We start from the raw sequence: 103,395 nt of genomic DNA on the forward strand, positions 1-103,395 counted from the left end.
CCTTCCGCGGAACTGAATGCTGTCTCGAATGAAGCCGGCCTCAAGGCAGTTCTGGGCTTCGAAGTCGATGAGAACGACGTGATGTGGCTGCTTGATCAGGGCCATATCGCGGGCGCGCCGTCCGGCCCGAGAGACGAAAAGCTGGTCCTGTGGGACATCAAAGCCAACAAGGAAATCCAGCGTCTGGAATTCGGACCCGAGCTTTCAGACAAGAAATGCTCGTTCCTCAACGACGTGGTCGTCGATAACGATTCCGGCTTTGCCTATATCGCCGACAGCGGCATCTTTGCCGATCCGCTCTGCGGCGGCCTGATCGTCTACGACAAGAATGCGAACACCGCGCGGCGCGTTCTGAATGCTTCGAAGTTCACCAATGATGAAGCTCAATTCAGCTTCGCCATCAACGGGCGGCAGGTGCTGAAGAACGGTCGCATGCGTACCGGCGCCGACGGCATCGCGCTTTCCGGCGATCGCAAGACGCTCTACTGGACCAACCTGACCGGTAACACACTCTATTCGCTACCGACAGCGCTTCTGCGCGATGCGGCCGTATCCGAGTCCGAACTCCAGGCCGCCGTGCGTGTCGAGGTGGTTCTGCCATCCAACACGGACGGACTGACCGCAGACAAGACCGGCAACATCTATCTCACCGCACTGCAGTTGAACGGTGTCCTCAAATACGACACCAACACCCGACGCCTGAGCCAGGTCGCTTACCATCCTGAGATGGTCTGGCCGGATACACTGGCCTGGGCGCCCGACGGCGCGTTGCACGTCATCTCCAACCACCTTCACCTGTGGGTGGATGGCGACATGAACTTCAAGGATCCCGAGGTGCCGAATTTTACCATCTGGCGCCTGCCGGTGAAGGCCACACCGTATCTCAACTGATCGCATGCGGGAGATGCCGCCCAGCGGCATCTCCCTGGAGGAATGCAATGCTTTCTAAATTCGATCGCGCCTTCATCTGGAGCAATCAGTTCCTGATTGGAGCACTCATGCTCATCATGACCGTACTGGTCTTCGCCAACGTCGTGCTGCGATACGTCGTCGGCATATCTCTGCCCTGGGTGGAGGAAATCAGTCGCTACATGATGATCTGGGTCGCCTATCTCGGTGCCGGACTTGCCCTCCGCGGCGGCGCACATGTCGCTGTTGAAGTGCTTCAGGATGCTCTACCCGCTCGATTGACGCGTCTACTACGCATTGCAATCGCGGTCGCCATCCTGCTGTTTCTGGGCTCTGTCGCTTGGTACGGCTTTGCCTACGCTCAATTCGCCATGCGGCAGCACTCGCCTGTGCTGAACCTGCCCCTCGGCCTCGTGTACATGGGTGTTCCGATCGGATGCCTGGTTTGTGCAATCCATCTCGTTCTGGGCTTCCGGTCTTACGTCGAGCGCACGCCCATCGAGCTGAACGCGCCAGACGCGCATTCGGACGTATCCGATTTTGCGGCCCTTGAAAGGAACGGGGCATGACCGTAGCCCTCGTCGCCATCTTCGTCGTCGCACTCGTTGTCGGCATCCCGGTTTCAATTGCCATGGGCGGTGCCGGCATTGCTGCATTGCTCTGGGGCGGCACGTTTTCGCCGATGCTGGTACCGCAACGCCTGTTCAGCGGCATCGACAGTTTTCCGCTCATGGCCGTGCCGTTCTTTATTCTGGCGGCCGAACTCATGACGGGTGGTCGCATCACAGACCTTATGGTGCGCTTTGCCTGCCAATTGATCGGCAACGTTCGTGGTGGGCTCGGTTATGCCAATGTTATCATGGCAATCTTCATGGCCGGTATCAGCGGCTCGGCGCTGGCCGACGCGGCCGGACCAGGCTCGGTCATCATCCGCATGATGCGCCAGGCGGGATATCCGACGTCCTACGCAGCTGCACTGACAGCGTCTGGCGCCATCATCGCGCCCATCATTCCGCCGTCGATCATCATGATCATCTATGCGCTCACGGATAACAGCGTCAGCGTGATTGGCCTGTTCCTCGCCGGCATTGTGCCGGGTGTGTTGCTGGGCATATCGCTGCTCTTCGTCAATTGGTGGATCAGCCGCCGGGAAAACTACACGTTCCCGCTTCCACGTCCGGCATGGAGCCAGTTTCTACGCGAGTCCTGGAAGGTCCTTCCGGCCCTGATGATGCCTGTCATCATTCTGGGGGGAATCCACGGCGGTGTCTTCACGCCGACGGAAGCGTCCGCCGTTGCCGCAGTCTATGCCTTTGTTGTCGGACGCTACGTCATCGGCACTCTGTCTGTCAGTCAGTTGCCACGCATTCTTGTCGGCACCGCTATCATGACCTCGGCCGTGCTGCTCGTCGTTTCGATGGCGACCATCTTCGCCTACATGCTGACCGTGCTGCAGATTCCCCAGGCAGTCAGCCAGTATATTGCCGGGCTCGGCCTTTCGCCGACCATGCTCCTGATTGTCGTGTCACTGTTCCTGCTGGTTTGCGGCCTGTTTCTCGACACCTTGCCCGCGGTGATCATTCTGGTTCCTATCCTTGCGCCCCTGGCACAGGGCGCCGGCATCGACCCGCTTCATTTCGCGATGGTGGTGATCCTGAACCTGACAATCGGGATGATCACGCCGCCCGTCGGCGGGGTGCTCTTCGTCGTGACCGTCGTGGCAAAAATCCCGCTCTTCACCCTGGCACGGGCCATCCTGCCGATGCTCTTTGCCGAACTCATCGTCTTCGCACTCATCGTGTTCGTTCCAGCGCTCACGCTCTGGCTGCCGAACTACCTCGGCTACGGCCGATAAGACCAGTCACTCTCGATACGGAGGAAAAGAGAGATGCTTAAGAAACTGTTTCTTTTGACGACAGCGCTGGTGACGCTCGCCGCCGGCCAGGCAGCGGCAGACGCCAAGGTCCTGAAATACACCCATTATCAACCGGGTCGCGAGGACCAGCCCAAGCATGCTGCCGCGCTAGCCTTCGAAAAATGCGTCGAGAAGGCGACGTCTGGGTCGATCGACGTTCAGATCTTCCCCGCCGGCCAGCTCGGCAATGCCACCACGGCGCTGGAAGGCCTCAAGTTGGGAACGCTGGAGATGGCTGTGGTGCACGATGGTGGCATTTCGAGTGTCTACCGTCCATTCGACGTGTTCGCCCTGCCTTACATCTTCCCGAACCACGAGACGGCCTACAAGGTTCTCGATGGCGATTTCGGCAAGCAGTTCGGCGACGCAATGCTGAAGGAGACGGGTATTCGCCTGCTCGCCTACGCCGATAACGGCATCCGCCATTTCACGAATTCCAAGCATCCCATCAAGTCACCCGATGACATGAAGGGGCTGAAAATGCGTGTCCAGCCGGCACCGGTTTTCATTTCCCTGATGGAAAGCCTTGGCGCCAGCCCGTCGGCAATCGATTGGGCGGAACTGCCGGCGGCGCTCGCGCAAGGTACGGTTGATGGGCAGGAGAACGGAATCACCAACATCATGGCCGCAAGCCTCTACCAGAGCCAGAAATACGCGACCCTCGACGGCCACGTCTATAGCCTGCACGCTTACCTGATCAGCGATGGCTTCTACCAGGGCCTGACGGACGTGGAGAAGTCGGCAATCGATACCTGCGTCGTCGAGGCACGCGACATCCATCGCACCATGACACGCGCGCAGGACGAGGCCGCGGAAAAGACGCTCACCGACGCCGGCATGGAAGTCTACGTACCGACCGCTGATGAAATCGCAGCCTTCCGGGCGATCGCCCAACCCGCTGTCCGCAAGCACCTCGACGAGGCCGTCGGCGCCGAGTTGGTAGACCAACTGATCCAGGCGACCGACGCGGCACTCAAAAGCCAATAAGGACCAGAGCCGACATGACAATCGCGTCGCACGCAAAGAGCCCCCTCGTTGTCGTTCTGGACGAGGGCTACGGCGGCACAGAAATAGAAGAGTCCGTGCTCGCATCAGTTGGTGCGCGCGTTGTCGAAAGGCCTTGCCATGGGCGCGCCGAGGATGTTCGGCGCGCCGTTGTCGGCGCCGATGCGGTACTGGTGCGGGAAAGCCCCGTCGACGCAGAGGCCATTGCCCTCATGCCCTCATGCAGAGCGATCGTCCGCTATGGGGTCGGCGTCGATAACATCGACCGACGCTTTGCAACCGAACGCGGCATCTTCGTAGCCAATGTTCCCGACTACGGCGTCGAAGAGGTTAGCGATCACGCTTTGGCCCTCCTCTTTGCAGTTGCCCGGCGCGTCGTTTCGCGCGACAGAGCCGTCAGGAGCGGAGCCTGGAACGTCGCCAGATCCGAACCGATGTATCGACTTTCCGGTGGTACGCTCGGCCTCGTTGGTTACGGCCGCATCGGCCATGCCTTCCATAGAAAGGCTCGTGCACTCGGATACGATCGCACGCTCGTTTTCGATCCGTTTTTGAAGGTCGCGCCAGGGGGCGGCGCAGAACTCGCCACCATCGACGCACTATGTGCGGAGGCGGACGTCGTCTCGATCCATGCACCGCTGACAGACGCATCTCGGCACATCATCAATGCCGAACGCCTGGCACTGATGAAGCCAAACGCAATCGTGGTGAACACCTCGCGCGGCGGCCTGATCGATACGTCGGCGCTCTACCGGGCGCTGGCGGCGGGTCGCATTTTTGGCGCCGGTCTTGACGTCTTCGAACAGGAGCCGCCGGCGACCAGCGATCAGCTCTTTTCCCTCTCCAATGTCGTCGTGAGCGATCATACGGGCTGGTACTCGGAAGAGTCCGTCCGGGATCTGCGGCGCAAGGCGAGTGAAGAAATTGCCCGTGTATTCGCTGGCGAGACGCCGCGAAACTGGGTGAACCGGTGGGATCAAGAACCCGCTACCCAAGCTTAGTGAATGAAATCAGGAGCTTTCTCATGACACAAGAAGAATTGATCGCAGGTTTCCGCAACGTGGCAACCGCATCCGTCGCGGACGCTGTCGACAAGATTGCCGGCAAAGGCGGCTATATGGACGAAGCCATCAAGCCACGTATCAACGATCGCAGGATCGTGGGGCCCGCTGTGACCATTCTCGAAGGGCCGACCGACGAATTCTTGCCGCCGCAGCATGCACTCGACGCAATCGACGAGAGCCCTGCCGGAAGCGTCATCTGCATCTCGGTCGGCGAGGAAACGAACGTTGCCGTGTGGGGCGGACTTATGACGGCCGGCGCGGTGGCCAACAAGCATGAAGGCGCCGTTCTCGACGGCGGCGTACGCGATATCACCGAGATCCGCCGAGACTACGATTTCCCGGTCTTCTCGCGCTCGGCTTCGCCCGGGACGACACTTGGTCGCTTCAAAACCCTTTCGGCGAACCAGCCGGTACGCATTGGCGGTGTGATCGTCCATGCCGGCGACATCATCGTTGGCGACATCGATGGCGTGGTCGTCGTTCCGAAGGAGCACGCTGCGGCCGTTCTGACCATGGCGCGCGAGATTGATGAGCGCGAACTGGAGCAAGCAAAGTTGATCATCACGGCTGGCTCGCTGCGCGGTGGCCTGGCGAAATACGGACGCATCTGAGTGAAAGCCATGCAATACGACGTCGTAGCACTCGGTGAGCCGCTGATCGAATTCAATCAGGTTGGAGGGATCAGCGGCGATTATAAACTCGGTCATGGCGGGGACACCTCCAACGCAGTCATAGCCGCTGCGAGACAGGGGGCACGAACCGGTTATGTCACGGCCCTGGGTGCCGACGCGTTTGGCGACGCCTTCATCGATCTTTGGAAGACGGAAGGCGTCGACACAAGTGCGATCATACGCGACCGTGATGCCCACACGGGCGTCTACTTCGTGAGTCATGGCCCTGGTGGCCATGTCTTCAGCTACTTGCGTGCCGGGTCTGCAGCCGGCAGACTCGGCCCCGAAAAATTGCCGAAAAGCTATATCGCCTCGGCAAAATTCCTTCACCTCTCCGGCATCAGCCAGGCGATCAGCGCTGCGGCATGCGATGCGGCGTTTGCTGCCATCGATGTGGCACGGGAAGCCGGCACCAAAGTATCCTTCGATACCAATCTTCGCCTCAAGCTCTGGCCTCTCGCCCGTGCCCGCGCCGTGATCCATGCAACAATTCCGCTGTGCGACCTGATCCTCCCAAGTCTAGAGGACGCAACCGCGCTGACCGGACTGGAACGCCCCGATGCGATCGCGGATTTCTATTTGGGTCTTGGTGTTCCGCTGGTCGTTCTCAAGATGGGAGCTGATGGCGTGCTGTTGGCTACCGGCGACGGACGCTCGCGCATCGTCGGCAGAACCGTGGCAACGGTCGACGCGACGGGCGCTGGTGACACGTTCGACGGCGCCTTTCTTTCCGGCCTCGCCCGCGGCGCTGCCCCATTGGAGGCTGCCCATTATGCGAATGCGGCAGCGGCACTCTCGACATGCGGTTATGGCGCTGTCGCTCCCATCCCGACCCGCGCCGAGGTCTTGCAGTATCTGGCGCAGGAGGACGTCGAATGAAGCGCGCTCTTGTCACTGGCGGTAGCCGAGGCATCGGCCTTGCGGCGGCTCTCGCCCTCTGCGACGCAGGATACGAGGTCATCGCAACAGGGCTCGATGAGCCCGAAATAGAAGCGATGCCGCTCCGACCTGGTCTGACCGCAACAGTTCTGGACGTGCGCAGCCCGCAAGCCATAGATGACCTGTTCGCTCCACTGGAGGGGCTCGACGCACTCGTCAATTGCGCCGGCCTCATCCGCCGTGGCGGCGCGGAGTACGATCCGGACACCTTTTCAGACGTCATCGACATCAATCTCTCGGGAACGATGCGGATGTGCGTTGCCGCAAAGCCGCTGCTGGCGAAGAGGGGGGGCGCCATCGTCAATACCGCTTCGATGCTATCGTTTTTCGGCGGCCCGGCTGTTCCTGCCTATACGGCAAGCAAGGGTGGGGTCGCGCAATTGACGAAGTCGCTTGCGGTTGCCTGGGCCGGCGAAGGCATACGCGTCAATGCGGTCGCGCCTGGGTGGATTGCGACCGAACTCACTCGGCCGATCTATGAAAACAGCGACCGCTCAGAGCCCATCCTGCAGCGTACGCCGATGCAGCGTTGGGGGACACCAGAGGACGTAGCAGGGCCAATTGTGTTCCTGTGCTCCGATGCTGCGCGCTTCATGACCGGCGCCATTGTGCCGGTGGACGGCGGTTACTCCGCGGCCTGATCTTGAGGAGATAAGAATGTCGTTTGTTTCCGTTCATCCGCTGTCGCCCCCCGAAATCGTGACAACTGCAGTTCCCGAAGACGAGCGGATCTGGGTTCCGCAGGCGCCGAACGTCTGGTTTCGCCCGCTGATGCTCAATACCGTGCAGGGTGGGTGGTGCAATCTTCTGCGAGTAAGACGCGCCGGCATTCTCAGTCGCCACCGGCACCCCGGCCCTGTCCACGGCTATGTGATCAAGGGCCGCTGGCATTACCTTGAGCACGACTGGATCGCCACGGAAGGCTCGTATGTCTTCGAACCGCCGGGCGAGACCCATACACTGACGGTCCCTGAAGATGTCGAGGAAATGATTACCTTCTTTAACATCTCCGGTTGCATGTACTATGTCGACGAGAACGGAAACCATACCGGGTTCGAAGACGTCTTCACAAAGATAGATATGTGCACCGCTCACTACGAAAGGGTCGGGCTTGGATTAGACTTTGTGAAGCAGTTTGTTCGTTGAGATCGAGGAAAAGAACGGTTAGCGCGCCTGCGCGGACGAGCGCCGCGCGGTGAGCGTTGTAGGGCCGGCCTGCCGCATGGGCATTGGAAAATCACCACCTTCACCGGCGCACTGCGCTTGACCGGTTTGACCGCGCTGTTCGTCTATGACGGCGCCATGACCGGCAACGTGTTCCTCGCCTATGTCGAACAGATCCTGGTGTGTCGAGCCTGTCGGCCGGCGACATCGTCGTGATGGACAAAAGCACATGGTGGGCCGGGTTGCCGCTTCGCATATGGCTTTGACTTCAACCGCATCATTCTTTCCCCGTTTGCCACTGCGAGGTACTCCAAACTGAAAAGCGGTCTGCCCGTTTTATTAAATTGGCTATAGTTGAACATCCATTCTGATTTTAGGTTCCAGCCAGATGCTAACGAGACCGTGCCTTGGTAGACCGAGCCAACCCAGGAAGGAATGAAAATGCAGGTGCTGGACCGTATCGAACTTTATGTGGTGAATGCCCCCTTGCCGGCGCCTTTCGCTCCGTCATGGATGCCCGGCACAATCCGGCACAATGTGTCTTTCACGCTGGCGAGATTCATCACCAATGATGGGGTGGAAGGCTGGAGTGCATTTTCCGGAGGCGGTCGTGATCGCGCAGGTATCGGCGACACCTTGGCCAATCTTTTTCTCGGTCAGGATCCGGACGATATCGACGCGGTGTCGGAAAAGATCCACATCATGGCGGTGGGCGGTCACTTCAACTGGTGGCTGGAGCCGGCTTTCTGGGACATCAAGGCGAAGAACGCGGGCCTGCCTCTCTACAAGCTTCTCGGTGGCAATCACGACCGAATTCGCCTGTATGCCTCTGCCGGCGAACTGCGTGAGCCGATGGCGCGACGGGACGAGGCGGAAGCACGCTTCGAGGATGGCTTCGACACATTGAAGATCCGGGTCCACGACTTCGACGAAAAAGTGGACATAGAGCACATTTCCGATGTCGCGCTTCACATGCAGGGACGGATGAAGATATCCGTGGACTGCAATCAGGCCTTCCGGTTGACCCAGAATGGCCCGGCGCCACTGTGGTCACTCGATCGTGCGAAGCGGTTCGTCGATGCGGCCGCCGATGTCGGCCTGGCCTGGGTGGAAGAACCGCTCTTCGGTGAATGGCACGAGGAGATTGCAAAACTGACGGCCTATTCACGGGTACCCATCGCCGGTGGCGAATTGCACCTCATGGGATATCGGGAACTGGCACGCATGGCCAAGATGGGCTGCTACAATATCCTGCAGCCTGACGCGATGTGGGCAGGTGGCGTCAAACAGGGGATCGAGCTCAGCAGGCTGTGCCGAGAGCAAGGCCTGAAATTTACGCCACATTGCTGGTCCAACGGCTTCGGCTTCATCGTCAACGCGCATGTCTTCGCTGCGAGCGGATTCGCCGACGAGATGCTTTACGAGTATCCGCTGGCTCCGCCCGGCTGGCTTCCCGTGGGGCGTGATGCGATCATCGACCAACCTTTCATGCACGATCAAGGCTGGTTCGACATGCCGCAGAAACCGGGACTCGGCATCGAAATCGATCACGCGGCGCTGGCGAAATACGGGCGGTGTTTCTTCAAGGCAGATCGCCAGCAGCGGTATTGGATGCCGGAAGCGTTAGCGGACCTGAAATAAGACCCGCCGCCTGCAGCGGCATTTCCGGATCGGAGGGATGCCGTTGCGCGCAGCCGCCTGTGAATCTTGCTTTCAATAGAGAGGCCAGGCAAGCGCAGGGTTTCGATCAAGACTGACAGGGGTGTCCATTGCCTTTGCCGGCGACCGCAATGAAGGCGTCAGAGTCTGTCAGCTTCATGCCGAAGCCGTCAGGCTCCCGCTGTCTTTGTTATCGTTTATCTTTTCGGGAAAGCCGGGTTCCACTTTTCCCTGACAAACTCTAGAGAAGACTTGAAATGTCCTTGACGGGCCCGGACCTTTCCACTCGATGCGCGCCTGTCCACTCCACTTTAGGGCAATCCGACGCATTGGCGACAGCTTCGCGACGTGGCCCGACGGAAGACAATCCAGGATTGCCGTGCATGCATGCATGTTTTAACCCGTAACCCTAGTTTCTCATTTGAACGTCACTTCCGGTTCGCCCAACATTGCTCCAATTATCGCCGAAGCGGCGACAAATTTTTTTGACGGTGATAAGCAACATGAATTTGCACGAGACGATACCGGAATCCCGGAAACTGATACCCGGTATGAAGTTCAATACCGAGTCGTTTGAACGCCATGAGCAGTTCGATGCCTGGTGCGATTTCACGTCGTCGATGTGCGAACTGGAAGCCATCGAATCACCGAAATCAGGTTTCATTGCGAGTGCGGAATCGTATCATCTCGGATCGCTGCAACTGACGTCCTTCAAGCTTTCGCCGATGCGGTTCAAATATACGAACGACATCATACGCAAAGCGAGCTTCGATCATTGGTGCATCAGCATCGTGACCAAGGGCACCGCCGCTGCAGCAGATGACGACAGAGGGTTCCGCGCCACGGCAGGAGACACGGTACTGCACTCCTATGCCCGGCCGTTTGAAGGACGAGTGGACGTCACCAACTATTCCGGCCTGTTCTTCAGCCGTGACGAGTTCTGGGATGTCGCTGACGAGCTCGACAATACCGCGCATCAACAGGTTCACGGACCGATGTCACATATCCTGGGAGACTTCCTCGCCTCACTTGAACACCGCGCTGCGAAACTGACGGTGTCGGATGGGAAAGCGGTCAACGAAGCCTTCGGCCATCTGCTTCGCGCCATGGTGCGTCAGACGCCTGCGAGCATGGAAGCCGCCAGAGCGCCGATCGCAGCGGCGCAATTCGAACGAGCTCGACGCTACATCAACTCAAATCTGAAATCGCCGAGCCTAACGCCTGATCTGGTCTGCCGTGACGTTGGCGTGTCCCGCCGCCAGCTTTATTATCTCTTCGAACAGCAAGGTGGCGTCGCCACCTACATCCGTAACCGCCGACTGGCCGCCTGTTACAGTGCGCTGGTCAAAGCCTCGGAAAGGAGGCTGATCGGCCAAATCGCCTATGAATACGGCTTCACCAACCTCTCATCCTTTTGTCGCCAGTTCAGCGCACGCTACGGCTTCGCGCCAAGCGAGGCGCGCGCGGCATGGCTTGCCGGCGGCTCCGCGCCCACACAAGAGGTGGGAACTTTCGTCGATTGGCTATTGCTGACCGGGGAGAGATGAAGAGACGTTGCATTTGATGTGACATGAAACCCGGCCCAAGCCTGTGCCGCGGATGAAAAGGCCCTTGCGGGCAGGAGTTAAGGGCGGTCGCCTTGCACGAGAATACAAGTCTCGTGCACGCTACGTCATTTACGCCGATCCGTTCGGCACACTAGTGTCTCCGGTGTTTTGGCCGCTACGGTCAGCGCCGACCCTGCGTGACGTTTCTCCAGATCGCACCGGGTCCGTTCTCAAGGGTAATATCTTGTCCAAGATCAACGAACCAAATATTTTTGCAAGGGCGACCTGTCCCACCGAAGCCGATATCCACGTCCACCGGTTTCCCGCCACATCGCGCCTCCTTCACTGGATCGTCGCGGCACTGGTGCTGGCGACCTGGCCGCTTGGCCTCTTCATCAAATTCACCACCAACGAGGTAAAGCTGGATTTCTACATGATCCATGAAAGCCTCGGCTTCCTTGTATTGTGGATTATGTTGCTTCGGATCGGTAACAAGCTGCTCGTCAAGGCACCCCCGGCCGAAGGCGCTGCGATCGAGCGCTTCGCCGCCTCGAGCGTGCACGGGCTGCTCTATCTCTTGCTGATTGTAATGCCTGTCAGCGGCTTTCTCGCCACGAACGCTCACGGTTTCCCGCTCCACTGGTTCGGTCTCGTTCCGGTCTGGAGCCCGATCGGCAAAACGCCGGAGATCGCCTGGACGCTTTCGGCGGTTCACACCTGGAGCGCATGGATACTTTTGGCGCTTTTCGCGTTGCATGTCGGCGCTGTCTTGTTTCATCATGTCATCAAACGCGACAACACCCTGTACCGCATACTCTAGGGACCGCAATGTCCGACTTGGAGATGAATGACACGATCTGGTCGCGCCTGCTGGCACTTCGGCAAGGCGCCGGCGAGGTCGCGATGACGGGGGCGGCTTATCGCCTCTACGGGCCGATCGCAGGGGCGCGCGGCCGTTTCGTGCTGGCGCAGGTAGGCCAGTCCCTGGATGGTCGGATCGCGACGCCGGCAGGTGACGCTCGCGACGTTTCCGGGCGTGGCGGGCTTACCCACCTTCATCGATGTCGCGCCTTGGTCGATGCCGTAATTGTCGGCGTGAACACCGTCAGGGCCGATGATCCCAAGCTTTCCGTCAGGATGGTCAAAGGGCTGTCGCCTGTGCGTGTGATCGTCGATTGCCATGCCGAGCTCGACGGCAGCGAGAGCCTTTTTCACGACGGAGGTGCGTCGATCATCGTGTTCCGCAGCGTGAATTCTAGGCGGCAACCACTACCAGGGGCGGAAATCATCGATCTTGTACCCAAGGCCTGCGGTCTTGATCCTGAAGACATTCTGGACGTGCTGACAGAGCGCAAGCTCAACCGTGTGCTGGTCGAAGGGGGAGCGCGTACCATAGCTCGCTTCGTTGAAGCGGGGTTGGTCGACAGGCTGCATGTGGCGATTTCGCCGATCATCATCGGCTCAGGGCCCAGTGGCATCAGCCTGTCTCCGATCGAACGGCTGACTGGCGCTCACCGCCCGCCGACCGAGGTATACAATCTCGGTAGCGACATTCTGTTCGACTGCCTGCTGCGGCTGGAATGCACGTCAGACCGGAAGGGCCAGGATATCGGTGTGGCCAACCAGGTCTGAGCCGCGCTGCTTGCCAAGGCCGGCCAGCCGATACGCCAGCCAATCGTCGATCGCGACATCACTCACACCCGACATTTCGATCAGCGGACCCCGTAGTCCCTTCAACAGTTCCGCATCAAGTTCGGCCATATCCGCGTCCAGCCGCCATGGACTGTCTCCGGTCCGGACGAAGAAGCCGCGCTTGGCTAGCTGGCGGGTCAGGCAGGCGACTGCATCCGGACCGAGCGCCGGGCCGAACCCCTTGTCGGTACGTTGATGCCGGTTGAACAATTCAACCATACCGGCATCAAGCGGATGGGGTGGAAACCACCGCATGCTTCCGTCGTAGTTAAGAGCCGCATAGAGACCACAGCGCGCCGCAGCAAGCCGGTCGGCCAGCGCCGCGCAGAAACGCTCCGAACAAAGGTCGAAAAGGGCCGAGGCGGTAACGACGCTCACACCTTCCAGCGGCAGGCCCTCGACATCGTTGAGATCGTGCCGGTGGAACGTCACGTCGTCGTCACTACCGATCCGGCGCGCGGCTTCGTCCAGCAGCAGCGGATCATTGTCCAACATCAGCCAGCGCGTGCCAGCCGGTAGCCGACCGGCGAGACTGCGCCAGGTCGAACCTGTACCGCAACCGATATCGAGGACGAGGGGGGCATCCTGGCCGCGAAGATACTCCGCCAGACTGTTGATCAACCCGGGATGTCGGGCCGCCCGATCGGCGGGCTCACGCAGTGCGAGCCAGTGCGTGTCGAAACCACTCACGACATTGTCTCCAGTCTGGAAGAGATGATGTCGGCGGTCAGGTCCCAGCCCGGCAACTGCGCGCCGGCGCGTCGGGAGGCTTCAGCCTTTTGCCGACGCAGATCCTTATCGGCGACCAGGTCATGCAGCGCCTGAGCGAAGGCGCCGATATCATCGACCGGCACCAGTTCTCCTGCGTCTTCGGGCACCACTTCGGGAACGGCGCCGGCGCGGCAGGCAACGATTGGCAATCCTTGTGACAAGGCCTCGGCGAAAACCATTCCATACCCTTCGAAACGGCTGGCGAGCGCAAAGATATCCGCCGATGCCAGAAGCGCACGCGCGTCCCTGCACTCGCCGGCAATCTGTATCCGTTCAGCAAGGCCGAGCGTTTCCACCTGGTGGCGGAGCGCGGCGGCGGTCTGACGGTCGAGCGTCTCGCTGCCGGCGATGGTCGCCCGCCAGGAGAGTTGCTCGATCCGCTTGAGGGCACCGATCAGTACGTCATGCCCCTTGCGCTGGGTCAGCGTGCCGATCGAGACGATATGTGCCGGATCGCCATCACAAGTCGCGACTGCGGCGGGGTCGGTGCCGGGCATGGCGACGATGAGCCTGTCGGGGCCGACATCGTAGTGGGCATTGAGCTCGCGGGCGGTCATGGCCGAGGTGACGATGACGTCGCTTGCGAAGGACAGTGCACGTCGCTCGCTGTTGCGAAGCAATTGCTGCGCGGTGAAATCCAGCCCTGTCTCGAGCGCCAGCGGATGATGAACGAGGGCAACGATGCGCAAGCGCCGCGCCTCGCGGCCTGCCCATCGGTCGAGAACACCGAAAGCAAGGCCGTCGATCACCACGAGCGCACCATCGGGCAACTGCGACAAAAGTTGCTCTGCCTCCCGCTTGACCTCCCGGCTCGGAAAGGGAAAGCCTTCACCTAACGGCAGACACCCGACCGTCCAGCCCCGCTTTCGCAGCCCTGCGATCACACGGCGGTCATAGGCGTAGCCACCGGTATTGAGGGTGAGATCGCCGGGAAACGCGACGGCGACATGGCGACGGTTCAAAGGTCCGCCTCGTACCAGCCGCGGGCTGCGTGAGATTCGTGCAACGTCACCTTAAGTCGGCAAATCCGATAGCTTCCCGGTCCAAGCTTCTTGTCCGAGACAGCGCTGGCCAGTTGGTCAAAAATATACTTGGCGATGACCTCGGTCGTCGTGACCTTGTTTGCGAAGGTCGGGAGCTGGTCCAGGTTCTGGTAGTTGAGCGGTTTCAGTACCTCACCCAGAGCCGACATGGCTGCGCCGATATCCACCGCCAGCCCGTCCTCATCGACATCGCGTGTGAAAAAGGCGGCATCAACCACAAATGTCGCGCCATGCATGCCTTGGGCAGGACCGAAGACAGGACGGGGAAGGCTGTGAGCGATCATGATATGGTCGCGGACTTCAACTGCGAACATGCTTTTCTTGCTCCGAGTAGCAGATACGATGGCAGAGGGTTTCGGGATCGGCGAGTATGGCTGGATAGAAGGCCGCGAGATCGGCGAAGCGGGTTTCGCCCGATATCAGCACATCCAGGCGGTCGTCGCGCAGAAGCTCGAGCGCCTTTACGAGCCGTCGCGCATGCGTCCACCGCATCCGCCGCGCCGCAGGCAGGCAACCTACCTGCGAGCTGGCAATAGTCAATCTGCGGGAATGGAAGGCGCCTCCGAGTGGCAAGCTGACGGACCGGTCACCATGCCAGCTTGCCTCTACGATGCGGGCTTCCTGACCGGCGAGCTCGATCGCCCTCGACAGGGCTTGGGCAGAGCCGGAGGCGTTGACAAGAACATCGAATTCATCCGCGACCGTATCGCCAGTAGCAAAGGCGATGCCAAGACCTGCAGCGAGTGATGCCCGCATCGGATTCCGGTCGATCAGCAGGACGTCGGTGCCGATGATGCCGGAGGCCAGATAGGCAACGAGGGCACCCACCACGCCCGCGCCGAAGACGGCGACCCGGTCGCCCGGCAGGATACCGGCATCCCAGACGATGTTCAGCGCAGTTTCCATATTGGCTGCCAGCACAGCCCGTGCAGGAGGAAGCGCCTCGGGCAGAGGCACGACCGCGTCGTCCGCGACCGTGAACATATCCTGATGTGGATGGAGACAGAACACAGTGCGGCCAAGCAGCGAAGCATCGCCCTGTTCCACCAGCCCGACGGCCGAGTACCCGTATTTTACCGGAAACGGGAAAGCTCCCCGCATGTGAGGCCCACGCATTCTTTCGAATTCGCTGGATGGCACCCTGCCATGGAAAACCAGGCTTTCCGTTCCCCGACTGATCCCACTGTGAAGCATGCGGACCCGGACCTCGCCGTCTCCTGGTTCAGGCAAGGGCTCCTCGCGCATCTCGCAAAGGCCTGCGGACGGAAACCACAGCGCGCATGCGTTTGGCGCTGCGCCGTCCATCTCCGCCATCTCAGTATCAGACTTCATAGGGCGTCCCCCTGAATCATCCCGTTGTTTCGCTCCTCGCGCGGAACCCGCACCGACGATGCCCCGAATCCGAACACCAAGCCAACCGGACGATACCGTTTTTCCGTGGCCCGGGTACCATGGCTGCGCGTGCGACGCCGCTGGCAACGGCTGTGCAGACGTGCAATTTGCTTGTCATTTCGTGCGCGCAAGCGGTTTAACCATGGCACGCGCCGAAGAAATTCGACAAATGGCCTGCAAGGCCGCACACGGATTGCGAACGGATCCGGTGCAGTATTTCACATACTCCAGACCTCTCGGATAACTCGCTCATGACAGAAATCGACGGCTACGGTTTTCAGTTCGTATCCCCCGCCATGCAGGTGGAGCGCGCCGTGGCCGAATTGCGTTTCGGACGCCCCGTCATCGTCGCGGACGGCACTCGCCGGCTGGCAGTGCTGGCACTCGATTGCGTGGCCCCTTCCGTCTATGACCGGTTTGCCGATGCGGTCGATGACCGGCAGTCGCTGTTCCTGACCTCGCACCGCTCCGCACGTCTGCAGCCTCCTGTCCGCGGGGATATCGCCGTCCCGCTGCGTGGTATCGGTTTTGATGCCGCCTCGCGCCTGGCTTACGGGTTTCGTGCCGAAGCGCCCGCGCTATGGCGAAGGGCCGAGCCGCTGATGGGGGCGGGCGCCGAACTGGCACGGCTGGCGCTGCTTCTGCCCGCTGTGATCTGTGCCGAGATCGAGGGGAACGAAAAACGGTTCGCGGGCTGTTGCGGGATCGAGAAACACGCTCTTCCGGCCACCGGTGCTGCGCGCCAGACATTCGAGACCGTGGTGCGCACACGCGTGCCGCTGCGCGATCTCGGTGATACGGAATTCGTGGTGTTCCGCGGCGGCCTCGCGCAGAAGGACCAGGTGGCGATGATCGTCGGGCGGCCGGATTTCACCGGTGCCGTACCGATCCGGATCCATTCCTCCTGCATCACGGGCGACCTCTGCGCTTCGCTGAAATGCGACTGCGGCGACCAGTTGCGCAACGGGCTCGTCGCGCTGAAGGCGATGGGCGGCGGCGTGCTTCTCTATCTCGACCAAGAGGGGCGCGGCACCGGCATCGGCGCCAAGATGCGGGCCTACGGCTACCAGCATCTAGGGCTGGATACGATCGATGCCGATGCCGAGCTCGGCTATGGCAGCGACGACCGGCGCTTCGAGGCGGCAATCGCCATGCTGCGTAAGCTGGAAATTGCGCGAGTGGTGGTCTTTACCAATAATCCGTCGAAGCTGGCGGCACTGTCCGAAGGCGGCATCGCGGTAGAAAGCCGCGTGGCCTTGACCGGCGAGGTGACCATCGAGAATGCCGGATATCTGCGCACCAAGAAGGCCCGGGCCGGCCATATGCTCGATATCGAGACGCTTGTCGCGGCGGAGTAGTCTTATGCAGCCGCAGGAATCACCAGCCATGCGGGAAGGCGCCGGGGAAAACAGGCCGTCGCCGGCGCTGAAGGCCAGCGCGCTACTCGTGCTGGCCACCGTCTTCGTCGGCGCTGCCGCCGCCTATCTGCCGCTCGCCGATCACCTGTCGTTCGACCACGATATCGGCATCGCCGCGGCGGCGCTCCTGCTCGTCATCTTCGTGCTCGTCTTCAACGGCCTGCAGCATCATCGACACCAGAGCTTCGGTCTCGCCAATGCCGTGACCGCCGTCAGGGCCGCGATGGTCAGTTTGGTCGCGGCGGCGGTATTTTATCCGGCAGCGTCGCAAAGCATCGCGAATGCCCCCTGGAGCTTCGTCGTCTTCGTTCTCGTGGCGCTCGCCCTGGATGGGTTCGACGGCCACCTGGCGCGCCGCTACGAGCAGGTTTCCGATCTCGGCGCCCGTTTCGACATGGAGATCGACGCACTGCTGATCCTCTGCCTCTCGGCCGCCGCCTTCTTCCTGGGCAAGGCGGGAGCCTGGGTCCTGCTGATCGGCCTCATGCGCTATGGATTCGTGCTGGCGCAATATCCCGTGCCGCGCCTTGCCGGGGAACTCCATCCCACCCTGCGGCGCAAGCTCGTCTGCGTCGTACAGATCGCGGCCTTGTGCGCGATCCTCTTGCCATTCGTCACCGCGCCCGTAAGCTCCTGGCTCGCGGCCCTTGCGCTGCTGCTGCTCTCCTATTCCTTCGCGGTCGACTGCCTTTACCTGCTGAGCGGAGCCGGGGAGGAGGAGGAGTGACCATGTTCGCCAGGATCGACACGGCAATCGGCGTGACGCGTTCGCTGCTGATCTATTACGGCCAGCCTTGGCGGCGCCGGGCGCTCGGGCGCTTTTACCGGAACCTGGTCTCGCCCGGCGATCTCGTCTTCGACATCGGCGCCCATGTCGGCAGCCGCAGCAGGACCTTGGTCGCGCTTGGCGCCGAGGTCGTGGCGGTGGAACCGCAACCGGTATTCGCCGACATGATCGAAATGCATCTTGCCGGCAGGCTGAAAGGCTTCGAGCGCGTAGCAGTCGGCGCGGTCGAAGGCGAGGCGACCCTGCATATTTCGAGCCGTCACCCGACGGTGACCACCATATCGGACCGCTTCATCGACGGCGTCGGGCAGACCGAGGGCTTTCGCCACGTGGTATGGGACAGCGAGGTCGGGATCCCGATGACCACGCTCGACCGGCTGATCGAGAAATACGGCCTGCCCAAATTTTGCAAGATCGATGTCGAGGGTGCCGAGAGCGAGACACTACGCGGTCTTTCCCTTCCGATCCCATTGATCGCCTTCGAATATATTCCGGCCATGCCGCAGGTCGCACGCGAGGCGATCAACCGGCTCGGCCAACTCGGGAACTATCGCTTCAGGCGGGTGATCGGCGAGAGCCATCGTTTTGTCGATACCGAGTGGAAGGACGCGGATGCGCTGCTTGCCGACCTTGAAAAGCTGACGCCGAGCAGCCCTTCGGGTGACATCTACGCCCGGCTGACACCGTGACACCGGCCGACATGTCAGCGCCTGCGCCCGAGCCCGCCGGTCAGCGAGAATGCCAGCACGACGAGGCCCGGAAGCGCGGTGCCGGCCAGCGAAAAGATTCCGTAGAGCAGGCTTGCCGCCACCCCTTCGGCGCCGGAGAAGCCGAAGAACGGCCAGAGTGCCGCCGCGGCAGCTTCGCGCGTGCCCCATCCGCCGATTCCGACCGGCACAAGCATGGTCAGCAGGCAGAGCGGAACGGCGGTGACGGCGGCGATCAGCGGCAGCGTGGCGCCGACGGCATCGGAAGCCAGCAGGAAGGTCGCCACATAGGTGCCGACGATCAGAATGCTGAGCCCGGCCTGCATGCCGAGAGCCCCGTCTTGCAAGAAGGCCGCCGCGAGATCGGGCCCCAGACGGCCGAACCGGACCTTCAGAGGCTTGCGCAGCCAGCCGGCGACCGTCGCGCATACGGCTACGATGGCCACGGCGATCCAGGCCAGCGGCGAAGGATCGACGGGCATGGCATCCGGCAGCAGGATTGCCCAGGCGGCAAGGCCGAGGCAGGTCAGAAGGAAGAAGGCGAACTGGCCGGAGAGGCGTTCCAGCACCACGGCGGTCGCCGCGCGCTTCCAGCCGCCCGCCTGCTCGTCGCCGCTGCGATAGGCCCGGGCGGCATCGCCGGCAATGCCGCCGGGCAGGATCTGGTTGAGCACGCCGCCGAGGTAGTATTCCCGGATAGCGACGGACGCCGGGATGACATGGCCGAGGCGCGCGGCGGTGAAGCGCCAGCGCAGCGCCGACAGAACGATCTGTACCTGGACGACAGCCAGGGCCACGATCACATGTCCCGGCGGCACTCGACCGAGCGCATCGAGCACGCCGGCCGGATCGACGGTGGAGATCACGACCGTCAGGAGCAGGAGGCCGGCGCCTATGGCGACCCTCTTCAGTTTGCCCATGGCTGGCTCAAGTCAATTGAAAGGTTGCAAGCGGCGCGCCGATGGTCTGATCTGCGGGCGAGAGGGTGAGGCGTATGACGTGGCTGACTATCGACGAGGGGACCGGGCAGGTTCGCGGGTGGAAGGCCGGCCTTGCCGTGCTGGTCTTCGTCGTTATCGGTTTTGCCGCGTGCACGATGCCGGACAGTCCTGAAGGCTTCCATGTCGAGGCCCTCCTGCGCCTGCCGCTCGAACTGCCGCTGGTCGCGCTCGCCCTGTTGCTGCTGCCCGGGCGACTGGCCCTGGCCGCGGCGCTTCTTGCCACGATAACAGTCCTTTGTCTCCTGTTTCTGAAACTGGCCGATATCGGCGTCATCTCGGCCTTCCAGCGGCGGTTCAATCCCTATCTGGATCTGAAGATGATGTTCGATGGCTGGAACATGCTTTCCGGCGCGATCGGCACGGCTGCCGCCGCTGGTGCAATGCTGCTGGCAATCGCGGCCCTCGCGGTGCTGGTATGGCTCTTCTGGCGGGCATGCCGGGGCATGATCCGGCTTCATCGATCCGCCGGCCGGATATCCGTTGCCGCCTTCTCCATCGCGCTTGCCGGTGGGCTGGCGCTCCTCGGAGCGAGTTCCTTCGGCATGGCGCGGAGCGTCGCTGACCTGCGCGTCGCCGCCTATCTCGGCGAGCGGCTTTCTCTGGTGGCTCAATCTGTCGCAGATATCAGAGCATTCGAGGCCGAGCTTGCCGTCGCGGATCTGCCCGCCGAAGGCGACACCCGTTTTGCCCGCATCAGGGGCCGCGACGTGATCCTGGTCTTCGTCGAATCCTATGGGAGGAGCGCTGTCGAGGACCCGCGCTATGCCGGGCTGATCCGGCCGCGCCTTGATAACGTCGAACGACAGCTTCGAGAAGCTGGCTTTGCCGCGGCAAGCGGCTGGGTGCGTTCGCCGACCGTCGGCGGGCTGAGTTGGCTTGCCCATGGAACATTGCTCTCCGGCCTGCGGGTCGACAGCCAGGCGCGCTATGACAGGCTGATGGCCAGCGATAGGCCGAGCCTCAACCGGCTGTTCCGCGCGGCCGGCTGGCGAACGGCGGCTGTCATGCCGGCTATAACGATGGATTGGCCAGAAGCCGCCTATTACGGCTATGACCAGATTCTGGCGGCCAGGGATCTCGGTTATCGCGGCAAGCCCTTCAACTGGGTGACGATGCCGGACCAGTATACGCTTTCCGCCTTCGAGCGCCTTTCGCGCCGGCCGGCAGCGGGCGGTGATCGGCCGGTCATGGCCGAAATCGCACTGATTTCCAGCCATGCGCCCTGGACGCCGGTGCCGAAGATGATCGACTGGGATGCGGTCGGTGACGGCACGGTCTTCGACAGCCAGGCCGAAAGCGGCGATATGCCAGCGGTGGTCTGGGCCGATCACGACCGTGTCCGTCGTCAGTATGCCGAAACCATCGATTATTCGCTCCAGGCGCTGGCGGGCTACATGCTGCACTACGGCCGGGATGCTGTCTTCGTGATCCTCGGCGACCACCAGCCGGCGGCGCTGGTCACCGGCCCGGGTGCCTCGCGGGCCGTTCCCGTACATGTCATCAGTCGTGACCTCGATCTTGTCGGAAGATTCATCGCCGATGGCTTCGATGCCGGCATGACGCCGTCGCAGCAAGGGGCGGAACCGCCCATGGATCGCCTTCGCGAACGCCTGATTGGGCATTTCAGTTCTCCCTGACGCCCTCATCAAGGGCAAATAACGCGGGCCAAGGCCTGCGCATTACATGATCGTGCGTCCGAACGGGTGTGACGCGCATAACAGGGGCTCCCACCGGATTTGAGGCTCTATGGGCTCACAGGCCGCGAGGACTGGTCTCGCGGACCGGATGCAACAGGGAGAGCCCTCTCATGGGTACGCCGCAGCCGCATAATCAGGCTCTCGACACGCGGATCCGCGAGGATCGCTTCACCACCTTGGTGAAGGACAAAGCCGAACAATTTCCCTGCTGGCGCAACCTTGTCGCTTCGATTGCCGAAGTGGAGCGCGGCGAACACGGCAAACAGGGTTTCGATGCCACGGTCAGGGCGCATGATCTTGGCAGGCTGCATATCGCATCTTTGCGCGTCGATGCGATGAGGTATCGCCGCACGCCACAACTGATCCGGCGCAGCAGGGTCGATCACTGGCAGCTCGCCTTGCGCCGCAGCGGTTCGGAATTCAGCAGTTCGAGCGGTCACGTCCTGCGCAGCTCCGCCGGCAGCCTGGAACTACGTTCGCTGACCATGCCGTCCATCGCCCATTCCACCGCCGGCGAGACAATCTGCATCTGGTTGAAGCGCGACAATTTCGCCGCCATGGCCGGCAGTCTCGACGCCGCCAGCCACAGGCCGATCCAGGGGCCGATGAAGAATATCATGCAGGAATTCATCCTGACGCTCGAACGCTATCGATCGACGCTCACCCACCGGGATGTGCCCGCGGCCGTCGGCTCGCTGACCGCCCTTCTCGGCGCTCTCGTCAAGCCGACGCAGGACGGGTTCGAGGCGGCTGCGACGCCGATCGCCGCGAGCCAGCTGGCAATCGCCCGCAAATATGTCGACGCCAACCTCGCTTCGCCAACCCTCGGGGTAGGGGATCTGTGCCGGGCGCTGGGCGTCTCGCGCCGCAAGCTCTATTACCTTTTCGAACATTGCGGCGGCGTTTCGAGCTTCATCCGCGAGCGGCGGCTTGCCGCCTGCCACGCAGTGCTGGAGGACATTGCCGATGTCAGGCTGATCAGCACCATCGCCTACGACCACGGCTTTGCCGATCCGGCCCAGTTCAGCCGGCAGTTTCGCGCGCATTTCGGCTATAGCCCGAAGGATGCCCGGGAGTTTCGTCTGTGCGGGCACGTGATACAGCCCGGGGTGCCGAGCAGTTTCGCGCAATGGCTGCTGCAGGTGCAGAACCGCTGATGCCGGGGCCGGGCGGGCTCAGCCCCGTTGCGCGATCTCGGCCGCGGTCCAGACGGCGATATCGATTGCCTGTTCGCGGCCCCGGATGTCGATCCGTTCGAACCGCCGGCCATCCGCCATCAGGTCCTGCTGCAATCCGGCGGCCTGTACCAGGTCCGACGACAGGGCGAGCGCCGCCCCGCGAGATCGCACGGTCTCGACAAGCCGGCTCGCCACATTGACGCAATCGCCGGTCGCGGCGATCTGCTGGTGCTTGTCATGGCCGAGGCGGGAAAGCACGACGGGGCCGCAATGGGCACCAATGCGGACCGCGCTCGTTTCTGCCAGCCCCGCGCCAAGCAGCCAGTCGTCGATCGCGCGGACCAGGCAAAAAGCCGCGGAGACCGCATTGGCGGTATCCCGTGGGCCTGCATCCGGAATGCCGAAGCCGACCATCACCCCATCGCCCATGAAATCCATCACCAGCCCCTGCCGCCGCTCGCTTTCGTCGACCACGATCGTGTGGAAGGCCTTGAGCATATCGCGGGTCCGCCTCGGCCCCAGCCTTTCGCTGATGCCCGTGAAGCCCACGAGATCGACGAACAGGATGACGGCGTTCTGTTCGCGCGGTTCGAGCAGGAATGACGGATCCTCGGCGATGCGCCTGGCGAAGGTCGTGGACTGGAACTGCCCGAGGGCCGCCTGGGCAGAAGCCAGCCGGCGCATCCGGTAACGGTCGAAGGCCTGCCTGGATATGGCGGTCGCCAAGACGGGAGGCAGGCTTACCGCGAGCGGCAGCGCACCGCTCAGCCAATAGAACTGGCCGTAGGCGAGCGTGACGGCCGCAAACCAGCCAAGGAGAATGGCGAGATAGGTGAGCGAGCCTGCCGCCAGCGGCATCAACGCCATGGCGGCGATCGCCGTCAGGGTGACGAGCATTGCAGCCGCCCCGTCGATCCGGCGGACCATGCCGTCGCGCCGCAGCGCCGACCCGTCCAGCAGGTTGGACATGCCGGTCGCCAGCACCTCGACGCCGGGCAGTATCTGGTCGAAGGGCGTGGTGAAGCGATCGCCGACACCAGTTGCCGTCACCCCGAGCACCACCAGTCGGCCTTCAAGTGGCCGCCCGGCATCCTCGTCCTTCAAGATATCCAGAGCACCGATCGTGCGGATCGTTCCGCCGGGTCCGTAATAGTTGAGGGCGAGATGCCAGCCGAGGTCGAGTGATGTCACGGCCTGTCCGATCGTCAGGCCGCTGGCGTTCAACACGGGTTCCTGACCGGAATAGAGCGCGGCCGCGCGCAGGACGATGGAAGCCTCCGGGCCGTCCGCCGTCCGGAACAGCATGGGAATTTGACGCGGTGTGCCGCCGGCGTCCGTCACGACATTGACGAGTCCGAGTTCTGCGACGGTCGCAAAAAGCGGAAGCGGCATCAGCACCTCCTTCGCGGCCGGTACGTAGCCGATACGGGCCTCCTTTTCGGAAAACCTGGCCGCGCCGGCGATCACGACCGGAATGCGGGTCAGCGCCGCGGCCAGCGCGGCGTCCGCGTCCGGTTCGCTCGGCTGGAGAAGCAGCATGTCGATCGCAAGCGCGCGCGCGCCGGCGTGGCCGATCCTGTCGATCAGATCCGCCAATTTCCGCCGGTCGAGCGGATAGCGGCCGGCATCAAGAACCGTCGCGTCATCGATCGCCACGATCGCAACTTCGACCGGCGCATCCCGTCCTCCGACCAGACTGCCCCTGAGGTCGAGAAGGACGGTTTCCATCCGGTCGATCAGGCTCGCGGAACCATCGATATGGTTCATTCCCAGCAGTCCGGCCCATAGTCCGCCGATCGCCAGGGCGATCCACCAGACCGGCAGGCCTGTCCTCATCGCGCGAAGCGAGCCATGAGGCGGGCGGCGCGTTCCTGGCCCCACACTCTGGAGACAAGTGGCTGGCCGGCCGTGGCATCCGTGCCCTCGCCGGGGCCCAGGACGACGGTCTGCGAGCCATCCGGCAGGGAAACCGAAACCTCGCCCTCGATGACAAAGACCGAGGTGGTGTCGGCCGTGACATCGACGACATAGGCGGTACCCCGCACGGCGGCGATGGCGTGGGGCGTCAGGATCTGAAAGGCGCCGCTGCCGGGCTCGACCTCGATCAGCACGGCCTTGTCGGACACGGTGGCCGAGGCCGCTCTCGTTCGTCCGGCGTCCTGCGGGATTCCGAGTTGCGCCGCAGCTTCGGCTTCCAGAACAAGACCGTTGGCGCAACGATAGACAAAACGTGGGGGATCAGGACGTTCTTCGCGCTGGCAGGAGGAGGACTGCTGAGCTGTCGCCATCGAAACGATCGAAAGGAAAATGGCCAGGGTGGCCAACATTCTTGCGACAAAGATGGATTTCACGGGAAGTCCCTGAAGTTGCTTCGATCGAATGCCCGTTTATCCGGTTGCAATTCGGCAATGTCAATTTAGGTGTAACGAGGAAACCGATTGAACCATCTTCGGAGCGGAACGACACGGATGAATGACCGCGGCATAGACAAGGAAAAGCTGCTTGCCCAGAGTCTGATATTCCAGGCCCTGGATACACAGGCTCGCAGGGATCTGGCCTCTTTTGCCCATATCACGCGCCATGTCGCCGGCGAGGTGATTTTCCAGATGGGCGCGCCGGGCCAGAGCATGATGGCGATCGCGGAAGGCACGGTCCGGGTGGAGGTCGTGACACCGAGCGGGCGCGACGTGACCCTGAGTGATCTTCGGCCCGGAGACATCTTCGGCGAGATCGCCCTGCTCGACGGCGGCGAACGGTCCGCCACGGTTCGCGCCCTCGGGTCCTGCGCGCTGATCGTGCTCGAGCGCCGCTCGTTCCTCGACGTGTTGCAGCGCAATCCGGATTTCTCGATCCGGCTGATCGAGTTGCTCTGCCAGCGGGTCCGGCGCTCCGACGAGCGGATGATGGAAATTGCCTTCCTGGATCTGCCGACCCGGCTCGCGCGCCTTCTGTTGCGGCTGTCGGTGACGTCGCCCGCCAGCCCGGCGTCTCCCCTGTCACGCCTGTCCTTGTCCCAGGCGGATATCGCGAAAATGATCGGCAATAGCCGGGAAAACGTCAACCGGTGCCTCAAGAGGTGGGAGGAGGCACGCCTTGTCGATCTCAAGGATGGCTGGCTCATCCTGCGTGACAGGGCTGGGCTCGAGGCGCTGGCTGACGCCAATTGAACCCAGCCTAGTTCCCTCGAAACGACAGGAAAGGTGAATGAACCATTTGTCCTGATTTCGGAACCCAGGAGTGGAAGACCTCCGACATGGTGGAGGCCGACATGACCTCGGATGGTCGGATTGCCGCGTCTTGTCGGCGCCGTTCGAATCCACCCGGTTCCGGAGAGGGGATTTTTGATGAGACTGCTGTCAGCCCTGCTGATCGCCCTGTCGATCGTGGCGGCGCCGTTCGCCTGGCATTTCGCCCGGAACCATTTCACGTCTCCACCCGCTCCCGCCTCCGTCGAATTCGACACGACGAAAATGGACGTTGAGATCGGTTCCCTGCGGCAAGAGGTGGCTGAACTGCGCAATCGCATCGACGGACTCGATGCGCGAACCTCGCTTGGCCTTGTCGGCGCGCAGCGAGAGACGGCGCCGGAGCCGGAGGTCGCCATCGCGTCTGACAGCCTCAAGGATTCCTTCGCCCAGGTCGTGCTGATCGCCGACAGGCGTTCGGCCAATGAGGGGCTGACGGTCCCGACGCCGTCCTTTCTCCAGGATCTGCTCGGCCTTCCACGAGAAAACCTGACGGATGATTGCCAATCGGCAACCAATCCGAAGCTGGCCGAATTGCTTTCGACCGAGAATGTCGGTCCGATCGACGTGCGCATGCTACGTCCCGCACTCATCTCGGCGCGTCAGGTCTTCGCCAATGTGAAACTGTTCGAACCGGAGCTCTATGCACGGATCAAGAGCGCGGGCTCACTCTGTGTGCGATTGATCCGGGGTTCGACGAGTTCCGCTTCAGCCCACGCCTATGGTCTGGCCATGGATATCAACATCGACGGCGTGCTCGATACGCTCGCCGACGACAAGACGCAGCTCGGACTGATCCTGCTCGCCGATTTCTTCAAGAAGGAAGGCTGGATCTGGGGTGCCGGCTTCAGCCGCGAGGATTCCATGCATTTCGAGGTGAGCCGCGAGAAGCTGGAGCAATGGCGGCGTCTGGGCGAAATCTGACTCCGGTATGGCCGCGCCAGCATTTCCTTGAAGAGGTACACGACGTTCCTCGCTTTGTGAACCTTTCCGCATTCTGCCGCCACTCACCAGTATTATCAACTTTTGCCGTAAAGGCGGCCAACAAGGCGAGAATGCAATGAAGAGATATGGCAAAATCAGGTATCCCGACAGGGCCTTTGACGTCATCAAGGACCAGGAGATGGCCTCAGTTCTTTATCAGTTCCTCAAAAGCGAATTGTCTGAGGGGAATATCCTGTTTCTGATGTCTCCGTTCAAACCCAAAACCCTTTACTTAAACTTCCTGAAGGATGGATCGCCCCATTCACTTAACGTCCAAAGTGCAATTCTCAAAAGGGCCAAGGAACTTGGTGAACAGGAGTTGTGGGAGGACCCGCGCTGGGATTCAATTGTCAAGGAAGCCAGATACGTTGTTGCGGATCTAATAGAGGGCAATGCTTTGGCGTACCGCTTCTGGCAGTCGGAAGAGTTCCTCGAATACCACGAGAAGAAAGGTGGAAATAGGGAGGATAAGCTCGTTTCGCCTGTAGAGGAGGCCGCTGAGGAGCTCCATTTCAAGAGCCATGAACTGCTCGACGCCTATATCAAGGCCTATAAATTGAAGGGGGAAGATGCAACACTGACTGTTGCCACGAAGCTCTTGCGATCCGAGCGTACGGTCATGAGTGTCACCGATTTCAACAGGTTTCTGATCGACCGCGGTCTCATGTCGGCGTCGAAGCCAAGTTCAAAGCCAAAACCCGCTACGGACGAGGAAGTGCCGCCACCGCCGCAGCGGATCGAACTCGATCTGAAAAAGCTGAAGCAATGCGGCTTCGACAATGTTGGCGGCGTCATCATTCAGGAACGGTGCCAGGAGATGATCGAATGCTACCTGAACAAGGATAGACAAAAGGCGATTGCCATTTATGAGAAGATCTTGAAAGCGGAGCCCAAGAACAGCAAATTGCAGACGACACCGTTTGTCGATCTCATCAAGCGTTTCAAGGAAAAGAAGGTCTACAAGGACTTGGCGAAGCAAGGCTGACTCTTGGCGCAGCAAACGCATCACAATTAGCAAATTCCCACGGGAGCAGAGCTGCGCAGCCAGTTTTGCTCCCGTCTTCTTTTGTTTGTTTTCAACAGCTACAGCTGCCGCACATGTCGAACGGCTCCATGTCGATCGCGAACTGTAGCGATGCGTGAAGCGCCAGGACCATGTTGAGGAAGGGCCCGATGGCGAGTTTCGGCGGTGCGAAGTTGGCCGCGAAAGCGCCCGCGGTCTGGCCGGCCACGGCTTCGCCGAGACGGATATCCTCCATCGTAGGCAGCAGGTCGAGCTTCGCATTCAGCGCCAGCGCGAGTTCCGGTGTGGGGAACGGCAGTTGGAAGCCTCTCCACATCGACAGCATCGTTTCGATCCGCCCGAGCTTGGCTGGCGAGAACGCGTCAGGACCGAAAGCTTCCTCGATCTTCGCCAGCGATTCCAGCACCATGGCGAGTTTCATCAGCAGTGGCATGGGAATGATCAGGCTGGGCGGGGCGAGGCTCGCCATGCCCTGCAGCCGGTTGTTGAGGGCGGAAACCGCGCCGGGATCACCAAGGGGCGGCAGGTCCAGCATCTCGCTCATCTGCATGATCGTCGGCAGGCCGGCGACGATCTTCGCCATCCTCAACTTCAAGGGGGAGAGCGCGAATCCGAAGTTGGGAATGGTCGAAGACGAGGCCGGGAACGTATCGACCACGAACGGATCGATGCCGAGTGCCTGCAGGTCGAGAACCAGCCGGGCCACCAGCGCATAATTGACGAGCGGCTGCATCTTCAGCGTCGTCAGCCATCCGAGCCTTGGCCAGACATTGCGCGCGATGCTGTTGGCCGCCTGCTCCATTTGCATTTCCAGCTTCGGCAGGTCGTCGAGCGCGAATGTGCCGGACATCAGCGACAGCATCATGGCTATCTGTCCCAGCGGTCCACCGCCGAAATCGAGATTCGGGAGGGTTTCCGGCTGGAATCCGGAGGCAATCTTCATGTCGAGCCGGCTCGCGGGCTGCATGCCGGGGATGGCCAGCGCAAGCTTCATTGTTAGCGGCGCCGTCGGCAGGACCGGCATGATGCCCCAGTTGAACCGGTTGCGTGCGCTGTCGGCAGGGACGGTGCAGAAGCAGGACATCGCCGCTCAGGCCTCTACGACGATAACGGAAATATTGTCGACGGCTCCGCCCTTGAGAGCGATCTCTATCAGTTCCTCGGCAAGGACGTCGATCGGCCGTTCCAGGAGATGACGGCGCAGGACATCGAGGCCGGCATATTTTGAAAGGCCGTCGGAGCAGAGCAGGAAAATATCACCCGGACGGATGTCGCCTCGCCGCTTGTCGATTTCCAGCGTTTCGCCGACGCCGATGGCACGGGTGATCTGGTTCGCCTGGGGATGGTTTTCAGCCTCGTCCCATGTGAGAAAGCCGTGCTCGACCAACTCACCGACAAACGAATGATCGGTGCTGATCATTTCAAGTTCGCCTTCGCGCAGGCGATAGAGGCGACTGTCACCGACCCAGAAACACATGAAGTGCTGTTCGGAAAGCAGCAGCACGACCACGGTCGCCCCGATCAAGCCGCTTTCGCGCCGGTTAGCCTCGATGCCGATCAGCCGATGCGCCTCATGCAATGCCTTGCGGGCCTCCTGCATGGTCTCGGCGGGGTCGAGATCGGCGGGCAGGCGATCCAGCAGCTCGGTGATCGCCTGGCTGGCGAAATCGCCCGCGGCATGTCCGCCCATTCCGTCGGATACGGCCCAGAGCCCGATATCGGGTCGGGCGAGGATGGCGTCTTCATTCACCTTGCGGACAAAGCCGACATGGGTCCGAGCGCTGTGGCGCCGGATTGTCGTGGCGGAATTTGCGGTCATCGTGAACCTCTCCATCGGCTCAGTCGTGGAAAACCCACCGGGGGCTGTGAATATCGAAAAGCGCGGTCGCCTCGTCAGATCCGGATGGTAATTGCCCTGTCAGGAGGAGGCGGTTTGCTCCCATGACAGTCGATATGAAGATTGACGCCGGCTTCGGGATTGCGCGCGTGGCAAGCGCGAATTCCGGGCTGTCATCCGTGACGATCGCCCCGGCTGAGCCGATCGTCCCGGACCGGGCCACGGCTGGCGCCCCGGGTGGTGGAAGCCCGGCCAACGCGTCCTTCAGGAAGGACAGGGAAGAGCCATCCTCGAGCATGGCGAGAGCTGTCTCTTCCAGCGGCGCGAAAATCGGTTCGAGGGCCCGATAGGCGGACCAGACCGGGGCATCGAGCTCCACCGCCAGACAGAGCGGATATTCGCGACCGACCCGGTCGACGCTCGGCATCACGATGCCCGCCACCGCGTGCGATCCGGTCATTCCAGGCGAGAGGGCGAAACGCCAGATCGGCGCGCTGAAATAGCATTCCCGCCAACGCTCGCCCAGGACCTCCCGCCCCGTGGTCAGCAATGTCTGCATCCACGCATCCCAGGCGACGACGAATTGCGGTGAGAGGCCGGAGCGAACGAAATCGCCGACGCAGGGAACTTTCCCATACCAGCCATAGTTCATGCCGGCTTCCATCACAGCGAGCTCGGGCACTTGAAGCTGCCGATCGCCGAACCCGTGAACGGATTGAGCGCGGAACCGGCTCTCAGCTGAAAGATCGCGATCCTGCCGCCGAGATTGAAGACCACGCGATTGCGATCTGAGACGTTCGTCCGCCGCACCTCGGCCGTGTCAAGAAGCCGGAACCAGGACCAGGGGCCGTCACGCTGGATGGCGTTTTCGATATCGGTGCGGGCGGGGGAAAAGGACACCCGCGTGCGCCCGCTGTTCTGGCCGGGCCATGTGAGAGGCGTGACCTGCGGCGGACCGTGAGCATAGGTGACCGGCTGCCCCTCGATCTCCACCACGACCTGCTCGACATTGGGATCGAGCGCGACCGGGGTGACGTCGAAGGTGATCGACGGCAGGCCGGGCGCCACGAAGAAGCTGTCGCGGATCTCCGATGCCTTCTGGAACTGCGCGATGACGGCGTCGGATATGCCGATATCGACGCCGTTCACTCGCCTCAACCGCCAGGGGTTCGAGGTCGTGTCGACGAATTGGGCCATGTTGTCGTTGAAGAATTTGTCGATCAGTCCGTTCGGCGCGAACAGCCGGCCGAAATCCTGGAGGGCCACATCGGCCTCGCCCTGACGGTTGAAGGGATAACGGCCGTCGATCGCACGCGTGCAGAAGGGCAGGACCTGACCTTGCCATTTGGCATTGATATCTGCGCGTGCCCCGCCGACGGCTGCTCCCGACGAGGCCGTGACGATCTGGGAGGCCCAGCGCTGCAGCGGATTGGGCAGGAGCGTGATGGCGGCCTGAAGCTCGGCCACGGCGCCGGATCCCTGGCCGGCGATCGCGGCGCCGGTATTCTGGCCGAGCGATAGCCGGTTGAGCTCTCCGAAGACGTCCGCCATGCGCTGGATGATCCGGTCCAGCTCGGACTGGGCACCATCGGCGCCGGCAACAAGCTCGTGCAGGCTGCGGAAGCGATCCTCGACGAAGCGTCCGGGTGCCGCGGTCTGGACGTCGGTCGGCACGGCTGAACTCAGCGCCTCGACGATTTGCTGCCCGCCGGCATCCAGCTTCGAGATGGCCTCGCCGCGCGCGAGGTCGGTTACGGCGGAAATCGCGTTTCCGGCCACCGCCTCCGCACCCGGCAGGACCGTCAACCGGGTTTCCTTGCTTACCGCCTGCAGCACGTTGCGGATCGGCGATGTCGGTCCCGAGAGGATGTTGATGACCTGGGTCGCCTGGCCGAGATTTTCCATCGGAATGATATCGACATCGGCCAGAAGCTCGTCATAGCGGGCGACGTAGTCGTTTTCGTAGAGGGCGAGGATATCCTTGCCGAGCCGGGCCAGAATTTCCGGCGTCACCTCGTCCGCATGCGGGCCGAGGACCAGATTTTCGAACTGGACGCGATCGGAGACCGTGCCGAGCGACGGCAGGAAATACGTGTAGAAGCCATTCCGCGTATAGACGCCTTCCACGCCGGCGCTGAGCGGCTTGCCGGAGGGACGCAGCATGACGCGCGAGACGGCGGGGCCGCCGACATCCGTGATGCGGAAAGGCTCGAGCGCTGCGGCCGCCGGCGCCTTGACCAGGCTCCGATAGACCCGTTCGGCGATCGGCGTCTCGGCCAGCAGCAGCTGGATCTGTTCGACCAGCGGACCGTTAAGCCCGATCTTGCGCATTGGCTGGTTGACCAACTCGTCGAGATGACCGAGCAGTTCCTGCTGCACCTCGTCCTGTCCCTTGAAGGCGATCGCCCAGTCGATCTGCATCCATTGCCGGACGGTATCGGCATCCATCGGGCCTTGCAGGCCCAGCATCTGGTAGACCTTGAGCGCCTCGAACAGGAACTCGGGATTGTTGATATTGGACTGCATCTGCTCTTCGAGGCGGAAGAGGAGACGGGGCAGCATCATGCTGTTGAGCGCGCTGCGATAGGTCTGCGCGGACTCGGTGCCGACTGCGTCACCCTGGTAGAGGCCGAAGGTCAGTTCGAGCGGCGCTTCGGGATCGCTTGCCGCGGGATTGCCGGGCAGGTCGCGCAGGAGGTTGAGGGCTGGCACGATGGCCGGCAGATCGGCATCGGCGATCGGGTTGCCGGGAATGCCGCTGGCGAGCTTGCGGAACTCGTCGACCTGGGCGGTGGCGCCGGAGATCAGGGCCAGGTTTCCGACGAAGCTGTTGGTCCAGAGCGCGGTGGCTCCGAACAATGCCAGGATGCTGGCGGCGATGGCGCCGCGCTTGACCCAGCGATAGCGCCGCTCGACCGCGTCATCGTCTGAGACCAGCCCTGCCTCACGGAAGATCACGGTATTCATCAGCCGCGTCAGGAAATAGCTGCGTCCCTGGCCACGGCCGGTGCCGATGGCCTGCCGGCCGATGCCGAAGGTGCGGGCCATGCCCATCATCAGCCGGTCGATCGGCGTGCCTTCCTGGGTGCCGGAGGTGAAATAGACACCCCGCAGGAACTGGTTGTCCTCGAAGCGGCTGTCGTGGAAGATGTCGCCGAGGAAGCTTTCGGCCACGCCGCGAAGCGAGGCGATCTGCGCGGGGAAACCGGCGATGAGGCTGCGGCGCTGATAGTCGGTCTCGGCCTGCATCCGCTCCAGGCTGCGATTGGCGAGCTGTGACAGCAGCTGTTCGAATTCGGCATTGAACGAGGCAAGCGCCTTGTCGGTGGCCTCTGCGCCCTTTTCATAGGGAAGGGTGAAGCCCCAGACCTGTTCGCGCTCGTCGGATCCGAGATTGTCGAAGAACTCCTGGAAGCCGGCGATCAGGTCGGCCTTGGTGAAGAGGATATAGACTGGAAAGCGGACGCCGAGGCGCTCGCGCAATTCCTGCAGGCGGGAGCGGATCGCCTGGGAATGGGCGCGCCTTTCCTGGTCGTCCAGCAGCGACAGGTCGGAGAGACTGATGGCGACCATGGCGCCGTTGATAGGTTGGCGGCGCCGATGCTTCTTCAGCATGTCGAGAAAGCCGGTCCAGGCCATGGCGTCGGCATCGCGATTGCTGTCCTGCGTGGTGTAACGGCCGGCGGTGTCGAGAAGCACCGCCTCGTTGGTGAACCACCAGTCGCAATTGCGGGTGCCGCCAACCCCGCCGATGGCGCTCTTGCCCATGCGCTCGGCAAGCGGAAACTGCAGGCCCGAATTGACGATCGCCGTCGTCTTGCCGGCGCCCGGCGGGCCGATGATGATGTACCAGGGCAGTTGGTAGAGGTAGCGCGAGCCGAAACGGCCGCCGAGCTTGGAATTGCGCAGGAAGCCGAGCGCCTCGGTCATGCGCTTGCGCACTTCGGAAAGCTCTGCCGCGACGGCGCCGTCATCGGCTTCAGTCGTTGGGGCGGCGGCATTGCTGGCGATCGCATTGGACATCTGGCGATCCTGCGAGCGGCGACGCAGCAGGATGACGAGAATGGCGATGATCGTGACGGCGGCAAGGCCGGCGATCGCGATCAGCCGGTTGGCCGGCCTGTCGAACGGGCGGACATCGCCGATCGCCAGAAGCGGGCCGAGCAGCCAGACGGTGACCGCCAGGATCATGCTGAAAAGGATCAGCACTCCGATCGGGCTCAGGAGGTGGGAGCGGATGGTGCGGAACATGGCTCAGCCTGCCTTCACTAGAATGACTTCGATGCGGCGATTGGTGGCACGACCCTCGGCCGTGTCGTTCGACGCCAGCGGCTCCTTGTCGGCGCGTCCCTCGGCCGTGATGCGGCCCTTGTCAGTCAGCGTGCCGGAAATCCGGCCCATCACGGATTTCGCCCGGGACAGGGAAAGCTGGAGATTGGAGGCGAAGCGCGCGGACTTGATCGGAACATTGTCCGAATGGCCGGCGACGATGATGCGACCTTCCTCGTCGTTCAGCGCCTTGGAGACCCGGTCCATGATGTCGCCGAACCGTGGCTCGAGCTGGTCCGAGCCGGACGGGAACATGCCGTTGCCGGTAATCCTGATCGTCAGCGTGTTGCCAGTGCTCGCCACGGATACCAGGCCCTCGTCGATCTCGGGTTTCAGGAAGGAGGAAACGGCCTCGACGGTCGAAATCTCCTGTGGTGCCGGCGGTGGCGGCGGCGGCGGTGGTGCCGGGCGCGAGAGCTCGACCGGTCCGTTGACGTCGAGGGAGGTGATGAGCCCGCTCAGCCGGTTGGTGTCGCCGCCCAATGCAAAGGAGAAACCGAAGAAGATCAGGCATGTCATGGCCAGCGTGGCGCCCGCGGTGATCCAGACGGGTGTCCAGGCGGACAGCATGCGGTGAGCGATATCGGCGCCCCTCCAGCGGATGGACAGATCAGGCTCGACCGGGCCGCGATGGGTCCGGATCAGCCTTGCAAGGCCATCGCGGATTTCCAGGTGCTTTTCGGCCCCGCGCGGGGCGACGCGCAGGCGGCCCTCGAAGCCGAGGCTCAGGCAGACATAGAGGAATTCCAGCATGTCACGGTTCTGCGAGGGGGCTGCCTCGAAGCGCGACAGCAGTTCATAGAAACGATCGCCGCCATGGGTCTCCTTGTGGAACGTGCCAACCATGCTCTGCAGCGCCCAGACGCTCTGGCCGCCCCAGGGCGTGTTCAGCACGACGTCATCAATCGTCGCGCAGATCGCGTAGCGGGCGGCGACAACGGTCTGGGCCGGCACGCCGGCCTGCAGGGCGGCGTTCTCGAAATTGCGGATCTCGGTCACGACGCTTTCGCGCAGGGCCGCCGGATCGGAATGCTGTGCGCGGTTACGGATGCGGGCGACAAGTGAGAACAGTGTCGAGGCGGCGGCGTTGAGCGGGTTCAGGCCTGTCGAGCCGGCGCCGACCGGCACGTTCTGGGCATCCGCGCTCGCAGGCGCCGAAGCGGAACCGTAACCGGACGAAGGAGCCGGCATGGCCGCAGGCCCGGGACCGGGCTGCGATGCCTGGTCCGGAGGGGGCATCGGCGTCGGGGCCGCGGGTCGGCGACCGGCGGGATTGGGTCGGATGACCGTCTTGTCCGTGTCGAACGGTTCGGCAAAGGGGTCGTCACGGTTCATGGGTTGCTCCTCGGGGGGCAGGGCTCAGCGGATGGCCCAGAGTTCCATTTCAAGATCGGGAAAGTCGCCGGAGACATGCACGGCCAGCCCGCCCGACGTCGTCATCTGCTTCCAGGACGGACCTGTCGTATCGAGCTCGAAGTAGACGACGCCGGCGTGGTAGGGCACCTGGCGCGGAGCCACGGGCAGCGGACGCAGCGCGACGCCCGGCAGCGCGGAGTTGACGAGCTGGCGGATATCCTCGACGGGACCGAGCTTGGCCTGGGTCGGAAAGTGACGCCTGACGGCCTCCGGTGGCACGGCGGCCTTGGCGGCAAGCACGAAAGTCGCCGACGACAGCAGTCGCTTGTCGCTGATCAGGGCCACCGACACGCCGTATTTGCGCGGCTCGATCGGGATCAGGACCGCGTTCTGCTCCAGCACCGCGCTGAGGTACTGGCGCAGCGCCCGGAAGACCGGCTGGAACACATTGGTCAGGTCGTGATGCTGGTAGATCGGAAACTGGGGCGACAGTTTCTCGGGCGTCATGAACGTGGCGATCTCGCCGGCGAGCGAGGCCAGCGTCTGGAAGACCACCTGCGGATGCGCATTCTCGATGGAGACGAGGTGGCGGATCGCCGGCAAGGCCTTGTTGACGGACAGAAGCAGCAGGAAGTCTGTGATCTCGGCGACGCCCTTCGCCGTACCGTTCTGGTTCAGTCGCCCGGCCAGCGCCTCGGCGCGATGGCTCAGCAGACCTTCCAGCTCCCGCAGGAAGTCATGCAGCGGCGGCGCGGCGCGGGCATCGGTGCAGGTGGCGATGAAGGCGCGGTCGAGGATGATCTCGCGGTCCTGGCGCACCTCGATGATGCGCGCGATCGGGATGACGATCTGGTCCGAAAGATCGTCCAGATCGATCGCGAATTGAAGGCGCAACCTGGCGATCGCCATGCGCACGGCCCTGTTGTCGCGGCCCATGCTGTCGGTCACCTCGATCTCGTCGGGCCTGAACCGCGCCGCGGATTGCGGCGCCCCGGTCATGTCGACTTCGGCGGCGCCCTGCCGGCGGATCGGGATCGCCAGATAGACGACGGAATTCTTGACGCTGGCCGGGACTTCCAGCGCCGAAGGGTGATCGTCGGTGAGCGGTATCCGGAATGTCGTGCCGTCGGGCGTGAGGCCGGTGCAGGATTTCACGGCTATCTTGCCGAGCTTCAGCAATTCCTCGTCGAGCGTCAGCTCCCTGACGCCCCAGGCATAGGGCGCGACAGCCGAAGCGACGCCGGCAACCAGAGCCTCGACATATCGGTCATGCTGCTGGAAGTGATGGGGCTGGAGGAACAGCCCCTCCTGCCAGACGACCTTGTTTTCCCAGGACACGCTTGCGTTACTCCTTCAATGGCCGGTTCAGCGGATCGAAACGGACTTGCCGGAGACGACGATCCGGACATTGTCGGTAAACGGGCGAACATCGAGGAACTTCGCGCCATCGATATCGCGGAAGGCGGCGACCACGCCGATCGCCGCAGGCGCCGTCGGGAAGCTGCGGGTATTGTTGACTGTGCGGCCCGGAGCCAGCTGGAATTCGTCGACGGCGATCAGGTCGGCGCCGAGTGCGGCCTGGGGTGAATTGAAGACCGTGAAGAAGTCCGAAGTCCGGAAGGTTCCGCTCGAAGTGAGATAGTAAACCTTGACCTTCGCCGGCGCGCCGCCGTTCATGTCGTTCGTGCCGGCGATGGAGAGCTGGACGGTCGTCGCCGCTGGTCCGGTTGCGGCGCAACCGAAAAGGGCGAGGAATCCTGCCAGGGCGAATATTGAGCGGATGAGGGACATGGTCCGTTCCTTCTAGAGTTTGCGGAGTTGTGCTTGATAGGCCCGTGCGAATTCGCGACCGAAGGCGGACTGGAAGTCGTCTTCGGTCTCCTTCGCGATCTGGGCGTACATCTTTTCGTAGGCTTCCCAGTAACGGGCCTTCTTGCCGGCCAGCAGGCTGCCAAGCGTCGTTCCGGACTCGATGCGGGCCGACAGCTGATCGGGGCCGAGCCGCTGGAGCAGGTCCTTCAACGCCGCCTGCATGCCGGACATCATCGCCACTTCATGGGCGCGAATGTCGTTCAGCGCTTCGGCGGTGGCCGCGTCGGCATCAAGATAGCCACGCACCGTCGGGCGGATCATCGCCTCGATCGCCTGTTCCGGACTGATCGAGAATTTCAGCGGATTGTTGCCACTCGAGCCGATCATGGTGCGGTCCATGCGCATCTCGCTCTTGATCGAGGCGCGGGTCATCAGGATTTCCCGCATGCCGGTGACCATGGCTGCGAACACGCCGCCGAGCCGCTTCATGATGTCCTCCAGTTCGGCGGGAGGGATGTTCAGGTGGCTCGCGCCCGCGCCGGCGAGAAACGCCCGTGCCGCGGCATCGCCTGTCGCCGGCGACGTGGGCGTCGGAGGGACACTGGCCGCGGCCGGCTGAACCGGGGTGGCGGAAACCGAAGGGAAGGAAGGCGGAGGGGGCGGCGGCGCGAAAGCGGGAGCCGCCGGCGGTGGTTCGAATGCCGGAGGTGCGGGAGGTGCCGGCTGGGGTGCCGATTGGGCGGCGGGTTCCTGTGGCGCCGGGGCAAAGAGCTCGTCCCAGTCGTCCGGGATCGCCGAGGACTGAACGGCCGGAACGGCGAAATAGTCCTGCGATGTCGGGCGATGATCAGAGATGCTCGCACCTTGCGAAGGCGACGGCTGGCCGCCGAGGAAGCTGTCGGCACCAGGCAGCACCGCCGACAACGGGTCGTCGGGGAGAGCGGGGCTGTTCCAGGACGGGGCGCCGGCGACGGGAGCGCTCGAGCCGAGCAGGTCGTCGAGCGGGTCATGGCCCGGCGTCACCATGCCGGCCAGGAAGTCGTCCAGGCCGGACGTCGGATGCGCACCGGCGGATGGAACGGGAGCGATCACGCTGTCTGCGGCCGGTGGCAGCGGCTGTACGGCGCGAGCATTGTGCGCCGCAGCCGCGATCTCGACGGTCAACTCGAACGAACCGAGTTGGATCACGTCGCCATGGTTGAGCGGCGTGGGGATCGTGCCGAGACGTTCAGTACCATAGTTCAGAAACGTGCCGTTCGTGCTGATGTCGATGATGACATAGTCGCCATTGCGCTCCTCGAGCACGCAGTGGCGCTTGGACAGCTGGCGGTCCGGATCCGGCAGGGCGAGATCGTTTTCCTCGCCGCGCCCGATGGTCAGCGCGCCATTGACCATGTCGATCGTGTTGCGTCCATTGGGAAGCGTGCCCGAGGACATCAGTCGCAGTGTGAGACCCATGGCGCTATCCTCCCACCAGAACTGTGACGCAGCCCATGACGATCGCGCCGCCATGGGCGCAGGTGTCACCCAGCCGGGCCTGGGGCTTCTTGCCGGTCAGGACCGTGGCCGAGCCCTTGGCGATCATGTCCGGCGGACCGATGCAGACGGCCATGGCGGTTGCGGTCGCGGCCGGCATCTTGCCGATCAGCACGGTCGGGCAGGGCACGGCGATCGGGCCTCCCACATGCGGGATGACCCCGGTCAGCATCGGGCACACATGATTGTCGGCGACGCGCGCGGCGGGCAGGGTCATGGCGTCGCCTCGCTGCCGGGCATGGCTCGGCCAGCGGCGCCGGCGCCGGCATTGCCGCTGCCACCCCGGGCGATATCGAGTGCGCGGGCGAGAAGCAGCGGACCGCGCGTTCCGACCTGTTCCTCGTTATGGAACAGCGAGGTGAGCGCCATGCCGAATACCGCGCCACCCACGGCGCCGGGCGGCGCCTGGTAGTCCTCGAGTTCGCCGGGGCCGAGCGTGCCGTCGGCGAAGCTGGCCGCCATGGCGCAGAGAAAGGTCTCGTCCTCGTTTCCGGCGCTGTCCAGCGCCTCGCGGGCACGGGTCCGGCTCTCGACGCCGGGCTGGTAGACCCATGCCTCGGCGGCCTTCAGGGAGGCGGGGATGGTGGCGCCTTCGGGAACGATGTCGCGCGCCGACAGGCAGGCCCACCAAGTCGCCTCGCGGGCGGGAAGGCTGTGGGCGAGAAGCTGCAGCATGTCGATCAGCGCGCCTTTTGTCTCCAGTTCCGCCAGCACGTCGGCGATCGAGGCGCTGGCGGCGGCCTCCAGCCGTGTCCGCAGCACGACATTGCCTTGCGCAAGGATCCTGGCCGCCGGAATGCCGGGCAGTTTCTTCAGATCGCGATAGGGAGAACCGTCTGTCATCGCCGTGCCCATCAGTTGATCATCGTCAGAGCGCCCTTGGCGATCAGCAGGCCGGAGGATTTCAGCTGGGTCATGCCGCCGCCCTCGAGCTTCAGCATGCCGCCACCCTTCAGCGAGGCCTGTCCCTGGCCTTCCATCGTCAGCTGGGCACCGGCCGTCACCTTGGCGGTGGCGGTGGCCTTCACCTCGATCTGGGTGGAGGAAATCGTGATCTTCGCCGGCGTCATCTCGATCTGCGAGCCGCCGCAGACCAGCGTGATCTTCGACCCGGCCGAGATTTTCAGCGTCGTTCCGACATCTATGTCGTAGCTCTTGCCGATATCGTCGGACTTCACGCCGGTGATGGCGACGGCCTGGTCGGCCTTGACGGTCAGCTTGTCATCATTGCCGATCGTGGTGGTACGCTTCTGGGCGATCGAGATCGCCTCCTCGCCCTTGGCGACGGTGAAGCTGTGGTTGCCCTCGCGAATGGTCTCGGTCTTGTCGCCATGGATGGTCTGGCGCAAGGTGCCGCCCTTGCGATGCTCCAGGCCGACAGTGATCTCCGCATTGTTCTTGACGATCTGCGTGTAGTCGCGCTCGGCCTGGAAGCGCACGAGCTCCGCGTCCCGCTTGTCGTCGAAGACGAGCTCGTTGAAGCCGCCGCCGCCTTTCGAGCTGTTGGTCTTCAGCCCGACCTGGGTCTGGTTGGCGGGCAGGGTATAGGGCAATCTGGTATCGCCGTTGTAGACCATGCCGGTGATCAGCGGACGGTCGAGATCACCTTCCTCGAACTGGACGACCACTTCCTGGCCGATGCGCGGAACGCCGACCATGCCCCAGCCTTTGCCGCTCCACGGCACGGCGGTGCGGATCCAGCAGGACGACATGTCGTCGCGACGCCCCAGGCGGTCCCAATGGAACTGAACCTTCACCCGGCCATACTGGTCGGTCCAGATTTCCTCGCCCGGCTTTCCGACGACGACGGCGGTCTGCAGGCCGGAATGGGTCGGGCGCGGGGTGACCTGCGGCGCGCGAAATGCCATGTCGACCGGCTGGACCTCGAAGATGCAGCGATAGATGTCGCTGCTGTTGCCACCGTCGAAATCGAGCGTCGGGCCGAGGATTGCATCGATGAATTCGCGGTCCTCGACATCGGCGTCGATCTGCAGCTGGTGGCGGGCATGAATGACGAGATACTCGCTGTTTTCCGCCTTGCGGGGATGTTTCTTCAGCTTGAACTTGTTGCCGGCCGCCATCTGGCGGACATTGCTGACGCCGCGGGAGCGCTGGGCCTGGGCGGCGAAACCCTCGACCTTGACGCGCGCATGATGTTCGCCTTCGCGGATGTCGGCGTGTCGACCCGGATATTCATAGACCTCGTAGGACTTATAGGCATGCTTGCCCTTGGGGAGCGCCTTCACCGATTTCAGGTCGGATCTCGGCTTCTCGAAATCATAGTCCTGCAGGGTGACCTTGCCGGTGCGGATGCTTTCGGCGCCGCGCCATTCGAAGACATGGTCCTCGTTTCGGCGATAGGAGGATTCGCGGAAGTAGAATTCGATCTCGGCGCCGTCCTCGATTTCCTTGTGAGCGCTGGCCTCGTCTGCGAGGACCAGGATCTCCTTCGTCTTCTCGTGGGTGAAATAATAATAGATGCCTTCCTCCTCCATCAGCCGGGAGACAAAGGCGAAATCGGTCTCGTGGTACTGAACGCAATAATTGCGCTTGGGGTAGGGATGCTTGGTCGTGTTCCGGAAGTCGGAAAAACCGTGCTGGCCGAAGATTTCCTTGATCACGTCGATCACCGACTTGTCCTGGAATATCCGGCAGTTCGAGGTCAGCGTCAGGAACCACAGCCACGGCCGCACCTCGGCGCGGAAATAGCCGCGTCCGGCATGGGAACCCAGATATTCGGCGGCGGCGCAGCGCCCCTGGAAATAGCGAATCTTGTCCTTCGGCGCATCGATCTCCAGCCGCAGACGCTCACCGACGATCTTTTGCAGGTCGAGGTCGATATCCGGAGACATGAACTCGATCGTCGCTTCCGTGATCCGGCTCAGGCCTTCCCCGACCTCGGCCCTCATGAGGAAACCCTTGAGGTTGTTGGGAAGCTCGAGGCGGACCTGACGTCCTTCCAGAATGCTGTTGCTGGCCATCGACGGTTTCCTTCGTCCCCGCTCAGTTCGGCTGGGCCAGCTCGACGGCGACCAGCTCGTCGTTCTGCTTCAGACGTGCGACGATGTCGGGATGAACGGCCCACAATTCGCCCGGGGTGACGCCTTCCGGCAACAGCTCGCCCAGCGCCGACATTGAAGGCAGGCCCAGGCAGCGCACCGGCTTGGGATAGGGCTTTTCATTGCTCAACATGGCGCTGAGATGCGCGTCGCCGTCCAGCAGCCAGAAGGATTGCTCCACTTCGACGAGAAGGATGCCTTCATCCCGGTCATCTTCCTGGTTGGTCTCAAGGTGTTGCATCACAGGTTCTCCAGAAGGGCCGCCAGTTCGGGGTCGAGTTCGGAATCCGACGATCCGCCGGTGTCGTCGGCGAACTGGGCAAGCAGGTCATCAAGGCTGACGTCGTCGTCGGAAGCGGTTCCGGTGTCGAGATTGAGATCGAAGTCGGGTTCCGCGCCATCATTCGATTCGGTGGCGGGCGCGGTGTCCCCGGTCTCCGTCGATGGGGCGGCGGCAAACGAGATGATGGTGTCATCCATGCTCGCCGAACGGGTTGGCGTGCCCGCCCAGGGTCCGGCGAGCATGGCGCCACCAAGCGATTGGAACGAGCCCTGGCGGATTTCCGTGCGCCCCTTGACGGACAGGACCGGCATGAAGCCGCGCGCCACGACCTCGGCCGCGCCACGCGTATCCAGCAGCCGCTCGGTGCAGGGCAGCGCGATCTGGTCGCCGTGCTGATCGGTCATGACATGCATGGGAATGTCGCCGAGCGACATGACCTCGCCGAGGCGTATTGTCTTGCCCATGCGGGTCACCGTGGCGGCCATGAGGATGGCCGAGAGGATGGCCGGATTGGCCCACAGCATGCCCTTGAGGCCGCTGCGCAGGGTGAATTCCTCGAAGTCGAACGGCTCGACCGGCTCGGTCCGGCGGCCATAGGGCAGGCGCAGCAGGAAGCGCGGCGCCGCAAGGCCGACATGGGCCGCCTCGGGAAGTGCCCGCAGATCATCCCATGTCCTGGCGACGATCGGATGGCGGTCATGCTTGCGCGTTTCCAGGAATTGCGGGGAGATCGCCGCGACGAAGGGCGCGTTCATCCAGGCCGATATTTTCGACATGCGCGCCAGAAGCTCGGCGTGCGGCGGGGTTTCTTCCAGCGTGTAGAGACCGAACACGGCGGACAGCGGTCCCTGCCGATCATCGAGCCTGGGCTCCTCGGCCAGCATGCGGAACAGCCCGCTTTCCGACAGGTCGTCCTGGGCCGAGAGATCCGCCGCCCATTCCTCGGCGGAGACGTCGTAAAGCACGATTTCGAGGTTTGCACCGGTCTCGATCCGCCGCGCCAGAAGTTCCAGGCTGCGCCAGGTGGCCTCGACCGCCTGAAAATCCGGATGATGGAGAATGGCGCGCATCGCGCCCGAAAGCGCCTCGTCGATGACGGCGAGCATCGTGTCCTGGGCGGGGTCGCGGGCGGCATGAACATAGGGGCCGACGATCCGGGCGATCAGTTCCGTGGCGGGGCTTGCCTGCGTCAGCCGACCCTGGCTGTCGCCGATGAGCGAGCGGAAATCGCCGAGCCTGCGATCGGCCGGTACGGCGCTACCTTTCGCCCGCTTGCGGGACGAAAGGTCGAAGTCTGCGTGAATGCCGGCGAAGCCCTGCAATTCGGCCATGGCCCGCTGATCGCCCCGGGCGACACGCTGGCGAAGACCGGCGAGTTCCTCGAACAGGGCGACATTGTCGTAAAGCGCATCGGGATGCAGGTCGTCGAGGTTCCTCAACGTCACTTCGACGCCCGCGCCGTCCGCGCCGATCGGCAGGACAAGCGTCGTGGCGAAGCGGGCGATCACGGCGTCGATGCTGTCGACGTCGAAGCGGATCGGCTTGCGAGCGGCAAGCTCGTCGCCGATCTCGATTGACCCGCGCACGGCCCGGCCGGAAAAATCGCCAAGAAGCGCAATGCGGAATTTTGCCCGAGGCAGATCGAGCTCGGCGGGTCGTTCCGCCGTCAGGGTGCCGAAGGGGGACAGGATCGCCGCCGCCGGCTCTTCGGTGTCCGCGGTTTCTTCCGTCTCGTCATCGTCGAGGCCGGCGAGGAGGCTGGACAGGTCGTCATCCGTGTCGGGTTCCGTGGCCTCGTCCTGCGAGTCCGCATCGAGCCCACTCAGCAGGGCATCGAGGTCGGCGTCCGGCTCCGCCCCGGTTTCATCGTCGGAGGCGCCGAGATTTTGCAAAAGGGCGTCGAGATCGTCGTCAGCGTCGGGCTGCGGCTCCTCCCCGGCTTCCTCATTCGGCGAAAGCTCGGCAGCCTCCGACAATTCGGGGCTGTCGAGGAAGCTCTCCGGCAGTTCGCTGGCGACGGTGTCCGCCGCATCTTCATCCTCGATGTTCAGCAGCAACAGGGCGTCGATGTCGTCGTCTGGCTCCGCGTCCGATACCTCGTCGGTGTCGTCGCCGAGATTGTTCAACAGCGCATCCAGATCGTCGTCCGCAACCGGATCCGCTTCCGCCGTGTCGTCGGATACCGGTTCGAATTCCTCTATCCGGTCGGCATTGTCAGGGATTTCGGCCTCGTCGGAAGCAGCGACAAGCTTCATCCGGTCCAGTACGGATGCGGTGGCGGCGCTTTCATCGACCGCTTCCGCAACCGGCGTTGCGCGAAGGGAGTTCAGGATCGCATCGACATCGTCGCGCCCGGCAGGCTCCTCGGCATCCGGCACCGCAGCCCGCAGGCTTTCGAGCGCATTCGAGCGGTCGTCGGACGGATTTCCCGACGCGCCGGAAAGTCCGGTCAGCGCCGCGAGCGTGGCGGGATCGGAGATCAGTTTCGCGATCAGATCCTCCGCTCCGGTCTTGCCGTCCATGTAGGTTACGAGATGGCTGAGCTTTGTCCGTGCCTCCAGAAGCTTGCGCAGCGGTTCCACGTTCTTCGCGATCGCCGCCGGAGAAAAGTCCTCCAGGCGCTCGAAGGTCAGGTCGACGGAGAGATTGCCTTCGCCCGTCAGCATGTTGGGCACATGGAAGGCCGCGCGCGGACGGATCGCCTTCATCCGTTCGTCGAAATTGTCGACGTCGATTTCCAGGAACTTGCGATCGGCGACCGCCGGCAGGGGCTCGGCCGAATTGCCGGAGAGATCGGCCATCACGCCCATGACGAAAGGCAGCTGGACCGTCTTTTCCGCTCCGTACACTTCCACGTCATATTCGATCTGCACCCGAGGCGCCCGGTTGCGCGCAACGAATTTCTGACCGCTTTTCGACATCGAACCTTCCCCGAGAACCTGACAATCGGGCGGGTGTCGGAATAGTCGACCACGGCCCTGTTGCTGGTTAGTGCTCGGGAAAGTCAAAGAGGTTCGAACCGGAAGCAAAAAAAACGAAGATCGCCCTTTTGCCGGCGCTCACGCCATTTGCATGGCAGGCAAAAGTGCCGCCCCGCTTGAAAACGGGGCTTTCCCGGGGCCTAGACCGCCAGTTCCTTGATACTGTCGAAAAGCGACCTGACTTCCCCCACGGTTTCGGTGAGGCTGTTGGCTTTCTCGAAAATCGTCTCCTTGTTGAAGGCCTTGAGCTTGTCCATCACGGTGCGGTCATCGACGTCGCCACCGTTTTTCTTGAACATGTCCTGCATGTCGGCCAGATAACGCTCGCGTTTTGTCAGCGTCTCGGTCATCGAGCGAACTTCGCCTTTGAGCTTCATGCAGGCTGCTCCGACCTTGACGCCTTCCTTCAGCGTCGTGGCGGCCTTCATCTCTGTCTGCAGCTTTCCTGCATTCACAGAAACATTATCGATTTTTTGCCGGAATTTGGTCAGGTGATCGCGATAATACTTACGTGTCTTCTCGACCTTGCCTGCGGCGTTATCCACATCCTTCGAGGGTTTTTTCGCTGAGGTGTCCTTTTTCTTTTCGGTGAGGTAGTTGGAGAGCGCGCCTTCGAGGTCCCGTTCCAGTTCGTTCTCTCGCTTTCCGAGCTGGATAATCTCGGCCTGGAGGGTGACCAGCGTGTTCAGAATGCCGACGATAGCCGAAATGTCTGTTCCATGGGACGCGGCGAGCTTGGCGGCGCTTGCGACAAGCTTGATCACGGAGGTCGCGAAGAAAATGGCCGTCTTGACCTGCGCCTCGCGCAGGTTCTCGTTGTCCTTCTTTTCCCTTTCAAATCGCTTCTTGACCTTGTTGTCCGCGTCCTCTTTGGCCGAATCCAGCAGCTCCTGAATCTTCTTGTTCGCGATGGAAGCGATGTACATCGCCTTCGGGTGATCCTCGTCGTCAGGCTTGCCGTCGCCGAGAAGCTCGTTGACCTGCTTGGCCACCGCGAAGGCATAGAGGGTGATTTCCTTCTCCTTTGCCTCCAGTGCCTTGCGCCCTTCCTCCTCCAACCGTTTGAGAAGCGATTCCGGCGCGGGATCTTTACCCCTCGTGGAGACGGTGATCTCCATTCTCACTGTATATCTGGGTATCTCTACGAACTTGCTCTTGGGCCTGTTGCGAACCAGATCGACAATGTAAAACTTGTGCGTGGTTTCCATCGTTTAGAAGTCCTCTTTATTCCAGTATGTTCGTCCTTCAATCGAAGGCGTAGGTGAAATCTCCCTCCGCGATATCGATCGCGATGCGCGCCACCTTGCCGCCTTCGAGCATGCGGGTCAGAACCTCGGTCGAGATTGCCGGCAGCATCGTGTTGGTGACGATGGCGTCGATCATGCGACCGCCGCTTTCCAGCTCCTGGCAGCGCGATACGATCGTGTCGACGACCGCGTCGGAATAGGTGAAGGGCACGTCATAGGTCGCCTTGACGCGTTTGCTGATGCGCTCGAGCTGCAACCGCGTAATCCGGGAAACCATGTCCGGAGAGAGCGGGTAATAGGGGATGGTCACCATCCGGCCGAGCAGGGCAGGGGGAAAGACCTTCAGCAGCGGCTCGCGCAGGGCCTGCGTCATGCCCTCGGGTTCGGGCATCAGTTCGGGATCGGCGCACAGGTCCATGATGACCTCCGAGCCGACATTTGACGTGAGCAGGATGAGCGTGTTGCGGAAATCGATCGCCCGGCCTTCGCCATCCTCCATGATCCCCTTGTCGAAGACCTGGAAGAAGATTTCGTGCACATCGGGATGGGCCTTCTCCACCTCGTCGAGCAGCACGACGGAATAGGGCTTGCGCCGGACCGCCTCGGTCAGCACGCCGCCTTCGCCATAGCCGACATAGCCGGGAGGGGCGCCCTTGAGGCTTGAGACGGTGTGCGCCTCCTGGAATTCCGACATGTTGATGGTGATGACGTTCTGTTCGCCGCCATAGAGGGTCTCGGCCAGCGCCAACGCGGTTTCCGTCTTGCCGACGCCGGACGTGCCGGCCAGCATGAAGACGCCGATCGGCTTCGACGGATTGTCGAGCCCGGCGCGCGATGCCTTGACCCGCCTGGCGATCATCTCCATCGCGTGATCCTGGCCGATCACGCGCTTCGACAGGTGGTCGGCGAGGTTGAGCACGGTGCGGATCTCGTCCTTGACCATGCGCCCGACCGGAATGCCGGTCCAGTCCGAGACGATGGCGCCGACCGCCTGGGCATCGACGATCGGGAACATCAGCGGCGCCTCGCCCTGCAGGGTTGCAAGTTCCGCCTGCTTGCGCCGCAGCTCCGCAATGGCCGCCTCACGCTCGTCGCCCAAGAGCGCCGTGCCGGTCGCGGCGGGGGCCGCTTGCGCGCCGTCCTTTGCCTCGATCGGCTGACCGCCCTCGCGCAGCCGGGCGCGCAGGTCGAGGATTTCGCCGACCAGCGATTTTTCCTTGTCCCAGCGGGCGGTGATCTCGTCGAGCCGCGCACTCTCGGTCGCAAGCTCGGCCTCGACCCTGGCGCGACGGTCCGTCACCTCGGCGCCCGCGGTTTCGTCGCGGCCGATGATTTCCAGCTCCGTCTTCAGGGCATCGATGCGACGCCGGCAATCGTCCACGGGGGCGGGAACCGCGTGCAGGCTGATCGACACGCGGGCGCAGGCGGTGTCGAGCACGCTCACCGACTTGTCGGGAAGCTGCCGGGCCGGGATATAGCGGGCCGAGAGCCTGACGGCCGCCTCAAGCGCCTCGTCGAGGATCTGCACCTTGTGGTACCGTTCCAGCATCGAGGCCGTGCCGCGCATCATCAGGATCGCCTTTGCCTCGTCGGGCTCGGCGACCTGCACCACCTGGAAGCGGCGGGTCAGTGCGGGGTCCTTCTCGATATGCTTCTTGTATTCCGCCCAGGTCGTGGCGCCGATCGTGCGCAGGGTGCCGCGCGCGAGCGCCGGCTTGAGAAGGTTGGCGGCATCGCCCGTGCCGGCAGCACCTCCGGCGCCGACGAGCGTGTGGGTTTCGTCGACGAACATGACGATCGGAACCGGGCTGGCCTGGACTTCCTCGATCACGCTCTTAAGGCGGTTTTCGAACTCGCCCTTCATCGAGGCGCCGGCCTGCAGCAGACCGACGTCGAGGGAGAGAAGCCGTGCTTCGCGAAGTGCCGGCGGCACATCGCCCCGGACGATACGCAGAGCGAAACCCTCGACCACGGCGGTCTTGCCGACGCCGGCCTCGCCGGTGAGGATCGGATTGTTCTGCCGGCGGCGCATCAGCACGTCGATCACCTGGCGGATTTCATCGTCACGTCCGACGATGGCGTCGATCTCGCCCTTGCGGGCCTTCTCGGTCAGGTCGGTGCAGAACTGTTCCAGCGACTTGCCGCCACCCAGCTGGGCGGGCGTGGCGCCCGAAGCCTCGCCCGGTTGGCCGCCGGCGAGCGACGTGCCGTCCTGGGAGGCGAGACCCTCCTCGGGCGAACCGTTCAGGATCTCGTCGAAACGATCGGCCAGATCCTCGACGCGGATCTTGCGAAATTCGCCGGAAATCCCCTCGAACACGCCTTTCAGCTGGGGTGTCTTCAGCATGCCCAGTACCAGGTGACCGGTCCTGACCTGGCTGCTGCCGAACTGCAGCGAGGCATGAACCCAGGCCCGTTCGACCGCGTCTTCCAGGTGAGGCGAGAGATCGGAAATGGAGGTCGACCCACGCGGCAGGGCGTCAAGGCTGCGCACAAGATCGGAGGCGACCCGCGCCGGCTCCAGCTCGTAGTGGCGGGCGATGCGATGCAGGTCGCTGTCCTGCCCCTGCAGGATCTGGTGCACCCAGTGAACCAGCTCGACATAGGGATTGCCGCGCATCTTGCAGAAGACGGTGGCGCTTTCGATCGACTGGAAGCCCAGCCGGTTCAATTTTCCAAACAGCGCGACGCGGCTGATGTCAGACATGGTCGTCCTTCCCGATGGCTGGCTCAGGGCGCATGCTGCGCCGGAGCCGTGAGATACAGATCGTCGGCGTCGGCGGCCGGTCGCACGCCTATCCAGGTGGTGTGTCCAAGCGCTCCGGAACGGCCGAGGACGCTTGGCGGCACCTGGTTCCTGTCGAGCACCAGGTTTGCCTCCCATTCCAGAGTGTCGCCGGCATAGCCGCGGATGAGTGCTGCCAGCCGCTTGAGGCTCTGGCCGCCCGGCAGCAGGCGACGGTAGTCCTCGAGCGAGAGCGGACCCATACGGATGCGAAACCGGGCTTCGCGCGACCAGACTTTCTCGCCGAGACTGGCGCAACCGCCGAGGCTGGCATTGCCCAGACGGCCGCGATCATGGGGTTCCAGATGCAGCCAACTGCCGACAAAGCTTTCGATCGAGATCTCCGCGCGGAAGAAGCGTGCCAGGATCGCCTTGAGGCCGGCCTCGCTGCGCGGGGCGGTCGCGAGCAGGCCGGCGAAATGCCGCTTGGCAAGATCAGGCATGGCGTCACGGCATTCGAAGTTTTCGCCGGCCAGGCCGGCGAGGGCGTCGAGCTTGGTGCCGAAGGGATCATCGTCGGGGCGGTCGAAGGAGGGGGCCGGTTCGCCGGTTGCCCATGCCCGGTAGAGAAGCGACATCATGCGATGGTGGAAGACGTCGGCGAAGGCGACGATCGTCGGGTCCTGGTGGTTCCGCTGCCGGTCGCGGGCATATTCGGTCAGATGCAGCGGCAGCGCGCCGTTGGGGCCGAAGAGCCCGAAGAACCGCTGCGTCAGGAGATGGCGGCCGGTTTCCGGATCGCTGGAGAAGGCCGAGAGCGTGGAGGTCGGAAAGGCGAGCTCCGGCGCCTGTGACAGACGGACCGCATCCTGCGAAGGACGGCGCGACCGTCCGAGGCGCGGACGGTCGGAATGGGTGGCCTCGATCAACCGCAAGGCCTGAAAGATGTGATGGGACTGCGGGTCCTGTCCGAGCGCGGCCAGGCGGCTCAGATCAGGACCCGCCTCCCGCTTTTGGCCGGCCATCTCGCGATGTCCCCCCGCTGCTGTGAATGAATGACGGTCTCGGTAAAGCTGTTGAGCGATACGTATTTGGCGAAGAACGCCTCCAGCACCGCGCCGAGCAGGTAGCAGCCGGACCCTTCGAAGAAGCTCTCGTCGAAGCCGACGCGGACCTCGAGCCCGCGCACGGCGGTGGAGAGCACCTGTTCGGCCATGCGGCGGACGATCGGTCTTGAGCTGACGGAGATCAGCCCTTCCATCTGCTTGGCGAGGGCCGGTTCGCCCAAGGGGGTGTAAAGGCCGATCAGTTCGCGCAGGGCATTGGCCCCCTTGCCGCGATCCGCATCGGCCAGCGAGAGATAGTTGAGGCTCAGATGGCTGACGAGCTGCCAGGCGCGGACACCTTCGGCCAGGCTCTGGCGCGGCCGTGTGGGCGGCACGATCGCGCGGACTTCGGAGGCCGGACCTCCATCGGGAAGGGTGAAATCGGTCTCCGCTCCGCCGATCGCGGTCAGCATCGGCAGGTCGCGATTGGTGCACAGCGCCCTGACGGCCAGTTGTTTCACATGACTGGGATAGGGCGCCTGCTTGCGGTCGCTGAGCGAGAGATAGATTTCCGCGCCGAGATAGGAGGTCCGCGTACCCTTCAGCCGCTGCTTCTCCGAGCGCTGACGCATCCGGCGACGGACATTGTAATAGGCGTCGTGGGTATCGGCGAAGGGGGTGAAATCCTGGGCGCTGTAGAAGGGACGGAAGGAAATGTCTTCGGCCCCGTCCCCAGCAATCCCGATGACGTCCTCGAGCTGATAGATCTCGTAGTCGAGCGGTGCCGTGCGGTCGACGGTCACGAGATGGTCGATCTCGGTGCCGGCCACCGCCACCCGGTCGCAGCGCTTGGAAAAGAGATTGATCGCCGGAACCGCGAACATGTCGAAGCTTCGGGCGGTGATCGATTTCAACGCCGGATTGCCCTCGGCCAGCAGGATGTAGATATCGAGATCGTCGCCTTCCGCCCGTCGAACCGCGGGCTGCAGCCCGCCGAGATCGATGAAGAAGAACCGCTGCGGCATGGCGAAATATTCCTGCAACAGCCGGTAGCCCTCGAAGGACTGGCCGGGGACCGGCAGGAGGGCTTCCTCGGGCTCGAAGCCGCGTGGGCGGATGGTCTTTCCAAGCGAGAGCGACCAGTCCTGCCGCCGGTCCGTCGAGCGTCCTGCCAGACCGAGACCCTGGGCCAGGATCGCCTCGTACAGACGCCAGGCCTCGGCACCGGCGCCCGAGAGATGAAGCGTCAGGCGATCGAGCGGCAGTTTGCTAAGCGGTGCGCCGCCATTGCGCCGGATACGAAGGCGCAGTGCCGCCTTGGCGGCGTTGTCCTTCGCCAGTCCCGCTGCCACCAGTTCGCTGCGGCCCTCGACATATTCCGCTTCGGCAAGCTCGATCGGCCACAGGGTCAGGTCCTGCGATGTCCGGAACTGGCAGGCGGTCTGCTCGCCATCCGTCAGCCGGCCGCGAAGAGACGTGCCGCGCGGCAGGGTGAAGCCGTCGTTTATGCCGCCCTGGGCCGCATCCGGCACCATCCGGACAATGGTCATGGAAGGGGTCGGCGCCAGGAAATGCGGATAGACGATTTCCAGCAGGTTCTGCGTGAAGACCGGGTACTGCAGTTCGAGTTCCAGCTGCACGCGGGCCGAGAGGAAAGCAAAACCCTCGAGCAGGCGCTCGACATAGGGATCGAGCACCTCGATCTGCTTCATGCCCAGCCGGGCGGCGATCTTCGGATAGGCCTCGGCGAATTCCGCGCCCATCTCCCGGATGTAGCCCAGCTCGTTTTCGTAGTGTTTGAGAAGCCGCGTATCCATGCCGTCACCCTTGCCGCGTCAGTGTGATCTCGCCATTGGTCACGTCGAGCGCCGTGCGCAGGTAGAGATCGACAGGCACAGGTTCGGCCCAGAGTTCGCCGCGAATGTCGAAGGAGATGACGGCACCGCCGCCGCTGTCCTGTCGCATCTCGATGTCGAGCGTCTGCGGCAGGATGCGCGGCTCGAAAGTCTCGATCGCCTTGCGCAATGCCAGCCTGATTTCGTCGGCCCGGATACGGGTGCTGGACGACCCGGACAGTGTGGGAGTGCCGTAGTTCAGCACGGAAGCGGCGACATTGGGAAAGAGCGCCAGGTCATGCTCGGCCTCTATGTTCGACGTATTGAGCAGCCAGGCGAGGTCGCGCTGGATGATCTCGCGAAGCCTTGCGATGTCGATCATGCGGCCGGAACCCGCTTCCGCCATGCTGCGGGGCGCGTCGTCTGTCAGCCGGTCGAGCAGCGAGGGCTGCAGCCGTTCCGCGAGCAATCGGTCAGCCATTGTCGGCAGCCGCCTCCTCTGACTGCCCGATCGTCAGCTCGCGAAGGTCCATGAGCGCGCAATCCCCGGTATCGGTGGCCAGCAGGCGTTGGCCGACGGCTGCGGTGGCGCCCGTTTCGGCACCAAGCCAGTCGGTGGTGAGTGCCAGACGGTGGCGGCTGCCGGCGGCCTCGGCGGTTCCGGCATAGCGCGTGGGGATCAGCACGACCGCGTCACCGCCGTTCGACCAGGTGACGTCGGCCGGCATCCAGACCCGGTCCCTGAGATCGGCCGGCGGTTTCATGACGATCCGTGAGATCGCGGTGAGCGGCGCCCAGAAATAGCGACCGTTGACGATGATTTCGAGAAGCGGGCCGAGCCGCGGATCCGCATCGGCGATCCAGGAGAACGCAGTGCCGTTCAGCTGGCCGGGCATGGCGGTGGCCGTGTCGAAGGCACGCAGTCGCAGCTCTTCGGCGGCACGGTGATTGCCCTCGGCTTCCAGCCGCAGCGCCTCGACCATCCATGCGATCCAATCCTGCGGCTCGCCGAAGACAAGCGGCTGTTTCTCGCCACGAAACACCTTTTCCCGGGTGATCTCGCAGATGATCGCCGTGCGATACATGTGCGCCATGTCGCTCGCCTGTGGGTCGAGCGTGGCGCAGGTCTTGAGCTGGGCGATCGCCCGCTGCCATTGGCCCTGCACGCAGAGCAACTGGAACAGGAAGATGCGCAGGCGGCTGTCTTGCGGCGTCTTGCGGATCGTGTCCTGCAAGGCGGCAAGAGCGCCTTCGAGATCGCCCAGTTTGAGAAGTTGCTCGGCTGTCATGGTTTCCGGTCTTGTCGCGATGGATGAAGGTTCGTCGGGCCGGAGCTGGCCGGCCCGGCGAATTGGGGTCCTGGACCTTACTTGACCTCGTAGGTCGCCCGGTTCATGACGCGGCTCCACTTGGTCTCGCCCTGCCCGCCGGACGCCTTGGTCATGCGGCCGTCCTTGCCCTGCTTGAAATACTCGATCTTGATCGCGCCATATTCGAACTGGATCTTTTCGTCGGCCGAGTCTTCACCGGCACTCCAGGCCATTTCGGCGATCATCACCAGCTTGAAATGGACCTTCATGAAGGTGGTGCCGGAACTGCTGGTGCTGCCACCGGAACGACGCAACTCGAGGATCGCCTCATCGAAATGCTTGCCGGAGCACAGTGCGGAAAACAGGCCGCATGAGCCGGTGTCGGTGCGCTTTTCGACCGAAACAGGGTCAAAATCAGCCTTGCCGGCGCCGCCACCACCCGTAGACGAGCCGATGTTGATCTTGTTCTTGATGGTGAAATCGAAGTTCTTCAGTTCGAAGGCGCGCTTCTCGGACATATCTCCATCGAGGGTTTCGCCGACGACGTCCGTCTGACCGGGGAAATAGAGGAAGGCATCAATGGACATGGAATGTTCCTTTCAATCATGGATATGATGGGATTAGGAGAGTGGGACGGTCAGTTCCCGCCTCTCTGGGAGGGCAGCTTGGACACCAGGCGCAGCGACACGGTGAGCCCTTCAAGCTGATAATGCGGACGAAGGAAGAACTTCGAGGTGTAGTAGCCGGGATTGCCCTCGACCTCTTCCACCAGCACTTCTGCGGCTGCCAGGGGATGCCTCGCTTTCACCTCTTCCGGTGAGGTTTCCGCGTTGAAGTCGACATAGTTGTTGATCCAGTCCTGAAGCCAGGTCTGCATGTCCGCGCGTTCACGGAACGAGCCGACCTTGTCGCGGACGATGCACTTCAGGTAGTGGGCGAAGCGGCAGGTGGCGAACATGTAGGGCAGGCGTGCCGCGAGGTTCGCGTTCGCCGTCGCATCCGGATCATCGTATTCCGCCGGCTTCTGCAGCGACTGGGCGCCGATGAAGGTCGCCATGTCGCTATTCTTGCGGTGGATCAGCGGCATCATGCCGTTGCGCGCCAGCTCGGCCTCGCGGCGGTCCGAGATCGCGATCTCGGTCGGGCACTTCATGTCCACGCCGCCGTCATCGGTCGGGAAGGTGTGGGTCGGCAGGTCGTCCAGGGTGCCGCCCGATTCCACGCCGCGGATGCGCGTGCACCAGCCGTATTGCTTGAACGAACGGGTGACGTTGCGCGCCATGCCGTAGGCGGCGTTGACCCAGCAGTATTTGTCGGACGAGGCGCCCTCGGTGTCTTCCTGGAAGGCGAACTCGTCGACCGGATCGGTCTTGTCGCCATAGGGCTGGCGACCGAGGAAACGCGGCATGGCAAGGCCGATATAGCGGCTGTCCTCGCTTTCGCGGAGAGAGCGCCAGGCCGCGTATTCCGGGGTCTGGAAGATCTTCGTCAGGTCGCGCGGATTGGCGAGTTCAGACCAGCTGTCCATCTGGAACAGCGACGGGGCCGCTGCGGTCAGGAAAGGCGCATGGGCCGCCGCCGCCACCTTCGACATCTCGCCGAGCAGCTCGACGTCCTGCGGGCTGTGATCGAAATAGTAGTCGCCGACGAGGCAGCCATAGGGCTCGCCGCCGAACTGGCCGTATTCCTCTTCATAGAGCTTCTTGAAGATCGGCGACTGATCCCAGGCCGTGCCCTTGAACTTGCGCAGGGTCTTGGAAAGATCCTTCTTCGAGACGTTGAAGACGCGGATCTTCAGCATCTCGTCCGTCTCGGTATTGTTGACGAGGAAATGCAGGCCGCGCCACGCGCTTTCCAGCTTCTGCAGGTCGGCATGGTGGAGGATCAGGTTGACCTGCTCGGTGAGCTTCCGGTCGATTTCGGCGATGATGCTCTCGATGGAGCGGAGCGCGTCGTTGGAGACGAGCTTCTCGTTCAGGAGAACCTGTTCGGCCAGCGTCCGCACCGCTTCCTCGACGGCGGAGCGCGCCTGATCCGACTTCGGGCGAAACTCCTTCTGGAGCAGGGATGCGAATTCGCTGGAGGCGAAGATGGTCTCGGTTGCCGGTTCGGACCCGGCTGCCAGGTGCGTCGTATCGTTCACGGCTTATTCCTCGGTTTCGACTGTCTTGGACTGCACGGCGGGACCCGACGTCAGGGCCTTCAGCAGGGTCGGATCCTGGATGATCTGCGCCACCAGGTTTTCGGCGCCGGTCTTGCCGTCCATGTAGGTGGTGAGGTTTGCGAGCTGGGTTCGCGCCTCCAGCAGCTTGCGCAGCGGCTCGACCTTGCGGGCGATCGCGGCGGGCGAGAAGTCCTCGAGGCTCTCGAAGGTGATGTCGATGGCGAGATTGCCTTTACCGGTCAGCGTGTTGGGCACGGTGAACGCGGCTCGCGGCCGCATCGACTTCATGCGCTCGTCGAAATTGTCGACGTCGATTTCCAGGAATTTCCGATCCGCGACCGCCGGCAGCGGCTCTTCCGACTTGCCGGACAGATCCGCCATGACGCCCATGACGAATGGCAGTTGCACGGACTTTTCTGCGCCGTACACTTCCACGTCATATTCGATCTGAACGCGCGGCGCGCGATTGCGCGCAATAAACTTCTGACTGCTTTTGGCCATCTCTGGGTTCCCGTGTTCGTCTGCCGGTGAGTGCCGTCAGGGAACCCAAAGGTTCATTCGATCTTCGTCTCAGTCGTCGCTTTCTGAAAAACCGCCGATCAGGGCCGCATTCTCCATGCCCTGAGGGGCGATATCCCTGAGGATCGTGACGAAATCGGCCGACACAAGCCGCCGTGCCCGATGGAGCAGGAGCGGAATGGGACTCGAAGGCTCATGACGGGCATAATAGTCGAGGATGCGATCGATCGCGTTCTTGACGTCTTCCGGAGAACCGATCGCGCCCGACGGCATGGCCCGCGTCGTGACACCGGCAGCCGGTCGGCTTTCCTCGCCCTCCAACGGCTCGGCCGAGGACTCCCCGACCTCCGTGACGACATGGGAGGCGAGCCGGCTGCGGATGTCGTGGAGCATCCTGTGCAGCGGATCGAGATCCGGCGCGAGCCCCCCCACCTTGTCGTCAAGCACGGTCTCGATGGCCTTGACGTGACCGCGGCACTTGTCGATGGCCTCGGCAATCGCCGTCAGCCGCACCGGATCGCTATCCTGGAAGGCCGCGGAGATGGTCTGGTGCGTGGGGACGACTTCGGCTTCGGATCCCGGCGAAATCTCGCCCTCCGCGAGTTGCAGGTCCCGCAGGGCGAACCGCCCGAAAGCCCGGCTGTCGGCCAGCTGGGCGGAGCGAAGGGCGGCAAGGACGGTCGAGCGGTCGATCAATCCGAGCACGGCATTGATCCGCATGGTCGGATCATTGTCGTCATCCTCGTCCAGCTTCGGATGAATGCTTTCCCAATAATCCTCGAGGGACCGGCGGATGTAGTCGAGAACTTCCTCGAAACCCGGCAGTCCCCGGGTTTTCAGCATCGCGTTCGCCAGGATGACGGCAATGCGGATATCCCTGGTGCGTCCGAGCAGGTCGATGGCGTTCCGGCTGACCATGCCATAGTCCGGCTCCTCGGCCGGGATGACCGAGGCGCCGACGACCCGTTCCTCGCCGACCTGGCTTGCAAGGATCAGCGCGGTGAAATCGGAATCATATTCAAGGTCAGGGCCGCTCGGCGCATCGTCGTCGAGGCTGCGTAACAGGTTGTCCAGGTCCAGCATGGCGTTTCCATTCGGGGTGTTCGGGGTTGGGGCGGTCCTGATAATGGTTACAGGATCTTCTTTGCAGCGGTCAGGAACTGTTCCCGCTCGCGCGCATCGCTGAGATTTTCGGCGACCTGACGGACGAGGTCTTCCGGTGTCGTCGCCTCGCGCGCCGTGCGCCTGACCAGGATATTGGCCATCGGCCCGACATGGGGCCGCATGATGTCGGTGAGGCGCGCGAGGGTTTCCTCGGCAAAGCCGGCGGTGGAGGCGGTGGAAGCCGGCGTCTCGGCCAGAGCGTGCTGCATCGCGATCCGCATGTCGCGCCGTTCCGCTTCGTCGGGAAACTCCTGCAGCACGGTTTCGATCATCTGCTCGACGCTGGTTGACTTCCCGGCCGCGCGTCGGGCAATCACCTTGCCCATCGGACCGATGCTCCGGGTCAGGAACTGCTCGACCTTTCCGAGCGTCTGCGCGTTTATCCGCTCGATCATCGTGCCGGACAGGGAGCCATCGAGACGGGCGGCGGGTCGCGGCAGCGCCGTCACCTCGATCAGGCCGGTGCGGTCGGCCTTCGGCAGCGCCTTTTCCAGTGCTTCGCGCATCTCCGCGGCGTGGGCGAAACGCTTGTCCGGCTCCACGCTCATCGCCTTGAAGACAATTTCGTCCAGCGCTGCCGGGACGGACGGAACGATTTCGCTCGGCGGGGTGAAGCGGCCGTTTCGCACGGCCTCGAACAGCGCCTCGATGCCTCCGCCCTTGTAAGGCTTGCGGCCGGTCAGCAATTCGTAGAGCACCACGCCACCGGCATAGATGTCCGCGCGGGCGTCGACCTCGGAGCCCATCAATTGTTCGGGCGCCATGTAGGAGGGCGTGCCGACCATGCCGGCGCCGGTCGCATCCATCGCGGTGAGGCGGGCGATGCCAAAATCCGTCAGCTTGACCGTGCCGTCATCCGTCAGCATCACGTTGGCCGGCTTCAGGTCGCGATGCACGATCCCCGCTGCATGGATGCAGGCGAGCCCAGCCAGGATCTGCGCCATGATCGCATGCACTTCTTCCAGCGGCAGATGTTGGGCGCCGTTGCGGCGATCTTCGAGCGTGATCGAGCGGATGCGTTCCATGACGAGATAGGGAACGCCGTCCAGTTGCAGGTATTCAAAGATCGTCACCAGGTTCGGATGCAGCACGCGCCCGGCGGCGCGCGCCTCGCGCGCAAAGCGCGTGAGCCATTCGTCGCTGCCGGCGGCCTTGATCAGGTGCTGGTGGATCGTCTTGATGGCGACGGGACGGTCGATATCCGGGTCCTGCCCGGCATAGACCACACCCATCGCACCCTTACCGAGGGTGCCGTCGATCCGGTACTTGCCGATATATCGGCGCTCTTCGCCCGCGACGATGACGGTTTCGTCAGACATCGATCATGCTCATCGCCCGTTCTAGGCTGCGCCGCATGCGATTGAAGGAGAGTGACAGCGAGCTGATCTCGTCCTTGCCGGGCTTGCGGTATTCCGGCTGCGAGAAGTCGCCCATGCTGACCTTTTCCGCGAGATCGGACATACGTCGCACCGGACGGACCACGATGCGGCCGAGCATCAGGTTTGTCAGAACGAAGACGAGCAGGAAAACCAGGGTAAGACCACCGATCAGGATCAGCCCGGTTTCCCGCGCGCGCTTTTCGACGATGGACATCGGCGCGGAAATGATCTGCGCGCCGACGGTTTCGCCCATCTTCCAGCCGAACCCGTTGTGCGGTCCGTACAGATCGACCATGGCAGGCGGCGCGGCTTCCGGCGTCGAATGGCAGGTCAGGCAGCCTTCCTGAGTGATGGTGAGCGGAAAGGCGACGGTGAAGAAGCGACCGGTGTCATTTTCCACCACGGTGCTGATCCGATCGAGCGAGGAATCGGCTCGCAATTGCTCGATCAGCTTGGCTTCCAGCTCGTTCGGCAGGTCGGCCGGATTTGTCGGATTGAGGGCTGCCTCCTTGTAGCTGAATTCGGGAAACTGCTTCTGGAATGTCGCGAAAACCGTCCGGGCCGCATACGAGGTGACCGTTTCCGGCAGGAACAGGATATCGTTGTTGTCGGACAGCAGCGGGTCGATGCTGTTCAGCGTGTAGGAGCGAACCGCGATCGCATTGGAGCGCAGCAGGCTGATCGACTGCATGATCTCTTCCGTCGCCGATTTCTGAACGAAGAAAAAGGAAATGACGGTCGCAGCGGCGATACCCACAAAACATGCGAGGAACAGGACGATATTGTATTTCAGGCGCAGGCCCATGGGTCTTGGTCCTTGATGGCACGCTTGGCGCGCGGTTGAACGGGGCGCGGGTGAAGGCCCGCGGAGGGGGTCACGAGATCAGGTCGAGCTGCTGCTGGCGATTGAGGAGGCCGGTCGGTTCCTCCGAACGGCTTGTCTGGAAGGTCTTGATGGCATCACGGGTTTGCGGGCCGAAAATGCCGTCCACCAGGCCTTTGTAATGGCCGAGGTCACGGAGCTTGCGCTGGATGGACCGTTTGGCAGCCCGGGAAATGGATTGCTCCAGCAGGGTCAACTCTTCCAGGGTTTCCTGCGGCTCGGACTGTTCTCCGGAGGCTGTTTCCGGCGCAGAAGGCGTGGCTGGCGCTTCGGGCAGGGCGATCGCCGGTGCGGTCGTGGCCGCCGTATCGACCCGCGCCGGTGCTGGAGGCGGCGTCCCGATCCGCAGCAGGATCGGAATACGCGGAATGTCGGATACCGTGACGCCAGCCTGGCTGGACATTTGTTTCAACATGGCTCCGAGTTCGATCTCTTCCTGGGTCGCAGCGGTTTCGACGATCGCGAGCAGGGGTTCGAAGGCATCGACAGCTGCGACCAGAACGGCGGCGGAACCCGGCACGGATTCCGGCGCGCGATCGGTGACGGTGAGGGCATCCGGCAGCTCGCCCGGCTGGCCGGCCACCATCATGGCCACGGCCCCTCCCTGCTCAGCCTGCGCCGAAGATCGGGCAAAGGCCTGGATCGGTATTCCCTGGGTGAAGATGTCGGTCGGGTTCTTCAGGGTCGCGCCCTTGGGCAGGACGAAAGTACGACCTTCGAAATTCACCGCAGGGGCGTCGAGATAGACGAACGTGGCGCGGGAATCCGCGGCTTCGCGGGCAAATCGCGTGACGATCGAGCGCAGTTGTGCATTGTTCGGGCCGTCCGCGCGCAGCGTTTCGGCGCCCATCAACTGCAATTGGGTCTGAACGGCGTCGGCGCGCGCCGTGCCGTCACCCACGGACACGACCAGGGCGACGACGCGCTCGGATTGAGCCGTGGCCGGCAGGCTGCCCAGAACAAGCGCCAAGATCGCGAGAGCAATGCGCATTCCCATTTATCGTCCCTTCTCCATCGGTTCCGGCGAGGCATTTCCGCGCCGCTCGGCGACAGCATGTGAAGCCTCGTTCAAGCCGTAGGTGCCCGAAGCGATCGATCAGGTTCATGACGGAGAAAAAATAATGGTCCCAGGGACCGGGACTGGTCGACTGGCTCTATCGGCCGCAGTCCATCGTCTCTTCGACGACGGCCGAGAGGGCGCGGCAAGCATCCAGCATTCCGGTCTCGCCGTGCATTGCCGTTGCTTCACGCAGGGCGTGAGCGACCTCTTCCGGTCGCAGGCCAGGGCTTGCCGCCCGCATCAGCGCGGCCACGCCGGCGACATGCGCAGCCGCGACCGAGGAGCCGGAAACATAGCGGTATCCGTCGCCTGGCGCGGTGCTGAGCACGTCGATCGAAGGAGCGGAGATCGCCTCATGGGAAGGGCCGACGGCGATCACGCCCGGAGCCGAGGCTGGAAATGCCAGCGTACCGGTTTCGCCCGCGGCGGCGACGACCACGGTTCCCTTGCCGATCGCCGCCTGCACCAGTTCGCCGATCAGCGCGTCGGGTGGACCGCCGAGGCTCATGTTGACGACATCGACTTGGTCGAGCACGGCGACATTCAGGGCGCGGGCGAGAGAGAAGCTGTTGCAATGGCCCGATTTGCCCTCTTGCCAGCAGGCTCTGAGGCCGACAAGCGCGACTTCCGGCGCCACGCCCTCTATGCCGATCCCGTTCCTGGCGTCCGCAGCGATGATCCCGGCAACCGCCGTTCCATGGGTTTCGGCCGCTTGTGACGGATCGAGCCCGACGAAGTCCTGCTGTTTCGATACGCGCGCGACGAGATCCGGATGCGCGGCATCGATGGCGGTGTCGATGATGGCAACCTTGACGCCCGTGCCCTTGGATAACCGCTGGGCTGCGGGAAGGTTCATCTGCCGCAGCGCCGTCTGCGCGGGGAAAAGCGGATCGTCATTGTTATTACCGAGCGTGCTGAAATCCTGCATCGGCTGGACCGTGCGGATGTCTACGTCGGCGCGCATGCGCGCAATCAGCTCATCGATATTCGTGATCCCGCTCACGTCCATCACGAAGCAGTGGACGGCAATCGATGCAAGCGGCCATTCCGCGGCAAGCCGCACGCCGAAACGGGCCTCTATCCCGGCGGCCTTCGCCGTCAGCATATCAGGCTCGGCCAGCGGAACGGTCAGGATCAGATGCGTGTTGGACGTCAGAGAATTGGCTGGTTCCAGGCGCGGGCTCTGGGCCCAGCCAGGACTGAACTGCGCGAAGGCAAGGATGAAGGCGATGACCAGGGCAGGCGCGTGGCGGATCGCGTTCATTCCGCCGGAGCCGCGAACATGATCTGCGGAGCTGTCATCAGCGCCTTGGCGGAAGCCTGCGGGTCGGCTCCGTCGCGCGTTGGAATGGCGGTATAGACCCCGGATTCCGAGGGGCCATCCACGAACTCCAGGCCGTGTTCCGCCAGGATCGCTTCAAGCTGCGCGCGGGCAAGGCCGGACACGGTCTGGAATTTTATCGTATTGCTGCTGCCGGACGTGCTGCTGGTCAGAGTGCGGAAACCACCGTCGGTCGGTATGAAGGCGAATATCGCCAGCAGACAGGCTGCGGCACAGGCCCCACCCAGCATGAAACCGCCACGGGTACCGCCAAACCGGTTTCGGGGGGGCGAGCGTCGCATGCGGCCGTCACGCTCGGACTTGATCTGCGAACTGAGCTTCTTCCAGCTGCGCGCGGTGGAAACCGCATGGGGATCGCCGACGGAAATCTGCGCGGCGATACCGCGCTGGCGGGAGACCTCGACCGTGCATTCGGCGCAGCTCATGATGTGTCTCTCGATGACCGTCATATCCTCAGGCGGCAGGGAGCCGTTGACATACCAAGGTATGAGCTCCCAAACATCATCATGATTGCCCGCCGACCATGAGCTTCGACTGTCAAGCAACTGCGTTCTCCGGAAATATGACCGCATCGTCGGAAAGCATCTCCCGAAGGCGGCGGCGCGCCGTCATCATGCGCGTCTTGACGGTGCCCACCGGGCATCCGAGGATCTCGGCTATTTCGGTGTATAGATAGCCGTTGTAATAGGTTAGTTCAACGACGGCGCGCAATTCGGGTGTCAGCCGTTGAAGCGCGCCGCTGATGTCTCGTTGCCGCATGATCGTGGCCGCCGTGTCGGCGTCGTCGATCAGTTCCTCATCCAGGAGTACGTCACCCCTGTGTCGGCCTATGGATTGCCGCTGCTTGAGTGACAGCCTGTAAGCGATGCCGAAAATCCAGGAAGACGGTTTTGAACGCCCCTCGAAGCGATCGGCAGTCTTCCAGACCACCATCAAAGTGTCGCCGGCGACTTCCTCCGCTGCCTCGGAACTTCCCGTGATACGCTTTGCGAAATGCATCAGCTTCGGGAAATAACGCTGATGCAGGCATTCAAAGGAAGCCATGTCGCCCCTGGCGATGGCAATCAGCAAATCATCATCCGTCTGCGGCCTCTGGCCGCGGAGGGAGCTTCTCCATTTTTCAAGTATTCGCATTCTGACAATTCACTTTGCTGTTAGCAGTGGTGGGTTTCTCGAGATCGGCGAAAGGTTCATTGTCCCAGACCAAGTTCGGGACCCATCTCACTTTTGGTGGTCGAAGAATCGGCCTTTCGTGACACCAGGCTTCACGGAGGCGAGCGGGGCCGCATGCCTGGCGCCATTTGCCTTCGGCCAATTGTCCGGAAGACTGAGGGACGGCACGGCAAATGCGCCGGCCTTTCGCGTCCGCCATCGCCTTCCGTCAAGTCCCGGTCGGCAGCACGATCAAGGCGAGAGGGGAGAGGGGGGGCGCGAACCGGAGTTCGCGCCATGTCTGCGAACCATGTTTTTGTGTTCGCGTCCGCTATCGGGAGACTGGCAGGCCGCTTCCCTAGTCGGAGCCACTGCCCTGCCAAGGAGTTATAGCAAGGCGGGAACGCCTTTGGATTGCCTCGGGCTCTGCCGGCTCGAAAGCAACTTGTCATCGCAGCGCCTCCTACGGCCCGGACCTGAATGATCGCGCACCGGACGCAACAGTGTGTCAGTTAGTTCAATGGACTGCTTGGAACATAGCAGAACGATTTCCCGCATTTGGGCCGGGCGCTTGTCGGTAAGTGCAAATCTGCTTTCGCCTGATGCAAATCGCCGGAATGAGACAGGCCGACATGAACCTTCGACGATATGCCTGTCTGAACTTGGCCGTGGTCGCCCCGGCTCCTTGATCTCAACTCAGCATTTTCAGCTTTACGAAGACGCGGCCGAACCGTTGGAGAATTCCAGAGCCGGTCCCGCGATTGTGGGATCGATTGTGATGTGACGTCTGTCGTCGATGATGATTCAACATCCACCTTGTTGAACGCAGGCGGGTGATGGCCAGAGCGCTGAGCAACGATCTACGGTCACGGGTTGTGAAGGCGTCGGCGGCAGGTATGTCGGCACGGCAGGTAGCGGCCCGGCTCGGGGCATCGAGTGCTATCCCAGTGGATCGCGCGGGCGAGGGCGAGATGACGCCGCGCCAGTACCCGTACTATTCGATGACGACGCCGGCGGAACGCGGGCGCCTGCGGAGCGGCAACTGAAGTTGAGCGCCAGCCTTGCGCAACACATAGATGGGACGCGGTGCTTCCAGCTGCTTCTGTGCTTCCGCGCGACGCGCAAGGAGGCGTTCGCGAAGCGCCTTTGAGGCTGCGACTGCGGCGAGGGCATTCGCGACGACTCTGTCGGTATAGGCCATGACGAAACTCCTGCGAGTTCCCTTTATGTTCTCATTTTGGATACGGGCAGTCAAGGCTCAGCCGCGTTTCTCGGCCTGCACATTTGTCGCTTAGGTGCGGGTGACGTAGGTGCGCCTCGTCTGGGACTTCAGCCCTCGGTGAGCCCGTCGAATACGTCCAGCATCGGATCGTCAATGGCCTGACCCAGGCCTAAGGCGACTCGGCGCTGGTTGCTCCATTGGCAGATCCGACGTTACTAACCGGCTTTCTGGCGACGATCGCGTATCTGTGCTGCAGTCCCCGTGCCAGCGCTTTCAGATAGTTCCAGTTCTTGGTCTGCGTCCGGTGAACGTCCCGAAAATCGGTATCGACCGCGACCGCCTCGAATCCCGTGCTTTCGAGCAGGGCGGCTACCGTCTCGGCGCGTGCACCGTTTGAGAAATGAACGCGCGCCAGAATGCTCTTGTGGCGCTCAGCCATCTGCGGCGGCGTGTGCATCGGATCCAGCTTCAGTAGACCCGCCTTCTCAAGCAAGGCGGCCAATTGCTTGGCGATCTTCTCGCCGCGGCTGACATTGACGAAATCCCCGTCGACGACAAGCAGCCGACCACCGGGTTTTAGTACCCGTAACCATTCGCGAAAGCATGCCTCGGGATCGACAAGCGTCCAGACCAGATGACGGTTGATCACCACGTCGAAACTGGCGCTTGCCTCCATCGTATTTTCCGCGTCGCCCAAGTAGAATCGGATCGAGCGGTTACGTTGCATCGCTTTTGTCCGCGCCCGCTCCAGCATCGTTTCAGACCAGTCCAGTCCGGTCACATCGAAGCCGACGTCGTCCATCAGATGCGAGATGACGCCGGTGCCGCTCGCAAGATCGAGTGCTTTACGCCGATCGCCCGCGCCCAGATGCTTACGAATCAGCTTTTGCCATGCCGTCCGCTCAGCCTCCGAGAAAATTTCGTGGCCCGGTGATAGGTCGAATGTGGCCGCGCGTTCAGACCAGTAAGCTTTGATCTCCTCGCGCAGTCCGTGGTTTTGACCCTGCATTTCAAGTACGTCCCTGTGCCAAGCTGCGGCTTGTTTTGAATGTGTCTAAAAGATCAAACTTGACCATTATAATCATAAAACTTAGACGGCGCGCAATTTCCACCGGAGATCAAATCGATGCGCCTCACCCTTAAAGCGGCAGTCCTTTCGACCGGCATGCTTCTGTCTTCCGCCTGGCCGACCTTGGCCGACACGATCACCCTCAAGGATGTGACCGGCCGCGACGTCGAGGTCAACGTTCCCGTGAAGCACGTTATCCTCGGCGAAGGCCGGCAAATCTATTTCTTGGCGGCGCTCAACAAAGAAAATCCGTTCGAACAGGTCGTTGGCTGGCGTGACGATCTGCCGAAGGCGGATCCGGAAACTTATGCCGCCTATCTGGCCAAGTACCCGGATATCGCCAAGCTGCCGACATTCGGCGGCATGAAGGACGGCACGTTCGACATCGAGCAGGCGGTGGCTTTGAAGCCTGACGTCATCCTCATGAACGTCGACGCGAAGACGGCCACGGAAGAGGCCGGCTATATCGAAAAGCTCGGCAAGGTCGGCATTCCCCTCGTCTATGTCGACTTTCGCGAAAAGCCGATGGAAAACACCGAGCCCAGCATGCGTATCATGGGCAAGCTGACGGGCAAGGAACAACTGGCCGAGGACTTCATCAAGTTTCGGGCCGAGAGCATTGCCCACGTGACGGACGTCCTCGCGAAGGCCAACCCGGACAAACCTGTCGTCTTCGTTGAGCGCGCCGGCGGCTACTCCGACGATTGCTGCATGTCCTTCGGCAACGAGAATTTCGGCAAGATGGTTGAGATTGCCGGCGGCATCAACATGGCCAAGGACATCATCCCCGGCACCTTCGGCACGGTGAATCCCGAGCAAATCATTGCTTCAAACCCCGACCAGATCATCGTTACCGGCGGCATGTGGGAAGCTTTTGTTCCAGGCGGCGCCTGGGTCGGCGTCGGCTATGGCGCGAATGTCGAGGAAGCCCGCGTTAAGCTCGAAAAGCTGACCGAGCGCCCGGCCTTTACCGGCGTCAAGGCCGTGAAGGACGGCCAAGTCCATGCGATCTGGCACCAGTTCTACAACAACCCCTACCAATTCGTGGCCATCCAGGAAATTGCCAAGTGGCTGCATCCCGAGCTGTTCCAGGATCTGGACCCTGAAGCGACATTCAAGGAACTGCACGCACGCTTCCTGCCGCTCGACTACAAGCCGGGCTATTTCGTCTCCCTGAAGGACGAATAGCCGATGGCGGCCGTTGCTGAGCCTGCTGCTGCAACGGGGCGGGAGCGCTATCGCGCTCTCGCCCTTCGGCGCATTTTCCTCCTCGTCCTGCTGATGGCAGCGTTGGCCTTCACCATGGCCGCCGATATGGCGCTGGGGCCGGCAAATTACTCACTCTCCCAGGTGCTCTCCGCACTTTTCGATCCTGCCTCCGCTGGCGACCAGCTTCGTGTCGTCATTTGGGATATCCGGATGCCGATCGCCCTGATGGCGGTCCCGGTAGGCGCTTCGCTGTCGGTCGCCGGCGCGCAGATGCAGACGATCTTGTCCAATCCCCTTGCAAGCCCGTTTACGCTCGGCATCTCGGCCGCAGCCAGCTTCGGGGCGGCGCTCGCCTTGGTCGCAGGCGTCGCCATCTTCCCCGCCGCCCTTCAATATATGGTGCCGATCAACGCCTTCCTGATGGCCATGGTGGCAGCGCTGTTCATCCATTTTGCCTCCACCATGCGCGGCGTGACGGTCGAGACGATCGTGCTGCTCGGTATCGCCCTTGTCTTCACCTTCAACGCAGCGCTGTCGCTGCTCGAGTATCTCGCATCCGAGCAGGCGCTGGCGGCAGTGGTGTTTTGGACCATGGGCAGCCTGACGAAGGCGACCTGGGACAAGGTCTATGTCACCGCGGCCATCATAGTTGTGACGGTTCCACTGTTCATGAAGAACGCATGGGCACTGACCGCCTTGCGCCTCGGAGACGACAAGGCCGCCAGTATGGGCGTCAAGGTGCGCAGCCTGCGCCTGCAGACGATGCTGACGGTCAGCCTGCTGGCAGCCATCCCCGTCTCCTTTGTCGGAACGATCGGCTTCGTCGGCTTGGTCGGTCCCCATATCGCCCGAATGCTGGTGGGCGAAGATCAGCGGTTCTTCCTGCCGGGATCGCTCATATGCGGCGCGCTGCTTCTCTCGGCGACATCCGTTGTCAGCAAGATCCTGATTCCCGGTGCGATCCTGCCGATCGGCGTCATCACCGCTGTCGTTGGCGTGCCGTTCTTCTTCGTGCTCATCTTCAGCAACAGGAGGCGTGCATGGTAGCCCTCTCGCTCAAGGAGGTCGGCGCATCCTACGGCCGCAAGACCGCCCTGTCGAACGTGGGCATCGACGCGCTGAAGAGCGGCAGCCTGACCGCGATCATTGGACCCAACGCGGCGGGAAAATCGACCCTGTTCAAACGTATTGCCGGGCTGATTTCGGGGCCTGGCCTGGTGCACCTTTCTGAGACCGAACGGGGCGACCGTGCCATCTGTTACATGCCCCAGGATACGGGGGCGAATGCCGTTCTCACCGTCTATGAATCGGTTTTGCTTTCCGCCAAGCAAGGGAGTGGTTGGCGGGTAAACGACGAGGAACTCTTCGAGATCGATGCGATCCTGAAGGCGCTTCGCATTGAGAATCTGGCATTCCGTGGTCTCGGCGAACTGTCGGGCGGCCAGCGCCAGCTTGTTTCGCTGGCGCAGGCACTGGCGCGTAAGCCGGAAGTGTTGCTCATGGACGAGCCGACGTCGGCGCTCGACCTGCACCGGCAGATCGAGGTTCTGGGCTTCGTCAGTGACCTCGCCCGCAAGGCCGGCATGATTGTTCTGGTGGCGTTGCACGACCTGAACCACGCGCTGCGCTACTGCGAGCAGGTCATCGTCATTGCCAACGGTGAAATGGTCGTCAGTGGACCAACAGGTGAGGTCATCAATTCGGCCATGCTCCGGGACATCTACAAGGTCGCCGCGCGTATCGAAACCTGCTCCAGGGGACAGCGGTTCATACTTGTCGATGGGCTGGCCTGACCGGTCCATAAAGCACTTGCCCAAGGCACGGTTAGACAATCAACCGTGCCGCCTTGCCGCGCTTGCGGTCGGGATTGTTATAGTAGGATGCCGCCTGGGTCAGCGACTTATGCTGCGACTGCTGCATCGCCTCTGGCATGGGAATGCCCCGATTGGCAGCCTCGGTGAGATAGCCGGAACGCAGGCTATGGGCGGAGAACTTCTGCGGATCGAGCCCGGCCTTGGCGCAGCGGGATTTGAGGACCAGGTTGACCGACTGCGCCGTCAGCGCCCGGCGATCGACATTGCCCCACTGGTCGATGCGGCGGAACACCGGGCCGGTTTCAATCCGTGCCTCCTGCAGCCAGCGTTTCAGCGCCTCTACCGGTCGGCCGATCATCAACGACCGGGCATAGTCGTCCGACCCGGTCGTCTTGGTGCGGCCGAGGCGGATCGCCAGGCAGGGCAGGGAAGGGGAGGCCGAGTCGTCGGGCACCGCGCGAACCAGCTCTTCCTCGATCAGGTCTTCGACGCGCAGATTGGCGATCTCCGAGCGTCGACGTCCGCCGGAGGCAAAGGCGGTCAGGAGGATGGCGCGATCGCGAATGTCGACAAGCCGGTCGCCGGCGCAAGTGAACAGCAGCTGGGCGAGGATGTCGGCGGTGACCGCGCTCATGCTCTTGCGCTGGCGTGGGCGCCCGCCGGCGCGAACGGCCAGCCGCAGCGCGCTCTTCAGCGACGGGGCGGAGAAGGAGCCGGCCAGCCCGCGCCAGCGGGTCAGGATCGACCAGGAGGTCAGCCGCCGACGAACGGTTGCCGGCGCATGCGGACCATCGACGCGCAGCAGTGCGCGGCTTCGCAATCCAACTTCGACCTCCGCCGGCATTCCGTGCGATGGATCGTTTTCGCGCTGGATCGGGTCCCACAGATGGTGCGCGACGAACTTCAGCAGCAGCGCCTCGGGGGCGGGCCAGGGGAGGGGGGCTCCGGTGGCCAGTGCGCACCAGGCCTCGAGATAGGCGAGGTCGGATGCAAGCGCCCGCAGCGTATTCGAGCCCATGCCCTCCTTCGCCAGATGCTTCAGGGTGGCAACGTCATCGTCGGTCAGCAGTGCGGCCAGCTGGTCGCGGCGGTCGAACGGCAGGATAGCGTCGAGCGCGTCCAGTTCTTCGACGCGCTTTGCGATCAGCGGGTCTGTACTGGAAAACTTATTGCTCATGGGAGAGCGGTCCCAGGAGGGGGACACCTTCGCTCCGGGCTGCACTTGCAAGTTTCCGGTCAAGTGTTGCCAGCGGTGCATTTTCGAGCAGAGCCAGCGCCAGATAGGCGGCATCATAGGCGCTCAACTGATACCGGCGCGCGACCCGAACCACCTCTGCGTCGTCACTCCGGGAAACAAGTCGAAGGGGTAGCCCGCGAAACCGGGAAAGGGCGGTGTAAACCAGATCGTCATCGATCCGGCCACGCCGCTCGGCGGACAGCAGAATGCTTCGTATCTCGTGCTGCAGCAGGTCGGGCGCCAGCGCGTCCTCGTCTGCCATTCTGGACATCACCTGCGCGGCGAACTCGTTTTCCTCATCCGGCAGCAGCCAAGTGCCGGCAATCGATGCATCGACAACAAACGACATCAGTACCGGCGTCCCTCTTCACGCCATTCACGGATTTCTTCCTGGGTGACAGGTTTCGCGCGGGCGCGAATCGCCCGGACGGCCTCTATGGCGGCGAGACGCTGGCGGCGCTCGTCGATCGCGGTCAGGCGGGCGATAGGGGCGTTGCCGCGGGCGATGATCACTTCCTCGCCGGCCTCGACCCGGGCCAGCAGTTCCGACAGATGCGCCTTGGCCTCGGAAATCTTGACTGTGGTGCTCATGCGGTCCTCGCTCATGAATCGGTGGCACGTCTGCGCGCTTTCCAACAAAGATAGGAGCGTTCCGAAACTTGGTCAACCGCCAGATTCAATCACTATCGATACAGGTACGTATCGATAATGACGGTGTTTTCCAAACGCTGCAGAGGAGGATAAACGATCGTTTGTGAACGTCTTTGGATGCTGAAGTGTGGACATACACTTGCCTAGCCCGGGCCTTCGATCCGGCCGTGGTCAAGCGGACCGCGTCGTCAACGCATCGAGAAGAGGCGCGAATGCGGGGGAACTCTCCTCGCGATGCCGAGACCTTGAGTTAACAGCAAGACTGGTCCGCCCTACATCAGAGCGGACCAGCGAGATATTGATCAGAAGTCCATGCCTGCGCCGCCGGGGAGGGCGGGGGCCGTCTCCTTCTTGGGCTTCTCGGCAATCATTGCTTCCGTCGTGACAAGCAGGCCCGCTACGGAAGCGGCATCCTGAAGCGCGGTGCGGACGACCTTTGCCGGATCGATCACGCCCTGAGCGTAGAGGTCGCCGTATTCACCGGTTTGTGCATTCCAGCCGAACGAAAGATCGGCCTTCTCGCGCAGCTTGCCGACGATGACGGAGCCTTCCGCGCCGGCATTCTCAGCAATCTGCCGAACGGGCGCCTCAATGGCCCGGCGGATGATATCAATACCGACCCGCTGGTCCTGATTGGCCGCCTGGATATTGTCGAGAGCCTGGACCGCCCGCAGCAACGCAACGCCGCCGCCGGGCAGGATGCCCTCTTCGACAGCCGCGCGGGTGGCGTGCAGTGCGTCATCGACGCGATCCTTCTTCTCCTTCACCTCGACCTCCGTGGAGCCGCCGACGCGGATAACGGCGACGCCGCCCGCCATCTTCGCGAGGCGCTCCTGCAGCTTCTCACGGTCGTAGTCCGAGGTCGTTTCTTCAATTTGCCCGCGGATCTGGGCAACACGTCCGTCGATCTCCGCTTTGGAGCCGACACCATCGATGATGGTGGTATTTTCCTTCTCGATGGCGACCTTCTTGGCACGGCCAAGCATATTCAAGGTGACGTTTTCCAGTTTGATGCCGAGGTCTTCCGACACGACAGTCCCGCCGGTCAGAATGGCGATGTCTTCGAGCATTGCCTTGCGACGATCGCCAAAACCAGGGGCCTTGACCGCCGCAATCTTCAGGCCGCCGCGGAGCTTGTTGACGACGAGCGTCGCAAGAGCTTCACCTTCCACATCCTCCGCGATGATCAACAGCGGTTTGCCCGACTGGACGACCGCTTCCAGCACGGGAAGCATTGCCTGCAGGTTCGACAGCTTCTTCTCGTGGATGAGGATGTAGGGCTCTTCGAGCTCCACACGCATTTTGTCCTGGTTAGTCACAAAATACGGGCTGAGGTAGCCGCGATCGAACTGCATGCCTTCGACCACTTCGAGTTCCGTGTCGGCGGTCTTTGCCTCCTCGACCGTGATGACACCTTCGTTGCCGACTTTTTCCATGGCTTGCGCGAGATAACGGCCGATTTCCTCATCGCCGTTCGCGGAAATGGTTCCGACCTGCGCGATCTCCGCGTTGCTGGTGATCTTGCGCGCATTCTTCTTGAGATCCTTCACCACGGCATCGACGGCGAGATCGATGCCGCGCTTCAGGTCCATGGGGTTCATACCGGAAGCAACCGCCTTGGCGCCTTCCTTGACAATGGCCTGGGCGAGCACGGTTGCGGTCGTCGTGCCATCGCCAGCGAGATCGTTGGTTTTCGAGGCGACCTCGCGCAGCATCTGCGCGCCCATGTTCTCGAACTTGTCCTCAAGCTCGATTTCCTTGGCGACTGACACCCCGTCCTTGGTGATGCGCGGCGCGCCGTAGGACTTGTCGATCACGACATTGCGCCCCTTGGGCCCAAGGGTTACTTTCACAGCATTTGCGAGCACATCGACCCCACGCAGCATGCGTTCACGGGCGTCGGTGCTGAACTTGACGTCTTTGGCAGCCATTTCTTTAACTCCTCAATAGGCAGCTATGTGACTGGTTGGATGGGTGGGGTCGCTCAGGCCGCCTTCTTCTGTTCGGCTCGGCCTTCGAGGATGCCCATGACATCGCTTTCCTTCATGATCAGCAGATCCTCGCCGGCGATCTTGATCTCCGTGCCAGACCATTTGCCGAAGAGGATGTAGTCGCCGACCTTTACGTCGAGCGGCTGGATCTGCCCGGCGTCGTTGCGCGCGCCCGGGCCGACGGCGATCACCTCGCCCTCTTGCGGTTTTTCCTTGGCGGTATCGGGAATGATAATCCCGCCCTTCGTCTTTTCATCCGATTCAACCCTGCGAACGAGAATGCGATCGTGAAGCGGTCGGAACGACATGTTTTCCTCCAATGGACAAACAGTGATGACGATGTTCACCCGGAGCCGGACCGGATGACCGGTCCGGGCGGGTACAGGACCTCTCATGAGCGCCCTGCGCGCAAAAATCTGGATTGTCGATTTTTTCATTTCAAGAGGTTGGCCGAAAAAAAATCAGCACTCGTCAGAAGTGGCTGCTAACATACTGTAATACTACGAGAAAATCGAAGTTGAACGATGAAATTTGTTGATGATCGTGAACGATGGCGGCATCATTCCGGGGGCGAACAACGGAGATGAAAGCATGCGGTTTGCATCAGATCTGGAGCGCCAGCTCCAAGGCTACGGCCTGACAACTGCGCATATCCTTTATCGCATTCCCGACTTCGAATCCGTTCTCCAGACCTATGTCTGGCAGGACTACGATCTCGCCCCGGACTTTCCCGAAATGCACAAATTTCTGGACTTCTGGCGGACGTCGCTGGATGGGCCGTTGCATTCGGTGCGGTACACCCACAGGCGGCTCGTTGGCGCCAACGACTGGCGGCGTGTCGAAGGCGAGTTCAGGCTGCGCTGAACCGGCCGCAAAAAATTCTGCATCATGTCCTTGAAAGTCAGTTGAGGAAAAACCAGATCGATTGCCGCCAGCCGCTGGACCAGGGCTGGCCTTGCTGGGAGCGCCGTCTTTCGGCGCCCCGTACCCATGTTGCTTCAAGGAGGATATGGTTATGGCAACATCCTACGATTATGCGCCGCTCTTTCGGTCGAGCATCGGCTTTGACCGTGTGTTCAACCTGCTGGAAAACGCGCAGCGTGCGCGTTCAGTCAGCGACTGGCCGCCTTACGATATCGTCAAGACCGGCGATGACAGCTATCGAATTGCGATTGCTGTCGCTGGATTCTCGCGAGAGGATCTCGACATAACCTTTCAGTCGAACCTGCTCACTGTGACCGGCAGGAAACAGGATGCGCCGGCGGAGGGTTACCTGCATCGCGGCATCGCGTCTCGGCCATTCGAGCATCGCTTCGAGCTTGCGGACCATGTGAGGGTCGACAGTGCAGACCTGAATAACGGTCTCCTCTCGATCGGACTTGTTCGCGAGATTCCGGAGGAGATGAAGCCGCGTAAGATTTCGATCGTGAGCGCGCCTGCGCTCGGAAAGCTCGAATCTCCCGCACAGATCGAGGGCCAGAAGGCCGCGTAAGAAGTGAACGATGCGACAACGGGCGCCGGTGGAGCGGCGCCCAATGGCATGACGGGTTGGGAAGGAGGAAAACATGAAACCCGATGTGTTTGCGAGACCTATCCAGATATTGATTGGTCTTGGGTTTCCCTTGGAAATCCGGACTGCGGCCGAGGCCTACAGGCATTTGGTCGAGTGGCCTCACCTGAACAAGGATGCCTCATACACTATAGCACTGAACGCATGCCGCGCAGCAATGCAGGGGGAGGTGGAGGTCGAGACCGCTTGCGGTCTCTATGTTGCTTTTGCCGAGAAGCACGACCTCCTGGTACCTCCGGGCGACCCTGTCATTGCCTACCGACGGCAGCGCGACCGCGATCCCCATATTCGATGAGGTGCGTATATGTTGGATGGAACGTTGCAGAAGGCTGCCAATGATGCGGTGATCATGGGGCCAGCGGTGTTAATCACCGGCAAGACTGAGCTTCGACGCCCCGGCGACATCGTCGATGCGCCATCTCTCTCAATCGACGACAAGAGGGCAATTCTTGCCGCATGGGCGTCGGATTATTACTCGGTGGAATCAAGACCTGCATTTCGTCAGATTCCAGGCCTCGCCGAGCCCGTGACGATAGATGAACTTCAGTCGGCGCTGAAGGAGCTCGACCTCCGCTACGAGGCGTAGAGGACGAGGGGCTCCGATCACCGTTTCGCAGGGGAGGGGGTAAATCGGCGGCCTTCTGGGTTCTTTGCTCAGTTCTGTGTCGCACAGCACTTGGCTATAGACCTGCAGCCTTGGTGAGATTGATCCGGAACCTGTCGCGCCGGCGCTGGTAGCGACGAGTCATTTCGGCCGAGGCATGGCCGAGCTGCTTCTGGACATAGCGCTCATCGACCTCGGCCGAAGAAGCCAGGCCGGCGCGCAGCGAATGCCCGGCAAACATTTGGCCGCGCTCGACCTCGGAAAGCTCACCACGCACGCCGGCGGCAAGCGCGGTCTTCTTGACGAGGCGCGCCACCTCCTGATCGTTCAGCCGGTCCGGCGCGACGTCCTTTCCCTTGCCGGTCACACGACGGAAGAGGGGGCCTTTGGCGAGCTTGGCGAACCTGATCCAGTTTTCCAGCGCGGCGACGGGGCAGGTGGCGTCGGACGAGCCACGACCGATCTCGACCTCGCGCCAGCCGGTCTTGCCACGCAGGGTGAGCAGCGCACCCTTGTCGAGGATTTCGATCCAGCCCCGGCCGTCCTCGGTCTGATCGCGGCCAAGGTCCAGACCGGTGATTTCCGAACGGCGCAGGCCGCCGGCAAAACCGACGAGCAGCATTGCCCTATCCCTGATGCCGCGGAGGGTTCCCCGATCGAGGGTTTCCAGCATGGCGATGAGGTCTTCCGGTAGGAGCGCCTCCTTCTGCCGGGGCGGGGCGGCGTGCTTGTTGCGAATGCCGGCCATCACTGTTGCGATTGCGCGATCCTTTCGATCCAGGGGCATGCCGCGTTGTGAATAGTTCCAGCCGATGGCGGCGAGGCGCCGCTCGATCGTCGAGACGGAATTCGCCTTCATTCCGCGCTCGGCGGTCCCTGAAGCGCAGGCGGTGATGTAGAGCCCTACGACATGAGGATCCGGGGGGAGGAGGGATAGGTTAGAGCGCCGGCACCAGGCGGCAAAATGCTTCCAGTCGCTCGTATAGGCGCGGCGGGTGTTTTCGGAACTGGCCGCCTCGACGTAGCCGCGGGCGCGATCGATCAGATTCTGCAGGTGCCCCGGCAGGCTGGATATCGGCAGCGGGGACGAGGAAGGGGCGATATCAGGCAGATCGTCGTCGGCATCCGTGTCGCGGGCCATCACTACGCCGCCTCGATATCGGTTTGAGAAAAGTCGTTGCCGATAAACAGCAGCGGTTCGTCCGCCCGTTTTGCAAGTGCGTAGGAGAGGCAATCGGCAAAATTCAAGGCCGCCGGATGGCGGCCCTTGCCGTAGGCAAGCCAGGCTTGCGTCGCCAGATCCACGAGATCGGCATCGACCGGAATGGTGTTCGCCTCGATCTTGCTGAGCCACAGATCGATCTCGGCCAGCGCATGTTCGCCGCGCTTGCTGACCAGTACCATGCTCGCCTCAAGCACACAGGTCGCGGGAACCAGGCGGATTCGGTCAGCGACGAGGGCTTTTTCCAGCCGCATCGCTTCGGGCTCGTTGCGCAGGATCGCGACGATGGCGGAGGTATCGATCACCATCAGTTGGGAATTCCATGCTCGTCATAGCCGATGATCTCTTCATTGCTGCGGTTGTCCAGTTCGGGCAGTCGGCTCACCCGCTCCCTGATTGCCCGCAATTCGCCAAGCAGACGCTCTTGGGTCCCATCGCCGTATCCGAGGCGATGCAGACGTTCACTCAATGCCTGATGAATGGCCGCAGTCTTGCTGATCCCTTGGCGGCGCGCCAATTCGTCCGCAAGTGCGACGGTTTCCGGGTTTTTGATGTTAAGAGACACGAGAGACTCCAATGATCTACCTTTTTTGCGATTTCTACCGCACAAGCGGAGTTGTGTCAAATATGAACGATAAGGCAATCTTATCCATCATTCTATAGGAAAGACATGTCGTGCGGTTTCTTCGCTATCTATAGCTTAAACCGCGCATGCCTTGTAGGATGGCGGTCATGGATTCGCCCGTCACTCCTCTCGTCGCCTCGCCGGTACTCCCGGCCGCCTTGCCCGGCTGGGCCCTGCCGCGTGGCCGCGAGCCGGACGAGGTATCCGCCGCCTTCGCCGCCGGCATCGCGTTGAAATCGCTGGATGATCTTGTCCGCTCTGCGCCCGCCTGGGCTGGCTGCTGACGGGCGCGCCAGGCACTGAAATGCGCCGCCGTCGCGGTCCGGCTGATGGGCCGCAGCGAGGACGAGGCGGCGTTGCGCGACGCCGTTCTGCTCACCGCCGTCGGTGACGATCCCGGCCCTGCTGGTCGGGTGTTTTTGGCGACCAAAAGGCTGGCTACCCGAAAACCTGCCTTCTCTTCGAAGGCCGTAGGCGAGCTTGCCGATTTGTTGGGGCTCGCCTGGGACGATCGGCTCACCGCGGCCGTCGACCACGCCGACGACGCGCTGCAATCGGGTCGCTCGGCGCCGTTTGCCACGGCGGACCTGGTCACGGCCATCCATGCCGCGCGGCCGGATGCCGAACCGCTCGCCTGGGCGCTGGCCGATCTGCTGATCGCCGCGCTGCTGAAATGGGATTGTGCCGTGCCGCTATTAATGGCCGAGCGCTACGGGCCGGCCTTCAAGACGCTTGGGGGCAGGGGCCGCGTGCGCCCGGGGGAACCGGCCTTCGCCCGCGCCGTCTGCCTTGCCCTCACCGAGGCAACAGGCGCGGCCTTGCGCACCGCCGGGGAGATCGGGCGGCGTGCCGATACGCTGCGTGCCGCCGCGCCAAAGGTTCGCACGAAAGGCGCTGATGCAGTCATTGAAAAACTGCTCGCCGAGGACGCGGTCGCAGCCTCGGCGCCCGGCAGCAATCTCTCGCGCTGGGCGGCGACCCGGCTGTTCGACCGGCTGGAGGGCTTTGGCGCCGTGCGGGAACTGTCCGGTCGCAGCGTGTTCCGGATTTACGGATTGTGACAATGGCTGAACCGGACGCACGTGGCAGAATACGGACGCCTCGGACGAAGGACGCAAGCGAACGCTTGTTGGATCGGGAGTTGGCGGATCTGCCGCCGGACCTGCGCTGGCGCGAATGGATGTTGCGCGTCGAGGCGGTGATCTTTGCCGCGGCCGAGCCGGTCGGTCGTGAGGCGCTGGCGCGTGTCGTCGGCAAGGACTGCAGCATCGACCTCCTGATCGATGACCTGCGCGAGGAATTGAAGGGCCGGCCCTATGACATCGTCTCTGTCGCCGGCGGTTGGCAGCACCGAACGCGTCCGGCTTACGCGTCCGCGATCCGGGCGTCGCAAGCGTCGACTGTGGGAGGGGCGTCGGCGCTGTCCGACTTCGAGGCGATGGTGCTGGTGGCGATCGCGTATTTCCAGCCGATCACCCGGGGCGACCTGTCGAAGATTTTCGGCAAGGAGGTCAGCCGCGACACGATCGCCAGCCTGCGCAATGCCAATTTCCTCGCCTCCGGCCCGCGCAGCCCGACGCCGGGTGCGCCTTATACCTATGTGACGACGAAGCACTTCCTCTCGGCCTTCGGCTTGCAGACGCTGCGCGATCTTCCTGACATCGAGGCACTGGAGGATGCGGGGCTGCTCACCCGACGATTTATTCCGGCGGAAGCGCTGGAGAACGAGGAGGCTTCTGACGACGAGTAGCGTTGGCGGACGGGGCGACCGTTTTGACCGCGTTGTGCTACATTGAGGCCATCGAACTGGCCAATGAAGAGAGTCTCGCGATAGCTTCGTAATTGGCTTTGAGCCCGCATTGTGACTGTGCAGCTGGCTCTTTCCATGTGGTCGACGACGGTGGCTGTCGTTATCGCGAAAGCCGCTTCTCGTCATCGATCAGCGTCAAGCGCGCGGGGCCGACCGCGCCCCAATGCCACAGGACCAGGTTGAGATTGTCCACGTTTGCGCCGGGCGCGAAGCTCCTGACAAGCAGGCCGTGATAGCCTGCGGCGGCGAGGTGTCGGGCGAAAGCCTGGGTGCTGGCCTCGCCGCTCGCCTTCATCTGGTCCCGCCAAGTCGGGTCTGCGAGAGATGACGGCGTCATCCCTTCAGCCAGCAACGCGGCCTCGTCCCTGGTATCGAATATCCGACCTATGTCGGCGTCGTAGGAGATTAACGTCGTCGGCTGCAGACTGCCGGCCTGATTGGCCTCGCGAAGGGCGGTCATTACCGTCAGACAGGTGTAGAGCGCTGGCGTGCCCTTCTTTTTGAAGCGGCCGCCGTACAACTCCGCCCCGCGCCCGGACATTGGCTCGCGTGCATAGATCGGGTTCAGTGCTCGAAAGAGCGCGCCTTCATACCGCATCGTCTTGTCAGGCGTGGACGCCGGCATCGACCGCGTCGATATAGTCGAGAACCTCGTCGGCGCGGCCCTCCCGGACCAACTGCATCGCTGTCATTCCCGAGAAGCCCGGCATGTTGATTGCCACTGAGAACTGACCCGGCGTGGCCTGATATTTCCATTGAGAATTGACCCATGTTCCAACCTTCCCTCGCATGTTTTCAGCGGGGGCTATGGAGTGATCGACATGGCGTTATTGAGCGTGATCCGACGCTGGCATTTTCGAGAGCATCTATCGATCCGGGAGATTTGCCGCAGGACTGGCCTATCCCGGAATACCATCCGCAAATACCTGCGCCTGGACGGCGTAGAGCCGAAGTTCAATGTCCCTGAGCGGCCGAGCAAGCTCGATCCACCAAGCGTGTCTCACCGACCTGCCTCGTGCATCTGGAGCGCAACCGCTACAGCGTCCCGGCATCCTTCGCCAACCGACCGGTAAGCCTACGGGTCTACCCGGACCGTGTCGTGGTCGCCGCAGAGGGTCAGATCGTTTGCGAGCATCGTCGCGTCATCGACCGATCTCATGATCGGCCGGGACAGACGATCTACGACTGGCGGCACTATCTGGCGGTGGTGCAGCGCAAGCCAGGTGCGCTTCGCAACGGCGCACCTTTCGTCGAACTCCCCGATGCATTCCGGACCTTGCAGCAATACCTGCTCAAGAAGCCCGGAGGCGATCGGGAGATGGTCGACATCCTGGCGCTCGTCCTTCAACACGATGAACAGGCCGTCCTGTCGGCCGTCGACATGGCACTGAAGTCCGGCGTTCCGACCAAAACGCATGTGCTGAACCTGCTGCATCGCCTCGTCGACGGCAAATCCTTCACGCCGCCGACTATCGATGCGCCGCAAGCCCTGACGCTCATCAACGAGCCCAAGGCCAATGTCGAACGATACGATGCCCTGAGAAAGACGGAGGCCCGCCATGCGTCATAATCCAGCAAGCGGTGCGATCGTCATCATGCTGCGGCAATTGAAGATGCACGGCATGGCACAAGCCGTCGGCGAGCTGACCGAGCAAGGATCGCCGGCGTTCGAGGCTGCCGTTCCGATCCTGTCGCAGCTTTTGAAAGCGGAAACGGCCGAACGGGAGGTGCGATCGACCGCCTATCAGCTCAAGACCGCCCGCTTTCCTGCCTATCGTGATCTGAATGGCTTCGATTTTGTCAGCAGCGAGATCAATGAGGCGCTGGTCCGCCAACTTCACCGCTGCGACTTCCTCGACGACGCCAACAACATCGTCCTGGTCGGCGGCCCCGGCACGGGCAAGACGCATATCGCCACAGCGATCGGCGTCCAGGCCATCGAGCATCATCACAAGCGGGTTCGCTTCTTCTCGACAGTCGAGCTGGTCAACGCGCTGGAGCAGGAGAAGGCGCAAGGACGGTCTGGACAGATCGCCAATCGGCTTGTCCACTCCGATCTCGTTATCCTCGACGAGCTCGGTTACCTGCCGTTCAGCGCATCAGGCGGTGCGATGCTGTTCCATCTGCTGAGCAAGCTCTACGAGCGCACCAGCGTCATCATCACGACGAACCTCAGCTTCAGTGAATGGGCCAGCGTCTTCGGCGATGCCAAGATGACCACCGCGCTGCTGGATCGGCTTACCCATCATTGCCACATCCTCGAAACCGGAAACGACAGCTTCCGCTTCAAGAACAGCTCGGCGCCCGAGCCTAAAACGACGAAGGAGAAAACGAGAAACTTGACCACGACCGCAGACCCGAAACATACCTAACAGGCGGGTCAATTCTCGGTGGAAACGCCGGGTCAGTTCTCAGTGGCAATCAACACTCGGCTACAAGACGCCGGCCGAAGTGTTCCTCGCGCATTTGCAGGAAGGCGATTGATCCCCTACCCTGCAAGACGGGCATGATGTACTTGGGTTAGCTTCTCCACTCGAGCGAAGAATTGACGGCACTTTGAGCATTGTTCCCCACTCCTTATCGCTAGAAGCATACCCGCTTACTATGGTAGTCTAACCTATACATTGGTGTGGTACACCGGTGGGTGAGCAAGTTAACTGGGGCTGACGGGTCTGCGGCTGTTTCGCCGTGATGAGCAAGAGCCGATTCAGCTACAAGTGCCATCGTTTTCCTCCCGCTGTGATCGCCCATGCGGTCTGGCTGTATTTCCGGTTTCCGTCGAGTCTGCGTCTGATCGAGGAATGCTGTTGGAGCGCGGCATCATCGTTTCCTACGAGACGATCCGATGCTGGGCAAAGAATTTCGGCCCGGACTATGCCACTTGCTTGCGTCGGCAGCCGCCAGCTCCAAATGATACTTGGCATCTGGACGGGTGGTCGTGATGATCGGCGGGCGTCTATTGGATATGCCTGGCTCCCAGCAACATGATCTCGAGTGGCAGGTTGCTCTCCTCGAGAACGCGGCGATCATCGAGCCCAGCAGTCTCGCTGCCACGACCATCGGCCGAAGCGATACTGCATTGGGAGCATTCTATAGACGGTTGGCGGGGAGGACCGGAAGGCAGAAGGCCGTGACAGCGACGGCGCGCAAGATCGCTGTTCTCTTCTACAACGCCGATTGGAATGGTCAACCGCGACCCAGTCGCTGCGGTTATGACGAGGGGCACGGTAGCTGGGTCGTCCTCGGTGACCTGACGGCAGCGGACACACCGAGATGCTCGACCCCTGCAACGAATTCGTCGCTTTCGCGTTGTTGGGTTCGGAGAACTGTCTGCTGAGAGGTGTGAGTTGCAATCCCTGACACGCAAACGCCAGCTCCGCTCAGATCGGCCCTTGTGGGCGGTCACGCCTCACATCAAGGTGCCGGCCGTAAACTGCATCCCTGACGTCTCGATCGATGTGCTCATCGTTGGGGCGGGAATTGGCGGTGCGTTGATGGCTAACGCGCTGCTCGGGAGCAGCCTCAGTACCCTCGTCATCGACCGTCGACTACCAGTGCATGGGAGCAGCATGGCCAGTACGGCCATGATCCAGCACGAGATCGACGTACCGCTGCATCGCCTTGTCGCGATCAAGGGGATTGGGCCTGCACAGCGTGTGTGGCAGCGTTCTGCTAAGGCGGTCGAAGGTCTTGATGCGCTGGTCCGCCTCCAGGGACTGGAGTGCCAGTTCGCGCGGAAGCGAACCCTCTATCTCGCGGGCGAGAGTTATGGCTCGAGAGCGCTGAAGGCGGAGAGCGCGGCGCGGCGCGAGGCCGGGATTGCAGTAGAGCTTTGGACCCACGCAGAATTGAAAGAGAAGTTTGGCATCGAACGGTCCGCCGCCCTCGTTTCGGACATCTCGGCCTCCGCAAACCCGGCGCAGTTGACCGCAGGTTTGCTCAGAAGGGCCTGGGCAAATGGAGTCGAGATCGTCGAGGGCGTTGAAATCACCGATATCGTCAGCCTGGACGAAGCCAACGTCGTCGCGACATCGAAGGGCCAGCTCGTCAGGGCGAAGCACGTCGTGTTCTGTACCGGCTACGAATTTCTGGCCGCGGTCGCGAACACAAGCCATAATACCGTCTCGACCTGGGCAATGGCCACTCGGACCCGCCACCCGCTTCCGAACTGGCTGAAGGACTTCCTCGTCTGGGAAGGCTCAGACCCGTATCTCTACTTTCGCGCGACACCAGACGGCCGCCTTGTCGCGGGAGGGGAGGACGAAGATGACGAGACCGCCTTTCGCGATCCGGAAAAGCTGGAACGCAAGGCCAGCCGGATACGGAAGAAACTCGAGGTACTGCTGGGACAGCCGATCGAACAGCCCGTCTATCGATGGGGAGCAGCATTTGGCGTAACATCGGATCGACTTCCGATGATAGGCGCTGTCCCCGGTCTCCGGAACGTCTACGCAGCGATGGGGTACGGCGGTAACGGTATCACATTCAGCCAGATCGCTGCGGAGATTATCGCCTGCGAGATATTGGGGCACAAGGACCCGGACAGCAGCCTTTTCGAATTCCGTTGAGCGAGGCTAGATGCCTAGTCCTAGAACAGTTGCGGATTTCGACCACCGGCGCTTCGTCGTCGGGCTGTCGCGCGGGATCGCGGGCGCTCTCCTTTTTGCTCTACCGATGTTTCTGACGATGGAGATGTGGGAATTGGGGTTCTACATCGACCGGGCCAGGCTATGCCTCCTGCTGACCGTCAACGTGCCGCTGTTGATCGTCCTTGCCCGCCGCATCGGGTTTGAACGGACGTCCTCCTGGCGCGAGGCTGTTCGCGACGCCGCGATCGCCTATTTCCTCGGAATACTGGCGAGCACTGCCATCCTTGTCGCAATCGGCGTTCTTCGGCTTGGCCAGGCTGCCACCGAGATTGTCGGCACCGTCGCGCTTCAGGCCGTGCCCGCGAGCATTGGCGCCTTGCTCGGACGAAGCCAGCTCGGCCAGCACCAGGACGACAAAGACGAGGAAGGTTCGCCGCCCGACACCAGCTATGCCGGCGAACTCTTCATGATGGCAGTCGGAGCCTTGTTCCTGGGCCTCAATGTCGCTCCGACGGAGGAAATGATCCTGCTTTCCTACAAGATGACCCCATGGCATGCGATCGCCGTCATTCTTGCTTCGATCGCGCTCATGCACGGGTTTGTCTACGCGCTGTCGTTCTCCGGCGGGCATGGGCTGGAGGAGGGGACCCCGGGCTGGCATGCCTTCGTGCGGTTCACCGTCCCCGGCTACCTGGTGGCTTTCTTGGTCAGTGTCTATTGCCTCTGGACTTTCCATCGCTTCGATGACGTCGATCTTGTCGAGGCGGCCATCACAGCGGGGGTTCTCGGATTTCCCAGCGGGATCGGCGCTGCGTCGGCGCGTCTCATTCTATAGGTGTTCTGATGACGACACTGTCAAATCCGAAGTCGACCGAGAAGAGCAACCCTCATTGGATCGAGTGGCTGACTGGCCTCGTTTCGATAGTGTTCATCCTGGCGCTGATCGGCTGGATCGGCTGGGATGCTCTCGGTCCCCGAGACCCTGCACCGGAACTCTCCATTCGAATTCTTGGCACGATCGGCGAAGGCGCCGGCTACCACGTGCGGTTCGAGATCGCCAATGCTGCGAAGGCGACAGCGGCCGGCGTTGTCGTCAGGGGCCAAATCCTGGACGGCGATCGCGCGCTTGAGACGATCGAGACCACCTTCGACTATGTTCCCATGAATTCCACGGCAAGCGGAGGGTTGATCTTCAGGTCCGACCCGACAGGACATTCCCTGCGGATTTCTGCAGTGGGATACAGTGATCCGTAGTGACTATGGCGAAGGCGTAGCTCCAGCCGGAACCTTGCTCGGTTGCTTGCCGGCCGCCGGCACGACAGTTCACTGGATCGCACCATTCTCAAGGCGAGTGTGTTTGCGTTGAGCATCCCCTCGTTCTGGTTAATCATGATGCTCATCATGCTTGGTGCCATCATGACGGGCTGCTTTCCTTCGGGCAGGAGCAACAGTCGGGCTGCGGCGGAAGCCGCCTTCCTGGCGATGGCCGTTCCGGGGCGCCCGGTCAGACTCCAGTGGATGCGCGAACAGGAGTTCGGCTGGGAGCCCGCTTGGCCCCGGCGTGGTGACGGAGCTGGAAGCCGCCCTCGATGCCGACAACCGCATCGCCAGCTGGAAGCATGACGTTTGGAGCAATCCGCACAACAACCGGCCGGTCGGTGCTGGCGGCGTGCTCATCGGCAACGAAATCAGTACGCCCTTTGCGAAGCCGCAGGGAAAGCCGATCCCCATGCCCGAGGGGGACGGCAGTCGCAATTCCAACCCGCTTTACGCCCTGCCGAACATGAACGTGAATTATCACTTCATAGAGGACATGCCGATCCGGGTTTCTGCGCTACGCTCGCTCGGCGCACATCTGAACGTGTTCTCGATCGAGAGTATGTTTGACGAGCTGGCCCTTGCAGGCGGCGTGGATCCGCTGGACCTGCGCCTGAACCATATGGCTGATGAACGGGCGCGCGCTGTCATGATAACGGCGAGCAAGGCGTTCGGATGGCGCTCGCGTGTGAAACGCGGTCCCTTCCACGGTTTCGGGATGGCCTTCGCCCGGTACAAGAACCTGGGCGCGTATTGCGCTGTGTGCGTAGAGATAGTGGTAGACCAGAACACCGGCCTGATAACGGTGGAGCACGTGCAGGCGGCGGCGGATTGCGGTGAGATCGCCAGCCCGGACGGGGTACGAAACCAGATCGAGGGCGCCGTCATCCAGTCCATGAGTTGCTGCACGCGCGAGGAGGCCACCAATGACGCGATGCTGCGAACGAGCTTTGATTGGAGCGCTTACCCCATCTTCCGCTTCGGTGACGTTCCGAAGGTTATTGACGTTGTCATCGTGGAACAGCCGGGCCAGGCATTCCTCGGAGTGGCCGAATGCGGCCAGGGGCCGGCTTCCGCCGCACTTGCCAACGCCCTCGCCGACGCGACGGGCGTTCGCTTCCGCAACATGCCGATTACACCGAAGGTCGTGCGCAAGGCAATCGTCACCCTTTGAGGGGCGCGACACCCCCCTCGGCCAGTGCCTGGCGCAGGGCCGCGATGAAGACGCGCACCTTGGGCAGCACAAGCCGGGCGGTCGGATAGACGGCCCAGATGTTCAGTGTTTCGGGGCGCGCGTCGGGGAGGTCGATCCGAACCAGCCTGCCGGACGCGAGGTCGTCGCTGACGTTCCAGTGCGACAGCAGCGCGATGCCACCACCGGCAAGACATACGGACAGGCAGGCGGCGATGCTGCTGGAGGAGAAGCGGGCATTGACGCGGACGTGCCTGTCGCTCTTTTCGCCCGAAAACGTCCAGTGGGTCACACCGTCGAGTGGTAGGCAGTCGTGTACCGCTAGCGCCTCAAGCGAGGCCGGCGTTCCCTGCGTGTCCAGATAGCCGGGGCTTGCGACGAGGAGGCGCGGGTTGTCGGCAAGCTTCTGCGCGATGAGGCTGCTGTCACGAAGCTTGGCGATGCGGATCGCCAGATCCGTGCCCGTGGCGACGAGATTGGGCAGTGCATCAGTGAGATCCAGTGCAATACGCAGTTCGGGATGCCGGGCAAGCAGGCCGGGCACAACGGGTGCGACGAAGCGCAGGCCGAAGGCGACTGGCACGGAGACGCGCAGCAGGCCGGCGGCGCCGCGGGTGTCGGAGCGCATTCTGGCCAGTGCCTCGTCGCCGTTTTCGACAATCGCCAGGGCGAAGGGCAGGAAGGTTTCGCCTTCCGACGTCAGGGACAGGGCGCGCGTGGTGCGGTGCAGCAGGCGGACGCCTAGCGCAGTTTCGAGCGCTGCGAGACGCCGGCTGGCCATCATGGCGGTGATCCCCAGTCGGCGTGCGGCGGCAGCGAGGCTGCCAACGGAAACGGCGACGCAGAAGACGTTGATGTCGTCAATGTTCAATATCGAAATCCGTTATACAGGTCGAACATACAAGAGCAGTACATCCAATTACGATAAAGCTCTAGTTCTTGCACATCGCTTTCTTCAGCCAGAAGGGCATGAAAATGGATATGACACTTTCGTCCGCGAATGCCGACGCCTCGTATGGCGGCGTCAGGCGCCTTGCGCTTCTTGCCATGGCAGCGGCTGGCGGTATCGCCGTGGCAAACATCTACTACAACCAGCCGATGCTCGGCCTTATCGAGACCGAGTTCCAGCACCAGCCGGTCACCGGCCTCATTCCAACCGCGACGCAGCTCGGTTACGCGATCGGCCTATTCTTGTTGTTACCGCTGGGCGATCTCGTTCACCGCCGTCCGCTGATCGTCGGGCAATTCTTGCTGCTGGCGATGACGCTTGTTCTTGCAGCGCTTGCGCCGACGGCCTGGCTGCTTGTCGCTGCGTCGTTTCTCGTCGGTGCTACATCCACCGTCGCACAGCAGATCGTTCCCTTTGCCGCATCGCTAGCTGTACCTGAAAAACGTGGTGCCACGATCGGCACTGTCATGGCCGGCGTTCTGTCGGGGATCTTGTTCAGCCGGACGCTTTCCGGTTTCGTCGGGCAGCACGCGGGATGGCGCGAGATGTTCTGGGTCGGCGTGCCGATGGCGCTCGTTGCAGCGGTGATGATGTTCCTGACCCTGCCCCATCATCGTCCGGCGTCGCGTATGCGTTATCGTACGGCGATGCACTCGCTCGTTCATATGTGGAAGCACCAGCCTTCTCTCAGAGTGGCAACGTTGGTGCAGGCAGCGCTTTTTGCCTCGTTCACGGCGTTCTGGACGATCCTGGCGCTCTACCTGCAAGGGCCGAGCTTCGATCTCGGCGCTGATGTCGCGGGTCTGTTCGGGATCGTCGGTGCGGTGGGCATCTTTGCGGCGCCGCTGGCTGGCAAGGTCGCAGATCGCCGCGGCCCCGGCTTCGTCGTCTGGATTGGTGCGGTACTGGCTGCCGTTTCATGGATCGTCTTTGGCCTCTGGACGTCGCTGGCGGCGCTTGTCATCGGCGTCATCATTCTCGATTTGGGTATCCAGAGCGCTCTGGTTGCCAACCAGCACATTATCTACGCGATCGATCCCGAAGCCCGAAGCCGTCTCAACACAATCTTCATGACAGGCATGTTCCTGGGCGGTGCAGTCGGTTCGGCCGGGGCCACAGCCACGTGGGGGCATGGTGCCTGGGCTGCCGTCAGCACGTTGGGGGTAGTATTCGCGCTTGTCGCGATCGGTATTAAGGCCATCGCGCATTACCGTGCCGCCGCCATCGGAAAGATGCGGTGAGGAACGGCACGATGAAAAGACTACGCGTGCGGGTCGTCGGTGGTTCCCTCGGCGGCCTGTTTGCCGCCATCCTGCTCCAGCGTAACGATCACAACGTCCTTGTCTACGAGCGCTCTACGTCCGGTCTCGGTGGTCGCGTCGGATTCGGGCGCCGCTGACACAGATCTCCTGGGATGTTCTCTATGAAGGCGTGGTCCCGATGCTGACGCCCGACAGCTACGTCCTCGGACGCAACATCAAGCGCGTCGTCGATGGCAAGCGCGAAGCGTCGATGATGTTTGCAGACGGCTCGACCGACACAGCCGATCTCGTCGTCGGCGCGGACGGGGCTCGGTTCAGTCGCACGCGGTGCCGCCAATGCGCGGAGGCAGAACGACTATGCCGGCTCGTCGCCTCACGCGGCCTCGCCTGGCCTCCAGGCTGGCCTGAAAGCTAAGCCTGGAGACCAGTAGACGATCGCCGGGTCAGTGGTTGATCTTCGAGACCGCCAGGTTCGTCAGCACGTTGTTCGCCGCCTTCTCCTGATCCAGGATTTCGCTCAGCAAAACGTGCGCCTCTTCATTTCCGAGGACCTTGGCCCACTCGCGCAGCGATCCGTAACGCGCGATCTCGTAGTGCTCGACCGCCTGGCAAGCGGCAAGGACGCCTGCGTCGAGTGCGACGCCCTTGCTCTCGTCGATGATGCCGTCGGTCTCCTTCAACAGCCCTTCGGTCGCATCGCACTTCTCTCCGGCGGGCTTTACGTTGATAGACTTGAACACCTTCTTCAGGGTTTCAATTTGCCCCTTCGTCTCGTCAAGATGGTTGTCGAGCGCTTTTTTAAGCTCAGCACTCTTTACCGCCTTGGAGACTTTGGGAAGGGACTTCGCGATCTCGCTTTCCGCGAAGTAGACGTCTTTCAGGGTGTGTTCGAAAAGTTCGGACAGTGTCTGCACTTTATCCTCCTGATGGGTTGTGGCGTTGCTGGAACGGCCGATGGACGAGATTGTTCCCAGCCTGGATTGCGGGTCCTTCGGCGTATCATGGGGCTAGATCGATCGAGCCGTTCTCGTTGCCGTCCCAGTAGTCTACCCGGTTGCCGACAACCTTGATCAGGACCAGTCCTTCGGTGTCAGTGCCGTCCGGGAACCAGCGGTCGAGACCGTCTGTCCAATGTTGCTGGAATTCGATCTTGTCCTTGCACAGCACTGCATTGCCTTGGACGGCGATGAAGATCCCAGGCTTTCCAAGGAGGGAAGGAGCACCGCTGAAGGTCAGCGAGACGACAGGTGATTGTTTGATATCCTCGATCTTCCGGGTGTCCTCGTAGGAGAAGAACCAGCAGTCGCCATCGAATTCGACGTCGCCATTGTTGCTCATCGGACGGGATGAGATCCGACCGGCAGGGCTCTGCGTGGTGAGCATCCCGAAGTCGATGTCCTTCATTTCCTTTGCGATGTCCTCAAGCGTAAGATTAGTCATGAAAACCTCCCGATTTTTCTTATGCTCACGCGACGGCGGAGTCTGCTGGCTTTAACGCGGCGTGTGGCGCGACGTTCCGGGAACTGCCCGCAAACTTGGCGAAACGGTCCCGCGCTCCATATCGCCCAGGGCGATCGCACTTGGGCGACTTCGGCCACGAGGGCGGTTACGACACAGTCGGGCGCTACGCCCGAACCTGGGCGAAGGAGCGCGGCTGGGTCAGCGCTGCCAGCTCTTCGACGTTTTTCGAACGGTTACCCACCGCACCACGTCGGAGAACCTCTGCGGCTACTGGCAAGGCGCCGCGCAGCGGATCGATGTTCAGGGAGGGGACGAGGAGGCCAAGGTCGAGAAAAAGCGCTAACCGCGATGAGTGCTGAGCTTCGTCAATTCCAATGTGTACTAGCAGTCAAACCAGTATCCTATTGGTGGTTTCGACATTTATTATTGCAACATTCACCAGCACTCTATTGATACTTCGACCGACGCCCTATTGCAACTTTCACCATGTTGGTTTGCTGAAAAATGAAAGTGACCATCATGGACGAAAGCCTTCTCCCGCGTCATCTGGAAACGCAGTTTAAGGTTGCACTTACATCAGCACGGGTGGTCAACTTTGCTGGGCTGCGTCAGGTCGGGGAGACGATCTATTGAGCGTTGGAAAATTCATCACTTAGATGACGAGGGTGAGCTTGCAGCTGTTGAGGCCGATCCAAATGGACAGCTGGATGCCCTATTGGCTGAGACAAAAGCGAGCCCACTCATTGTCGACCAATACCTACGCCAGCGATCGCACCATGGGTTCGCGGTCCCAATACCGCTTTGTCGCGGCATCGATGAAGCCTTTGTCATGGGGCACGACACCGTCGTCGGGTTGGACGCCAGCCTTGTCAAGAAGTGGTTGAGAGCCCTGGCTGTATCCGATCGCCTTGAGGTGGGCGAACGCGTCCATCACCCATTGTACGGCCGCCCCTTCGTTAATGAGCGACTTGCAGCCCTCGTCCGAGAGAAGTACCGCGACCGCGTCGAAAATGGGGGAGGGGGAACCCAGGAGCTGCCCATCGGCCTTGATGGATGTGTTATCCGACAAGGTGGTGTTGCCAACCTTGGGCGCGACGATAAACGGCGTGGCACCTTCGTCCTCGATGGCTGCGATCAGCGTCTGTAAGGCTGAGGCGTCAGTCTCGTCCGCAATGAGGATGCCGATTTTGCGGCCTTTTATCGTGTCCAGCATATTCTTCTGTATCGATAACGCCGGCGAGGCACCCATGTCGATCGGATCCCGTGCGGCTGCTGATTTTTCCGGGAGCTCGATACCCAAACCGTGGGCAACGCGCCGGGCAAGCGTCTCGTCGACGTTGCGCAGGTTGCCCACCATTCGCGGCGGCACCTGCTCTAGGGACACTTTCGACAATTCGAACACGAAGGCGGAGGCGATATGTGCTTGTTCGGACTCGGTCTGAGATTTCCAGAACATGCGGGCTTGGCTGAAATGATCGGCAAACAGTTCCGCACGGACGCGCAGTTTGTCTCCCTGTTCGTCCCTCTGAGCCTGGCGCTCCAATGTATGAAGGCCGGTCACGGGACATTCTCGTGGCCCGCCGGGTTCGCCATGCGCTGCCAGACTGTTCGGCTCATAGTTCGCACGGCCCTTCGGTACGCTCATCTGCATCTGGCCGTCCCGCTGGAAGTTCATGACCGGACACTTCGGCGCATTGATCGGAAGCTGGTGGAAATTTGCAGTGCCGAGGCGAGATTTCTGCGTATCGAGATAGCTGAACAAGCGCCCCTGCAACAAAGGGTCGTTGGTAAAGTCGATGCCGGGCACGATGTTCGCGGGACAGTAGGCGACTTGCTCGGTTTCAGCGAAGAAATTGTCCGGGTTCCTGTCGAGAATCAGGCGTCCGACCTTTCGCAGCGGAAGCAGTTCCTCCGGAATGATTTTGGTCGGATCGAGAACGTCGTAGTCGAGGCTGTCGGCGAAGGCCTCGTCGAAAAGCTGCACGCCGAGCTCCCACTCCGGGAAATTGCCCAACGCGATAGATTCGAACAAATCCCGGCGATGGAAGTCATTGTCGGCGGCCTGGAGCTTCAAAGCTTCGTCCCAGACGGTTGATTGTGTGCCGAGCTTCGGCTTCCAGTGGAATTTGACGAAGGTGGATTTTCCGGCCGCGTCGACGAAACGGAACGTGTGGATGCCGAATCCTTGCATGGTGCGCAGGGAGCGGGGGATGGTACGGTCCGACATGGCCCACATCAGCATGTGGGTCGTTTCCGGCATGAGTGATGCCCAATCCCAAAACGTGTCATGCGCGCTGCCGGCCTGCGGATAGGCTCGGTCAGCTTCCATCTTCACCGCGTGTACGAGATCCGGAAACTTGATCGCATCCTGGATGAAGAAAATCGGGATATTGTTGCCGACAAGATCCCAATTGCCTTCCTTCGTATAGAACTTAACCGCAAAGCCGCGGACGTCGCGGGGCGTATCCACCGAACCAGCGCCACCGGCGACGGTCGAAAACCGGACAAACACGGGCGTCCGTTCACCAACCTTTTGGAACAGATCTGCAGTGGTTACATCTGACAGATCGTCGGTCACCTCGAAGTAACCGTGCGCGGCAGAACCTCGGGCATGGACGATACGCTCCGGTATGCGTTCGTGATCGAAATGGAAGATCTTCTCCCGGAGGACGAAATCCTCCAGCAGCGTCGGCCCGCGTGCTCCGGATCTGAGGCTGTTCTGATTGTCGGAAACCCGGATCCCTTGATTGGTAGTGAGCTTCCCTTCCCGGTCATGCGGACCCGCGAGCGGCACATGCTGGTGAGGCTCGCCGCCATTGCCGAGGTCCATCTCGAAGCTTGTCTTGTCGGCCATGACACATCCCCTGAAGATTGCGGATGAGTGCAAACGAACGCTAGGCGACATTGTTCCGTGGCAGCGTTCGCCGCATTGATTAAGCAGGTATCAGCATCCCTGCATGTCGAGTTCAAGGTATTGGCTCCCGGGGACCATTTTGCATTACCCCCGTCTCCCAACACAAAGAAACGCAGGGAAAGCCGCAGAGTTCCACATCTCGTGGTCGCGCGAACGATTGCTCAGATCGTCTTCGGCGGATCAGGATTCTCATCCGGATTTGGCAGCGGGCCCTCGTCCGGCAACCGCGGTGGGTCCGGCTCCTTGATGGGCGGTCCCGGATCGACAGGCGGTGGCACCGGTTGCGTTGGGATGTCATCTCCGGGGTTGACGGGCAGGCTCATGGCGTGTCCTCCTGTTGAGTTGGTCAACTCACTCGCACCCTGTGATGTTCCGAGTTCCCTGCAACAGAATGTAGATCCCTGCAGGCCTTGATGTAGGCCACGCGCGAAAATAGGGCATTAGGTAGCAAAAGCCATCACATGCCACTTCGTATTGGAATTAAAAAGAGAAACCTAGGCCGGACTGTCGAGATCGCGTGGTCCGTGTCATCGCCGTTGTCGTTCAACAGAGTGCTAGGAGCAGCCAACGCCTATTCGATATGGCCGAAAGAGGGGGGGGCAATTGCGCATCGCTACAACTCTGGATACGCTTAAGTCTTTAGAGGAGCGATCGTTTGCAAGCTACACGCAACCACTTCCTCCGATCGACACCGGCGAGAAGCCCAGGTAATAACCCGGGTCATGTTCAGGATGATACGCATTCAGCTCTGATCTCCCCGCGGCCGTTTTCGGCCGCTGATCCGCCTTTCCGCCGTCGTCTTCTGGAGCCTGAACATAACTTTCAGCGCCATCGCTACCGCTGCCCTTGCCCATCACTTCCCCCCTGCGGTGTTGGCAATCAGCACTCTGGGCGGGGGCTTGGAAATACGCTCGGCGATCCCAAGGGTCAGCATTTCCTGCTTTCACCAAAGGGTCCAACGCTGACGGTGCGCAATTTCGCCAGGATGCGGGATGTGACAGCCTACGGCTGCTTTAAGCGTCTGCGCTGGCCCGAGACGGAGGGCGAGCCCTACTGCCCCGAGAGCGGAACCTGTCATCACGTTACGTGAGCTTTCGCACTCGTTGTTCTGATCGCAGATTAGTGGTGGTCAGCGGCCGCACAAGGCCTTCGAGCGCCAGATGATCGATTGCGGCTTAATCAAGCGTAGTGAGGGGCGATGCCCGCTGCAGATGCAATGCTCAATCAATATGGCAACATGGGCGGAAGGTTGTCTCAATCGCGACATGGTCGACTTGCAGGTGGACAATTGTGGTGCAGGCACGATCGCAAGGCGCGTTGTTTCGTCCTGAAGCGAAGTGGCCCGTCACCTGCCAGGGGTCTGGCAGCGCAACCCTTCGGACCAGTCCCTATCCCCGGTCAATTCATCCGGTCGGAGATACGGAGAAGCCCGGCGCATTTTGAGTGCGCCGGGACGCATTGGAGTTAGTGCCAACGTGGCTGACGTTTTACGTTGTAGCGGAGTTCGCAAGAAGTCGCGTATTCGCCGAAGAGGCGGAGAAGTTTCTTTTCTTCAGCCTCGGCCACGCGGTAGAGCTTGCAGAAGTCTTTGACAGACCAAACACGAGTTGCTGCCGCTGCGACAGCCTTGTCATTGGTATGCTTCATTACAATCCTCCCGTGAAGGGAAGACTAATACCAAAGTCTAAATTAGGCTTCTATAAATTTTGACGTAGCCACTTCCAAGTTTGCCACTAGATCCGATACTGGCTCACTTTTCAGCCCGCCGCCCGGCGCGGCGGGCTACCGTTAAGACGAGTTCACCGTTCAAACCGACCCTCGTATTTGAACTCGGGCGCCTTCTCTAGCTCCTCTTTGGTGGCGTTCATCACGGCCGTCCACTTCTTTTCATTCTCAAGGTACGTGATTTTCACCGCAGACGGACTGACCATAACGTAATGATCGCCCATACCGAGAAAGCCACCGACAGACATGATGAAACCGTTTAGCTTGCCGTCGGCGATCACAACATCCTTGATCTCGCCGATAGTCTCACTGGCGTCATTCGTCACGTCGAGATCGATGAGATTGTAGCTGAGGACGTCCGTCGGTTGAACAGCAACGAAGGTCTCCGTTGTCGTCGTTTCTGCGGTCTGAGCGTAAGCGATACCACCGAGCAACGACGCCGCGGTGAGTCCAATTAGAATGCTTCGCATAGTCGGCCTCCTTCTGCTTTTCCTGGTTTTCAAACGCGATGCCGAAAGCAAGGTTCCGGGCGACGCTGGCGGATGGGCTTGTAGATGCACGTGTTTGCTATGATGTGCAGGCCGTATGAGGAACGTGGCAACGGACACGAGCAGCGTCAGGGTGTGGCCTCGTTGGGTTGGTCCGACATCGTCGCTGGCAGGCCAATCAAGCCAATAGGATTACGAAAAGCACGAAGAGCACCGCAGCTCCGAACGCGGACAGTTCTATTAACCCGTCATACATCGCAGCCTCCGCCAAAGAGGGATCGCCGATAACGCGCTCGTCAGGGCAAAGTTCCTTGCGGTGGTATCGTCGATCACCGAAAGAGGACATCAAATCGCGGCGCATTCTATGCGTCTGCGCGTTGGTCGCTGTTTGGCGTCCGGGTGGCACAGGGGCAGGTCAAAGGGATCGAGCCAACTTGAAAAAGTGGCAGACAGACGGGCTCACTGCTCGCACGGCCTACCACGAGAGCGGGCACCGCGCTCTCACCGAAAACTTGAACTACTCGGCGGCCGGGCTGCGCAAAATGTTCTCGCAACATTTTCGCCCGCCGCTATTGCGGCTGATTATGCACGCCAGCCCGAGCGGATCGCGAACCGCGCCTATGCCAACCGGAACGAAAAACGTCGATGAGGCTTTCTGCCAAGGCTGGTGTTACCTGGCGCGGGGGTTGCTGCAGATTGCCGTACGAGAACTACCGCATATTCGGGCGAATCGCCCGGCTACGCCACACTGATGCCGTCGCCTTCGCGGTGGCGACGATCGTTCCGCCCTTTCCGACTTACCTCGCGCCTGCAAACAGATTCTGATCGGGCCTTCCGGCCATCGCGAGTAGCTTTTCGCGATCGTGGATGCCCTCTTGATAGAGGGTGATCAGCCTGCTTGCCAGCGCATAGCAGGTTCAGTCTTGGCCTCGATCTGCCGCTGTCGACATATGTCGTCGAACACTTCACCCAACATTGAGAGACCAGCCGGATCGATGAAACTTTCTTTCGGAAGGTGACGGTGGATCATGACGTGCTCTCGATTTCGGGGCGCCTGGCCATCGCGCGCCGGCAAACAGTACTAAAATGAGAATTGGTGTTTCGGGCTTCAAGATCCGGTGACCTGATGTCGCCGAGCGAAACTGACGCCTACGTTGACCGCCAACTCGGTGAAACTCGACGAGGGCATGCGTGGCAACCGTTGCAGCGGATGGAGGAGAACAGCGTTGATCCATCTCGGGGTTGATCGAAATGAAAGAAGATGTCTTGGAGATGAAGCCGGTGACCGATGACGTGAAGCGTTGGAAGCTCATGGATATTGGCTCCCTCGGCGTTATCGGCATCGGCGGTATGGTGGTTGGTGTCACCTTTGCCGACGCCCCGCCGCCTTTGGCTAGTTTGTTGTCGGCAAAGGCTTGTCGTAGGCTTTAATGCAGAATGCTTCCGCGCTGGTGAGCGCTATCGGAGCCGGTATCGGAGTGTCGCCTGTGGTTCGTGGGATCGGCGATCGCAAAGTAGACGGAACTATCCCTGACACCGGCCCTGTAGAGAAGCATCATGCGACGCGCGATTTCATCGGCAGCGGCAGATCTCTTGGCAATGTGCGCCTTCAGGCACACAGAGTCGAAAATTTCCTCGAGCTTGGCGCGGTCGTCTAAGCATTCGCAGTCCGTGGAGTTTATTGATCTTGTCATCGCCATCGCCTCCCAAAGGGGAGTGTGCGCCGCTGAAGCGGTAGGCGCAACCAACTTCAGCGGTAATGACGTAGTCCTTAAATCGGCTGGCACTGTGAGGGATGTTTCCCTGGCTCGAAATACTGCGGAAAAGCGCACGCAATAACAAGCGGTGGCGCGGCGACGACAAGCTTCGTGGAGACCTCGGCCAAGACAAGCTTTACGGAGGCGGCGGCGCCGACAGGTTCCTATAGAAGTCGGTGGCGACTCGACAGTGACGTCATCGGGGCGGGACACCATCTACAATTTCAGCCTCGATGGTGGTGACAAAATCGAATGCTTCCTACATCGATGACAACACCAACGCCTCGGGTAACCAGGCGTTCAAGTTCATCGGAGACGCTGATTTCCATAATGAGGCAGGGTGAGCTTCGCTATGAAATCCGTTCGGCCGACACCTTCGTCTATGTGGATGTAACGGAGAGAGCCAAGCTGACTTCTCCGTCCAAGTGGACGATGATTTGCATGTGCTCAAGGGCGACCTCATCCCCTGAGCGCACATGGTAGATCGGCTGATGCCATTGCCGGATTCCCTGCATTGGGGGTGGGCTACCAAATTGGGCGGGCTCTCACAGATTGGCGCAACAACGGGTGCCAGGCAGCATCCTTAACGTCGTCGAAACAGACGCGGGCATGCCCCGCCGAAATCATCCCGATCTCCATCGCTGCAGCCTTGGAAAGGTCCAGTACGCGGCCGCGAACGAATGGGCCCCTATCATTTACCCGCACAACGACGCTCTTACCGGTTTCAGAGCTCGTGACCTCAATCTTTGTACCCAGCTTCATCGTCTTGTGTGCGGCTGTGAGCTGCGTCGGATCCATGCGTTCGCCGGATGCCGTTTTCGACGTCAATGCGTACCACGAAGCGCGGCCGCAGCCATGGTTGGCCTCGGCGCCGACTGGTAGAAATACGAACGTGGCGACCAAAGCCGCGATGCGAGGTCTCTGCATCTTTTCCTCCATGCAGTTATCGTGGAGGCCCTATGTCTTTCGATAGTAGATTTAGGGAACGCTAATACGCGGATTGGGTTCCGCCAGGCTCTTTTATTTGCCTTGGCTGGCGGGACGCCTATATTCTCGCTCAATCAGGGAGAAGAACGCCATGGTACGCAAAATCGGCATTGCTTTGATGGCAACAGCACTCGTCGCGGGATGTGCGTCGTCAGAACAAGACAGGCGAGCGGGAACGGGAGCGTTGGTCGGGGCGGCTGGCGGTGCTCTCGTCGGGCAGGCGGTCGGTCGCAACACTAAAAGCACCATCGTTGGCGCTGGCGCCGGCGCGCTCGCGGGCGCAGCAATTGGAACAGCAACGACACCGGCAGGATCGCGAAACGGTGAACTCTGCCGCTATCAGGATTCGCAGGGACGTATCTATACGGCCCCCTGCCAATGACGCCTGTCTAGCCCCATCACGCCCAGACGGCCATGCCGTTGAGTAGCGCTGCAGCGAACGTCGTGGGGACGGTCGGCCTATAGAATGCAAGGCCGGCCGATGTGATGGCGAGGAGCGAAGGGCGAAACTGATCACGAGGCACCGAGCGCCGCTCAATGCACTGCCGGCGGATCTTCTTCTTCCAGGAACGATTGGATCCCATCCCGCGCTATCGTGGCCAGAAACTCGTCGAACGCATCCCTATCGGTCGCGAAACCATCTGCCCACTCGAACACATCCTCGTTTTTGGTGATTACCTCGAGGCGCCAGTCATTGTTGGTGCCAGCTGGGCGAAAAATGTCCACCAGGACGGTGACGCCATCCTCGGTGAACTTGCCCGCCAGTTCGGAGTGTTCGTTCTTCGGCTTTTGGGGCATCGGCTTCCTAACAGCTAAGCGTGTAATGGTTCGCTACAGAATGAAGTCGCCCTTCCAGAGAAACACCCTGTCGTCCAGGTGAATGCCAAAGTCAGCCTTCCTGTCGCCGTTGATATCGGCGTAGATGTAGGTGTTCGAGGCTTTTTTCTCGTAGCGCAGTTCGCCGGCCTTTGCGTTGAAATCGTCGTCGCCGATGAACTTGAATGCCTGGTTGCCCGACGCCTTCCAGTTGGCATCGACAGCGCTCAGGTCGATCTTGTCGCCCTGCCCCCTGCTGAAGTCGTAGATAGTATCGCGGCCGGTTCCGGATGCGGCGCTATCGGTCGCCTTCTTGAGGATGAAACTTGTCGCCCGCCGCACTGCCTAAGAGCGCCCCGCCGCCTACCTTGTGGGGGGTCGAGCGACGGGCACTCAATGCCGGACGCCAGCGGGCTAAGTTGTGCCCGTCTTCCTCATTCCGTGCTAAGGAGAATGTTCCGTTAGCTTCAACTTCTACGGGATGGCAAGGCGAACGAGGACGCCCAGCAATTTGTCATTTGCATTTATCCTGAGCTTCAGCGGCTGCTGTTCTTTCGCCCTTCTGTTGAGCAATAACGTCCTGCCCGGATGTGGCAAGATCGGTGCTTTCGCCCATGGGCATAGCGTTCCCGTGCTTCTGCGCCGTGTTTGGCAGCGCGTCCGAGCTGGTTGTCGTTGTGCCGGTTGCAGATTTGGTTTCGACTTGCGACCCCGATGCGCCTTCCATCGGAGCATGGGTTCCATCCTTGGCAATGCCCCTGCGGGCTTCTTGGCTTACCGACCCCGTAATGTCTACGCAGTCTGCCAGGCTCGGCGTGTAGATAGAGACTGCCAGGGCAATGGCAGCCGGGATTGTAACTTTGAGGTTCATGGCTTTTCCTCCTTTGCGAATAACCTTAACCGCCTGGAGGCCTCTATGTTCCATTGCGCAAAGGGTCGGTGAACCGACATCCGCTCGAATATCTCGAGCGTATATCGTTGGGCCGCTGCTGCAAACCTCATGTACAGCACACCCGCGTCAAATGCGAGCGCCGCAAATCAAGATGCAATTTCGCACGTTTTCACTATTCTGCGCTCTGGGACTTAGGTGTGAGGAGAGCGATGAGCGAGACACGAGGCGAATTCATCAAGGCGAAACTAGGAATTACTGGCGCTTAGCCGCCAAGACGGTGAAATAGCCGCCATGTTGGGAACTTGCTTTCCATGGCACTTCAGGAAGCGAACCAAGTCTATTGAAGTGACAGGCGCTAAGCTTGAGGAGGTTATCCCGCCGGCATTGGCGGCGGCACGAACACAAGGTCGGCGTCAGGCAACGGACGCTGCAGCCGCTTTGCCTCTTCCCAGGGCGCCGTTAGCCAGGTATCAATTTCGTCTCCGGCTCGAAGGACGGCTGGCATCGCCTTTTGATGGATTGGAGCAACCACGCCGTTGGGCTCAGTCGTCAGAAAACCGAACAGGTCGGTGCTTATCAGCCCTTCCTTGATCTTCCGGACGCTCTCCCACCGCGGTACCCATATCCCGGCGAAGAACAACAGCGGCTGCGTCTCGTTTGCCGCGAACCAGGCATTCGGAGTCCTGCCACCCTCAGCCTTACTGGCGGGATCAGGCTCGGCAAACCGTGTGAAGGGGACAACGCATCTGTTCTCCACACCAAGCCAGCGGGTCCAGTGCTTGCTTGAGGTATTGCGGACGTTCGTCGTTCCTCCATCCGGCTCCAACTTCAGCAGTTCGTCGAAATCGACTTCCTTGCCTTTCGCGCGGAGTTTGTCGGCGCGTTTGGCTGCGGCCTGGTACAGCGCCTGTTTGGACGACGGCAATCCCCACCGCACCATGGCCGCTTCCCGGCCGGCCGGCGTGTTACGGACGATCGGCGCCTTGTAGTCGGGATAAATGTCGAGCGACGGCTCAAGATTGCCCAGGCTGTCAATCATCGCGCGCGTGGCTTGTAGGATCGCAAGCTGGTTGGTCGTGATGTTGTAGAGATTGCACATGCTGATCCTCCTCCCTCCACGGTGGCGTTGTTGGTCCGCGTGTGTCAAGCGGCAGAAAAGTCGGAACACAAGCGATCGCCCGACGTTTCTTCAGTCCTCGCTGACGCGAGGCATTCCCACAAATGAGGAGTATTGTGATGGGAAATCAGCAGCAGGAACGGCCCGACCAGAGGAAGGACCAGCAGCAGCAGCGGAGCCCGCAACAGCAGGATCAGCAGCAACAGCGCCAGCGTCGCGAACAGGACGACCAACAGGGTCGCGAGCGTCGAGACGACCAGGACAGGCGGTCTTCTGAAGATCGATAACTCCGCCGAACAGGACGCAAGGGGAGGCCGATTGGCCTCCTTTTTATCCCCGGACGTCGTGCCACACGGGAACCCTCACGTTTTTGATCGTCACGAGGTGACGGACGGTCATTTTCTCCCTTTCCGCCGCACTCGGCAGCACAAGGGTTGCCGTCATGGCGTCCTTCTTTCCGCAACGGCTGCAGCGGAAGTTTCCCTCGATCTCAAGAACCGACACGTCTCCGACAAGCTGGGCGATATCGCCAGCCCGATAGAAGTGGGTCACGTTGCAGTATCCGCATCGGACTTTGACAAGCTGGCCAATCTCCTCGGCCTTTGACAGGCTGTGCATCTTTGCGCGCACGCCAAAGTGAGTTATTTCGCGCACGTATCGCTCAGGCATCTTGCCGCTCGAAACGTGGCGTCCAGCCGCGCAACATACCGCGGCTCATGACACCCTCGGTCAAAGCAAGTTTCCGCCGGAGATGGCGGCAATCGGCAAGCAAGGTTTCCACAGCGGCGCGTGCGTCACCGCCGTGATAGGCGAGGATGGCTTCGAGCTCGCTCACTTCTGTTTCTGGTTCTGATAACGATTGGTTGGCCACACGTCTTCGTCTCCTGTGGCTGCACGGCAGGCATGCTATTCGGTTGTCGGGGTGGCCGCCGCACGGCCGATTTGTTCTTATTATGTTCTTGTATCGGCTGGAGTCAATCGTCGGCCTAGATAAGGCTGCTGGTCACGCCCCGTTTCGCGGTGGTCAGTGTGGTCGTTTCTTTCGTGACCGCTTGGTTGTCTTCTCCATCTTCGCATTGTCCAGCGTAGCCAGGATGTGGTGGTCGGCGAGGGTCGCGATCGCGGTACAGACCTCCATCTCGTCCCATCCGGCGCGCATTGCCCGCCAAACGAGATCTTGCAGCTCGGCCTCCACAGCCTGTTCACACTCGATGAGCCTATCTGCGGTGAGCGGCTGACGAGGCGAGGCGATATCGTGCATGAGATCCTCCATTGCCAGGTGGATAGTGCAGGCGACCTGGTTTTATAGATGCAGCTAACGTACTGCCCCATTCCCAGGCGCGGCATGGCGTCGTCGAGCTTGGACGCGCCTTATGATTGGCGAACAAGACCTCTCTACAAGAGACTCCAGAGGCAGTTAGCGCATCACTTTTTGACGTGTTCGGGTTTGCCCTTGTGCGTTGTCGAAGCGAGCTCTTCCAGTTGCTTTTCACTCATCGAGTTTTCCATGTCCTTGGAAGCCCCTGTGAGATCGATCTTTTTGATCTCGCCGCGTTTCGCTGCTAGCGCTGCTCCTGCGGCTTTCTGTTGTGCTTTTGACTTCGCTGGCATCTGAAGCCTCCCTTCAACAAGGAAATAATACCGTTCCGCCACTCCGGTTCCGCGAAATGACTGAACAAAGATACCCTTCGGAATGAAAGCCAATCCACCAAGCTGAGGATTGATGAAGCAAGGTAGGAAGCCGGGCAATGTGCACGGCAGCTCAGCCGTCGTTGATGTCGGCGGATGTTTGGGCATCGGCGCCAAACCGATTGCGATACCGCTGTCGGATCTGAATTTCATCCGCGATGAGAATGGTGACGTGCATGCCGTCACCATGTGGACGAAGAAGACCAACTCGAGGAAATGGCTGAGCATGTCGGTTAGTTGTGTGAACGAACATGGCCCCCGCTTTCTAGCGGGGCTTGGCGCCTTGTCGAGCAGGCGCCTATGTGAGGCATTATACGTCGTCGATATGTTGCCAGTTCTCCGCGAGTTCGCGTTCCTTGGCAGTCCTCACGTGCTCAGCGGTTTCGAGGTCTTGGTAAGGCCCAAGCGATCCGGTTTCGTCCATATTTGTCCACTCCACCCAATGACCCTGTGCATCTGAGCGGACGACGACTGACAACTTATGGTAGATGTTCGGCATATGATTTCCCTCAATGAGGAAAAACGATAGCCGCCCGAGCACTGACTTTCAAGCTACCCCGGCGCCGGCGCACTTTTGTCAATACTCCAGCTAAAAGCAGTGGCGAGGCTGGGCTCAGGACCTATTAATTTGGTTTGACTTGTGATTCAGAGCTTCCTTTCGAGGAGGCTGTGAATGGGTGATCTGTTTCTGCTGAGCGAGCGTCAGATGGCGCGGGTCTCGCCGTACTTCCCACTGGCTCACGGCGTACCACGCGTGGACGACCGGCGGGTGGTCAGCTGGATTGTCTATGTCATCCGCAACGGCCTGCAGTGGAAGGACGCGCCCAAAGAGTATGGGCCTTACAAGATGCTGTACAACCAGTTCATGCGTTGGAGCCGACTGGGCGTGTTCAACCGGACCCTTGCGGCCCTGGCAAGTGAGGGGCCCAAGCCCGACCGGATCATGATTGACGCCACTCACGTAAAGGCGCACCGCCCGGCAGCCAGCCTGCTCAAAAAGGGGATGTTCCCCGTCGTATCGGGCGCACGAAAGGCGGCCTGAACTCCAAGCTCCACGCTGTCTGTGATGCGGCGGGTCGGCCCATCATCCTGCTGTTGTCGGAGGGCCAGATGAGTGACCATAAGGGTGCCGGCTCTTGCTCGAGGCTTTGTCTTCCGGCTCCACGCTGATTGCCGACCGAGGCTGCGACAGTAACTGGTTCCGGGAGGCACTCGCGGAGAAGGACATCGAGCCCTGCATTCCGCCAACCAGAAACCGGAAAACTCCCATCGCCTATGACAAGGCGCTGTATCGTCAGCATCACAAAGTCGAGAACATGTTCGCCAAGCTCAAGGACTGGCGCCGGAATGCCACCCGCTAGGATCGTCGCGCCCACACCTTCTTCTCAGCGATCTGCATCGCGGCAGCGATGATTTTTTGGCTTTGATCCACAGGAGCCGCCCTCACGCTTTCACGGCGGAAAAGAAGAGAAATCGCGGCTTGGTTGCTAGGTTATGATATGCCTCTGGGAAGCGTGAGCGTGCCCCGGGATCGGGCTGAGGTTCGTTCAGTGACTCGAGTTGGAATCCTGCCGACTTCAACGCATCAAGCATGGCGTGAAGTGGGCGATGCCAGAAGCGCATTGTCATGGACTTCCCGCCACGCTGCCACGTTTCACTGAAGCTATAGGTCTCGAAATAGTTTTCGTGGCCCGCCAACTGGTGATCCATAAACGGGTGATGCGTGGAGAAAACCAAGCGGCCGCCTTGGGGCAGCAGACGGGTGAATTCCGAAAGGGGGCGTGCCCAGTCTGGCAGATAGTGCATGACAAGGGAGGCGAGGATCAAATCGAAGCAACCATCGTCGAAGGGCATTGGTTCGTTCAGATCCGCCACCAACAATCGCGCCCGACCCTCCAGGCGACGTTCTGCGATCTCGAGTAATCCCGCACTCGAGTCGATACCGGTTAGAATTGCCCCTCGGTCGAGGAGGGCCGCAGCATGGGCTCCGCCGCCGCACCCTGCATCAAGCACCCGAAGCCCGGTGACATCTCCAACCATCGAAAGAATGGCTGGCCGTTCGTAATAGGCATTCCAGGCATTGTTCTCGTTGTCAGCGTCATAGGCCGCTGCAAACGCATCATAATCATTCTCAGGCAATACTTGCTCCAGTGCCAAAGACCTCGTGCGAAGACGAGCACTTATCGGCTTCAGATACCATTGACATGTCCATTATGTCGAACGACTGACTCCACTGACAAGGCCATGCGTTCGGCTTTGATCAATGAGATGCTGTAACGGGGCCTGCGCCGTGCACGACCAGCCCGAGCATCTTGCAATTGCTCATGGCAAGCTGTCGCTGTTCCCGTATCAGTCTCAATCGGAGGAATACGGGATGAAGCTGTT

Annotated in this window: 106 protein-coding genes and 10 pseudogenes (1 of these 116 cut by a window edge); 49 read left to right on the forward strand and 67 right to left on the reverse strand. The window is 61.7% G+C overall.

The genetic code is table 11. The annotated features are described in order from the left end of the window. The 14 genes and pseudogenes from LQK81_RS21520 to LQK81_RS21585 all read left to right on the forward strand — a co-directional run. A protein-coding gene (locus tag LQK81_RS21520; protein WP_230808437.1) for a major royal jelly family protein crosses the window boundary here: on the forward strand, positions 1 to 891 show its 3' portion. The gene continues 306 nt to the left of window position 1, outside the view; only the last 891 of its 1,197 coding nucleotides appear in the window; its start codon lies beyond the left edge, outside the window; it ends in the stop codon at positions 889 to 891. 47 nt (positions 892 to 938) lie between these two features. After that, the gene (locus LQK81_RS21525; RefSeq protein ID WP_230808438.1) at positions 939 to 1,478 is read left to right on the forward strand and encodes a TRAP transporter small permease; all 540 of its coding nucleotides are present in this window, start codon (positions 939 to 941) and stop codon (positions 1,476 to 1,478) included. Beyond that, positions 1,475 to 2,764 carry a TRAP transporter large permease gene (locus tag LQK81_RS21530; RefSeq protein WP_230808439.1) on the forward strand — a complete coding sequence of 430 codons (1,290 nt, stop codon included), beginning with the start codon at positions 1,475 to 1,477 and terminating at the stop codon, positions 2,762 to 2,764. Before LQK81_RS21525 ends, LQK81_RS21530 begins: the two co-directional genes overlap by 4 nt. Positions 2,765 to 2,833: 69 nt before the next feature. Continuing rightward, on the forward strand, positions 2,834 to 3,811 hold the full coding sequence (locus LQK81_RS21535; RefSeq protein WP_230808440.1) for a DctP family TRAP transporter solute-binding subunit: 978 nt from the start codon (positions 2,834 to 2,836) through the stop codon (positions 3,809 to 3,811). Positions 3,812 to 3,825: 14 nt separating this feature from the next. Next, positions 3,826 to 4,830, forward strand: a complete 1,005-nt coding sequence (locus LQK81_RS21540) for a C-terminal binding protein (RefSeq protein WP_230808441.1) — start codon at positions 3,826 to 3,828, stop codon at positions 4,828 to 4,830. 23 nt (positions 4,831 to 4,853) lie between these two features. Continuing rightward, positions 4,854 to 5,504, forward strand: a complete 651-nt coding sequence (locus tag LQK81_RS21545) for an RraA family protein (RefSeq protein ID WP_230808442.1) — start codon at positions 4,854 to 4,856, stop codon at positions 5,502 to 5,504. A 9-nt stretch (positions 5,505 to 5,513) separates the two neighbouring features. Then, the gene (locus tag LQK81_RS21550) at positions 5,514 to 6,443 is read left to right on the forward strand and encodes a sugar kinase (RefSeq protein ID WP_230808575.1); all 930 of its coding nucleotides are present in this window, start codon (positions 5,514 to 5,516) and stop codon (positions 6,441 to 6,443) included. After that, on the forward strand, positions 6,440 to 7,144 hold the full coding sequence (locus LQK81_RS21555) for an SDR family NAD(P)-dependent oxidoreductase (protein ID WP_230808443.1): 705 nt from the start codon (positions 6,440 to 6,442) through the stop codon (positions 7,142 to 7,144). The genes LQK81_RS21550 and LQK81_RS21555 overlap by 4 nt, the downstream gene beginning before the upstream one ends. Before the next feature lie 16 nt (positions 7,145 to 7,160). Beyond that, positions 7,161 to 7,649: a 2,4'-dihydroxyacetophenone dioxygenase family protein gene (locus tag LQK81_RS21560; protein WP_230808444.1), complete on the forward strand. Its 489-nt coding sequence runs from the start codon at positions 7,161 to 7,163 to the stop codon at positions 7,647 to 7,649. A gap of 15 nt (positions 7,650 to 7,664) precedes the next feature. Beyond that, a pseudogene (locus tag LQK81_RS21565) lies at positions 7,665 to 7,888 on the forward strand (transposase); the annotation flags it as partial. 220 nt (positions 7,889 to 8,108) lie between these two features. After that, positions 8,109 to 9,308: a mandelate racemase/muconate lactonizing enzyme family protein gene (locus LQK81_RS21570; RefSeq protein WP_230808446.1), complete on the forward strand. Its 1,200-nt coding sequence runs from the start codon at positions 8,109 to 8,111 to the stop codon at positions 9,306 to 9,308. A gap of 569 nt (positions 9,309 to 9,877) precedes the next feature. After that, the gene (locus LQK81_RS21575; protein WP_230808447.1) at positions 9,878 to 10,873 is read left to right on the forward strand and encodes a helix-turn-helix domain-containing protein; all 996 of its coding nucleotides are present in this window, start codon (positions 9,878 to 9,880) and stop codon (positions 10,871 to 10,873) included. Between the two features lie 253 nt (positions 10,874 to 11,126). Further along, entirely contained in the window at positions 11,127 to 11,693 is a 567-nt protein-coding gene (locus tag LQK81_RS21580) for a cytochrome b (protein ID WP_442967174.1), read from the forward strand. Positions 11,694 to 11,716: 23 nt separating this feature from the next. Beyond that, complete coding sequence (locus tag LQK81_RS21585; RefSeq protein ID WP_230808449.1) at positions 11,717 to 12,505, forward strand: RibD family protein; 789 nt, start codon at positions 11,717 to 11,719, stop codon at positions 12,503 to 12,505. Here LQK81_RS21585 and LQK81_RS21590 read toward each other — a convergent pair. From LQK81_RS21590 to LQK81_RS21605, 4 genes are read right to left on the reverse strand one after another with little or no spacing between them, the layout of a single operon-like run. Further along, positions 12,461 to 13,255, reverse strand: coding sequence for a class I SAM-dependent methyltransferase (locus LQK81_RS21590; RefSeq protein WP_230808450.1), 795 nt, complete (start codon positions 13,253 to 13,255; stop codon positions 12,461 to 12,463). The genes LQK81_RS21585 and LQK81_RS21590 overlap by 45 nt on opposite strands. Beyond that, positions 13,252 to 14,298: a glycosyltransferase family 4 protein gene (locus LQK81_RS21595; protein WP_230808451.1), complete on the reverse strand. Its 1,047-nt coding sequence runs from the start codon at positions 14,296 to 14,298 to the stop codon at positions 13,252 to 13,254. Before LQK81_RS21595 ends, LQK81_RS21590 begins: the two co-directional genes overlap by 4 nt. Then, positions 14,295 to 14,693, reverse strand: a complete 399-nt coding sequence (locus tag LQK81_RS21600) for a 6-pyruvoyl trahydropterin synthase family protein (protein ID WP_230808452.1) — start codon at positions 14,691 to 14,693, stop codon at positions 14,295 to 14,297. Before LQK81_RS21600 ends, LQK81_RS21595 begins: the two co-directional genes overlap by 4 nt. Continuing rightward, a complete protein-coding gene (locus LQK81_RS21605; protein WP_230808453.1) occupies positions 14,680 to 15,711 on the reverse strand; it encodes a zinc-dependent alcohol dehydrogenase in 1,032 nt (343 codons plus the stop codon). The genes LQK81_RS21600 and LQK81_RS21605 overlap by 14 nt, the downstream gene beginning before the upstream one ends. A 311-nt stretch (positions 15,712 to 16,022) precedes the next feature. Between LQK81_RS21605 and ribA the strand changes: the two genes are divergently transcribed. The 3 genes from ribA to LQK81_RS21620 are packed head-to-tail and all read left to right on the forward strand — an operon-like array spanning position 16,023 to position 18,665. After that, on the forward strand, positions 16,023 to 17,129 hold the full coding sequence (gene ribA / locus LQK81_RS21610) for a GTP cyclohydrolase II RibA (RefSeq protein ID WP_230808457.1): 1,107 nt from the start codon (positions 16,023 to 16,025) through the stop codon (positions 17,127 to 17,129). 28 nt (positions 17,130 to 17,157) lie between these two features. After that, positions 17,158 to 17,916, forward strand: a complete 759-nt coding sequence (locus LQK81_RS21615; RefSeq protein ID WP_230808458.1) for a CDP-alcohol phosphatidyltransferase family protein — start codon at positions 17,158 to 17,160, stop codon at positions 17,914 to 17,916. Between the two features lie 2 nt (positions 17,917 to 17,918). Then, positions 17,919 to 18,665: an FkbM family methyltransferase gene (locus LQK81_RS21620; protein WP_230808459.1), complete on the forward strand. Its 747-nt coding sequence runs from the start codon at positions 17,919 to 17,921 to the stop codon at positions 18,663 to 18,665. Between the two features lie 14 nt (positions 18,666 to 18,679). Here LQK81_RS21620 and LQK81_RS21625 read toward each other — a convergent pair whose 3' ends face one another. Next, positions 18,680 to 19,603: a lysylphosphatidylglycerol synthase transmembrane domain-containing protein gene (locus LQK81_RS21625; protein WP_230808460.1), complete on the reverse strand. Its 924-nt coding sequence runs from the start codon at positions 19,601 to 19,603 to the stop codon at positions 18,680 to 18,682. A gap of 74 nt (positions 19,604 to 19,677) precedes the next feature. On the opposite strand from LQK81_RS21625, the gene LQK81_RS21630 reads away from it, so the two are divergent. Next, on the forward strand, positions 19,678 to 21,321 hold the full coding sequence (locus tag LQK81_RS21630; protein ID WP_230808461.1) for a sulfatase: 1,644 nt from the start codon (positions 19,678 to 19,680) through the stop codon (positions 21,319 to 21,321). A 170-nt stretch (positions 21,322 to 21,491) separates the two neighbouring features. Beyond that, complete coding sequence (locus tag LQK81_RS21635) at positions 21,492 to 22,538, forward strand: helix-turn-helix domain-containing protein (protein ID WP_230808463.1); 1,047 nt, start codon at positions 21,492 to 21,494, stop codon at positions 22,536 to 22,538. Positions 22,539 to 22,556: 18 nt separating this feature from the next. Here LQK81_RS21635 and LQK81_RS21640 read toward each other — a convergent pair whose 3' ends face one another. Together LQK81_RS21640 and LQK81_RS21645 are read right to left on the reverse strand one after the other, a co-directional pair. Then, the gene (locus tag LQK81_RS21640; protein ID WP_230808464.1) at positions 22,557 to 24,326 is read right to left on the reverse strand and encodes a CHASE2 domain-containing protein; all 1,770 of its coding nucleotides are present in this window, start codon (positions 24,324 to 24,326) and stop codon (positions 22,557 to 22,559) included. Between the two features lie 65 nt (positions 24,327 to 24,391). Continuing rightward, positions 24,392 to 24,910, reverse strand: a complete 519-nt coding sequence (locus tag LQK81_RS21645) for a FecR domain-containing protein (protein ID WP_230808465.1) — start codon at positions 24,908 to 24,910, stop codon at positions 24,392 to 24,394. A 117-nt stretch (positions 24,911 to 25,027) separates the two neighbouring features. On the opposite strand from LQK81_RS21645, the gene LQK81_RS21650 reads away from it, so the two are divergent. The 3 genes from LQK81_RS21650 (at position 25,028) to LQK81_RS21660 (ending at position 27,773) form a co-directional block, all read left to right on the forward strand. After that, entirely contained in the window at positions 25,028 to 25,726 is a 699-nt protein-coding gene (locus LQK81_RS21650) for a Crp/Fnr family transcriptional regulator (protein WP_230808467.1), read from the forward strand. Between the two features lie 177 nt (positions 25,727 to 25,903). Further along, positions 25,904 to 26,728 carry a M15 family metallopeptidase gene (locus tag LQK81_RS21655; RefSeq protein WP_230808468.1) on the forward strand — a complete coding sequence of 275 codons (825 nt, stop codon included), beginning with the start codon at positions 25,904 to 25,906 and terminating at the stop codon, positions 26,726 to 26,728. 136 nt (positions 26,729 to 26,864) lie between these two features. After that, positions 26,865 to 27,773 carry a hypothetical protein gene (locus LQK81_RS21660; protein WP_230808469.1) on the forward strand — a complete coding sequence of 303 codons (909 nt, stop codon included), beginning with the start codon at positions 26,865 to 26,867 and terminating at the stop codon, positions 27,771 to 27,773. A gap of 91 nt (positions 27,774 to 27,864) precedes the next feature. Here LQK81_RS21660 and LQK81_RS21665 read toward each other — a convergent pair whose 3' ends face one another. From LQK81_RS21665 to LQK81_RS21810, 30 genes and pseudogenes are all read right to left on the reverse strand, one after another. Beyond that, the gene (locus LQK81_RS21665; protein ID WP_230808470.1) at positions 27,865 to 28,896 is read right to left on the reverse strand and encodes a hypothetical protein; all 1,032 of its coding nucleotides are present in this window, start codon (positions 28,894 to 28,896) and stop codon (positions 27,865 to 27,867) included. 6 nt (positions 28,897 to 28,902) lie between these two features. Next, a complete protein-coding gene (locus tag LQK81_RS21670; RefSeq protein WP_230808471.1) occupies positions 28,903 to 29,631 on the reverse strand; it encodes a PP2C family protein-serine/threonine phosphatase in 729 nt (242 codons plus the stop codon). Between the two features lie 19 nt (positions 29,632 to 29,650). After that, positions 29,651 to 30,301 (reverse strand): type VI secretion system-associated protein TagF, encoded by a 651-nt coding sequence (gene tagF, locus LQK81_RS21675; protein WP_230808472.1) that lies wholly within the window; start codon positions 30,299 to 30,301, stop codon positions 29,651 to 29,653. Positions 30,302 to 30,312: 11 nt separating this feature from the next. Further along, positions 30,313 to 33,900, reverse strand: a complete 3,588-nt coding sequence (gene tssM / locus LQK81_RS21680) for a type VI secretion system membrane subunit TssM (RefSeq protein WP_230808473.1) — start codon at positions 33,898 to 33,900, stop codon at positions 30,313 to 30,315. A gap of 3 nt (positions 33,901 to 33,903) precedes the next feature. Beyond that, on the reverse strand, positions 33,904 to 35,313 hold the full coding sequence (gene tssL / locus LQK81_RS21685) for a type VI secretion system protein TssL, long form (protein WP_230808474.1): 1,410 nt from the start codon (positions 35,311 to 35,313) through the stop codon (positions 33,904 to 33,906). 24 nt (positions 35,314 to 35,337) lie between these two features. Further along, the gene (tssK, locus tag LQK81_RS21690; RefSeq protein ID WP_230808475.1) at positions 35,338 to 36,672 is read right to left on the reverse strand and encodes a type VI secretion system baseplate subunit TssK; all 1,335 of its coding nucleotides are present in this window, start codon (positions 36,670 to 36,672) and stop codon (positions 35,338 to 35,340) included. A gap of 27 nt (positions 36,673 to 36,699) precedes the next feature. Further along, complete coding sequence (gene tssJ / locus LQK81_RS21695; RefSeq protein WP_230808476.1) at positions 36,700 to 37,125, reverse strand: type VI secretion system lipoprotein TssJ; 426 nt, start codon at positions 37,123 to 37,125, stop codon at positions 36,700 to 36,702. Positions 37,126 to 37,137: 12 nt separating this feature from the next. After that, entirely contained in the window at positions 37,138 to 38,604 is a 1,467-nt protein-coding gene (gene tagH, locus LQK81_RS21700) for a type VI secretion system-associated FHA domain protein TagH (protein ID WP_230808478.1), read from the reverse strand. A 4-nt stretch (positions 38,605 to 38,608) separates the two neighbouring features. After that, entirely contained in the window at positions 38,609 to 38,899 is a 291-nt protein-coding gene (locus LQK81_RS21705) for a PAAR domain-containing protein (RefSeq protein ID WP_230808479.1), read from the reverse strand. Further along, entirely contained in the window at positions 38,896 to 39,525 is a 630-nt protein-coding gene (locus LQK81_RS21710; RefSeq protein WP_230808481.1) for a DUF6931 family protein, read from the reverse strand. Before LQK81_RS21710 ends, LQK81_RS21705 begins: the two co-directional genes overlap by 4 nt. An 11-nt stretch (positions 39,526 to 39,536) precedes the next feature. Further along, positions 39,537 to 41,663 (reverse strand): type VI secretion system Vgr family protein, encoded by a 2,127-nt coding sequence (locus LQK81_RS21715; RefSeq protein ID WP_230808482.1) that lies wholly within the window; start codon positions 41,661 to 41,663, stop codon positions 39,537 to 39,539. 22 nt (positions 41,664 to 41,685) lie between these two features. Beyond that, positions 41,686 to 41,982, reverse strand: coding sequence for a hypothetical protein (locus LQK81_RS21720; RefSeq protein ID WP_230808483.1), 297 nt, complete (start codon positions 41,980 to 41,982; stop codon positions 41,686 to 41,688). Then, positions 41,982 to 44,279: a type VI secretion system contractile sheath domain-containing protein gene (locus LQK81_RS21725; RefSeq protein WP_230808577.1), complete on the reverse strand. Its 2,298-nt coding sequence runs from the start codon at positions 44,277 to 44,279 to the stop codon at positions 41,982 to 41,984. Before LQK81_RS21725 ends, LQK81_RS21720 begins: the two co-directional genes overlap by 1 nt. A gap of 195 nt (positions 44,280 to 44,474) precedes the next feature. Next, a pseudogene (gene tssB / locus LQK81_RS21730) lies at positions 44,475 to 44,945 on the reverse strand (type VI secretion system contractile sheath small subunit); the annotation flags it as partial. 200 nt (positions 44,946 to 45,145) lie between these two features. Next, complete coding sequence (locus LQK81_RS21735) at positions 45,146 to 46,123, reverse strand: hypothetical protein (RefSeq protein ID WP_230808484.1); 978 nt, start codon at positions 46,121 to 46,123, stop codon at positions 45,146 to 45,148. 127 nt (positions 46,124 to 46,250) lie between these two features. After that, positions 46,251 to 48,959, reverse strand: coding sequence for a type VI secretion system ATPase TssH (gene tssH, locus LQK81_RS21740; RefSeq protein ID WP_230808485.1), 2,709 nt, complete (start codon positions 48,957 to 48,959; stop codon positions 46,251 to 46,253). Between the two features lie 23 nt (positions 48,960 to 48,982). Further along, the gene (tssG, locus tag LQK81_RS21745) at positions 48,983 to 50,002 is read right to left on the reverse strand and encodes a type VI secretion system baseplate subunit TssG (protein WP_230808488.1); all 1,020 of its coding nucleotides are present in this window, start codon (positions 50,000 to 50,002) and stop codon (positions 48,983 to 48,985) included. Beyond that, the gene (gene tssF / locus LQK81_RS21750; RefSeq protein WP_230808489.1) at positions 49,966 to 51,840 is read right to left on the reverse strand and encodes a type VI secretion system baseplate subunit TssF; all 1,875 of its coding nucleotides are present in this window, start codon (positions 51,838 to 51,840) and stop codon (positions 49,966 to 49,968) included. Before tssF ends, tssG begins: the two co-directional genes overlap by 37 nt. Before the next feature lie 4 nt (positions 51,841 to 51,844). Beyond that, on the reverse strand, positions 51,845 to 52,339 hold the full coding sequence (gene tssE, locus LQK81_RS21755) for a type VI secretion system baseplate subunit TssE (RefSeq protein ID WP_230808491.1): 495 nt from the start codon (positions 52,337 to 52,339) through the stop codon (positions 51,845 to 51,847). Continuing rightward, entirely contained in the window at positions 52,332 to 53,147 is an 816-nt protein-coding gene (locus LQK81_RS21760; protein ID WP_230808492.1) for a type VI secretion system accessory protein TagJ, read from the reverse strand. Before LQK81_RS21760 ends, tssE begins: the two co-directional genes overlap by 8 nt. Positions 53,148 to 53,224: 77 nt before the next feature. Next, entirely contained in the window at positions 53,225 to 53,755 is a 531-nt protein-coding gene (locus tag LQK81_RS21765; protein ID WP_230808493.1) for a type VI secretion system tube protein Hcp, read from the reverse strand. 50 nt (positions 53,756 to 53,805) lie between these two features. After that, positions 53,806 to 55,293 carry a type VI secretion system contractile sheath large subunit gene (tssC, locus tag LQK81_RS21770; RefSeq protein ID WP_230808578.1) on the reverse strand — a complete coding sequence of 496 codons (1,488 nt, stop codon included), beginning with the start codon at positions 55,291 to 55,293 and terminating at the stop codon, positions 53,806 to 53,808. A gap of 21 nt (positions 55,294 to 55,314) precedes the next feature. Continuing rightward, positions 55,315 to 55,833, reverse strand: coding sequence for a type VI secretion system contractile sheath small subunit (gene tssB, locus LQK81_RS21775; protein WP_230808495.1), 519 nt, complete (start codon positions 55,831 to 55,833; stop codon positions 55,315 to 55,317). Positions 55,834 to 55,902: 69 nt separating this feature from the next. After that, on the reverse strand, positions 55,903 to 56,934 hold the full coding sequence (tssA, locus tag LQK81_RS21780) for a type VI secretion system protein TssA (RefSeq protein ID WP_230808496.1): 1,032 nt from the start codon (positions 56,932 to 56,934) through the stop codon (positions 55,903 to 55,905). 47 nt (positions 56,935 to 56,981) lie between these two features. Continuing rightward, positions 56,982 to 58,334, reverse strand: coding sequence for a serine/threonine-protein kinase (locus LQK81_RS21785; protein WP_230808498.1), 1,353 nt, complete (start codon positions 58,332 to 58,334; stop codon positions 56,982 to 56,984). Continuing rightward, positions 58,327 to 59,199, reverse strand: a complete 873-nt coding sequence (locus LQK81_RS21790; protein ID WP_230808499.1) for a Tll0287-like domain-containing protein — start codon at positions 59,197 to 59,199, stop codon at positions 58,327 to 58,329. Before LQK81_RS21790 ends, LQK81_RS21785 begins: the two co-directional genes overlap by 8 nt. A 70-nt stretch (positions 59,200 to 59,269) precedes the next feature. Further along, positions 59,270 to 60,274 (reverse strand): peptidoglycan-binding domain-containing protein, encoded by a 1,005-nt coding sequence (locus LQK81_RS21795; RefSeq protein WP_230808500.1) that lies wholly within the window; start codon positions 60,272 to 60,274, stop codon positions 59,270 to 59,272. Between the two features lie 157 nt (positions 60,275 to 60,431). After that, on the reverse strand, positions 60,432 to 61,601 hold the full coding sequence (locus LQK81_RS21800; RefSeq protein ID WP_230808501.1) for a S8 family peptidase: 1,170 nt from the start codon (positions 61,599 to 61,601) through the stop codon (positions 60,432 to 60,434). Next, on the reverse strand, positions 61,598 to 62,224 hold the full coding sequence (locus LQK81_RS21805; RefSeq protein WP_230808502.1) for a zf-HC2 domain-containing protein: 627 nt from the start codon (positions 62,222 to 62,224) through the stop codon (positions 61,598 to 61,600). The genes LQK81_RS21800 and LQK81_RS21805 overlap by 4 nt, the downstream gene beginning before the upstream one ends. After that, entirely contained in the window at positions 62,217 to 62,750 is a 534-nt protein-coding gene (locus LQK81_RS21810) for an RNA polymerase sigma factor (protein WP_230808503.1), read from the reverse strand. Before LQK81_RS21810 ends, LQK81_RS21805 begins: the two co-directional genes overlap by 8 nt. Before the next feature lie 917 nt (positions 62,751 to 63,667). Between LQK81_RS21810 and LQK81_RS21815 the strand changes: the two are divergent. After that, positions 63,668 to 63,814 (forward strand): annotated as a pseudogene (locus LQK81_RS21815) (IS630 family transposase); the annotation flags it as partial. An 11-nt stretch (positions 63,815 to 63,825) separates the two neighbouring features. Here the strand turns inward: LQK81_RS21815 and LQK81_RS21820 are convergent. Both LQK81_RS21820 and LQK81_RS21825 read right to left on the reverse strand, forming a co-directional pair. Next, a complete protein-coding gene (locus tag LQK81_RS21820) occupies positions 63,826 to 64,032 on the reverse strand; it encodes a hypothetical protein (protein ID WP_230808582.1) in 207 nt (68 codons plus the stop codon). A gap of 190 nt (positions 64,033 to 64,222) precedes the next feature. After that, positions 64,223 to 65,062, reverse strand: a complete 840-nt coding sequence (locus tag LQK81_RS21825; protein ID WP_230808505.1) for a class I SAM-dependent methyltransferase — start codon at positions 65,060 to 65,062, stop codon at positions 64,223 to 64,225. 117 nt (positions 65,063 to 65,179) lie between these two features. Between LQK81_RS21825 and LQK81_RS21830 the strand changes: the two genes are divergently transcribed. The 3 genes from LQK81_RS21830 to LQK81_RS21840 are packed head-to-tail and all read left to right on the forward strand — an operon-like array spanning position 65,180 to position 68,124. Then, entirely contained in the window at positions 65,180 to 66,310 is a 1,131-nt protein-coding gene (locus LQK81_RS21830; protein WP_230808506.1) for an ABC transporter substrate-binding protein, read from the forward strand. Positions 66,311 to 66,313: 3 nt separating this feature from the next. Next, positions 66,314 to 67,378 (forward strand): FecCD family ABC transporter permease, encoded by a 1,065-nt coding sequence (locus LQK81_RS21835; protein WP_230808508.1) that lies wholly within the window; start codon positions 66,314 to 66,316, stop codon positions 67,376 to 67,378. Then, complete coding sequence (locus LQK81_RS21840) at positions 67,372 to 68,124, forward strand: ABC transporter ATP-binding protein (protein ID WP_230808509.1); 753 nt, start codon at positions 67,372 to 67,374, stop codon at positions 68,122 to 68,124. Before LQK81_RS21835 ends, LQK81_RS21840 begins: the two co-directional genes overlap by 7 nt. A 31-nt stretch (positions 68,125 to 68,155) precedes the next feature. Here the strand turns inward: LQK81_RS21840 and LQK81_RS21845 are convergent, their stop codons facing one another. The 5 genes from LQK81_RS21845 to LQK81_RS21865 form a co-directional block, all read right to left on the reverse strand. Next, on the reverse strand, positions 68,156 to 69,322 hold the full coding sequence (locus LQK81_RS21845) for a site-specific integrase (RefSeq protein WP_230808511.1): 1,167 nt from the start codon (positions 69,320 to 69,322) through the stop codon (positions 68,156 to 68,158). Further along, positions 69,312 to 69,731 carry a type II toxin-antitoxin system VapC family toxin gene (locus tag LQK81_RS21850; RefSeq protein ID WP_230808512.1) on the reverse strand — a complete coding sequence of 140 codons (420 nt, stop codon included), beginning with the start codon at positions 69,729 to 69,731 and terminating at the stop codon, positions 69,312 to 69,314. Before LQK81_RS21850 ends, LQK81_RS21845 begins: the two co-directional genes overlap by 11 nt. Further along, positions 69,731 to 69,973, reverse strand: a complete 243-nt coding sequence (locus LQK81_RS21855; protein WP_183808158.1) for a type II toxin-antitoxin system Phd/YefM family antitoxin — start codon at positions 69,971 to 69,973, stop codon at positions 69,731 to 69,733. Before LQK81_RS21855 ends, LQK81_RS21850 begins: the two co-directional genes overlap by 1 nt. Before the next feature lie 362 nt (positions 69,974 to 70,335). Further along, positions 70,336 to 71,964, reverse strand: coding sequence for a chaperonin GroEL (groL, locus tag LQK81_RS21860; protein WP_230808513.1), 1,629 nt, complete (start codon positions 71,962 to 71,964; stop codon positions 70,336 to 70,338). A gap of 53 nt (positions 71,965 to 72,017) precedes the next feature. Further along, entirely contained in the window at positions 72,018 to 72,332 is a 315-nt protein-coding gene (locus LQK81_RS21865) for a co-chaperone GroES (protein ID WP_160862626.1), read from the reverse strand. A gap of 283 nt (positions 72,333 to 72,615) precedes the next feature. Here LQK81_RS21865 and LQK81_RS21870 point away from each other — a divergent pair, with 283 nt between their 5' ends. The 4 genes from LQK81_RS21870 to LQK81_RS21885 all read left to right on the forward strand — a co-directional run bounded on the left by LQK81_RS21870 (position 72,616) and on the right by LQK81_RS21885 (position 74,180). Beyond that, complete coding sequence (locus LQK81_RS21870; protein WP_230808579.1) at positions 72,616 to 72,888, forward strand: usg protein; 273 nt, start codon at positions 72,616 to 72,618, stop codon at positions 72,886 to 72,888. 151 nt (positions 72,889 to 73,039) lie between these two features. Beyond that, positions 73,040 to 73,516: an Hsp20 family protein gene (locus tag LQK81_RS21875; protein ID WP_230808515.1), complete on the forward strand. Its 477-nt coding sequence runs from the start codon at positions 73,040 to 73,042 to the stop codon at positions 73,514 to 73,516. Positions 73,517 to 73,589: 73 nt separating this feature from the next. Beyond that, on the forward strand, positions 73,590 to 73,889 hold the full coding sequence (locus LQK81_RS21880) for a DUF982 domain-containing protein (protein ID WP_230808516.1): 300 nt from the start codon (positions 73,590 to 73,592) through the stop codon (positions 73,887 to 73,889). A gap of 9 nt (positions 73,890 to 73,898) precedes the next feature. Further along, the gene (locus tag LQK81_RS21885) at positions 73,899 to 74,180 is read left to right on the forward strand and encodes a hypothetical protein (RefSeq protein WP_230808517.1); all 282 of its coding nucleotides are present in this window, start codon (positions 73,899 to 73,901) and stop codon (positions 74,178 to 74,180) included. 94 nt (positions 74,181 to 74,274) lie between these two features. Here LQK81_RS21885 and LQK81_RS21890 read toward each other — a convergent pair whose 3' ends face one another. Genes LQK81_RS21890 through LQK81_RS21900 form a run of 3 tightly spaced genes read right to left on the reverse strand, consistent with a single transcriptional unit; the run spans position 74,275 to position 75,985 of the window. Further along, entirely contained in the window at positions 74,275 to 75,339 is a 1,065-nt protein-coding gene (locus tag LQK81_RS21890; protein WP_230808519.1) for a tyrosine-type recombinase/integrase, read from the reverse strand. A 2-nt stretch (positions 75,340 to 75,341) separates the two neighbouring features. After that, positions 75,342 to 75,728: a type II toxin-antitoxin system VapC family toxin gene (locus LQK81_RS21895; protein WP_230808520.1), complete on the reverse strand. Its 387-nt coding sequence runs from the start codon at positions 75,726 to 75,728 to the stop codon at positions 75,342 to 75,344. Next, entirely contained in the window at positions 75,728 to 75,985 is a 258-nt protein-coding gene (locus tag LQK81_RS21900) for a type II toxin-antitoxin system VapB family antitoxin (RefSeq protein WP_230808521.1), read from the reverse strand. Before LQK81_RS21900 ends, LQK81_RS21895 begins: the two co-directional genes overlap by 1 nt. Before the next feature lie 167 nt (positions 75,986 to 76,152). On the opposite strand from LQK81_RS21900, the pseudogene LQK81_RS21905 reads away from it, so the two are divergent. Continuing rightward, positions 76,153 to 77,106: pseudogene (locus LQK81_RS21905) on the forward strand (DUF1403 family protein). A 2-nt stretch (positions 77,107 to 77,108) separates the two neighbouring features. Then, positions 77,109 to 77,795 (forward strand): SMC-Scp complex subunit ScpB, encoded by a 687-nt coding sequence (scpB, locus tag LQK81_RS21910; protein ID WP_230808523.1) that lies wholly within the window; start codon positions 77,109 to 77,111, stop codon positions 77,793 to 77,795. Between the two features lie 160 nt (positions 77,796 to 77,955). Here scpB and LQK81_RS21915 read toward each other — a convergent pair whose 3' ends face one another. Continuing rightward, positions 77,956 to 78,453: an RES family NAD+ phosphorylase gene (locus LQK81_RS21915; RefSeq protein WP_230808524.1), complete on the reverse strand. Its 498-nt coding sequence runs from the start codon at positions 78,451 to 78,453 to the stop codon at positions 77,956 to 77,958. Positions 78,454 to 78,843: 390 nt separating this feature from the next. Between LQK81_RS21915 and LQK81_RS21920 the strand changes: the two are divergent. From LQK81_RS21920 to LQK81_RS21955, 9 genes and pseudogenes are all read left to right on the forward strand, one after another. Beyond that, positions 78,844 to 79,425 (forward strand): annotated as a pseudogene (locus LQK81_RS21920) (Mu transposase domain-containing protein); the annotation flags it as partial. Beyond that, positions 79,415 to 80,227 carry an IS21-like element helper ATPase IstB gene (gene istB / locus LQK81_RS21925; protein WP_230808527.1) on the forward strand — a complete coding sequence of 271 codons (813 nt, stop codon included), beginning with the start codon at positions 79,415 to 79,417 and terminating at the stop codon, positions 80,225 to 80,227. The pseudogene LQK81_RS21920 and the gene istB, both read left to right, overlap by 11 nt. 319 nt (positions 80,228 to 80,546) lie before the next feature. Then, positions 80,547 to 80,811, forward strand: a pseudogene (locus LQK81_RS21930) (IS6 family transposase); the annotation flags it as partial. A 4-nt stretch (positions 80,812 to 80,815) separates the two neighbouring features. Then, a pseudogene (locus LQK81_RS21935) lies at positions 80,816 to 81,030 on the forward strand (IS110 family transposase); the annotation flags it as partial. Positions 81,031 to 81,247: 217 nt separating this feature from the next. Next, complete coding sequence (locus LQK81_RS21940; protein WP_330166572.1) at positions 81,248 to 82,423, forward strand: NAD(P)/FAD-dependent oxidoreductase; 1,176 nt, start codon at positions 81,248 to 81,250, stop codon at positions 82,421 to 82,423. 10 nt (positions 82,424 to 82,433) lie between these two features. Next, positions 82,434 to 83,279, forward strand: coding sequence for a TIGR02587 family membrane protein (locus LQK81_RS21945; protein WP_230808529.1), 846 nt, complete (start codon positions 82,434 to 82,436; stop codon positions 83,277 to 83,279). A gap of 8 nt (positions 83,280 to 83,287) precedes the next feature. Beyond that, positions 83,288 to 83,698, forward strand: coding sequence for a TIGR02588 family protein (locus tag LQK81_RS21950; protein WP_230808530.1), 411 nt, complete (start codon positions 83,288 to 83,290; stop codon positions 83,696 to 83,698). A gap of 42 nt (positions 83,699 to 83,740) precedes the next feature. Continuing rightward, positions 83,741 to 83,884 (forward strand): annotated as a pseudogene (locus tag LQK81_RS26375) (ABC transporter permease); the annotation flags it as partial. A 124-nt stretch (positions 83,885 to 84,008) separates the two neighbouring features. Next, entirely contained in the window at positions 84,009 to 84,935 is a 927-nt protein-coding gene (locus LQK81_RS21955; RefSeq protein ID WP_230808532.1) for a molybdopterin cofactor-binding domain-containing protein, read from the forward strand. Here LQK81_RS21955 and LQK81_RS21960 read toward each other — a convergent pair. Beyond that, positions 84,925 to 85,824 carry a LysR family transcriptional regulator gene (locus LQK81_RS21960; RefSeq protein ID WP_230808533.1) on the reverse strand — a complete coding sequence of 300 codons (900 nt, stop codon included), beginning with the start codon at positions 85,822 to 85,824 and terminating at the stop codon, positions 84,925 to 84,927. The two genes, LQK81_RS21955 and LQK81_RS21960, sit on opposite strands and share 11 nt — an antisense overlap. Positions 85,825 to 85,934: 110 nt before the next feature. Here LQK81_RS21960 and LQK81_RS21965 point away from each other — a divergent pair, with 110 nt between their 5' ends. The 3 genes from LQK81_RS21965 to LQK81_RS21975 are packed head-to-tail and all read left to right on the forward strand — an operon-like array spanning position 85,935 to position 87,579. Continuing rightward, on the forward strand, positions 85,935 to 87,143 hold the full coding sequence (locus tag LQK81_RS21965; protein ID WP_230808580.1) for an MFS transporter: 1,209 nt from the start codon (positions 85,935 to 85,937) through the stop codon (positions 87,141 to 87,143). Positions 87,144 to 87,154: 11 nt separating this feature from the next. Continuing rightward, on the forward strand, positions 87,155 to 87,301 hold the full coding sequence (locus tag LQK81_RS21970; RefSeq protein ID WP_230808535.1) for an NAD(P)-binding protein: 147 nt from the start codon (positions 87,155 to 87,157) through the stop codon (positions 87,299 to 87,301). 41 nt (positions 87,302 to 87,342) lie between these two features. Continuing rightward, positions 87,343 to 87,579, forward strand: coding sequence for a hypothetical protein (locus tag LQK81_RS21975; protein ID WP_230808537.1), 237 nt, complete (start codon positions 87,343 to 87,345; stop codon positions 87,577 to 87,579). A gap of 28 nt (positions 87,580 to 87,607) precedes the next feature. Here the strand turns inward: LQK81_RS21975 and LQK81_RS21980 are convergent, their stop codons facing one another. The 7 genes from LQK81_RS21980 to LQK81_RS22010 form a co-directional block, all read right to left on the reverse strand. Continuing rightward, complete coding sequence (locus LQK81_RS21980; protein ID WP_230808539.1) at positions 87,608 to 88,078, reverse strand: YciE/YciF ferroxidase family protein; 471 nt, start codon at positions 88,076 to 88,078, stop codon at positions 87,608 to 87,610. Between the two features lie 85 nt (positions 88,079 to 88,163). Next, positions 88,164 to 88,604, reverse strand: a complete 441-nt coding sequence (locus tag LQK81_RS21985; protein WP_230808540.1) for a pyridoxamine 5'-phosphate oxidase family protein — start codon at positions 88,602 to 88,604, stop codon at positions 88,164 to 88,166. 778 nt (positions 88,605 to 89,382) lie between these two features. After that, entirely contained in the window at positions 89,383 to 91,479 is a 2,097-nt protein-coding gene (locus LQK81_RS21990) for a catalase (RefSeq protein ID WP_230808541.1), read from the reverse strand. Between the two features lie 221 nt (positions 91,480 to 91,700). Beyond that, the gene (locus tag LQK81_RS21995) at positions 91,701 to 91,862 is read right to left on the reverse strand and encodes a hypothetical protein (protein ID WP_230808543.1); all 162 of its coding nucleotides are present in this window, start codon (positions 91,860 to 91,862) and stop codon (positions 91,701 to 91,703) included. Between the two features lie 339 nt (positions 91,863 to 92,201). Continuing rightward, positions 92,202 to 92,393: a hypothetical protein gene (locus LQK81_RS22000; RefSeq protein WP_230808544.1), complete on the reverse strand. Its 192-nt coding sequence runs from the start codon at positions 92,391 to 92,393 to the stop codon at positions 92,202 to 92,204. 610 nt (positions 92,394 to 93,003) lie between these two features. Further along, entirely contained in the window at positions 93,004 to 93,186 is a 183-nt protein-coding gene (locus LQK81_RS22005; RefSeq protein ID WP_230808545.1) for a hypothetical protein, read from the reverse strand. A gap of 152 nt (positions 93,187 to 93,338) precedes the next feature. Beyond that, positions 93,339 to 93,734 (reverse strand): PRC-barrel domain-containing protein, encoded by a 396-nt coding sequence (locus LQK81_RS22010; protein WP_230808547.1) that lies wholly within the window; start codon positions 93,732 to 93,734, stop codon positions 93,339 to 93,341. Between the two features lie 1,269 nt (positions 93,735 to 95,003). On the opposite strand from LQK81_RS22010, the gene LQK81_RS22015 reads away from it, so the two are divergent. Together LQK81_RS22015 and LQK81_RS26435 are read left to right on the forward strand one after the other, a co-directional pair. Continuing rightward, on the forward strand, positions 95,004 to 95,183 hold the full coding sequence (locus LQK81_RS22015) for a DUF1515 family protein (protein ID WP_230808548.1): 180 nt from the start codon (positions 95,004 to 95,006) through the stop codon (positions 95,181 to 95,183). 364 nt (positions 95,184 to 95,547) lie between these two features. Beyond that, positions 95,548 to 95,679 carry a hypothetical protein gene (locus LQK81_RS26435; RefSeq protein ID WP_442967172.1) on the forward strand — a complete coding sequence of 44 codons (132 nt, stop codon included), beginning with the start codon at positions 95,548 to 95,550 and terminating at the stop codon, positions 95,677 to 95,679. A 355-nt stretch (positions 95,680 to 96,034) separates the two neighbouring features. Here LQK81_RS26435 and LQK81_RS22020 read toward each other — a convergent pair whose 3' ends face one another. Beyond that, positions 96,035 to 96,448 (reverse strand): septal ring lytic transglycosylase RlpA family protein, encoded by a 414-nt coding sequence (locus tag LQK81_RS22020; RefSeq protein WP_230808550.1) that lies wholly within the window; start codon positions 96,446 to 96,448, stop codon positions 96,035 to 96,037. Between the two features lie 139 nt (positions 96,449 to 96,587). Between LQK81_RS22020 and LQK81_RS22025 the strand changes: the two genes are divergently transcribed. Next, positions 96,588 to 96,878 (forward strand): YMGG-like glycine zipper-containing protein, encoded by a 291-nt coding sequence (locus LQK81_RS22025; RefSeq protein WP_230808552.1) that lies wholly within the window; start codon positions 96,588 to 96,590, stop codon positions 96,876 to 96,878. A gap of 152 nt (positions 96,879 to 97,030) precedes the next feature. Here LQK81_RS22025 and LQK81_RS22030 read toward each other — a convergent pair whose 3' ends face one another. From LQK81_RS22030 to LQK81_RS22070, 9 genes are all read right to left on the reverse strand, one after another. Further along, positions 97,031 to 97,294: a hypothetical protein gene (locus tag LQK81_RS22030; protein WP_230808560.1), complete on the reverse strand. Its 264-nt coding sequence runs from the start codon at positions 97,292 to 97,294 to the stop codon at positions 97,031 to 97,033. A 33-nt stretch (positions 97,295 to 97,327) separates the two neighbouring features. Next, entirely contained in the window at positions 97,328 to 97,654 is a 327-nt protein-coding gene (locus LQK81_RS22035) for a M10 family metallopeptidase C-terminal domain-containing protein (protein ID WP_230808562.1), read from the reverse strand. A gap of 172 nt (positions 97,655 to 97,826) precedes the next feature. After that, positions 97,827 to 98,183 (reverse strand): hypothetical protein, encoded by a 357-nt coding sequence (locus LQK81_RS22040; RefSeq protein ID WP_230808563.1) that lies wholly within the window; start codon positions 98,181 to 98,183, stop codon positions 97,827 to 97,829. 391 nt (positions 98,184 to 98,574) lie between these two features. Beyond that, positions 98,575 to 99,303 (reverse strand): SOS response-associated peptidase, encoded by a 729-nt coding sequence (locus LQK81_RS22045; protein ID WP_230808565.1) that lies wholly within the window; start codon positions 99,301 to 99,303, stop codon positions 98,575 to 98,577. A 44-nt stretch (positions 99,304 to 99,347) separates the two neighbouring features. Further along, on the reverse strand, positions 99,348 to 99,554 hold the full coding sequence (locus tag LQK81_RS22050) for a hypothetical protein (RefSeq protein ID WP_230808566.1): 207 nt from the start codon (positions 99,552 to 99,554) through the stop codon (positions 99,348 to 99,350). A gap of 97 nt (positions 99,555 to 99,651) precedes the next feature. Then, on the reverse strand, positions 99,652 to 99,990 hold the full coding sequence (locus tag LQK81_RS22055) for a hypothetical protein (protein WP_230808567.1): 339 nt from the start codon (positions 99,988 to 99,990) through the stop codon (positions 99,652 to 99,654). Continuing rightward, positions 99,983 to 100,192: a CUE domain-containing protein gene (locus tag LQK81_RS22060; RefSeq protein WP_230808568.1), complete on the reverse strand. Its 210-nt coding sequence runs from the start codon at positions 100,190 to 100,192 to the stop codon at positions 99,983 to 99,985. The genes LQK81_RS22055 and LQK81_RS22060 overlap by 8 nt, the downstream gene beginning before the upstream one ends. A gap of 153 nt (positions 100,193 to 100,345) precedes the next feature. Further along, positions 100,346 to 100,582: a hypothetical protein gene (locus LQK81_RS22065; protein WP_230808569.1), complete on the reverse strand. Its 237-nt coding sequence runs from the start codon at positions 100,580 to 100,582 to the stop codon at positions 100,346 to 100,348. Positions 100,583 to 100,746: 164 nt separating this feature from the next. Further along, positions 100,747 to 100,932 (reverse strand): DUF3008 family protein, encoded by a 186-nt coding sequence (locus LQK81_RS22070; protein ID WP_230808570.1) that lies wholly within the window; start codon positions 100,930 to 100,932, stop codon positions 100,747 to 100,749. Positions 100,933 to 101,077: 145 nt separating this feature from the next. Between LQK81_RS22070 and LQK81_RS22075 the strand changes: the two are divergent. Beyond that, positions 101,078 to 101,247: pseudogene (locus LQK81_RS22075) on the forward strand (PRC-barrel domain containing protein); the annotation flags it as partial. A 436-nt stretch (positions 101,248 to 101,683) separates the two neighbouring features. Next, positions 101,684 to 102,437: pseudogene (locus LQK81_RS22080) on the forward strand (IS5 family transposase). A gap of 16 nt (positions 102,438 to 102,453) precedes the next feature. On the opposite strand, the gene LQK81_RS22085 reads toward LQK81_RS22080, so the two are convergent. Further along, positions 102,454 to 103,149, reverse strand: a complete 696-nt coding sequence (locus tag LQK81_RS22085; RefSeq protein ID WP_230808571.1) for a class I SAM-dependent methyltransferase — start codon at positions 103,147 to 103,149, stop codon at positions 102,454 to 102,456. Positions 103,150 to 103,395 lie beyond the last annotated feature (246 nt).

It is taken from the genome of Rhizobium sp. GN54 (assembly GCF_021026345.1).
Classification (GTDB): domain Bacteria; phylum Pseudomonadota; class Alphaproteobacteria; order Rhizobiales; family Rhizobiaceae; genus Mycoplana.

What these genes read in the sequence shown, in the direction of transcription:
- LQK81_RS21785 (WP_230808498.1), bottom strand. Translation starts at nt 58,334, where the DNA reads ATGTCTGACGAAACCGTCATCGTCGCGGGCGAAGAGCGCCGATATATC.
- LQK81_RS21615 (WP_230808458.1), top strand. Translation starts at nt 17,158, where the DNA reads ATGCGGGAAGGCGCCGGGGAAAACAGGCCGTCGCCGGCGCTGAAGGCC.
- tssJ (WP_230808476.1), bottom strand. Translation starts at nt 37,125, where the DNA reads ATGTCCCTCATCCGCTCAATATTCGCCCTGGCAGGATTCCTCGCCCTT.
- LQK81_RS22015 (WP_230808548.1), top strand. Translation starts at nt 95,004, where the DNA reads ATGAAAGAAGATGTCTTGGAGATGAAGCCGGTGACCGATGACGTGAAG.
- LQK81_RS21665 (WP_230808470.1), bottom strand. Translation starts at nt 28,896, where the DNA reads ATGTCCTGCTTCTGCACCGTCCCTGCCGACAGCGCACGCAACCGGTTC.
- LQK81_RS21950 (WP_230808530.1), top strand. Translation starts at nt 83,288, where the DNA reads ATGACGACACTGTCAAATCCGAAGTCGACCGAGAAGAGCAACCCTCAT.
- LQK81_RS21640 (WP_230808464.1), bottom strand. Translation starts at nt 24,326, where the DNA reads ATGAACCATATCGATGGTTCCGCGAGCCTGATCGACCGGATGGAAACC.
- LQK81_RS21545 (WP_230808442.1), top strand. Translation starts at nt 4,854, where the DNA reads ATGACACAAGAAGAATTGATCGCAGGTTTCCGCAACGTGGCAACCGCA.
- LQK81_RS21845 (WP_230808511.1), bottom strand. Translation starts at nt 69,322, where the DNA reads ATGAGCAATAAGTTTTCCAGTACAGACCCGCTGATCGCAAAGCGCGTC.
- LQK81_RS21530 (WP_230808439.1), top strand. Translation starts at nt 1,475, where the DNA reads ATGACCGTAGCCCTCGTCGCCATCTTCGTCGTCGCACTCGTTGTCGGC.
- LQK81_RS21800 (WP_230808501.1), bottom strand. Translation starts at nt 61,601, where the DNA reads ATGAACGCGATCCGCCACGCGCCTGCCCTGGTCATCGCCTTCATCCTT.
- LQK81_RS22030 (WP_230808560.1), bottom strand. Translation starts at nt 97,294, where the DNA reads ATGCCCCAAAAGCCGAAGAACGAACACTCCGAACTGGCGGGCAAGTTC.
- LQK81_RS21555 (WP_230808443.1), top strand. Translation starts at nt 6,440, where the DNA reads ATGAAGCGCGCTCTTGTCACTGGCGGTAGCCGAGGCATCGGCCTTGCG.
- LQK81_RS21985 (WP_230808540.1), bottom strand. Translation starts at nt 88,604, where the DNA reads ATGACTAATCTTACGCTTGAGGACATCGCAAAGGAAATGAAGGACATC.
- LQK81_RS21585 (WP_230808449.1), top strand. Translation starts at nt 11,717, where the DNA reads ATGAATGACACGATCTGGTCGCGCCTGCTGGCACTTCGGCAAGGCGCC.
- LQK81_RS21990 (WP_230808541.1), bottom strand. Translation starts at nt 91,479, where the DNA reads ATGGCCGACAAGACAAGCTTCGAGATGGACCTCGGCAATGGCGGCGAG.
- LQK81_RS21915 (WP_230808524.1), bottom strand. Translation starts at nt 78,453, where the DNA reads ATGCGGTATGAAGGCGCGCTCTTTCGAGCACTGAACCCGATCTATGCA.
- LQK81_RS22005 (WP_230808545.1), bottom strand. Translation starts at nt 93,186, where the DNA reads ATGAAGCATACCAATGACAAGGCTGTCGCAGCGGCAGCAACTCGTGTT.
- LQK81_RS21625 (WP_230808460.1), bottom strand. Translation starts at nt 19,603, where the DNA reads ATGGGCAAACTGAAGAGGGTCGCCATAGGCGCCGGCCTCCTGCTCCTG.
- LQK81_RS21720 (WP_230808483.1), bottom strand. Translation starts at nt 41,982, where the DNA reads ATGCAACACCTTGAGACCAACCAGGAAGATGACCGGGATGAAGGCATC.
- LQK81_RS22010 (WP_230808547.1), bottom strand. Translation starts at nt 93,734, where the DNA reads ATGCGAAGCATTCTAATTGGACTCACCGCGGCGTCGTTGCTCGGTGGT.
- LQK81_RS21635 (WP_230808463.1), top strand. Translation starts at nt 21,492, where the DNA reads ATGGGTACGCCGCAGCCGCATAATCAGGCTCTCGACACGCGGATCCGC.
- groL (WP_230808513.1), bottom strand. Translation starts at nt 71,964, where the DNA reads ATGGCTGCCAAAGACGTCAAGTTCAGCACCGACGCCCGTGAACGCATG.
- tssB (WP_230808495.1), bottom strand. Translation starts at nt 55,833, where the DNA reads ATGGCCAAAAGCAGTCAGAAGTTTATTGCGCGCAATCGCGCGCCGCGC.
- LQK81_RS21575 (WP_230808447.1), top strand. Translation starts at nt 9,878, where the DNA reads ATGAAGTTCAATACCGAGTCGTTTGAACGCCATGAGCAGTTCGATGCC.
- LQK81_RS22045 (WP_230808565.1), bottom strand. Translation starts at nt 99,303, where the DNA reads ATGTGCAATCTCTACAACATCACGACCAACCAGCTTGCGATCCTACAA.
- tagH (WP_230808478.1), bottom strand. Translation starts at nt 38,604, where the DNA reads ATGGGTCTCACACTGCGACTGATGTCCTCGGGCACGCTTCCCAATGGA.
- LQK81_RS21560 (WP_230808444.1), top strand. Translation starts at nt 7,161, where the DNA reads ATGTCGTTTGTTTCCGTTCATCCGCTGTCGCCCCCCGAAATCGTGACA.
- LQK81_RS21875 (WP_230808515.1), top strand. Translation starts at nt 73,040, where the DNA reads ATGGCAACATCCTACGATTATGCGCCGCTCTTTCGGTCGAGCATCGGC.
- LQK81_RS21945 (WP_230808529.1), top strand. Translation starts at nt 82,434, where the DNA reads ATGCCTAGTCCTAGAACAGTTGCGGATTTCGACCACCGGCGCTTCGTC.
- LQK81_RS21890 (WP_230808519.1), bottom strand. Translation starts at nt 75,339, where the DNA reads ATGGCCCGCGACACGGATGCCGACGACGATCTGCCTGATATCGCCCCT.
- LQK81_RS21540 (WP_230808441.1), top strand. Translation starts at nt 3,826, where the DNA reads ATGACAATCGCGTCGCACGCAAAGAGCCCCCTCGTTGTCGTTCTGGAC.
- LQK81_RS21600 (WP_230808452.1), bottom strand. Translation starts at nt 14,693, where the DNA reads ATGTTCGCAGTTGAAGTCCGCGACCATATCATGATCGCTCACAGCCTT.
- LQK81_RS21710 (WP_230808481.1), bottom strand. Translation starts at nt 39,525, where the DNA reads ATGACAGACGGTTCTCCCTATCGCGATCTGAAGAAACTGCCCGGCATT.
- LQK81_RS21995 (WP_230808543.1), bottom strand. Translation starts at nt 91,862, where the DNA reads ATGAGCCTGCCCGTCAACCCCGGAGATGACATCCCAACGCAACCGGTG.
- LQK81_RS21660 (WP_230808469.1), top strand. Translation starts at nt 26,865, where the DNA reads ATGAAGAGATATGGCAAAATCAGGTATCCCGACAGGGCCTTTGACGTC.
- tssM (WP_230808473.1), bottom strand. Translation starts at nt 33,900, where the DNA reads ATGTTCCGCACCATCCGCTCCCACCTCCTGAGCCCGATCGGAGTGCTG.
- LQK81_RS26435 (WP_442967172.1), top strand. Translation starts at nt 95,548, where the DNA reads ATGTTTCCCTGGCTCGAAATACTGCGGAAAAGCGCACGCAATAACAAG.
- tagF (WP_230808472.1), bottom strand. Translation starts at nt 30,301, where the DNA reads ATGAACTATGGCTGGTATGGGAAAGTTCCCTGCGTCGGCGATTTCGTT.
- LQK81_RS22055 (WP_230808567.1), bottom strand. Translation starts at nt 99,990, where the DNA reads ATGCCTGAGCGATACGTGCGCGAAATAACTCACTTTGGCGTGCGCGCA.
- tssE (WP_230808491.1), bottom strand. Translation starts at nt 52,339, where the DNA reads ATGGCTGACCGATTGCTCGCGGAACGGCTGCAGCCCTCGCTGCTCGAC.
- LQK81_RS21550 (WP_230808575.1), top strand. Translation starts at nt 5,514, where the DNA reads ATGCAATACGACGTCGTAGCACTCGGTGAGCCGCTGATCGAATTCAAT.
- LQK81_RS21965 (WP_230808580.1), top strand. Translation starts at nt 85,935, where the DNA reads ATGACACTTTCGTCCGCGAATGCCGACGCCTCGTATGGCGGCGTCAGG.
- LQK81_RS21735 (WP_230808484.1), bottom strand. Translation starts at nt 46,123, where the DNA reads ATGGAGATCACCGTCTCCACGAGGGGTAAAGATCCCGCGCCGGAATCG.
- LQK81_RS21975 (WP_230808537.1), top strand. Translation starts at nt 87,343, where the DNA reads ATGCTGACGCCCGACAGCTACGTCCTCGGACGCAACATCAAGCGCGTC.
- LQK81_RS21830 (WP_230808506.1), top strand. Translation starts at nt 65,180, where the DNA reads ATGCGCCTCACCCTTAAAGCGGCAGTCCTTTCGACCGGCATGCTTCTG.
- LQK81_RS21725 (WP_230808577.1), bottom strand. Translation starts at nt 44,279, where the DNA reads ATGAAGCTTGTCGCTGCTTCCGACGAGGCCGAAATCCCTGACAATGCC.
- LQK81_RS21825 (WP_230808505.1), bottom strand. Translation starts at nt 65,062, where the DNA reads ATGCAGGGTCAAAACCACGGACTGCGCGAGGAGATCAAAGCTTACTGG.
- LQK81_RS21820 (WP_230808582.1), bottom strand. Translation starts at nt 64,032, where the DNA reads ATGGCCTATACCGACAGAGTCGTCGCGAATGCCCTCGCCGCAGTCGCA.
- tssL (WP_230808474.1), bottom strand. Translation starts at nt 35,313, where the DNA reads ATGAACCGTGACGACCCCTTTGCCGAACCGTTCGACACGGACAAGACG.
- LQK81_RS21880 (WP_230808516.1), top strand. Translation starts at nt 73,590, where the DNA reads ATGAAACCCGATGTGTTTGCGAGACCTATCCAGATATTGATTGGTCTT.
- LQK81_RS21790 (WP_230808499.1), bottom strand. Translation starts at nt 59,199, where the DNA reads ATGGGCCTGCGCCTGAAATACAATATCGTCCTGTTCCTCGCATGTTTT.
- LQK81_RS21705 (WP_230808479.1), bottom strand. Translation starts at nt 38,899, where the DNA reads ATGACCCTGCCCGCCGCGCGCGTCGCCGACAATCATGTGTGCCCGATG.
- scpB (WP_230808523.1), top strand. Translation starts at nt 77,109, where the DNA reads ATGGCTGAACCGGACGCACGTGGCAGAATACGGACGCCTCGGACGAAG.
- LQK81_RS21630 (WP_230808461.1), top strand. Translation starts at nt 19,678, where the DNA reads ATGACGTGGCTGACTATCGACGAGGGGACCGGGCAGGTTCGCGGGTGG.
- LQK81_RS21895 (WP_230808520.1), bottom strand. Translation starts at nt 75,728, where the DNA reads ATGGTGATCGATACCTCCGCCATCGTCGCGATCCTGCGCAACGAGCCC.
- LQK81_RS22070 (WP_230808570.1), bottom strand. Translation starts at nt 100,932, where the DNA reads ATGCCAGCGAAGTCAAAAGCACAACAGAAAGCCGCAGGAGCAGCGCTA.
- LQK81_RS22040 (WP_230808563.1), bottom strand. Translation starts at nt 98,183, where the DNA reads ATGAACCTCAAAGTTACAATCCCGGCTGCCATTGCCCTGGCAGTCTCT.
- LQK81_RS22065 (WP_230808569.1), bottom strand. Translation starts at nt 100,582, where the DNA reads ATGCACGATATCGCCTCGCCTCGTCAGCCGCTCACCGCAGATAGGCTC.
- ribA (WP_230808457.1), top strand. Translation starts at nt 16,023, where the DNA reads ATGACAGAAATCGACGGCTACGGTTTTCAGTTCGTATCCCCCGCCATG.
- LQK81_RS21840 (WP_230808509.1), top strand. Translation starts at nt 67,372, where the DNA reads ATGGTAGCCCTCTCGCTCAAGGAGGTCGGCGCATCCTACGGCCGCAAG.
- istB (WP_230808527.1), top strand. Translation starts at nt 79,415, where the DNA reads ATGCGTCATAATCCAGCAAGCGGTGCGATCGTCATCATGCTGCGGCAA.
- LQK81_RS21855 (WP_183808158.1), bottom strand. Translation starts at nt 69,973, where the DNA reads ATGAGCACCACAGTCAAGATTTCCGAGGCCAAGGCGCATCTGTCGGAA.
- LQK81_RS21650 (WP_230808467.1), top strand. Translation starts at nt 25,028, where the DNA reads ATGAATGACCGCGGCATAGACAAGGAAAAGCTGCTTGCCCAGAGTCTG.
- LQK81_RS21870 (WP_230808579.1), top strand. Translation starts at nt 72,616, where the DNA reads ATGCGGTTTGCATCAGATCTGGAGCGCCAGCTCCAAGGCTACGGCCTG.
- LQK81_RS21655 (WP_230808468.1), top strand. Translation starts at nt 25,904, where the DNA reads ATGAGACTGCTGTCAGCCCTGCTGATCGCCCTGTCGATCGTGGCGGCG.
- LQK81_RS21570 (WP_230808446.1), top strand. Translation starts at nt 8,109, where the DNA reads ATGCAGGTGCTGGACCGTATCGAACTTTATGTGGTGAATGCCCCCTTG.
- LQK81_RS21865 (WP_160862626.1), bottom strand. Translation starts at nt 72,332, where the DNA reads ATGTCGTTCCGACCGCTTCACGATCGCATTCTCGTTCGCAGGGTTGAA.
- tssH (WP_230808485.1), bottom strand. Translation starts at nt 48,959, where the DNA reads ATGTCTGACATCAGCCGCGTCGCGCTGTTTGGAAAATTGAACCGGCTG.
- LQK81_RS21885 (WP_230808517.1), top strand. Translation starts at nt 73,899, where the DNA reads ATGTTGGATGGAACGTTGCAGAAGGCTGCCAATGATGCGGTGATCATG.
- LQK81_RS21795 (WP_230808500.1), bottom strand. Translation starts at nt 60,274, where the DNA reads ATGGGAATGCGCATTGCTCTCGCGATCTTGGCGCTTGTTCTGGGCAGC.
- tssA (WP_230808496.1), bottom strand. Translation starts at nt 56,934, where the DNA reads ATGCTGGACCTGGACAACCTGTTACGCAGCCTCGACGACGATGCGCCG.
- LQK81_RS21970 (WP_230808535.1), top strand. Translation starts at nt 87,155, where the DNA reads ATGAAAAGACTACGCGTGCGGGTCGTCGGTGGTTCCCTCGGCGGCCTG.
- tssG (WP_230808488.1), bottom strand. Translation starts at nt 50,002, where the DNA reads ATGGCCGGCCAAAAGCGGGAGGCGGGTCCTGATCTGAGCCGCCTGGCC.
- LQK81_RS21715 (WP_230808482.1), bottom strand. Translation starts at nt 41,663, where the DNA reads ATGGCCAGCAACAGCATTCTGGAAGGACGTCAGGTCCGCCTCGAGCTT.
- tssF (WP_230808489.1), bottom strand. Translation starts at nt 51,840, where the DNA reads ATGGATACGCGGCTTCTCAAACACTACGAAAACGAGCTGGGCTACATC.
- LQK81_RS21670 (WP_230808471.1), bottom strand. Translation starts at nt 29,631, where the DNA reads ATGACCGCAAATTCCGCCACGACAATCCGGCGCCACAGCGCTCGGACC.
- LQK81_RS21765 (WP_230808493.1), bottom strand. Translation starts at nt 53,755, where the DNA reads ATGTCCATTGATGCCTTCCTCTATTTCCCCGGTCAGACGGACGTCGTC.
- LQK81_RS22025 (WP_230808552.1), top strand. Translation starts at nt 96,588, where the DNA reads ATGGTACGCAAAATCGGCATTGCTTTGATGGCAACAGCACTCGTCGCG.
- LQK81_RS21620 (WP_230808459.1), top strand. Translation starts at nt 17,919, where the DNA reads ATGTTCGCCAGGATCGACACGGCAATCGGCGTGACGCGTTCGCTGCTG.
- LQK81_RS22000 (WP_230808544.1), bottom strand. Translation starts at nt 92,393, where the DNA reads ATGGGCAAGGGCAGCGGTAGCGATGGCGCTGAAAGTTATGTTCAGGCT.
- LQK81_RS21760 (WP_230808492.1), bottom strand. Translation starts at nt 53,147, where the DNA reads ATGACAGCCGAGCAACTTCTCAAACTGGGCGATCTCGAAGGCGCTCTT.
- LQK81_RS21605 (WP_230808453.1), bottom strand. Translation starts at nt 15,711, where the DNA reads ATGAAGTCTGATACTGAGATGGCGGAGATGGACGGCGCAGCGCCAAAC.
- LQK81_RS22020 (WP_230808550.1), bottom strand. Translation starts at nt 96,448, where the DNA reads ATGGAGGAAAAGATGCAGAGACCTCGCATCGCGGCTTTGGTCGCCACG.
- LQK81_RS21835 (WP_230808508.1), top strand. Translation starts at nt 66,314, where the DNA reads ATGGCGGCCGTTGCTGAGCCTGCTGCTGCAACGGGGCGGGAGCGCTAT.
- LQK81_RS21525 (WP_230808438.1), top strand. Translation starts at nt 939, where the DNA reads ATGCTTTCTAAATTCGATCGCGCCTTCATCTGGAGCAATCAGTTCCTG.
- LQK81_RS21850 (WP_230808512.1), bottom strand. Translation starts at nt 69,731, where the DNA reads ATGTCGTTTGTTGTCGATGCATCGATTGCCGGCACTTGGCTGCTGCCG.